General features: G+C 71.5%; 87 protein-coding genes, 3 tRNA genes and 1 pseudogene (1 of these 91 running past the window's edge). 57 read left to right on the top strand and 34 right to left on the bottom strand.

What is annotated here, in order from left to right; genetic code table 11:
• Window positions 1-81 precede the first annotated feature (81 nt).
• The 6 genes from ACWCPW_RS30580 to ACWCPW_RS30555 form a co-directional block, all read right to left on the bottom strand.
• Entirely contained in the window at window positions 82-687 is a 606-nt protein-coding gene (locus ACWCPW_RS30580; protein WP_449764786.1) for a hypothetical protein, read from the bottom strand.
• Between the two features lie 227 nt (window positions 688-914).
• Window positions 915-3,023 carry a putative bifunctional diguanylate cyclase/phosphodiesterase gene (locus ACWCPW_RS30575; RefSeq protein WP_449764785.1) on the bottom strand — a complete coding sequence of 703 codons (2,109 nt, stop codon included), beginning with the start codon at window positions 3,021-3,023 and terminating at the stop codon, window positions 915-917.
• A 132-nt stretch (window positions 3,024-3,155) separates the two neighbouring features.
• Window positions 3,156-5,369, bottom strand: a complete 2,214-nt coding sequence (gene ligA, locus ACWCPW_RS30570; RefSeq protein WP_449764784.1) for an NAD-dependent DNA ligase LigA — start codon at window positions 5,367-5,369, stop codon at window positions 3,156-3,158.
• 83 nt (window positions 5,370-5,452) lie between these two features.
• Window positions 5,453-6,457 carry a methionine synthase gene (locus tag ACWCPW_RS30565; RefSeq protein ID WP_449764792.1) on the bottom strand — a complete coding sequence of 335 codons (1,005 nt, stop codon included), beginning with the start codon at window positions 6,455-6,457 and terminating at the stop codon, window positions 5,453-5,455.
• Window positions 6,458-6,527: 70 nt separating this feature from the next.
• Window positions 6,528-8,072, bottom strand: a complete 1,545-nt coding sequence (locus ACWCPW_RS30560) for an MDR family MFS transporter (RefSeq protein ID WP_449764783.1) — start codon at window positions 8,070-8,072, stop codon at window positions 6,528-6,530.
• Between the two features lie 65 nt (window positions 8,073-8,137).
• Window positions 8,138-8,731, bottom strand: coding sequence for an NADPH-dependent FMN reductase (locus ACWCPW_RS30555; RefSeq protein WP_449764782.1), 594 nt, complete (start codon window positions 8,729-8,731; stop codon window positions 8,138-8,140).
• A 157-nt stretch (window positions 8,732-8,888) separates the two neighbouring features.
• On the opposite strand from ACWCPW_RS30555, the gene ACWCPW_RS30550 reads away from it, so the two are divergent.
• Window positions 8,889-9,683: a TetR/AcrR family transcriptional regulator gene (locus tag ACWCPW_RS30550; RefSeq protein ID WP_449764781.1), complete on the top strand. Its 795-nt coding sequence runs from the start codon at window positions 8,889-8,891 to the stop codon at window positions 9,681-9,683.
• A gap of 144 nt (window positions 9,684-9,827) precedes the next feature.
• On the opposite strand, the gene ACWCPW_RS30545 is transcribed toward ACWCPW_RS30550, so the two are convergent.
• The 3 genes from ACWCPW_RS30545 to ACWCPW_RS30535 all read right to left on the bottom strand — a co-directional run bounded on the left by ACWCPW_RS30545 (window position 9,828) and on the right by ACWCPW_RS30535 (window position 12,838).
• Entirely contained in the window at window positions 9,828-10,760 is a 933-nt protein-coding gene (locus tag ACWCPW_RS30545; protein WP_449764780.1) for a serine hydrolase, read from the bottom strand.
• Window positions 10,757-11,704, bottom strand: a complete 948-nt coding sequence (locus tag ACWCPW_RS30540; RefSeq protein ID WP_449764779.1) for a LysR family transcriptional regulator — start codon at window positions 11,702-11,704, stop codon at window positions 10,757-10,759. The genes ACWCPW_RS30545 and ACWCPW_RS30540 overlap by 4 nt, the downstream gene beginning before the upstream one ends.
• Before the next feature lie 213 nt (window positions 11,705-11,917).
• A complete protein-coding gene (locus ACWCPW_RS30535; RefSeq protein WP_395873399.1) occupies window positions 11,918-12,838 on the bottom strand; it encodes an alpha/beta fold hydrolase in 921 nt (306 codons plus the stop codon).
• 336 nt (window positions 12,839-13,174) lie between these two features.
• Between ACWCPW_RS30535 and gatC the strand changes: the two genes are divergently transcribed.
• The 7 genes from gatC to ACWCPW_RS30500 all read left to right on the top strand — a co-directional run bounded on the left by gatC (window position 13,175) and on the right by ACWCPW_RS30500 (window position 22,391).
• Window positions 13,175-13,471: an Asp-tRNA(Asn)/Glu-tRNA(Gln) amidotransferase subunit GatC gene (gene gatC / locus ACWCPW_RS30530; protein ID WP_355535084.1), complete on the top strand. Its 297-nt coding sequence runs from the start codon at window positions 13,175-13,177 to the stop codon at window positions 13,469-13,471.
• Window positions 13,472-13,476: 5 nt separating this feature from the next.
• Window positions 13,477-14,970 (top strand): Asp-tRNA(Asn)/Glu-tRNA(Gln) amidotransferase subunit GatA, encoded by a 1,494-nt coding sequence (gatA, locus tag ACWCPW_RS30525; RefSeq protein ID WP_449764778.1) that lies wholly within the window; start codon window positions 13,477-13,479, stop codon window positions 14,968-14,970.
• 17 nt (window positions 14,971-14,987) lie between these two features.
• Window positions 14,988-15,224, top strand: coding sequence for a hypothetical protein (locus ACWCPW_RS30520; RefSeq protein ID WP_406298567.1), 237 nt, complete (start codon window positions 14,988-14,990; stop codon window positions 15,222-15,224).
• A 14-nt stretch (window positions 15,225-15,238) separates the two neighbouring features.
• The gene (gene gatB / locus ACWCPW_RS30515) at window positions 15,239-16,723 is read left to right on the top strand and encodes an Asp-tRNA(Asn)/Glu-tRNA(Gln) amidotransferase subunit GatB (RefSeq protein WP_449764791.1); all 1,485 of its coding nucleotides are present in this window, start codon (window positions 15,239-15,241) and stop codon (window positions 16,721-16,723) included.
• A gap of 366 nt (window positions 16,724-17,089) precedes the next feature.
• Window positions 17,090-17,314: a hypothetical protein gene (locus tag ACWCPW_RS30510; protein WP_449764777.1), complete on the top strand. Its 225-nt coding sequence runs from the start codon at window positions 17,090-17,092 to the stop codon at window positions 17,312-17,314.
• Between the two features lie 101 nt (window positions 17,315-17,415).
• Window positions 17,416-20,361: a helix-turn-helix transcriptional regulator gene (locus ACWCPW_RS30505; RefSeq protein WP_449764776.1), complete on the top strand. Its 2,946-nt coding sequence runs from the start codon at window positions 17,416-17,418 to the stop codon at window positions 20,359-20,361.
• Between the two features lie 251 nt (window positions 20,362-20,612).
• A complete protein-coding gene (locus ACWCPW_RS30500) occupies window positions 20,613-22,391 on the top strand; it encodes a hypothetical protein (RefSeq protein WP_449764775.1) in 1,779 nt (592 codons plus the stop codon).
• An 8-nt stretch (window positions 22,392-22,399) separates the two neighbouring features.
• Here ACWCPW_RS30500 and ACWCPW_RS30495 read toward each other — a convergent pair whose 3' ends face one another.
• Window positions 22,400-23,506 carry a PQQ-dependent sugar dehydrogenase gene (locus ACWCPW_RS30495; protein ID WP_449764790.1) on the bottom strand — a complete coding sequence of 369 codons (1,107 nt, stop codon included), beginning with the start codon at window positions 23,504-23,506 and terminating at the stop codon, window positions 22,400-22,402.
• Between the two features lie 142 nt (window positions 23,507-23,648).
• Between ACWCPW_RS30495 and ACWCPW_RS30490 the strand changes: the two genes are divergently transcribed.
• The 15 genes and pseudogenes from ACWCPW_RS30490 to cimA all read left to right on the top strand — a co-directional run bounded on the left by ACWCPW_RS30490 (window position 23,649) and on the right by cimA (window position 45,788).
• On the top strand, window positions 23,649-24,629 hold the full coding sequence (locus ACWCPW_RS30490) for a 2-hydroxyacid dehydrogenase (protein WP_449764774.1): 981 nt from the start codon (window positions 23,649-23,651) through the stop codon (window positions 24,627-24,629).
• 89 nt (window positions 24,630-24,718) lie between these two features.
• Window positions 24,719-26,290, top strand: a complete 1,572-nt coding sequence (locus tag ACWCPW_RS30485; RefSeq protein ID WP_449764773.1) for a DUF2079 domain-containing protein — start codon at window positions 24,719-24,721, stop codon at window positions 26,288-26,290.
• A 618-nt stretch (window positions 26,291-26,908) separates the two neighbouring features.
• The gene (locus tag ACWCPW_RS30480; RefSeq protein WP_449764772.1) at window positions 26,909-29,662 is read left to right on the top strand and encodes a putative bifunctional diguanylate cyclase/phosphodiesterase; all 2,754 of its coding nucleotides are present in this window, start codon (window positions 26,909-26,911) and stop codon (window positions 29,660-29,662) included.
• A gap of 340 nt (window positions 29,663-30,002) precedes the next feature.
• A pseudogene (locus tag ACWCPW_RS30475) lies at window positions 30,003-31,775 on the top strand (acetolactate synthase large subunit); the annotation flags it as partial.
• Window positions 31,776-31,817: 42 nt separating this feature from the next.
• Window positions 31,818-32,345, top strand: a complete 528-nt coding sequence (gene ilvN / locus ACWCPW_RS30470; protein ID WP_020556335.1) for an acetolactate synthase small subunit — start codon at window positions 31,818-31,820, stop codon at window positions 32,343-32,345.
• Between the two features lie 190 nt (window positions 32,346-32,535).
• Window positions 32,536-33,534, top strand: a complete 999-nt coding sequence (gene ilvC / locus ACWCPW_RS30465; protein ID WP_395873462.1) for a ketol-acid reductoisomerase — start codon at window positions 32,536-32,538, stop codon at window positions 33,532-33,534.
• Window positions 33,535-34,390: 856 nt separating this feature from the next.
• A complete protein-coding gene (locus ACWCPW_RS30460) occupies window positions 34,391-34,906 on the top strand; it encodes a SigE family RNA polymerase sigma factor (RefSeq protein ID WP_449764771.1) in 516 nt (171 codons plus the stop codon).
• 174 nt (window positions 34,907-35,080) lie between these two features.
• Window positions 35,081-36,727, top strand: a complete 1,647-nt coding sequence (locus ACWCPW_RS30455) for a PP2C family protein-serine/threonine phosphatase (RefSeq protein WP_449764770.1) — start codon at window positions 35,081-35,083, stop codon at window positions 36,725-36,727.
• Window positions 36,728-36,782: 55 nt separating this feature from the next.
• Window positions 36,783-37,613 (top strand): hypothetical protein, encoded by an 831-nt coding sequence (locus ACWCPW_RS30450; RefSeq protein WP_161354475.1) that lies wholly within the window; start codon window positions 36,783-36,785, stop codon window positions 37,611-37,613.
• 31 nt (window positions 37,614-37,644) lie between these two features.
• A complete protein-coding gene (locus ACWCPW_RS30445; RefSeq protein WP_449764769.1) occupies window positions 37,645-38,466 on the top strand; it encodes a hypothetical protein in 822 nt (273 codons plus the stop codon).
• An 86-nt stretch (window positions 38,467-38,552) separates the two neighbouring features.
• Entirely contained in the window at window positions 38,553-38,945 is a 393-nt protein-coding gene (locus ACWCPW_RS30440) for a hypothetical protein (protein ID WP_449764768.1), read from the top strand.
• A gap of 199 nt (window positions 38,946-39,144) precedes the next feature.
• Window positions 39,145-40,734 carry a phosphoglycerate dehydrogenase gene (gene serA / locus ACWCPW_RS30435; RefSeq protein ID WP_449764767.1) on the top strand — a complete coding sequence of 530 codons (1,590 nt, stop codon included), beginning with the start codon at window positions 39,145-39,147 and terminating at the stop codon, window positions 40,732-40,734.
• 494 nt (window positions 40,735-41,228) lie between these two features.
• A complete protein-coding gene (locus ACWCPW_RS30430; RefSeq protein ID WP_449764766.1) occupies window positions 41,229-42,272 on the top strand; it encodes a 3-isopropylmalate dehydrogenase in 1,044 nt (347 codons plus the stop codon).
• A 246-nt stretch (window positions 42,273-42,518) separates the two neighbouring features.
• Window positions 42,519-43,646 carry a branched-chain amino acid aminotransferase gene (locus ACWCPW_RS30425; RefSeq protein ID WP_449764765.1) on the top strand — a complete coding sequence of 376 codons (1,128 nt, stop codon included), beginning with the start codon at window positions 42,519-42,521 and terminating at the stop codon, window positions 43,644-43,646.
• Between the two features lie 513 nt (window positions 43,647-44,159).
• Entirely contained in the window at window positions 44,160-45,788 is a 1,629-nt protein-coding gene (cimA, locus tag ACWCPW_RS30420) for a citramalate synthase (protein WP_449764764.1), read from the top strand.
• Window positions 45,789-45,807: 19 nt separating this feature from the next.
• Here cimA and ACWCPW_RS30415 read toward each other — a convergent pair whose 3' ends face one another.
• From ACWCPW_RS30415 to ACWCPW_RS30395, 5 genes are all read right to left on the bottom strand, one after another.
• On the bottom strand, window positions 45,808-46,278 hold the full coding sequence (locus ACWCPW_RS30415; RefSeq protein WP_449764763.1) for a hypothetical protein: 471 nt from the start codon (window positions 46,276-46,278) through the stop codon (window positions 45,808-45,810).
• Between the two features lie 323 nt (window positions 46,279-46,601).
• Window positions 46,602-47,192: an ATP/GTP-binding protein gene (locus tag ACWCPW_RS30410; RefSeq protein ID WP_161364843.1), complete on the bottom strand. Its 591-nt coding sequence runs from the start codon at window positions 47,190-47,192 to the stop codon at window positions 46,602-46,604.
• On the bottom strand, window positions 47,173-47,652 hold the full coding sequence (locus ACWCPW_RS30405) for a DUF742 domain-containing protein (RefSeq protein WP_449764762.1): 480 nt from the start codon (window positions 47,650-47,652) through the stop codon (window positions 47,173-47,175). Before ACWCPW_RS30405 ends, ACWCPW_RS30410 begins: the two co-directional genes overlap by 20 nt.
• Window positions 47,544-47,972 (bottom strand): roadblock/LC7 domain-containing protein, encoded by a 429-nt coding sequence (locus ACWCPW_RS30400; RefSeq protein ID WP_020553297.1) that lies wholly within the window; start codon window positions 47,970-47,972, stop codon window positions 47,544-47,546. The genes ACWCPW_RS30405 and ACWCPW_RS30400 overlap by 109 nt, the downstream gene beginning before the upstream one ends.
• Window positions 47,969-52,060 (bottom strand): nitrate- and nitrite sensing domain-containing protein, encoded by a 4,092-nt coding sequence (locus tag ACWCPW_RS30395; RefSeq protein WP_449764761.1) that lies wholly within the window; start codon window positions 52,058-52,060, stop codon window positions 47,969-47,971. The genes ACWCPW_RS30400 and ACWCPW_RS30395 overlap by 4 nt, the downstream gene beginning before the upstream one ends.
• Before the next feature lie 520 nt (window positions 52,061-52,580).
• Between ACWCPW_RS30395 and ACWCPW_RS30390 the strand changes: the two genes are divergently transcribed.
• The 5 genes from ACWCPW_RS30390 to ACWCPW_RS30370 all read left to right on the top strand — a co-directional run bounded on the left by ACWCPW_RS30390 (window position 52,581) and on the right by ACWCPW_RS30370 (window position 54,148).
• Entirely contained in the window at window positions 52,581-52,751 is a 171-nt protein-coding gene (locus ACWCPW_RS30390) for a hypothetical protein (protein ID WP_449764760.1), read from the top strand.
• Window positions 52,752-52,838: 87 nt separating this feature from the next.
• Window positions 52,839-53,639: a fumarylacetoacetate hydrolase family protein gene (locus tag ACWCPW_RS30385; RefSeq protein ID WP_406298583.1), complete on the top strand. Its 801-nt coding sequence runs from the start codon at window positions 52,839-52,841 to the stop codon at window positions 53,637-53,639.
• Window positions 53,640-53,823: 184 nt separating this feature from the next.
• Window positions 53,824-53,895 (top strand) — tRNA-Gln (locus tag ACWCPW_RS30380).
• Between the two features lie 55 nt (window positions 53,896-53,950).
• Window positions 53,951-54,026, top strand: a tRNA-Glu gene (locus tag ACWCPW_RS30375).
• A gap of 49 nt (window positions 54,027-54,075) precedes the next feature.
• A tRNA-Glu gene (locus ACWCPW_RS30370) sits at window positions 54,076-54,148 on the top strand.
• Window positions 54,149-54,358: 210 nt separating this feature from the next.
• On the opposite strand, the gene ACWCPW_RS30365 is transcribed toward ACWCPW_RS30370, so the two are convergent.
• Window positions 54,359-55,084: an IclR family transcriptional regulator gene (locus ACWCPW_RS30365; RefSeq protein WP_026218813.1), complete on the bottom strand. Its 726-nt coding sequence runs from the start codon at window positions 55,082-55,084 to the stop codon at window positions 54,359-54,361.
• Between the two features lie 219 nt (window positions 55,085-55,303).
• Between ACWCPW_RS30365 and leuC the strand changes: the two genes are divergently transcribed.
• The 4 genes from leuC (at window position 55,304) to ACWCPW_RS30345 (ending at window position 58,633) form a co-directional block, all read left to right on the top strand.
• Window positions 55,304-56,716: a 3-isopropylmalate dehydratase large subunit gene (gene leuC / locus ACWCPW_RS30360; RefSeq protein ID WP_449764759.1), complete on the top strand. Its 1,413-nt coding sequence runs from the start codon at window positions 55,304-55,306 to the stop codon at window positions 56,714-56,716.
• A gap of 3 nt (window positions 56,717-56,719) precedes the next feature.
• Window positions 56,720-57,316, top strand: coding sequence for a 3-isopropylmalate dehydratase small subunit (gene leuD, locus ACWCPW_RS30355; RefSeq protein ID WP_449764758.1), 597 nt, complete (start codon window positions 56,720-56,722; stop codon window positions 57,314-57,316).
• A 121-nt stretch (window positions 57,317-57,437) separates the two neighbouring features.
• Window positions 57,438-57,719: an SCO5555 family protein gene (locus tag ACWCPW_RS30350; RefSeq protein ID WP_052173824.1), complete on the top strand. Its 282-nt coding sequence runs from the start codon at window positions 57,438-57,440 to the stop codon at window positions 57,717-57,719.
• Window positions 57,720-57,835: 116 nt separating this feature from the next.
• The gene (locus ACWCPW_RS30345) at window positions 57,836-58,633 is read left to right on the top strand and encodes an HU family DNA-binding protein (protein ID WP_449764757.1); all 798 of its coding nucleotides are present in this window, start codon (window positions 57,836-57,838) and stop codon (window positions 58,631-58,633) included.
• Window positions 58,634-58,740: 107 nt separating this feature from the next.
• Here ACWCPW_RS30345 and ACWCPW_RS30340 read toward each other — a convergent pair whose 3' ends face one another.
• Together ACWCPW_RS30340 and cofC are read right to left on the bottom strand one after the other, a co-directional pair.
• Window positions 58,741-58,953 carry a hypothetical protein gene (locus ACWCPW_RS30340; RefSeq protein ID WP_449764756.1) on the bottom strand — a complete coding sequence of 71 codons (213 nt, stop codon included), beginning with the start codon at window positions 58,951-58,953 and terminating at the stop codon, window positions 58,741-58,743.
• Between the two features lie 94 nt (window positions 58,954-59,047).
• The gene (cofC, locus tag ACWCPW_RS30335; RefSeq protein ID WP_449764755.1) at window positions 59,048-59,767 is read right to left on the bottom strand and encodes a 2-phospho-L-lactate guanylyltransferase; all 720 of its coding nucleotides are present in this window, start codon (window positions 59,765-59,767) and stop codon (window positions 59,048-59,050) included.
• Between the two features lie 253 nt (window positions 59,768-60,020).
• Here cofC and ACWCPW_RS30330 point away from each other — a divergent pair, with 253 nt between their 5' ends.
• From ACWCPW_RS30330 to ACWCPW_RS30320, 3 genes are all read left to right on the top strand, one after another.
• Window positions 60,021-60,995, top strand: a complete 975-nt coding sequence (locus ACWCPW_RS30330; protein ID WP_449764754.1) for a 1-acyl-sn-glycerol-3-phosphate acyltransferase — start codon at window positions 60,021-60,023, stop codon at window positions 60,993-60,995.
• Window positions 60,992-61,996, top strand: coding sequence for an NAD(P)H-dependent glycerol-3-phosphate dehydrogenase (locus tag ACWCPW_RS30325; RefSeq protein WP_449764753.1), 1,005 nt, complete (start codon window positions 60,992-60,994; stop codon window positions 61,994-61,996). The genes ACWCPW_RS30330 and ACWCPW_RS30325 overlap by 4 nt, the downstream gene beginning before the upstream one ends.
• Before the next feature lie 230 nt (window positions 61,997-62,226).
• On the top strand, window positions 62,227-63,369 hold the full coding sequence (locus ACWCPW_RS30320) for a D-alanine--D-alanine ligase family protein (RefSeq protein ID WP_449764752.1): 1,143 nt from the start codon (window positions 62,227-62,229) through the stop codon (window positions 63,367-63,369).
• Between the two features lie 43 nt (window positions 63,370-63,412).
• Here the strand turns inward: ACWCPW_RS30320 and ACWCPW_RS30315 are convergent, their stop codons facing one another.
• Together ACWCPW_RS30315 and ACWCPW_RS30310 are read right to left on the bottom strand one after the other, a co-directional pair.
• Complete coding sequence (locus ACWCPW_RS30315) at window positions 63,413-63,922, bottom strand: DUF3515 domain-containing protein (protein WP_449764751.1); 510 nt, start codon at window positions 63,920-63,922, stop codon at window positions 63,413-63,415.
• 211 nt (window positions 63,923-64,133) lie between these two features.
• Complete coding sequence (locus ACWCPW_RS30310) at window positions 64,134-64,370, bottom strand: Lrp/AsnC family transcriptional regulator (protein ID WP_449764750.1); 237 nt, start codon at window positions 64,368-64,370, stop codon at window positions 64,134-64,136.
• A 175-nt stretch (window positions 64,371-64,545) separates the two neighbouring features.
• Here ACWCPW_RS30310 and ACWCPW_RS30305 point away from each other — a divergent pair, with 175 nt between their 5' ends.
• Window positions 64,546-65,496, top strand: coding sequence for a thiamine-phosphate kinase (locus ACWCPW_RS30305; RefSeq protein ID WP_449764749.1), 951 nt, complete (start codon window positions 64,546-64,548; stop codon window positions 65,494-65,496).
• Between the two features lie 34 nt (window positions 65,497-65,530).
• On the top strand, window positions 65,531-66,331 hold the full coding sequence (gene thiD, locus ACWCPW_RS30300; RefSeq protein WP_449764748.1) for a bifunctional hydroxymethylpyrimidine kinase/phosphomethylpyrimidine kinase: 801 nt from the start codon (window positions 65,531-65,533) through the stop codon (window positions 66,329-66,331).
• A gap of 153 nt (window positions 66,332-66,484) precedes the next feature.
• On the opposite strand, the gene rpmB is transcribed toward thiD, so the two are convergent.
• Window positions 66,485-66,670, bottom strand: coding sequence for a 50S ribosomal protein L28 (gene rpmB / locus ACWCPW_RS30295; RefSeq protein ID WP_079026714.1), 186 nt, complete (start codon window positions 66,668-66,670; stop codon window positions 66,485-66,487).
• Window positions 66,671-66,913: 243 nt separating this feature from the next.
• Here rpmB and ACWCPW_RS30290 point away from each other — a divergent pair, with 243 nt between their 5' ends.
• The 4 genes from ACWCPW_RS30290 to ACWCPW_RS30275 all read left to right on the top strand — a co-directional run bounded on the left by ACWCPW_RS30290 (window position 66,914) and on the right by ACWCPW_RS30275 (window position 72,110).
• The gene (locus ACWCPW_RS30290; protein WP_449764789.1) at window positions 66,914-68,578 is read left to right on the top strand and encodes a DAK2 domain-containing protein; all 1,665 of its coding nucleotides are present in this window, start codon (window positions 66,914-66,916) and stop codon (window positions 68,576-68,578) included.
• Window positions 68,579-68,637: 59 nt separating this feature from the next.
• On the top strand, window positions 68,638-70,899 hold the full coding sequence (gene recG, locus ACWCPW_RS30285) for an ATP-dependent DNA helicase RecG (protein ID WP_449764747.1): 2,262 nt from the start codon (window positions 68,638-68,640) through the stop codon (window positions 70,897-70,899).
• 87 nt (window positions 70,900-70,986) lie between these two features.
• Window positions 70,987-71,532 carry an RNA polymerase sigma factor gene (locus ACWCPW_RS30280; RefSeq protein WP_449764746.1) on the top strand — a complete coding sequence of 182 codons (546 nt, stop codon included), beginning with the start codon at window positions 70,987-70,989 and terminating at the stop codon, window positions 71,530-71,532.
• Window positions 71,529-72,110 carry a hypothetical protein gene (locus ACWCPW_RS30275; protein WP_449764745.1) on the top strand — a complete coding sequence of 194 codons (582 nt, stop codon included), beginning with the start codon at window positions 71,529-71,531 and terminating at the stop codon, window positions 72,108-72,110. The genes ACWCPW_RS30280 and ACWCPW_RS30275 overlap by 4 nt, the downstream gene beginning before the upstream one ends.
• Window positions 72,111-72,240: 130 nt before the next feature.
• Here ACWCPW_RS30275 and ACWCPW_RS30270 read toward each other — a convergent pair whose 3' ends face one another.
• The gene (locus tag ACWCPW_RS30270) at window positions 72,241-72,612 is read right to left on the bottom strand and encodes a hypothetical protein (protein WP_449764744.1); all 372 of its coding nucleotides are present in this window, start codon (window positions 72,610-72,612) and stop codon (window positions 72,241-72,243) included.
• Between the two features lie 264 nt (window positions 72,613-72,876).
• On the opposite strand from ACWCPW_RS30270, the gene rsmD reads away from it, so the two are divergent.
• From rsmD to ACWCPW_RS30230, 8 genes are all read left to right on the top strand, one after another.
• On the top strand, window positions 72,877-73,446 hold the full coding sequence (gene rsmD / locus ACWCPW_RS30265) for a 16S rRNA (guanine(966)-N(2))-methyltransferase RsmD (protein WP_449764743.1): 570 nt from the start codon (window positions 72,877-72,879) through the stop codon (window positions 73,444-73,446).
• A 60-nt stretch (window positions 73,447-73,506) separates the two neighbouring features.
• Window positions 73,507-73,989, top strand: coding sequence for a pantetheine-phosphate adenylyltransferase (coaD, locus tag ACWCPW_RS30260; protein WP_449764742.1), 483 nt, complete (start codon window positions 73,507-73,509; stop codon window positions 73,987-73,989).
• A gap of 108 nt (window positions 73,990-74,097) precedes the next feature.
• Window positions 74,098-75,018 (top strand): cell division initiation protein, encoded by a 921-nt coding sequence (locus tag ACWCPW_RS30255; protein WP_449764741.1) that lies wholly within the window; start codon window positions 74,098-74,100, stop codon window positions 75,016-75,018.
• A 304-nt stretch (window positions 75,019-75,322) separates the two neighbouring features.
• The gene (locus ACWCPW_RS30250) at window positions 75,323-75,838 is read left to right on the top strand and encodes a YceD family protein (protein WP_449764740.1); all 516 of its coding nucleotides are present in this window, start codon (window positions 75,323-75,325) and stop codon (window positions 75,836-75,838) included.
• Window positions 75,839-75,840: 2 nt separating this feature from the next.
• Window positions 75,841-76,014, top strand: a complete 174-nt coding sequence (rpmF, locus tag ACWCPW_RS30245) for a 50S ribosomal protein L32 (RefSeq protein WP_026218805.1) — start codon at window positions 75,841-75,843, stop codon at window positions 76,012-76,014.
• A gap of 8 nt (window positions 76,015-76,022) precedes the next feature.
• Complete coding sequence (rnc, locus tag ACWCPW_RS30240; RefSeq protein WP_395872626.1) at window positions 76,023-76,766, top strand: ribonuclease III; 744 nt, start codon at window positions 76,023-76,025, stop codon at window positions 76,764-76,766.
• A 198-nt stretch (window positions 76,767-76,964) separates the two neighbouring features.
• The gene (gene mutM, locus ACWCPW_RS30235; RefSeq protein WP_449764739.1) at window positions 76,965-77,843 is read left to right on the top strand and encodes a bifunctional DNA-formamidopyrimidine glycosylase/DNA-(apurinic or apyrimidinic site) lyase; all 879 of its coding nucleotides are present in this window, start codon (window positions 76,965-76,967) and stop codon (window positions 77,841-77,843) included.
• Between the two features lie 26 nt (window positions 77,844-77,869).
• Window positions 77,870-78,472, top strand: a complete 603-nt coding sequence (locus ACWCPW_RS30230) for a hypothetical protein (RefSeq protein WP_449764738.1) — start codon at window positions 77,870-77,872, stop codon at window positions 78,470-78,472.
• A 64-nt stretch (window positions 78,473-78,536) separates the two neighbouring features.
• Here the strand turns inward: ACWCPW_RS30230 and ACWCPW_RS30225 are convergent, their stop codons facing one another.
• Window positions 78,537-79,367 (bottom strand): CAP domain-containing protein, encoded by an 831-nt coding sequence (locus ACWCPW_RS30225; protein WP_449764737.1) that lies wholly within the window; start codon window positions 79,365-79,367, stop codon window positions 78,537-78,539.
• A gap of 352 nt (window positions 79,368-79,719) precedes the next feature.
• Here ACWCPW_RS30225 and ACWCPW_RS30220 point away from each other — a divergent pair, with 352 nt between their 5' ends.
• Window positions 79,720-79,929, top strand: coding sequence for a hypothetical protein (locus ACWCPW_RS30220; RefSeq protein ID WP_395872634.1), 210 nt, complete (start codon window positions 79,720-79,722; stop codon window positions 79,927-79,929).
• A 362-nt stretch (window positions 79,930-80,291) separates the two neighbouring features.
• A complete protein-coding gene (gene smc / locus ACWCPW_RS30215) occupies window positions 80,292-83,948 on the top strand; it encodes a chromosome segregation protein SMC (RefSeq protein WP_449764736.1) in 3,657 nt (1,218 codons plus the stop codon).
• A 66-nt stretch (window positions 83,949-84,014) separates the two neighbouring features.
• Here smc and ACWCPW_RS30210 read toward each other — a convergent pair whose 3' ends face one another.
• Window positions 84,015-85,010 carry an LLM class flavin-dependent oxidoreductase gene (locus ACWCPW_RS30210; protein ID WP_395872638.1) on the bottom strand — a complete coding sequence of 332 codons (996 nt, stop codon included), beginning with the start codon at window positions 85,008-85,010 and terminating at the stop codon, window positions 84,015-84,017.
• Window positions 85,011-85,211: 201 nt separating this feature from the next.
• On the opposite strand from ACWCPW_RS30210, the gene ftsY reads away from it, so the two are divergent.
• On the top strand, window positions 85,212-86,396 hold the full coding sequence (gene ftsY / locus ACWCPW_RS30205; protein ID WP_449764735.1) for a signal recognition particle-docking protein FtsY: 1,185 nt from the start codon (window positions 85,212-85,214) through the stop codon (window positions 86,394-86,396).
• 73 nt (window positions 86,397-86,469) lie between these two features.
• On the opposite strand, the gene ACWCPW_RS30200 is transcribed toward ftsY, so the two are convergent.
• Window positions 86,470-87,162: a bifunctional DNA primase/polymerase gene (locus ACWCPW_RS30200; RefSeq protein ID WP_449764734.1), complete on the bottom strand. Its 693-nt coding sequence runs from the start codon at window positions 87,160-87,162 to the stop codon at window positions 86,470-86,472.
• A gap of 288 nt (window positions 87,163-87,450) precedes the next feature.
• On the opposite strand from ACWCPW_RS30200, the gene ACWCPW_RS30195 reads away from it, so the two are divergent.
• Window positions 87,451-88,953: a hypothetical protein gene (locus ACWCPW_RS30195; RefSeq protein WP_449764733.1), complete on the top strand. Its 1,503-nt coding sequence runs from the start codon at window positions 87,451-87,453 to the stop codon at window positions 88,951-88,953.
• Between the two features lie 57 nt (window positions 88,954-89,010).
• Here ACWCPW_RS30195 and ACWCPW_RS30190 read toward each other — a convergent pair whose 3' ends face one another.
• From ACWCPW_RS30190 to ACWCPW_RS30150, 9 genes are all read right to left on the bottom strand, one after another.
• Window positions 89,011-90,552, bottom strand: coding sequence for an ABC transporter substrate-binding protein (locus ACWCPW_RS30190; RefSeq protein ID WP_449764732.1), 1,542 nt, complete (start codon window positions 90,550-90,552; stop codon window positions 89,011-89,013).
• Between the two features lie 351 nt (window positions 90,553-90,903).
• Window positions 90,904-92,490, bottom strand: a complete 1,587-nt coding sequence (locus ACWCPW_RS30185; protein WP_449764731.1) for an ABC transporter substrate-binding protein — start codon at window positions 92,488-92,490, stop codon at window positions 90,904-90,906.
• A 148-nt stretch (window positions 92,491-92,638) separates the two neighbouring features.
• Window positions 92,639-94,132 carry an ABC transporter substrate-binding protein gene (locus ACWCPW_RS30180; RefSeq protein WP_449764730.1) on the bottom strand — a complete coding sequence of 498 codons (1,494 nt, stop codon included), beginning with the start codon at window positions 94,130-94,132 and terminating at the stop codon, window positions 92,639-92,641.
• A gap of 335 nt (window positions 94,133-94,467) precedes the next feature.
• Window positions 94,468-96,021 carry an ABC transporter substrate-binding protein gene (locus ACWCPW_RS30175; protein WP_449764729.1) on the bottom strand — a complete coding sequence of 518 codons (1,554 nt, stop codon included), beginning with the start codon at window positions 96,019-96,021 and terminating at the stop codon, window positions 94,468-94,470.
• Between the two features lie 396 nt (window positions 96,022-96,417).
• Window positions 96,418-98,019, bottom strand: a complete 1,602-nt coding sequence (locus ACWCPW_RS30170) for an ABC transporter substrate-binding protein (RefSeq protein ID WP_449764728.1) — start codon at window positions 98,017-98,019, stop codon at window positions 96,418-96,420.
• A 209-nt stretch (window positions 98,020-98,228) separates the two neighbouring features.
• Entirely contained in the window at window positions 98,229-99,605 is a 1,377-nt protein-coding gene (locus ACWCPW_RS30165; RefSeq protein ID WP_449764727.1) for an ABC transporter ATP-binding protein, read from the bottom strand.
• Window positions 99,602-100,669 (bottom strand): ABC transporter ATP-binding protein, encoded by a 1,068-nt coding sequence (locus ACWCPW_RS30160; RefSeq protein ID WP_449764726.1) that lies wholly within the window; start codon window positions 100,667-100,669, stop codon window positions 99,602-99,604. The genes ACWCPW_RS30165 and ACWCPW_RS30160 overlap by 4 nt, the downstream gene beginning before the upstream one ends.
• Window positions 100,670-100,799: 130 nt before the next feature.
• Window positions 100,800-101,726, bottom strand: coding sequence for an ABC transporter permease (locus ACWCPW_RS30155; protein ID WP_449764725.1), 927 nt, complete (start codon window positions 101,724-101,726; stop codon window positions 100,800-100,802).
• Entirely contained in the window at window positions 101,723-102,673 is a 951-nt protein-coding gene (locus tag ACWCPW_RS30150) for an ABC transporter permease (protein WP_449764724.1), read from the bottom strand. The genes ACWCPW_RS30155 and ACWCPW_RS30150 overlap by 4 nt, the downstream gene beginning before the upstream one ends.
• A 600-nt stretch (window positions 102,674-103,273) precedes the next feature.
• Here ACWCPW_RS30150 and ACWCPW_RS30145 point away from each other — a divergent pair.
• The 4 genes from ACWCPW_RS30145 to ffh all read left to right on the top strand — a co-directional run.
• Window positions 103,274-104,587 (top strand): ammonium transporter, encoded by a 1,314-nt coding sequence (locus tag ACWCPW_RS30145; RefSeq protein WP_449764723.1) that lies wholly within the window; start codon window positions 103,274-103,276, stop codon window positions 104,585-104,587.
• Complete coding sequence (locus ACWCPW_RS30140; protein ID WP_360310627.1) at window positions 104,584-104,922, top strand: P-II family nitrogen regulator; 339 nt, start codon at window positions 104,584-104,586, stop codon at window positions 104,920-104,922. Before ACWCPW_RS30145 ends, ACWCPW_RS30140 begins: the two co-directional genes overlap by 4 nt.
• A 154-nt stretch (window positions 104,923-105,076) precedes the next feature.
• Window positions 105,077-107,407 carry a [protein-PII] uridylyltransferase gene (locus ACWCPW_RS30135; RefSeq protein WP_449764722.1) on the top strand — a complete coding sequence of 777 codons (2,331 nt, stop codon included), beginning with the start codon at window positions 105,077-105,079 and terminating at the stop codon, window positions 107,405-107,407.
• A gap of 134 nt (window positions 107,408-107,541) precedes the next feature.
• A protein-coding gene (gene ffh / locus ACWCPW_RS30130) for a signal recognition particle protein (protein WP_406298616.1) crosses the window boundary here: on the top strand, window positions 107,542-108,221 show its 5' portion. It continues 886 nt past the right edge of the window; the window shows 680 of its 1,566 coding nt (coding positions 1-680); it begins with the start codon at window positions 107,542-107,544; the stop codon falls past the right edge of the window.

Here is a 108,221-nt window from a genome sequence, read left to right as displayed (position 1 = left end):
GCGAGGCGAGCGCTCGCCTCGCACCACCGGCACGTCATCGTGCGAACCCCGCGCTCGGGCGAGGGGTCCGGTCGAGCGTTTCTACAGACTCGCGAGCACGGTGCCATCCGCCGCGTAGACCTTGACGGGGGTGGTGAACGGGGGGTCGAGCTTCGACTGCGGGAGGGGCACCACGGGGCCGTCGACGTAGAACGCGGACCAGCCCGGGGAGCCCGCGAGGGTCAGCAGCTTCGCCTCCAGCGTCCGGCCGGCCACTTCCACGGTCACACGGGCGACCACGCCGTTGCCCCGGTAGGCACCGGTGTACAGGTTGGACCCCCGGCCCTCGTACGCGCGGATGTCGACGGTGCCGACCGGGAAGTCCTTGAACAGGACGGCCTTGCCGAACTGTGCGCCATGCTGAGCCGCGTTTTCGACGAAGTGGTAGCCGCTCGTGGTGAGCCATGTGGAGTTGCCGCCGCCGACGTCGATCCGCTCCTCGGGGTCGACCACGCGCGCCGGCGAGGACGCGAGGGGAGCGGTGGGAGCGGCGGGCGCGGCGGCGGCGACTCGGGTCGGCTGCGGAGCGGCCGGGGTGCCGTCGCCGGACGCGAACGCCACGCCGCCCACGGCGACCACGGCCGCCGCGCCGAGAGCGGCGACGAGCAAGCGGGCGCGGCTTCGCCGCGTGGTCGAGGTCATCGTCATCAGGAGGCTCCGATCGTCTTGCCGAGCAGGTGACTTGGCCGGATCGTCGACCCGGCCACCCCTCCTGACGGGACGATCCCAAAAATCGTTGCTCGGTCGAGGACGGATCTTTTCGCGCCCCGGTCGTGCCGACGCGTGCCGAGGCTCGGACGCACGGGACGCACGGACGCTCGGACGCTCGGCAACCGTAGGACCGGCGAGGCCGGCCCCCGCCCGCGCCGAAGGACTCAGCTCACATCCGCCCGGCGGTGGTGGTGGATCTCGGTCGGCGCCGCGGGTGTGGCGTGTGCGCCCGCACCGTGGCGCAGCAGCCACGCGGTGGCCTCGTCGCTCGGCAGCGCCTTGGACATCAGCCAGCCCTGGGCCGTGTCGCAGCCCAGTTCGCGCAGGCGCTGGTAGGTGGCCTCGTCCTCGACGCCCTCGGCGACCACGCGCAGACCCAGCGAGTGGGCGAGTTGCACGATCGAGCAGACGATCGCGGCGTCCTCCTCGTTCATGGTCAGGCGGGCCACGAAGGACCGGTCGATCTTGATCTCGCTCACCGGGATGTGCCGCAGGTGGACGAGCGAGGAGTAGCCGGTGCCGAAGTCGTCCAGGGACAGCCGCACGCCCAACCGGCGCAGCGCGTCCAGTGATTCGGCGGCCCGCTGCGGCTCCTCCAGCAGCACCCGCTCGGTGATCTCCAACTGCAACGCGCCCGCCGCAACCCCGTGTTCGTGCAGCCCGGCCGCCACCGAGTCGGCGAACGAGGGCACATGGATGTCGCGCGCGGAGATGTTCACCGCGACCGGGACGTCGATGCCCTCCGCGTGCCAGCGCGCCACCTGGTCCAGCGCGACGTCCACCACGTAGCGGGTGAGTCGGGGCATCAGTCCGGTCTGTTCGGCCAGTAGTACGAACTCCTCGGGTGAGACCTGACCCCGGGTCGGATGCCGCCAGCGCACCAGCGCCTCGCAGCCGTCCACCCGGCCGTCGGCCAGCCGAATCTTCGGCTGGTAATGCAACTCGACCTCGTGGTTGTCCAGGGCCCGCCGCAGATCGCCGAGCAGCAGCAGCTTGTCCCGGGTGTTCACGTCGCGCGAGTCGTCGTACACCTCCACGCCGCTGCGCGAGCGCTTGGCCAAGTACATCGCCACGTCGGCGAATTGCAGCAGGCCCAGCACGTCGGAGGCGTGATCCGGGAAGATCGCGACCCCGACGCTGGCCTCGACGTCCAGCGTCAACTCGTCCAGGTCGAACGGCTCGCCGAGGCGGTCGACGATGCGATGCGCGAGCCCGAGGACCACCTCCTGCGCGGTCTGCCGATCCGTGCCCATGTCCAACCCCGGGAGCAACAGGGCGAATTCGTCGCCGCCGAGGCGGGCCACGGTGTCCCCGGGTCGGACCAGCGTCTCCAGGCGCGCGCCGACCTGCTGCAACAGCCGGTCGCCGGCGACGTGTCCGAGCGTGTCGTTGACCTCGTGGAAGCGGTGCAGGTCGAGCAGCAACAGGGCGACCCGGCCGCCCCGGCCGCCGGCCCGGCCCAGCGCCTCCTCGCCGCGCTCCAGCAACAACCGCCGATTCGGCAGACCGGTGAGCGCGTCGTGCCGCGACTCCTGCTCACGGTCGAAGCGCACCATCGTGCTGCGGTAGAGGGTGTGCAGCGGGACCACGAACAGCGGGAGCAGCCAGGGCTGTTCGGCGGCCACGACGGCGATCAGCGGGGACAGGCCGATCAGCGCGCCGTGCGAGACCACCCGCTGGCGCAACTCGGCGCGCACGAGCGTGAACACACTCGTCCCGCGCCAACTCGCCCGGGCCAGCCACCCGGACGTCTGCGACACGGCCGCCATCGCGAGCCCGGCCAGCGCGACCACGGGGAAGTCCACCACGCTCAGCCCACGCGCCTCGTCCGGACCCGGCTCGATGCCGAACAGCCCGAGCACCACGTCGGCGGCGATGAAGGCGAGCACGTAGTGGCCCATCGTGTAGCCCACCCGCCACCACGAGTCGCCTCTGAGCAGGCCGGAGACCAGGACCGGAACGGCCTGCCACAGCGCGGCGACCTGCCACCCGTGCACGAGCAGCAGGCCGAACGTGATGGCGATCGACGGCATCGCGCCGGGGATGTACAACCCCCGGCGCGTGAGCGCCGTGTACACGCCGTCGATCGACACCAACGCGAGCATGATCCACACGCCGGGTGTCAGCGGGACCGGACAGTGACCGTCGGCCAAGGCGATCGTGGGTGGTACGACGAGTGCGAACACGCCGACCAGTGCGACTATCCCGGTGTGGATGAAGAACGCGCGTGGTCGCGCCAGTCGCGACAGGTCCGTCCTGCCGATCCGACCCATGCGCCTGCTCCCTGCGGCCTCGTCGGGCGGCATCCCGGGCGCCGGGACGGGTACGCCTGTGGGGCACCGAGCCCGCCGGGTGGGCAAGCTCCCGCCCAGGGTAGGTCGTTCCGGCATCGCTAGGGAGGGTTATCAGCCGGCACGCTCGGCCGCCCACGCGCGGGCCGCTTCGGGCCCGTCGGCCAGGAGCACCGCGAAGCCCTCGTCGTCGAGGATCGGCAGTCCCAGTTGCACGGCCTTGTCGTATTTGGAGCCGGGATTGTCGCCGACAACCACGAAGTCGGTCTTCTTCGAGACCGAACCCGTCACCTTGGCGCCGAGCTGTTCCAGGGCCTCCTTGGAGCTGTCCCGGGTGTATCCGACGAGCGTTCCGGTGACGACCGTCACAATTCCGTCAAGCGGGCCGGGAGCCTTCTCCTCGTCCGAACCTTCCTCGGCGAGCCGCACACCGGCCGCGCGCCACTTCTCGATGATCTCGCGGTGCCACTCCTCGGCGAACCACTCGGTGACCGCCTTGGCGATGATCGGGCCGACACCGTCGACCGCCGCGATCTCCTCCTCGGAGGCCGCCGCGAGCCGATCGAGGTCGTGGAAGCCGCCCGTGATGGCCCGGGCGGTGGTGTCGCTGACGTGTCGGATGCACAGCGCGGTGAGCACGCGCCACAGTGGCTGCGTCTTGGCCTTCTCCAACTGCTCGATCAGTTTGAGCGTGTTGGCCTTCGGCTCGGAGGGCTTCTTGACATTGCCCTCCTTGTCGTAGGTGGCCTTCGACCAGAAATAGGGGACGAGTTCCTTCTCGTCCTCGGCCGCGCCCTTGCGGTTCACCTTGCGCAGCATCTGCACGTCGCGCAGTTGATCGGCTGTCAGGTGGAACAGGTCGGCCTCGGTGTCGAGCACGGACGGGCCCGCGTGCGGGTGGGTCAGCGCGACCGCGGTCTCGTAGCCGAGTGCCTCGATGTCGAATGCCTTGCGGCCCGCGAGGTAGAAGATCCGCTCGCGCAACTGGGCCGGACACGAGCGCGCGTTCGGGCAACGCAGATCGATGTCGCCCTCCTTCATCGCGCGCAGTTCGGATCCGCACTCCGGACACGTGGCCGGCATCTCGAACTCGCGCTCGCTGCCGTCGCGCAGGTCGGCGACCGGGCCCAGGATCTCCGGGATCACGTCGCCGGCCTTGCGCAGCACGATCGTGTCGCCGATCAGTACACCCTTGGCCTTGACCACCTGCTGGTTGTGCAGCGTCGCGCGGGCCACCACCGATCCCGCCACCGCCACCGGCTCCATCACCGCGTACGGTGTCACCCGGCCCGTGCGGCCGACACCCACCTCGATGTCGAGCAGCTTGGTGTTGACCTCCTGCGGCGGGTACTTGAACGCGATCGCCCACCGGGGCGCCTTCGAGGTCGCGCCGAGCCGGCCCTGGATCGGGATCTCGTCGACCTTGATCACGATGCCGTCGATCTCGTGCTCGACCGAGTTGCGGTGCTCGCCGAAGTAGCGGACGAACTCCTTCACTTCCTCGATCGTGCCGACCACCTTGTTGTGCTGCGCGGTCGGCAGCCCCCACGCGTGCAGGCGCTCGTACGCGTGCGACTGGCAGTCGATGTCGAAGCCCCGGCGGGCGCCGATGCCGTGCACGATCATGTGCAGCGGGCGGGACGCGGTCACCCGGGGGTCCTTCTGCCGCAACGATCCGGCAGCGGCGTTGCGCGGGTTGGCGAACGGCTTTTCGCCGGCCTCGACCAAGCGCGCGTTCAGCTCGTCGAACTTCTCGATCGGGAAGAACACTTCGCCCCGGATCTCGACCAACTCGGGTACGTCGTGCCCGCCGTCGTCGCGCAGCCGCGTCGGGATCTCGGCGATGGTGCGGATGTTCGGTGTGACGTCCTCGCCGGTGCGACCGTCTCCGCGAGTCAGCGCGCGCACCAGCCGGCCGTTCTCGTACAGGAGGTTGATCGCCAGCCCGTCGATCTTCAGCTCGCACAGATAGTGGAACGACCCCGTCCCCAACTCGCGGGTGAGCCGGTCGTCCCACTCGTCGAGCTCGTCCTCGTTCATCGCGTTGTCGAGGCTGAGCAGGCGTTCCAGGTGGTCCACCGAGGTGAAGTCGGTCGAGTACGTGCCGCCCACCTTCTGGGTCGGCGAATCCGGCGTGCGCAGCGCCGGATACTCCTCCTCGATCGCCTCCAGCTCCCGCATCAGCGCGTCGAACTCGCCGTCGCTGACCACCGGCGCGTCCTTCACGTAGTAGCGGAAGCGGTGCTCCTCCAGCTCACGGGCGAGGGTCGCGGCGCGTTCGCGCACCTCGGCCGGGATCTCGTCCACTCCGGTCGTCGCACCAGCCACGTCGTCGCCCTCCAGCGCCACCAGTTCGAATGAGGTTCGCGGCGTCCCGCGGGCGGGTCGCCGAGGCGCGCCGCCGCGTTTCGCTACATGGCGCCTTCGGGGTCGTCCCGAAGCACCCGGCCGGCAGCCACGCTGTGGGACAGAGCGGCCCGGGCGTACGCCGGAGAGGCACCGGCGAGGCCACACGTGGGGGTCACCACGACGGCTTCGGCCAGGGACTCCGGCGGGAAACCGAGCCTGTTCCACAACGTTCCGACAGACCTGACGGTACCGGGCGGGTCGGACAGTGGACGCGCTCCCACACCGGGCTTGACCTCGGACGCGTCGCTCTCCGGAGGCAGACTCGGCACCACGCCGGCGAAGAGGCCGAAGCCGGCCTCGACCGCCTCGCCGATCGATTCGTCCTGGGACCGCCGCAGCAGCGAGACGTCGAGCGAGACGCCCGTCGCGCCGGCCTGGCGCAGCAGCGTGATCGGCGTGCCGGGCGCGCAGCAGTGCACGATCGTCGGCACACCCGCGCCCGCGATCACGTCCCGCAGCGTGTCCCGGACCACCGCCTTGTCCACGGCGCGCAACCGGCCGAAGCCGCTCGCGGTGGGCACGTCGCCGGCGATCACGCCGGGCAGCGCGGGCTCGTCCAGTTGCAGCGTCAGGTCGGCGCCGGGGATCCGCCGGGCCACCTCCGCCACATGCAGCCGGATGCCCTCGGTGAGCGACACGGCCAGGTCCCGGCACGCGCCCGGGTCGGCCAACGCCTTGTCGCCGTAGGTCAGTTCGATCGTGGCGGCGAGCGTCCACGGGCCCGCGACCTGGAGCTTGAGCGGACCGGTCCAGCCCTGGGTGAACTCCTCCAGGGCGTCCAGGTCCTGGTTCAGGTACGAGCGGGCCCGGCGGTGGTCGCGCCCGGGGCGGTCCACGAAGCGCCACCCGGAGGGCTGTACGTCGGTGTAGAGGTCGACCAGCATCCCGGCCGAGCGGCCGGTCAGGTCGGCGCCCGGACCGCGAGCGGGCAGCTCGGGCAGGTGCGGCAGGTCGGTCAGCAGACCGAGCACCATCTTGACGGTCTCGCGGATGTCCTCACCGGGCATGGAACCGACCCCGGTGGCGCTGCCGGGTGGCCGGGGAGAAGTACGTTCTGGGGTGTCCACGCCCGGAAGCTTAGTTCGACCCGGCCCGTGCCCCGGCGGGCGCCGCGGCGGTGTCCGGCGCGGCGGGCCGGGCCGGTGCGTCGGCCGCCGAACGCAGCGGGACCTCGCGGACGAACCAGGACACGCCGAACGCGAGCACGGACAGGATCGCCAGCCCGATCGCCACGCCGTGCAGACCGCCGGTGACCGCCGCATGGAAGGCATCCCGCGTGGCGGCGGGCAACTCGCGCAGTGCGGCGGGGGTCGGGTCGGCCGCGCCGGAGCGGTCCGGTCCCAGGCCGGCTTCGAAGCGGTGCGCGTACACCGCGCCGAGCAGCGCGACGCCGAGCGAGCCGCCGATCGTCCGGGCGAGGGTCGCGGTACCGCTCGCCGCGCCCAGGTCGCGCGGGTCGGCGCTGTTCATCGTGATCAGGATCGTGCTCTGCATCACGAAGCCCACCCCGACCCCGATCACCAGGGTCAGCGCCGAGGCCACGGCCGTGGAGGTGTGCACGCCCAGACCGAGCAGCACGAGCGCGCCGACGATCATCACCGCGCCGCCCAGGATCGGGTACACCCGGTAGCGACCGGTGCGGCTGATCAGTCGGCCGCAGGCGATCTGTACGCCGAGCATGCCGAACATCAGCGGCAGGAGCAGCAGCCCGCCCGCCGTGGGCGAGGCGCCTCGCACGAACTGCATGTACTGCGGGAGGTAGTTGCTCGCGGCCATCATCACCGCGCCGACCAGGAAGCCGAGCACCTGTGCGACGGCGAAGTTGCGGTCGGCGAACAGCCGGGGCGGGATGATCGGTTCGGCCGCGCGGCGCTCGACCGGGACGAAGGCGGCCAGCGTGGCGACGGTGAGCGCGGCCAGGCCGAGGATCTGCGGCGAGGTCCACGCGTACGTGGTGCCCGCCCAGCCGGCCAGCAGGGTCAGCGCGACGATCCCGGTGGTGAGCAGCGCGGCGCCGGCGTAGTCGATCCGGGCCTTGATCCGCACGGTGTCGAGCCGGATGCCGAGGCCGACGACGGCGAGCGCGAGCAGGCCGATCGGCACGTTGACGTAGAACGCCCAGCGCCAATCCAGGTGATCGGTGAGGAACCCGCCCAGCAGCGGCCCGCCGATCAGCGCGATCGGCATGATCGCGCCGAACAGCGCCTGCACCCGGCCGCTGTCGCGCGGCGGTACGAGCACACCGATCAGCGCGAACGCGCCCACCATCAGTCCGCCCGCGCCCAGCCCCTGGACGGCGCGGAAGGCGATCAACTCGTTCATGTCCCGGGCCGTCCCGGAGAGGATCGAGCCGACCAGGAACACGCCGATCGAGGCCATGAACACGCCCTTGCGGCCGTAGAGGTCGCCGAGCTTGCCCCAGATCGGCGTGGTCGCGGCGGCGGCGAGCAGGTAGGCGGTCACCACCCAGGACAGCCGGTCCAGGCCGCCGAGGTCGCCGACGATGGTGGGCAGCGCGGTGCCCACGATGGTGCCGTCGAGCATGCCCAGGAACATGCCGAGGACCAGGCCGACGACGCCGAACGGGATTGTGGTGGGCGGGGTCTCGGTTTTGTGTGACATGACGCTTCCCCCGTGGCGGGTCGTCGGTTTCGAACGGGTCGTCGGTTTCGAGGGGTGAGGGGGCGTCAGGCCGCGTACGGGCGGACGGCCTTGGCGTCGCGCAGGGCGTGCGCCCACCACGCGAGTTGGTCGAGCATGGTCTTCGCGGCGGCGTCCGAGGCCGGGTCGACGGCCTTGCCGTCGGCGTCGAACTTGTCCCAGTGGCCGTGGAAGCTGACCGTGTCCCGCACGGTGACCGCGTGCAGCTCGGCCAGCACGACCCGAAGCTGCTCGACCGCGCGCAGGCCGCCGGAGACCCCGCCGTAGGACACGAAGCCGACCGGCTTGGCGTGCCACTCCCGGTTGTGCCAGTCGATCGCGTTCTTCAGCGCGGCCGGGAAGCTGTGGTTGTACTCCGGCGTGACGATCACGAACGCGTCGGCGGCGGCCAGCCGGGGCGACACCTCGGCGAGCAGCTCGGCGGTGCCGGGCGCGGGCGGTTGCCCGAAGGCCGGGAACACGGTGGGCAGCGGGGTCTCGATCAGGTCGACGACGTCGACGGTCAGATCGTCGCGACCGGCGGCGTGGGCGCGCGTCCACTCGGCCACGACGGGCGCGAAGCGGCCGTCCCGGGTGCTGCCGACGATGATCGCGAGGCGGAGGGGAGTGGTGGCGGGCATGTCGGCTCCTCGATGTCTGTGTACAACGTATCCGTTGAAATACAACGTACACATCGGTGTGTACGACGTCCACTCTTGATACGTTGTACGCACAGCGGCAGTGCATCCGCGGCATCCGCCGTACGCCGCGTCCACGCACTTCGGGAGGACCGCGCTCATGGCCGGGCAGAAGAAGAAGGCGTCACCGGCCGAAGCGGGGCCGGGGGCGGGGGCGGACACAGGGTCGGACGCCGGCGGCGAACCCCGCGTCTCGCTGTGGGAACGGCTGGAGAACCCGAGTCCCGCGCCGCGCACCGTGCTGACCCCGGCGCGGATCGCCGAGGTCGCGGTCGCGATCGCCGACGCCGAGGGCATCGACGCGGTGACGATGCGGCGGCTGGCGACCGAACTGGGCGTCGCGCCGATGGCGGCCTATCGGTACGTGTCCGGCAAGGACGACCTGTTGGAGCTGATGGTCGACCGGGTCTACGGCGAACTGCCCGCGCCCGAGGCCGGCGCGGGCTGGCGGGCGACGCTGCGGACGCTCGCGACGAGCACCCGCGAGATCGTCCTGCGGCATGCGTGGCTGGTGCAGTTGCCGTCGGCGCGCGCGGCGATCTCGCTCACCCCGAACCGGCTGGCGGTGGTCGAGTGGGGGATGTCCGCGCTGGCCGAACTCGACCTTCCGCCGGACGAGTTGATGGTCGCGGTGGACACGGTCGCCGCGTTCGTCCAGGGCCGCACCGCCTCCGAGGTGGCCACCCGGCGGCTGATGGAGGTGCGGGGCGCGGCCGACGGCCACGCACTGCGCACGCAGCTCGCCCCGGAGATGACCTACCTGATGAACACGGGCCGCTACCCCACCTTCCACGCCTATCTCGGGGCCGCTCGGCGCAAGGACGATCCGCGCTGGCAATTCGAAACCGCCCTCGACTGCATCCTCGACGGCCTCGCCACCCGCCTGGGCATCTGACCGGGACCGAGTTCCCGGGGTCGGCGGCCACCGGTCCCGGGATCCGCAGCGCACGAGCTCCGGGCAGGCCACTTCCAGCCCGTCCGGCGTTTGAGGACGGCCCGGAAGCCACTTGGCCCATGGGCCGTTCAGGCGACGGACGGCTCAGGCGACCCCGCGCGGCGCCAGCCTGAGTGCGTCGACCGCCACCCGTGCCACCGTGCCGATCACCGCGTCGGCGGCCGGCAGTGCCGCGGCCGTGTCGGCGGATCGGGTGCAGATCGCGATCGCGTACCGGCCGCCGTCCGGATACTCCACCACCCCCGCCTCGTGCCGCAGCGTGGGCAACGTCCCGGTCTTTCCGGACACCCGCACGTCGTCGAAGGGAAACCCGGACGCCAACCGGTGCGACCACGCCTGAAGGCCGAGCACCCGCCGCAGCCCCACCCCGTATTCGCCGGCACACGCCTCGTCCCGCCAGATCGCGCCCAGCAACCGGGTCAGGTCACGCGGCGTACCCCGGTTGGACCGGTTCGGGTCCAGCGCCCGCAGCCGGGCCACCACGGTCGGGTCGACCAGCGCCGCCGGGCCGCCCGGCCCCGCGTCCGCCCGCAGGCCGGCGTACATCTCGCGCAGCGGCTCGATCGCCACCGTGTGGGTCAGGCCCAGTTCGAGCATCGTCGCGTTGACCGTGTCCAGGCCCAGCGCGTCCCACAGCGCGTCGGCCGCCGCGTTGTCGCTCACCGCGACCGCGAGCGACGCGAGGTCGCGCAGCGACATGGTGACCGGGTCCAGCATCGCGGCCACGCCGGTCCCGCCCGGACTGCGTGCCGCACCCGAAGGAAGCTCGATCCGCTCGGTCAACTCGACCCGACCGGCCGCCGCCTCCCGGAACAGTGTGGTGACCAGACACAGCTTGTGCAGGCTCGCCGTGCTGTACAGCGTGTCCGCGCCCAGATCGAGTTCGGCGCCGGTGTCGATGTCGACCGCGTGCAGCACACCGCTCACCCCCGCGTCGGCGAACGCGTCGGCGATCCGAGCCCGCGCGGCACGCCGCCGTCCGCCGTGCGAGCCGTGCGCGGATCCGGACCGGGTCACAGCGGGAACTCCGAGGCCGGACGCGGAAAGAGCGGCCGCCCGGGACGCTCGGCCAGGACCCCGGCATGCCGCCGCAGCGCCGCGTGCGCGGTCTCGGTGAACGCCCGTACGGCCGGCCCGTCGGTGCCCCGCGGCCAAGCCGTCGAGGTCCGCCACGCGAGCGGCGCGCCCGCCAACGGACGCCACACCGTGCCCGACTCGGGCGCGGTGTGCGGAACCAGGGCCACCGCCGCGCCGGACAACACCAGGGCCCGGGCGAAGTCGCCGCCCGGCACGTCGTGCACGACCGCCGGGGTACACCCGTGCCGGGCACACGCGGTCAGCGTCTCGTCGTACAGCGCCGGGGCGAACTCTCGTGGGAACAGCACCAACTCACACCCCGTCAGGTCGGCGAGCGCGACCTCGGTCGGGGCCGCGAGCGGATCGTCGGCGGCCAGCAGCACGCCGAGCGGTTGACGCAGCATCGGGCCCACCTCCAGGTCGGCCACCGCGCACGGATGCCGGACCACGCCGACGTCCAGGGTGCCGGCCGCCAACTCGCGCAACTGCCGGGTGGTGGTCAGCTCGCGCAACTCCAGGGCGCCCCCCGGCGAACGCTCCCGGAAGCCGGTCAGGATCGCCGCGACCGCCGCGCCACCGAGATCGGGCGGGACCGCCGCGCGGATCGCGCCGGTGGTCCCGCCGCGCAGCCCGGCCACCGCGGCGCCGAGCCGGTCGGCGGCGCCGAGCAACTCGCCCGCCTCGGCCAGCACGACCCGGCCCGCCGGAGTCAGCACCACGCCTCGGCTGTTGCGATCGAACAGACGTACGCCGAGTTCGCGCTCCAACCGCTGGATCCGCTGGGACAACGACGGCTGGGCCATCCGCAGTCGCTCGGCGGCCCGGCCGACATGTCCCTCCTCCGCGACGGTCCGGAAGTACCGGAGATGTCGGAGCAGGTCCATGGCCGGCGATGATAGCCGTCCGGCTATCGCTTCCGGCCCGAGCGCGTTCTCGGACCGGGCGACCGACTCGTATCGAAGGGCGGCGCCGATCCGACCGGCGGGCGGCGCGGATCCGACTCCGGGCCGCCGCGGCCGACACAACGCGGGGCCCGCTCGGATCCGTCCCGAACGAGCCCTGCGTCGTGGGACCGGGCCCCACGTCGTACACCGACGTCAGGTGCCGAAGGCCAACCCCACACTCCGACCTATCTCGCGCCGCTGGAGGTAGAAACAGGCCTTGTGCGGCTCCGCGCCGTGTTCGCCCGTGTATCCACCACGCAGCACCGGCCCGCCCTCCGCGGGGACCGGGAACATCCGCGACAGGGTGGGATCGGCCGCCACGAGGTCGTCGCGGTCGGCCAGGTTCACCCAGTTCTCGACGAACGCCGGCGGCTGCGCGGGCTGCGGCCGCACCCACGAGTCGACGACGGTGTCCGGGCCCAGCGGCGACCCGAGCGTGATCAACAGCGGCAGCGGTCTGCGCAGCCGGTGCGCGAGTTCGTAGGCGACCACCGCACCGAGCGAGTGCCCGATCACCACCTTGGTGTCGAAGCCGATCTCGGCGCCGACCCGATCCAGCACCCGATTGCGGGTCTGATCATCCGTCAGGTAGCGGGTGAGCTGGGTCAGCGCCTTGTTCACGAAGCCGCCGGCCGAGCCCGGGCCGTCGGCGGCGAACCAGCGCAACCCGGCCAGTCCGCAGGTGGGGGAGAGCACGACGGTGCGCCCCGTCTCCCCCGGCCCGCCCTCCAGGCGGGCGATCTCCCGTGCCGCACGCTGCCGTTCCGGCGGGACCGAGCCGCGAACCGCGGCGCGATCCAGCCATTCGCGACCTATGCGCGCGGTCACCTCGTGCTGGATGTCCTCGTCGATCATCTCGCCCTGCGACGGGTGCCGGCGGAGCAGGTCACCATAGAACGCCATCCGCGCGTCGATCCCGCGACGGGTGTGGCGGTACTTCCACAGCCGGTCCGCGACCTCGGGAAATCCCGCTGCCTTCACTCCCCGGGCCAGACGTGGGACCCACTCCTCCTCGAGTGTGTGGGCCGACCTGTATTCCTGCGCGATCCCGTGTACCAGCACGATGGCGGCCATCGTGTCCCCTCCCAAGCCCCGAGTCCTTGACGAGCGCGCTCTCGGACGCCGGGCCCAAGAGTTGTGCGAAGGGCCGATCGACGCGGGGGGACGCAGACCGGAGAGTGGCTTCGCAAGGTTCTCTTACCCAGTCGGTAACGGAAGTTGGCATTTGAGTGAAGTTACTTCCGGGTTGTTCGACGAGATGTGCCATCCGGCCGGAATTATTCGCACCCGGGTACCGTCGGATCGGGGCCGGCGGGCGGGTCGCGGGGCCCCGGTGGGCCGCGCCGGTGTCGCCCATCGGGCCAATAGACTGGCCTGCATCACACCCGTCAAACCGAAGGAACCCGCTGCATGCCTGGCATCACGCGCGAGGAGGTCGCCCACCTCGCCCGGCTGTCGCGGCTGGAGCTCGGGGCCGAGGAGCTTGATCACCTCGCCGCGCAGCTCGACGACATCATCGGCGCGGTCGCCCGCGTCGCCGAGGTCGCAGCCGACGACATCCCGCCGACCTCGCACCCGCTGCCGCTGACCAACGTCATGCGGCCGGACGTCATCCGCCCCGGGCTCACCCCCGAGGAGGCGCTGTCCGGTGCGCCGGCCGCCGAAGAGCAGCGTTTCCGGGTGCCCCGCATCCTGGGAGAGGAGTGACGGCCATGACCGAGACCATTCGCTGGACCGCGGCCGAGACCGCCTCCGCCATCGCCGACGGCAAGGTCACCGCCGTCGAGGTCGCCCGGGCCCACCTGGACCGCATCGAGGCCGTCGACGCCAAGGTGCACGCGTTCCTGCACGTGGACGCGGACGGCGCGCTCGCCGCCGCCAAGGCCGTCGACGACGCCCGCGCGCGCGGCGACAAGCTCGGCCCGCTGGCCGGTGTGCCGCTCGCGCTCAAGGACGTGTTCACCACCAAGGGCGTGCCGACCACCTGCGGGTCGAAGATGCTCGAGGGCTGGAAGCCGCCGTACGACGCGACGTTGACCCGCCGGCTCAAGGACGCCGGTGTGGTCATCCTCGGCAAGACCAACATGGACGAGTTCGCGATGGGCTCCTCCACCGAGAACTCCGCGTACGGCCCGACCGGCAACCCGTGGGACCCGACCCGGGTCCCGGGCGGCTCCGGCGGCGGCTCGGCCGCCGCCATCGCGTCCTTCCAGGCGCCGCTGGCGATCGGCACGGACACCGGCGGCTCGATCCGCCAGCCCGCCGCGCTCACCGGCACGGTCGGCGTCAAGCCCACCTACGGCGGCGTCTCCCGCTACGGCCTGGTGGCCTTCTCGTCCTCGCTCGACCAGGGCGGCCCGTGCGCGCGCACGGTGCTCGACGCCGCGCTGCTGCACGAGGCGATCGCCGGGCACGACCCGCTCGACTCGACCTCGATCGACGCGCCGGTGCCGAACGTGGTCGAGGCCGCGCGCAGCGGCAGCGTCCGCGGCCTGCGGATCGGCGTGGTCAAGGAGTTCGGCGGCGAGGGCTACCAGGCGGGCGTGCTGGCGCGCTTCGCCGACGCGGTCGAGCTGCTGCGTGAACTCGGCGCGGAGATCGTCGAGATCTCCTGCCCGAACTTCACCTACGCGATGCCCGCGTACTACCTGATCGCGCCCTCGGAGGCGTCGTCCAACCTGGCCCGCTTCGACGCGATGCGCTACGGGCTGCGGGTCGGCGACGACGGCGACCACTCGGCCGAGGAGGTCATGTCGCTGACCCGCGAGGCCGGCTTCGGCGCCGAGGTCAAGCGCCGGATCATGCTCGGTACGTACGCGCTGTCGTCCGGCTACTACGACGCCTACTACGGCCAGGCACAAAAGGTCCGCACGCTCATCACGCGCGACTTCGAGGCCGCGTTCGGGCAGGTGGACGTGCTGATCTCGCCGACCACGCCGACCACGGCGTTCCCGATCGGCGAGCGTGCGGACGACCCGATGGCGATGTACCTCGCGGACCTTTGCACCATCCCGTCCAACCTCGCGGGCAACGCCGCGATGTCGCTGCCGTGCGGCCTCGCGGACGAGGACGGCCTGCCGGTCGGCCTGCAGATCATCGCGCCGGCCATGGCCGACGATCGGCTGTACCGGGTGGGCGCCGCCGTGGAGGCCGCCTACCTGTCCCGCTGGGGTGCCCCGCTGCTCGACCGCGCACCCGCGCTCTGACTTTTCGAGGAGTCGATATGGCCAAGAAGAAGAAAGCCCCCAAGAGCAACGTCGCCAAGGTCTTCAGCGTCGGCATGCAGCTCTTCGGCGCGATCGGCGTGATCAAGCAGATCAAGGAGGCCCGCGGCAAGAACGACAAGCTGGAGCTGGCCGACGCGGTGATCAGCGCCGCCGCCGTGGTCACCGGCTTCGCGCTGCTGATCCGCGCGATGCGCGAGGTCGAGGAAGAGCTGACGGAGGCCGACGCCCTGTGAGTACCACCAGCCTGATGTCCTACGAGGACGCGCTGGAGACCTACGACCCGGTGATGGGCCTGGAGGTCCACGTCGAACTGGGCACCGCGACCAAGATGTTCTGCGGCTGCTCGACCGAGTTCGGCGCGGAGCCCAACAGCCAGGTCTGTCCGACCTGTCTGGGCATGCCCGGCGCGCTGCCCGTGGTCAACGCGGTCGCGGTCGAGTCGGCGATCCGGATCGGCCTCGCGCTCAACTGCAACATCGCCGAGTGGTGCCGCTTCGCCCGGAAGAACTACTTCTATCCGGACATGCCGAAGAACTTCCAGACCTCGCAGTACGACGAGCCGATCGCGTTCGACGGGTACCTCGACGTCCAGGTCGAGGGCAAGACCTGGCGGGTGGAGATCGAGCGCGCGCACATGGAGGAGGACACCGGCAAGTCGCTGCACATGGGCGGCGCGACCGGTCGCATCCACGGCGCGGACTACTCGCTGCTCGACTACAACCGGTGCGGCATCCCGCTGATCGAGATCGTCACCAAGCCGATCGAGGGCGCGGGCGAGCTGGCCCCGCTGGTGGCCAAGGCGTACGTGGCCGAGCTGCGCGAGCTGATCCGCGCGCTCGGGGTGTCCGAGGCCCGGATGGAGCTCGGCCAGATGCGCTGCGACGCGAACCTGTCGCTGCGCCCCAAGGGCCGGGAGAAGTTCGGCACCCGCAGCGAGACCAAGAACGTCAACTCGCTGCGTTCGGTCGAGCGGGCCATCCGGTTCGAGATCCAGCGGCACGCCACCGTGCTCACCGACGGCGGCACCATCGTGCAGGAGACCCGGCACTTCCACGAGGAGGACGGCAGCACCACCGCCGGCCGGATCAAGGAAGAGGCCGAGGACTACCGGTACTTCCCGGAGCCCGACCTGGTGCCGGTGGCGCCCTCGCGCGAGTGGGTCGAGGAACTGCGCCGCACGCTGCCCGAGCTGCCGTCGCTGCGCCGCGCCCGGCTCCAGGCCGAGTGGGGCGTCAACGACTTCGAGATGCAGTCGATGGTCAACGCGGGTGTCCTGGACGTGATCCTGGCCACGATCGACGCCGGGGCCGACTCGGACGCGGCGCGCAAGTGGTGGCTGGGCGAGCTGTCCCGGCGGGCCAACGAGCGCGGCGTCGAGGTGGCCACGCTGCCGATCACGGCGGCCCAGGTCGCGCGGGTGGCCGCGCTGGTCAAGGGCGGCGAGCTGAACGACAAGCTGGCCCGCCAGGTGATCGACGGCGTGCTCGCCGGCGAGGGCGAGCCGGACGCGGTGGTCGAGGCGCGCGGACTCAAGGTCGTCTCCGACGACTCGGCACTCGGCGCGGCCGTGGACGAGGCGATCGCGGCCAACGCGGGCATCGCCGACAAGATCCGCGGCGGCAAGGTGCAGGCGGTCGGGGCCCTGGTCGGCGCGGTCATGAAGACCACGCGCGGGCAGGCCGACGCGGCTCGGGTACGGGAGTTGATCCTGGAGCGCCTGGGCGTGTCCTGACCCGTCGGTTTTCGGCGGTTCGGCGGGTTCGTCGTATTCGACGTGCTCGGCGTGTTCGACGGGTTCGTGGTTCGTGGTTCGTCGAGGAGGGCCTTCGGTCGCGTTGCGATCGGGGGCCCTTCGGCATGTGTGTCGTCGGCCGTGGGGGCGTGCCGGGGGTCCGTAGGTACCGGGCGATGTTCGGCCGGGGTTCTCCCTAGGTCTGTTCGACCCCCTTATCGGGTTCTTCTCGGGCGCCTTAGATCGGTCGTGGACGAGGTGAGCGACTCGGATGCGGCATCCGACCGATGCCCGAAGGCCCCCTGGGACGCGAGGCTCGTACCACGAGCCGGAGCGACCGGTTCGGGTGACCAGGAGGTCGACACCATGTTGGAGTACGAACTGTTCCAGGCCCGTGAGCGCGACCTGCGGGCGACCGCCGACCACGACCGGATGGTCCGCGAGGCGCTGAAGGCGGGCCGGCGTGCGGCCAAGGCCGCGCGGGTGGCCCGGCGCGAGGAGCGGCGAAGCGGCCAAGGTGCCGGGGGTCTCAGTTCCGATCGCGGCGTATCCGGGTGGAGCACAGGCAGCCTGCACCTGCACGCCCGGTGAGCACGTGACGCCGGACACGCCCCCTGAAACCCCTTGGTTGACCTGCGCAAACGGGTTTCGCCGGGCGAGAAATCCCCGGCTGCGCACCGGCGGGACATGACATGCTCGGCACTGTGGCGAGTACTTCTGTTTCTCCCGTGTTCGTAGGCCGGTCAGTGGAAATGGCGCGGTTCCTCACGGCTTTGCGCGAAGCCGACGAGGGCACGCCGGGCGTGGTGCTCGTCGGGGGCGAGGCCGGCGTCGGCAAGACGCGCCTGCTCCAGGAGTTCCTGGAGCGTGCGGAGGCGCAGGGTGCGGTGACCACCGTCGGTGGTTGTCTGGAGTTGGGCGCGGAGAGTCTGCCGTTCGCGCCCATCTCCGCCGCGCTGCGCACGCTCTCCCGCCGGATCGGTCCCGAGCTGGCCGAGGCCGTGGCCGGCCGCGAGCGCGATCTCGCGTGGCTGCTGCCCGACCTCGCGCCGGGCACGATCGCGCGCGACGGCGAGTTCGACCGGGTCCGGCTGTTCGAGCTGATGCTCGGTCTGCTGGAACGGCTCGGCGGTGGCCGCACACTCGTGATCGCGATCGAGGACCTGCACTGGGCCGACTCGTCCACGCGCGAACTGCTCGGCTTCCTGTTCCGGCTGCTGCGGACCGGCCGGATCCTGATCGTCGGGACGTATCGGGCCGACGCGGTCGGCCGGCGGCATCCGCTGCGGTCCTTCCTGGCCGAGTTGGACCGGGTGCACAACGTGGCCCGGATCGACCTGGCCCGGCTCACCCGCGCCCAGGTCGGCGACCAGTTGCGCGGCATCCTGCGCGAGGATCCGCCGCGCCGCCTGATTCGCCAGATCTTTCAGAAGTCCGAGGGGAACGCGTTCTTCGTCGAGGAGCTCGCCTGTTCCATTCGGGATGGGCAACTCACGGGTATTTCGGATACTTTGCGAGATTTGCTGCTGATTCGGATCGAGGAGTTGTCCGAGGACACCCAGAAGGTGATTCGACTGGCGGCGATCGGCGGCGTCACCGTCGGCCACCGACTGCTCACCGAGGTGTCCTGGCTCGACCCGGACCGCCTGGAGGAGGCGCTGCGCACAGCGGTGTCCGCACACGTACTGGTGCCCGTCGGGGACGAGTTCCAGTTCCGGCACGCGCTGGTGCGCACCGCGATTCGCGAGGACCTGATGCCGGGGGAGCGGGTCCGGCTGTACGCGACCTTCGCCGAGGCGCTGGAGCGCTGTCCGGACCTGGTCGCCGCCGACGAGCTGCGCGGTCGGATCGCCACGTACTGGTTCCACGCGGGCAAGGCGGTCAAGGCGCTGCCGGCGGTGCTCGCGGCGGCCGAGGCGGCGCGGGAGCGGTACGCCTTCGACGAGCGCACCCGGCTCCTGGAACGCGCGCTGCTGCTGTGGGAGCAGGTGCCCGACCCGGAGGAGCTGAGCGGTCGACGGCTGCTCGACATCTACATGGAGGCGGTCACCGCGGCCCGGCTGGGCAGCGAGCGCGAGTTGGCCATCCACTTCTGCAAGCTCGCGATCGAGTTGGTGGACCCGGTCGCCGAGCCGGAGCTGGCCGCGTTCCTGTGGCGGGAGAAGGCCCAGGGCCTGCGCAACCTGTGCCGCTCGTCGGGCATGCCGGAGCTGCGCCGGGCCAAGGAGATCCTGGAGGGCCTGCCGCCGTCGATGGAGCAGGCCCGGGTGCTCGCGCACATCGCCCGGGACCGGATGCTCGACGGCGAGGGCGACGAGGCGATCGCCGAGGCGATGGTCGCGCTGGAGCGCGCGCGCACCGTGGCCAGCCCCGACATCGAGGCCGAGGCACGCAAGACCCTCGCGTGCGGTCTGGTGCAGATCGGGCGGGTCGAGGAGGGCATGGCGCAGCTCGAACTGGCCGAGGAGGGTGCGATCAGCAGCCGCGAGCCGGACAGCCTGGTGCACATCCTGAGCAACAAGGCCTCGCTGCTGGAGGGGTTGGGCCGGCACCGGGAGAGCGCGGTGGCCGCGCGGCGCGCGATGGAACTCGCCGCCGAGCGCGGGCTCACCCGCACCTCCGGCTCGTTCGCGCTGGGCAACCTCGCCGAGTCGCTGCTCTCGGCCGGCGACTGGGCCGACCTGGAGACGCTGGTGGAGAAGACCCTCGACCTCGACCCCGGGCCGCAGACCACCCGCCACCTCGAACTGCAACTGGTCGACCTGTGTCTGGCCCGGGGCGACGTACGGGGCGCGACCGAGCACCTGAAGCGGTCCCGGCTGGCCGCCGGATCGCGCTACGTCGAGGCGCAGTACGGGATCCCGCTGGCGCGGTCCGAGATCCGGGTGGCGGAAGCGCAAGGGCGACTGGACGAGTCCCGCGAGGCGCTGGTGGCGGCGCTGGAGGGGGTCGGCTGTCCGCCGGGCCACCAGCGCTACATGTGGCAACTGCTCGCCGACGCGGCCGGGAACGAGGCGGACGCGCGCACCTCGACCGTGCGCCCCCGCGAGTCCGAGCTCAGGACCCGCCAGGACATCGCCGACCGGATCGCGGCGATGGCCGATTCGCTCGCGGTCGACTGCGCGCTCGACGCGGCGTACGCGGGGCTGGTCAAGGCCGAACTGGCCCGCGCGGCGGGCACCGACGACGCCGAGCAGTGGGGCCGGGTGGTGTGCTCCTGGGAGCTGACCGAGCAGCCGTACCGAACGGCCTGGGCCCAATATCGGCACGCCGAGGCGCTGCTCGCCGCCGGCGACCGCGACGCCGCGGCGACGCCGTTGGCCGCCGCCGCCGAGGTGGCCGTCCGCCTGGACGCCAAGACCCTGCGCGAGGTCATCGACCTGCTCACCCGCCGCGCCCGGATGGCCCCGAACCCCCAGGGCGAAGCCGGCACCCCGCTGCCGACCCTCACGCCACGCGAGATCGACGTCCTCCGGCTGGTCGCCGACGGCCGCAGCAACCGTCAGATCGCCGAAGAGCTCTACATCAGCGTCAAGACGGCCAGCGTCCACGTCTCCAACATCCTCGCCAAGCTCGAGGTCACGGGACGGGGGGAAGCGGCGGCGGTGGCCCATCGGCTGCATTTGGTGGACGGCTGACGTGTAGGGGTGGCGTTGCCATCGGCGGCGGCTCGCGGGGCGGGCTGGGCGGGCTGGGATCGCCGAGGTCACGGATGCGGCTTGTCGCGTCCGTCGCCGCCTTTGGGCCCGCCGCCGACGCTGTCGCGTCCGTCTTCGCCCCCGCGACCGCTGCCGTCGCCGCTCCCGCGCCCGGCACCCCCACTCCCTCCGCCGCCGCGGAGGGGGCGGGGGTGCCGGGGGTTAGCGTGGGGGTGGAGGGAAGGGGAGTCATGGTCCAGGGGCTGGGGCTGGTGTTGCGGGAGTTGGGCGCGGGCGAGGTGGGCGGGGTGTTCGCGCGGTTGGTGGGGGTGCGGGGGGTGGCTGCCTGGGTGGCGGATGAGGTGTGTCTGTCGGACGGGCTGGTGGAGGCGATCGCCGCGTGCGGGAGTGCCGACGAGGTGGTGCGGGCCGCGGGTAATCCGCGGTTGAGCGCGGCGCAGTTGTGTCGGTTGATCGAGGCCGGTGGGTATCCGGTGGTGGCCTGGGTGTTTCCGCCGGAGGGTGAGGACGAGGTCCTCGATCCGCCGGGCGGTCCGAACGAGGTACTCGACCTGGGGCGCCGGGAGTTGCGGCGCGCGGGAGTGGCGGTGGAGCGCGTGCTCGAGCTGTTGCGCGCGCATCCGCTGCTCGCGTATACCGCTCGCCGCGCCGGGTCCGTGAGCGTGCTGCACCGGCCGGATGTGCCCGTCACCCGGACCGAGGCGCTCGACCAGGTGGGACCCGCGCTGCGCGCCGGCGTACTGGCGCCGCGCGAGATCCTGAACCGCATGCGACCCGCGCGCGTCGCCGCCCAGGTGCTCGCCGTGGTCTCCCGCGAACACGCCTACGTCACCGGCGAGAGCACCATCCACGAACTGCTCCGGCCCGAGATCGTCGACACGCTCGGCACCAGTTCCGCCGCCTGGGCGCACGTGGCCCGCACCCTCGGTCGCCACGCCGGCACCCTGCCCGAGCTGTTCGCGGACGCGAGGACGCACACGGGCGAGGCCGCGATCCGGGTGCCGGCCGCCGTACGGCCGTCCATGGCCTTCCTGCTCCGCCGGCTCACCGCCGACGAACTCACCACCCTCATCCCGCACCTCGACGACGCGGCGGCGGTGGCGCTGCTTCCCGGCAACGTCCCGCCGCTACCGAACGTCGCCGACGCGGCGCTGCGTTGCGCACACCACGCGCTGCTCGCGGCGCTCGCCGAGCACCAGAGCATCGGCCGCCACTACGCCGGCCTGCTCAAGGACCTCGGCGACGACCGGCTCGACCGACTCCTGGTGGACAACCGCTCCGGCGTCACCGCCGAATTGCGCCGCGAGATCTACGCCGGCCGCCGGGCCGACCGCCCCCGCGTCCCGATGCACCCGGAGCTGCGCGCCCAATTGCTCAACGAACCCCCCTACGGCGGCGAGCCCGAGGCGTACGCTCTCTCCGGCGATCCGGCGCTGGTGGACCACGCGCTGCCGGGTTGCGAGGCCCGCAAGCTGCGCCGGATCGACTGGATCGACATCGTGCTGAGCCTGTGGGAGCGCGCCGACCCGAGCGTGACCGCCGACATCCTGGGCCGCCACGGCGAGCTGTTCCCGGAGCGGATCAAGGTCACCGCGCAGGCCGCGTTGGCCACCCGGGACCAGACCCCGCTCCGGGAGTTGCGCGCTCGCTGGGACCGGGGACCGCGTGCCGAACCGCCGATACCCGAGCACCGCCGGCCACCCGCCGACCGGCTTCGCGACACCGCGCTCGACCCGTGGCACTCCTGGCTCGTCGCCGCGGTCACCTCCGGCGAGTCGGACGCCGAGGAGGTCGTTCGGCATGCCCGCCCGGCCCGGCACGCGTTCGAGGCCCTGGTCGCGATCGACGCCTACCACTGGGCCCCGGGCAGCGCCGGCCCGGCGCTCGCCCGACTCGGCAAGCGGATCGGCCCCAACCCGGAGGCCTGGGTGATCCTGGCCGGTCTGACCGCCGATTTCGAGGGCACACTGACCGAACTCGCCGACCTGTGCGCGGCCGCCGCCGGTTGACCCGGGGGTCAGTTCAGCACGAGGCGCAGGATGCGGTCGTCGCCCTTGCGCGGGCTGCCCCGGCCGTCCGTCATGCTGGTGGTCAACCACAGTTCGCCCGAGACGGCCAGCACCGTGCGCAGCCGGCCGTACTTGCCCTGGAAGTACGCCTTCGGCGTGCCGACCGTGGAGCCCAGGATCGGGGCCTGCCACAGCCGTTCGCCCTTGAGGCCGGCCAGGTAGACGACGTCGCCCAGGATCGCGATGCCGCTCGGGGAGGCGTCGTCGGTGGCCCACTGGGCGACCGGGTTCATGTACCGCGGGTCGTCACCGGTGCCCTCGACCTCCGGCCAGCCGTAGTTGGCGCCGGAGCGGATCAGGTTCAGCTCGTCCCAGGTGTCCTGGCCGAACTCGCCCGCCCACAGCCGCCCGGTCGAATCCCAGGCGAGGCCCTGGACGTTGCGGTGACCCAGGCTCCACACCGGGGAGTTCGGGAACGGGTTGCCGGGCGCCGGCTCGCCGTCCGGGGTGAGCCGCAGGATCTTGCCGCCGAGCGAGGAAACGTCCTGCGCCAAGGCCTTCCGGCCGGCCTCGCCGGTGCCCGCGTACAACATGCCGTCGGGGCCGAACGCGATCCGGCCGCCGTTGTGGTTCGAGCCCGCCGGGATCCCGGAGACCAGCACCTCGGGGCCGCCCAACGGCTGCCCCGGCACGTACGTCATCCGGACGATCCGGTTGTCCTGCTCCGTGGTCAGGTACGCGTACAGGAAGTGGTCGGTCGCGAAGTTCGGCGACACCGCGATCCCGAGCAGACCCCCCTCCCCGCGATGCACCGAACCCGGCACCGTGCCCACCACCACCGGTGTCGAGGTGCCCGGGCCGAAGCGGGTGATCGTGCCCGTGTCGCGCGAGGACACCAGCGCGTCCTTGTCCGGCAGCACCGCCACGCCCCACGGCGTGTTCAGATCCCGGGCCGACTCGCCGACCACGACCGGCTCGGCGACCCTGGCCGCGGTCGGCCCGGCCGGCACGTTCGGCGGCTGCGTCCCGGCCACCGGCGCGGAGGAGCCGCCCGGTGTGGCCTTGCCGCCCGACGAGCCGTCGTCACCACCGCACGCGGTGAGTCCGGCCGCCATCGCGGCGGCGAGCGCCAGGGCGGGCCAACGAGGCTTGGGACGGCGTATGCGCACCGGAAACACCACCTTCTCGGGTTACCTCGACCCTAAGCGGCCCGGGCCCGCGAGGGAGGGGCCCGACACGACATTTAGAGTTCCTGCCATGGTCACCGAAGGCAGGATCTGGGTTCCGTACACCCTCGAACAACTCGCCCCGCTCCCCGGCAAACTCGGCGCCGGCGCCGGCAAGGGCGACGGTGACGGCGGCGACCACGGCGGCGCCTCGATCATCGACGTCTACGACGGCTTGGGCGGCCCGGTGCCGGACACCGCCGCCGACGTCGAGCTGTACGTCCTGCCCTACACCTTCGACCGCGAACCGCTCGCCCGGATCGCGGACATGCCCCGGCTCAGGATGATCCAGACGCTGACCGCGGGCTACGAACACGTGCTGCCGTACCTGCCGCCAGGCGTGCTGCTGTGCAACGGGCGAGGCATCCACGAGACCAGCACCGCCGAACTCGCGCTCACCCTCACCCTCGCCGCGCTGCGCGACATCCCGACCTTCGTGCGCGGCCAGGACGCGGGCGAGTGGCGGTCGGGGTTCTATCCGGCGCTGGCCGACAAGACCGTGCTGATCCTCGGGTACGGGGCGATCGGCGAGGCGGTGGACCGCCGGCTCCAGGGCTTCGAGGTGGACGTGGTCCGGGTCGCCCGCAGCGCCCGGGCCGGCGCGCACGGCCCGGTCCGGGCGATGGCCGAGCTGCCCGAACTGCTCCCGCACGCCGACGTGGTGATCGTCACGGTCCCGCTCACCGAGGACACCCGCGGCCTCGTCGACGCCGACTTCCTGGCCCGGCTCCCGACCGGCGCGCTCGTGGTCAACGTCGCGCGCGGCCCGGTCGTGGACACCGACGCGCTGCTCGCCGAACTGGGCGCCGGCCGGCTGCGCGCGGCGCTGGACGTCACCGATCCCGAGCCGCTGCCCGCCGACCACCCCCTGCGTTTCGCCCCCGGCACATTGATCAGCCCGCACGTCGGCGGCAGCTCGTCCGCTTTCCTCCCGCGCGCCCTGCGACTGATCCGCCAGCAGCTCGAACGCTGGTCCGAAGGGGTGACTCCGGCGAACGTCGTGCGTGATTGAGCGACAAAAACCGTCCGGTCGCGCTCTGCTTCGGGTGAGGGCCGACACCGGTACGGTGTGCCCGCGCACGCCGACCCGGACGGAGAGACATGAACGACAGGGGGACGGCGCCCGGCGCTGTTCACAGGCGGTTCGAGGCCCCCGACACCGCCGAGGCGGCCGCCGCGCCCGCCGCCTCGGCAGTCGTCGAAGGGGCGGTGATCGCTCCCCGAACGGGTGAACACGACCGCGGATTGCGCACGGTGGTCGAGCGGGCCCGGCGACGGATCGGCCCGGGCGCCCTCCCGTACCTGCTCGCCGCGCTGTTCTTCGTGGTCTACGCGACGCACTCGCTGCTGCGGCACCGCCGGATGGAGACGCACGCCTACGACCTGGGTCTGTTCGAGCAGGTGGTCCGGGCGTACTCGAACTTCGAGGCGCCCGTGTCGGACATCCGGGCGCCCGACTTCAACGTGCTCGGCGAGCACTTCCATCCGATCCTGGCGCTGCTCGGTCCGATCTACCGGGTCTTCCCCGGCCCGAGCACGCTGCTGGTCGCCCAGGCGTTCCTGGTCGCGATCTCGGTCGTGCCGATCACCCGGATCGCCGCGCGCGCGTTCGGCCCGTGGGGCACGGCCGCGCTCGGCGTCGCGTACGGCCTGTCCTGGGGCATCCAGTCGGCCGTCTCGTTCGACTTCCACGAGATCGCGTTCGCGGTACCGCTGCTGGCCTTCGGCCTGGACCGCTTCCTGCTCGGCCGGTACCTCACGGCGATGGCCTGGTGGTTGCCGCTGATCCTGGTCAAGGAGGACCTCGGGCTCACCTTCGCCGCCGCCGCCGTGCCGCTGTTGCTGCTGCGCCGTTGGAAGATGGCCGCGGCACACGTGCTGATCGGCGCGTCGGCGTTCGCGCTGGCGATCTTCGTGTTGCTGCCGGCGATCAACCCCAACGACACGTACGCGTTCTGGGGCAACCTCGACTCCAGCCAGCGATCCGGCAACGCGGATCCCACCACGGCGTTGGGCCAGGTGCCGATCTCCGAGCTGATCATCGAACTGCCCAAGTCGATGGTGCTGCCCAGCGTGAAGTGGATGACGTTGTTCACCCTGCTGCTGCCCACCGGCTTCATCGCGCTGCGTTCGCCGATCCTGGCGATGATCGTGCCGACGATGTTGTGGCGGTTCACCTCCAGCAACGAGTACTACTGGGGCACGTACTTCCACTACAGCGCGGTCCTGATGCCGATCGTGTTCGCGGCGTTCGTGGACGGCGTGGTCCGGCTGCGCGCGTCGCGGGCGCATTGGCTGCGCCGGTACGCGATCCACGCGGCGATCGTCCCGCTCGCGGTGTCGCTGGCGTTCGCGCGCGACTTCCCGCTGATGGACCTGCTGCACAAGCGCACCTACACGGTGCCGGACCGGGTGCGCTCGGCGCACAAGGTGCTCGACCGGGTCCCGGACGGCGCGACGGTGTCGGCCACGATGAGCTTCTCGCCGCAACTGGTCTCGCGGGCGGCGCGGGTGACCGACTTCCCGACCCTGCTGCCAGGGCGCGGGTACGCGGCGATCGAGGTGTGGGGCAACAACAAGGACTGGGCCCGCTACTGGATCGCGTACCTGATCGGGCAGGGCTTCACCGAGGTGGCGCGCGAACCGGGCGCGGTCCTGCTCGAGCGGGGCTGAACCGGGCACCCGACCGGGGGTGCCACGAAACCCGAGCGCGGTCGAGCGCCCACCCGTGCCCACGGCCGAGCGACCCGCCCGCTCCCTCCGCGCCGGTCACACGCTCGGCCGTCCGAGTTCTCCCTCGCCCGCGCGCGTGCGCGGACCGCGTCGCGTCGCCGACCACGAGTGCCCACCGATCCGGCCCCACCGACGCGCCGCCGACCCCGCCGAGCCGCCGGCGGGGCCTCGGCCCGCGTTCCGGACCCCGCGAAGGCCGCCGGCCGATCGCTGAAACTCCCAGGTTTGCCCTGATCAGAGCCCCTTTTTCCGTCCAGTGTCGGGACTTTGTCACAAATGCACGGGAAGGGACTCCCATGCTGGGCATCATTAGTTACTCTGTGTTGAGTAAGACAAGCTCACAGTGACGGGTTGGTGTATCGTCCGAGTCGTGGGGCGTTGAGAGACGCGCACGGTCGGGTGTCGCACCCCCGTCGCGCCGGCGCCGACCGCCCCGCCTCACGGCTGGGGTGTGAGGGCCGGTGCAGTGCCATGAAGCGCCGTGGCGGCGACTTCGGGCAGAGGGGAGTGCGGAATGCCGGGGGACCACTGCCGGAGTGGCCGAGCCACGACGACCCGGTGCGGCTGCTGATCTTGGCCGACACCCCTACGCAGCGGCAGTTGAAGTACCTGATCGTGCCGCTGTGTCTCGTGTACGCGATCGGTGCGCTCCAGGGCTGGGGCAATCCGACGTTGTCGCTGGCGATGGGCGACTTCGGCCTGGCGGCCGCGGCGGCCGTGGCGGCGATCTCCTGCGCCCTCAAGGCCGTTCGCGAATCCGGTCGGGCCCGGTTGTCCTGGGCGCTGTTCGCCTTCTCCGCCACGATGGTCTCGCTCGGCAACGGGATCTGGGGCTGGTACGAGGTCGTCCTGGACGTCCCGGTGCCCACGCCCGGTCCCACCGACGTGATCTTCCTGCTGTTCGCGCCGCCCACCATCGTGGGCCTGCTCCTGGTGGCGCAGCGCCCGCGCGGCATCGCGGCGTGGACCTGCATGGCGCTGGACGGGTGGTTGATCGCGGGCTCGCTGTTCACGCTCGGGTGGAGCCTCGCGCTGGCCCGCAGTACCAACGGGGATCGCTCGGACATCCTCAAGATCGTGCTCACCCTCGCCTATCCGGTGCTCGACATCCTGATGATCAGCATGGTCCTCGGATTGCGTTTTCGGGCCGGTTCGGGAGATCGCGCCGCACTGAACCTGGCGCTGGTGGGCCTCGCGGTCACCGTGATGAGCGACGCGCTGTGGACCACACCGGGACTCAACAGCGGCTACCGCTCCGGCGGCCTGTTGGACGCGGGCTGGTTCGCGGGCAGCCTGCTGCTGGCGATCGCGCCGTGGACCGGCGACCGGGTCGAGGCGCACGAGCGTCCCAGGCACCGCACCATCTCGATGTTGTCCGCGCTCACCCCCTACATCGCCGCCGCGGTGTGCACCGCGGGCGTGCTCGGCGGCGCGGTGGCCGGCCACGCGCCGGACAAGGTGGTGCTCGGGGTCGGCGCGACCGTACTGGTCACCCTGGTCCTGCGGCAGGGCATCACACTCGTCGACAACGTGTTCATGGCCCAGGAACTGTCGGCGAAGGAGAGCCACTTCCGGTCCCTGGTGCAGGGCTCCAGCGATGTGATCATGATCGCGGCGAGCGACGGCGTGCTCCAGTACGTCAGCCACGCGGTGCGCCGGGTGTACGGGTTCGAGCCCGAGGAGTTGGTCGGCACCCGGCTGGAGCTGCTCATCCATCCCGAGGAGAGCGCGCGCGTACAGCGCGAACTACGCGCGTTCTTGGACGGCGCGGTGCCGGTGGGCGAGGCGGACACCGCGATGGTGCGGGTGGAATGTCGGATCCGCTCGGCCGGCGGCACCTGGCTGCACACCGAGTCGGCGGTGAACCGGTACGGCGACGGGCTGATCTTCAACAGCCGCGACGTCACCGACCGGATCAAGCTGCAGACCCAACTGGAGCACGACGCCTTCCACGACCGGCTCACCGACCTGCCCAACCGGGCCCTGTTCGAGGACCGGATCCAGCACGCGCTGGCCCAGCGGCGCGGGATCACCCCCACGATCGCGGTGCTGTTCGTCGACCTGGACGGGTTCAAGGCGGTCAACGACAACTACGGGCACACCGCGGGCGACGAACTGCTCGTGCAGGCCGCGCGCCGGCTCGAACACGCGGTCCGGATCGGCGACACCGTGGCCCGGTTCGGCGGCGACGAGTTCGCCGCGCTCCTGGTCGGCGATCCCACCCCGCGGGCGATCCGGGAGATCGCCGAACGGCTGCTCTCCACGCTGTCCGCGCCGTACCGGATCGCCGACGGCGAGGTACGCGTCGCGGCGAGCATCGGGATCGCCTTCTCCGCGCCCGGCATCGCCCCGGCGGACCTGATGCGGCACGCGGACGCCGCGATGTACCGGGCCAAGGACGCCGGCAAGGGCCGGGTCGAGGTCTACACCCCCGACATGGACGCCGACGTGGAGCGCCGCGCGGCCCGCGCCGCCGGGCGCCGCCGGGTGGACCGGGACGGCCGACTGTCCGTGTCGTACCAGCCGGTGGTGGACCTGGACACCGGTCGGGTGCGCGACGTGGAGGCGGCGCTGTGTCGGGTCGAGGACGGCGTGGTGCCCGGCCGGGCCGACCACGTCCGGCTGACCGCGGGCGTGGACGGCCGGCTCTCGGCGGTGGGCCGCAGGTTGCTGGAGGAGAGCGCGCTGGCCGCCGCCACGTGGCGGGCAGCCGGGCACGAGATCGGTGTCACGGTCGGCCTGGCGGCTCGCCAACTCACCGGCCCCGGCTTCCTGGACGTGCTGGAGGAGACCCTGCGCGGTGCCGACCTGCCGGCCGGCGCGTTGACCCTGGAGATCACCGACAACGTGCTGCCGGACGGCGACGAACTCCTGCTGGGCCGGATCGCGGTGCTGCGCCGATTGGGCGTGCGGTTGTCCCTGGACGACTTCGGCACCGGCCACTCCTCGCTCACCTACCTGCGCCGGCTGCCGGTGGACGCGCTCAAGATCGACCGCTCGTTCGTCGCCGAGGTCGGCACGTGCCCACACCTGACCGTGCTCACCTCGACCATCGTGCGCCTCGGGTTGGAATCCGGGCTGACCCTGGTGGCGGCCGGCATCGACAGCCACGCGCAGGTCGACATACTCCGCGAGATGGGCTGTCAGCGGGGGCAGGGAAACTGGTTCCACCCGGCGGTGTCCGGGGACGCGATCTTCGATGTGCTGGGCCAGGCGCCGCTGGGCAACAGCGCGGTGCGCGGCCCGCGTCCGGAGCCGCTCCCGGAGGCGCGCGCGCCGCTGCCGGTCCAGGTGCCCCGGCCGCAGCTTTGAGTGTGGCCGCGGCGGGCCTCGGGCGGCGCCGGCGTCCGGGTGGGTGTCCGGGTCGGTGTCCGCGGTGGCGGCCGCGGTGGTGTCGGGGCCGGCCGAAACCATGACGTCCCGTCAGTCCTGGACAAAGAATCCCGAATACTGAGACGCGCGAAGAGCCGGCTTGACACGTACACGGGCGCGGAGGGAGAGTCGCGGGCATGCAGACCCGCATCCTCGTACTTGAGAAGCGCGTGAACTGACCACCGAGTCGGTTCGCGCGCCCCCCTCGCTTGCCTAACGGCACGGGGGGTTTTTTGTTGCAGTCCGACGGGTCCGGGCCTCGCGCCCCACTCGATATGCCGACTTCAGATCGAGAAGAGACGAAAGCATGACCGATCAGGTGACAGGAGCCCAAGCGCTGATCCGCTCCCTGGAAGCCGCAGGGGTGGACACGGTCTTCGGCATCCCCGGGGGCGCGATTCTTCCCGCCTACGATCCGATGATGGACTCGACGAAGGTGCGCCACATCCTCGTCCGGCACGAGCAGGGCGCGGGTCACGCCGCGGAGGGATACGCGCAGGCCACCGGCAAGGTCGGGGTGTGCATGGCCACGTCGGGCCCCGGCGCGACCAACCTGGTGACGCCGATCGCCGACGCGCACATGGACTCGGTGCCGATCGTCGCGATCACCGGTCAGGTGGCCAGTGCCGCGATCGGTACGGACGCCTTCCAGGAGGCGGACATCTGCGGCATCACGATGCCGATCACCAAGCACAACTTCCTGGTCACCGACCCGGCCGAGATCGCGCCGACGATCGCCGCGGCGTTCCACATCGCCTCCACCGGCCGGCCCGGCCCGGTCCTGGTCGACATCTCCAAGGACGCGCTCCAGGCGACCACCGACTTCGTCTGGAACGGCACCCCCGAACTGCCCGGCTACCGCCCGGTCACCCGGCCGCACGCGAAGCAGATCCGCGAGGCCGCCCGGCTGCTCAGCGAGGCCAAGCGCCCGGTCCTGTACGTCGGCGGCGGAGTGCTCAAGGCGCACGCGTCGGCCGAGCTGAAGATCCTCGCCGAGCTGACCGGCGCGCCGGTGGTCACCACGCTGATGGCGCTGGGCGCGTTCCCGGACAGCCACCCGCAGCACCTGGGCATGCCGGGCATGCACGGCACGGTGGCCGCGGTCACCGCGCTGCAGAAGTCGGACCTGATCTTCGCGCTCGGCGCCCGCTTCGACGACCGGGTCACCGGCAAGCTGGACACCTTCGCGCCGTACGCCACCATCGTGCACGCGGACATCGACCCGGCCGAGATCTCCAAGAACCGCACCGCGGACGTGCCGATCGTCGGCGACGCGCGAGAGGTGATCGCCGACCTGGTGGTCGCGGTCCAGTCCGAGCACGAGGCCGGCCGGTTCGGCGACTACCAGGAGTGGTGGACCGCGCTGAACCGCTGGCGCGACACCTACCCGCTGGGCTACGACCTGCCCGCGGACGGCTCGCTGTCGCCGCAACTGGTGATCGAGCGGCTCGGCGCGATCTCGGGTCCGGACACGATCTTCGCCTCCGGCGTCGGCCAGCACCAGATGTGGGCCTCGCAGTTCATCCGCTACGAGAAGCCGTACACCTGGCTCAACTCCGGCGGCGCCGGGACCATGGGCTACTCGGTGCCCGCCGCGATGGGCGCCAAGGCCGGCATGCCGGACACCACGGTGTGGGCGATCGACGGCGACGGTTGTTTCCAGATGACCAACCAGGAGCTGGTCACCTGCGCGGTCAACGACATCCCGATCAAGGTCGCCATCATCAACAACGGCACCCTGGGCATGGTCCGCCAGTGGCAGACGCTCTTCTACAACGAGCGCTACTCCAACACCGACCTGCAGAGCCGCCGGCTGCCGGACTTCGTCAAGCTCGCCGAGGCGATGGGCTGCGTCGGGCTGCGCTGCGAGAGCCCGGACCAGTTGGACGAGACCATCCACAAGGCGATGTCGATCAACGACGCGCCCGTGGTCATCGACTTCGTCGTCCACCAGGACGCGATGGTGTGGCCGATGGTCGCGGCGGGTTCCTCCAACGACGAGGTGATGGCCGCGCGCGACGTGCGTCCCGACTTCGGCGACTCGGACGACTGACAGGCCGACAGGGCATCAGGAAGGCATAGGAGTCCAGCGATCATGTCCAAGCACACCCTCTCGGTCCTTGTCGAGAACAAGCCCGGTGTCCTCGCCCGGATCACCGCGCTGTTCTCGCGTCGGGGCTTCAACATCGACTCGCTCGCGGTCGGCACCACCGAGCATCCGGACATCTCGCGGATCACCATCGTGGTCAGCGTGGTCGAGGAACTGCCGCTGGAGCAGGTCACGAAACAGCTCAACAAGCTGGTCAACGTGCTCAAGATCGTCGAGCTGGACCCGCCCGCGTCGGTGCAGCGCCAGCTCCTGCTGGTCAAGGTGCGCGCGGACCACGAGACGCGTTCGCAAGTGGTGGAGATCGTCCAGCTCTTCCGCGCCAAGACGGTCGACGTCTCGCCCGAGGCGGTCACCGTCGAGGCCACCGGCGGCCCCGACAAGCTGGCCGCGATGCTGCGCATGCTGGAGCCGTTCGGCATCAAGGAACTCGTCCAGTCCGGCGTCGTGGCGATCGGCCGCGGCGGCCGCTCGATCACCGACCGTTCGCTGCGGTCGGTGGAGCGCTCGGCCTGATGGACATGTCGGGACCTCGGTTCCGACGGGTCCGCCGGGATCCCGATTCCGGCGGATTCGTCGGGATCTCGGTTCCGACGGGCCGTCATGGTCCACATTTCAAACCGGTGGCACGCGGTTCGTTCGTGATTTGCGAAGATGACGAGCGGGGCACGGCCCCGAAAACCCAGTCTTGAAGGAGAACCCCGAAGTGGCCGAGCTGTTCTACGACGACGACGCCGACCTGTCCATCATTCAGAACCGCAAGGTCGCGGTGCTCGGCTACGGCAGCCAGGGTCACGCCCACGCGCTGTCGCTGCGGGACTCCGGTGTCGACGTGCGGGTCGGTCTGCTGGAGGGCTCGAAGAGCCGCGCCAAGGCCGAGGAGGCGGGCCTGCGGGTCGTCACTCCCGCCGAGGCCGCCGCCGAGGCGAGCGTCATCATGATCCTGACCCCGGACCCGGTCCAGGCGAAGGTCTACGCCGAGGCCGTGGAGCCCAACCTGCAGGACGGCGACGCGCTGTTCTTCGGGCACGGCTTCAACATCCGGTTCGGCTTCATCAAGCCGCCGGCCAACGTCGACGTGTGCATGGTCGCCCCCAAGGGCCCCGGCCACCTGGTCCGTCGGCAGTACGAAGAGGGTCGCGGCGTGCCGTGCATCGTCGCGGTCGAGCAGGACGCGTCGGGACAGGGCCTGGCGCTCGCCCTCTCCTACGCGAAGGGCATCGGCGGCACCCGAGCCGGCGTCATCAAGACCACCTTCACCGAGGAGACCGAGACCGACCTGTTCGGTGAGCAGGCGGTGCTCTGCGGCGGCGCCTCGGCGCTGGTCAAGGCGGGCTTCGAGACCCTGGTCGAGGCCGGCTACCAGCCGGAGATCGCCTACTTCGAGTGCATGCACGAGCTGAAGCTCATCGTCGACCTCATGTACGAGGGCGGCCTGGAGAAGATGCGCTGGTCCATCTCGGAGACCGCCGAGTGGGGCGACTACATCACCGGCCCCCGGATCATCACGGCCGACACCAAGGCCGAGATGAAGAAGGTGCTCGCCGAGATCCAGGACGGTTCGTTCGCGACCGCGTGGATGGCGGAGTACGAGGCGGGTCTGCCGAAGTACAAGGAGTACGTGAAGGCGGACTCCGAGCACAAGCTGGAGACCACCGGCAAGGAGCTCCGCAAGATGATGAGCTGGGTGACGAACGAGGGCTGATCCTCGACGTGTCGCCCACCGCTTCGGCGGTGTGAAGTGCCCCGGGCCGGGATCGGTCCGGGGTGCTTTTTTGTGTGGGGGCGGGGGCGGGGCGGGTTGTCGGGGTCGTGGGGGTGGCGAGAGGGGGTGGGCGGAGGGGGTGGCTGGAGGGGGTGGGCGGAGTCGTGTCCCGCAGCGTTGCTTCTTGTTGGGCGACTTCGTCGCCGGCTCGCGAGGGACCGCTTTTTCTTTCCCCCGCAAGCTCCTCCAAGAAAAAGCGGTCCCTCGCTCGGGGCTTCGTGTCCCTGCGCTTCGCTCCGGGCCACGAAGCCCGAAACCGCGGCTCCGCCGCTCTCCGCGCTGCGCGCGTCGATCACTGGGGTGGGCGGGGGTCGGGGGCGCCGACGCGCCGGGGGGTGGGGGCGTCGGGGGTTGGGTGCGAGTGGGCGCAACCCGTGGGGGGTGGGGTGCGTGTGGACCGTACCGGGGGTGTCGCGTGGGGCGGTGCGGGGAGGGACGGGGGACGCGGGGCATGGGGGACGAGGAGGCGCTTTCCGTATTGTTCGGCGCGTTCGAACGGGATGTGCGGCGCGTGCTCGGTGAGCGGCGGGACGGGGGGCGGCCGGCAGTGGGGGCGTTGATCGCGCGGCGTCGGCGCCGGCGGCTCGCCTGCGTCGTGGTCGGGGTCCTGGTGGTGGTTTCGGGGATCCGGCTGGTCGTTACACGGAACCGATCACCCGGTCGTGTGCGTGGGTGGGGGAGAGACGCTCGAGGCGGGTGTGCCGCGACCCGAACCGACATCGGGTGCGCGCCCCGGGCCGGATAAAGTACCGGGTCACGGCAGGACAGACACGCCGCGACGGGACGCGGGGGAACGATGGGACGGGACACGAGCGGTCGCGCCGACTTCGACGTGTTCTACGCGGAGAGCCACGGCGCCCTCGTCGCACACCTGTACGCGCTGACCGGCGACTTCGGCGAGGCCCAGGAGGCCGCGCAGGAGACCTACATCCGGGCCTGGAAGGACTGGGAGCGGATCAGCGACTACGAGAACCCCGTCGCGTGGATCCGCCTGGTGGGTCAACGTATCGCGGTCAGCCGGTGGCGGCGCACCCGTACCGCGCTCAAGAGCTGGATCCGGCACGGCCCGGACGGGGATCTGCCCGCGCCGGGCCCCGAATCCGTGGCCCTGGTCGCCGCGTTGCGCCAGATTCCCGAGGCCCAGCGCCGTGCGGTGGTGATGCATCACATGGGCGGGCTGTCGGTGGCCGAGATCGCCGCGCACGAGGGTGCGCCCGAGGGCACCATCAAGGCCCGCCTGTCCCGGGGCCGCAGCGCGCTCGCCGGCCTGCTCGCGGACGGTTCGGAGGCGGTCCGGACCGGACGCTCCTAGGCCACGAGGCGGTCCATCCGGGTTCATCCGCGCGGCGGCGCCCGGGAAACCCGAAGGAATTGGCCTTCCGGATCACATGCCAGGGCCGTATCCGAGGCAGCATGCTTGAACGAGGCAGTGCTATCGCCGCACCGGACTTGCCGTTCCGGGCCGACATCGTGGAGCGTGAGACACATGAGGGGCAGAGGGGACTCGGGTCGGGAGACGACCGTGCCGGCTCGCGGTGGCTTCCCGGAACGGACGCTGCGGCAGGACGAATTGCGCGCCCAGCGGGCACCGGCGGCGGACGACGACATCTTCGGCGACCTGTATCTCGACTTCGAGGACGCGCCCGCCCGCGAGCCGGCCGAGCGAAACGGACCGGCGCAGCCGCGGCCGACGTACGACCCGGAGCCCGCGCCGACCGGCTCGGCCGACGAGTTCGCGACCGAATCCGAGCCGGACGACGGGCCGCGAGTGGACGCCGCCACGTCGTACGAGGGGTACGACGCCGACCCGACGGACGAACCGGCGCCCGCGGCGGCGGATTCCGGCCCGCCGCGCGCAGATGCCGAGGCGGCACCGGCCGAGGCGGCCGAGGCCGCGTCGCGTTCGTTGTGGGACCAGGCCCCCCGGCCCGCCGAGACGTTCGCGACCGGGCCGGACACGGCCGAGCGCGGGCCCGACGCGATCTCGCACACGGTGACCCCGCGCGCGGTCCGTCCGGAGGCGGGCATCCCGGCCGCGCCGCCGCCGGTGCCCGCGCCGCCGACGATCTCCGGTGGCTCCGCCGACACCACCCTCGCCGCCGGGCACGCGGTGCCGCCACCGCCCTCGGTGCCGCCGATGCCCACGTCGCCGCCGCCGGTGCCCGAGCCGCAGACCCGGCAGCTCCCGGCCGACCCGCCGGCGGCCGAACCGGTCGAGGAGGCGGACGAGTTGGACGTACCCACGACATCGCGCAGCGACAGCCTGCGTCGGGCCGACGCGGCCGAGGGCGACGTTCCGGAGGACACCGGGCCGCCGCTGGGCGTCCAGGCGTCCGCGTGGTCCACGTCCTCGCACCCGGGCCGGCGCCGCGCCGCGCGGCGCGAACGGCGCGGATTGGGCCCGGAGCTGACCGCCCGGGACAACGACGACCGATACGCCGCGACGGGCGACGTGTTCATCGTCGCCGACGGCCTCGGCGGCCACCCCGCCGGTTGGTACGCGGCCGACGTCGCGGTGCGCACGCTGGTGGCCGAACTCGCCTCCGCCGACCTGGCCGCGGGCTGGAGCGACCGGCTCAGCGCCGCGATCGCGGTCGCCGACCTCGCGGTGCGCCGGCACGGCGTCGCGCAGTACGAGGGCATGCGCACGACCGTGGTGGCGGCCGTCCTGCAACACGGCAGGCTGCACTTGGCCGGCTGCGGCGACAGCGTGTGCTGGCTGGTGCGCGGCGGCCGGGCGTTCCGGCTGACCGAACAGGGCAACGCGGCCGAATTCGGCCGGCCCTGGCTGCTCACCTCCACCCCGTTGGGCGGCTCCCAGGCCCCCGACCCCGAACTGCAGCGCATCGAACTGCACCCGGGCGACCGTGTGGTCCTCGCCACGGACGGCGTCGGCCACCTGCCCGACGAGACGGTGGCCGACCTCGTGCACGGTGACCCCTTCCACGCGGCAACGACCTTGACCAGGACGGCCGTCGAGAGCGGTGACGACGACGCGACGGCGGTCGTGGTCGAATGCGACGCACTGCCCGTTCCGGCGGGTCACCGCTCCGGCGCCGACCCCCGGGAACAACCGGAGGATGCGTCGAGTGCCCCCGGGGCCCTACGGTCGGACGGCGGGACTGCCTGGTGACGGTTCACCGGGGGAAGATGGGCGATGCCCCAGGGCGGGGCACGAGACCGGACGGATGGCGATGCTCGAACTGATCCTCACCGTGGCGACGTCGGACGACGCCGACCAGCAGGAGTCGGACCTGGCCCGGCCGCGCACGGTGAAGGTGCAAAGCGAGCCCGGCAAGAAGATCGCGATCGGCCGGGACCCGTCGCGCTGTGGCCTGGTCACGCCGAAGGACTGGCGCTTCGTGTCGCGTGTGCACCTGGAGTTCGTCTACTCCCTGGAGCGCGGCTGGAGCGTGGAGTGGCTCCAGGGCTCGCACCCGCGCCCGGTCGCGCTGGTGCAGATCGATCGCGAGGGCGTGTCCGAACCGGTGCCCTACGGCGCGACGCTGCCGCTGGGTTCGCTGCGCCCGGGCCGGGTGGTGGTCACCGACCTGGCCCGACGGCGACGGGTCCTGGTGGAGTGGCGGGTGTCCCTGCCGCAACGCCCGGGCGAGGAGCCCACCGAACCGGACGTGGGCGTCCCCGAGACCCAGGACGTCGCGCCGTTCGTGCTGCAGAACCGCCTCTCCGAGACGGAGATGGAGGTGCTGGCCGCGCTGTCCTGCGACTGGGTGCACGGTCGTCCGGTCAAGCGCGCCAAGTCGACCAAGGAACTGTGCGAGCTGCTGCACCTGTCCGCGGCCACGGTCGAGCGCTACAAGACCAAGCTGCGCCGCGAGTTCTACAGTTCGGGGCTGTGCCCGGAGCTGAACTCCCTGCTCGGTCCGAACTACCTCGACACCGTGCGGCACGTGCACGGGGGCTGGGACCTGATAGCGCAGACTGCGGTCACCCACGGCATAACGGGACGCGGTCCGTGCCCGTGTGGTGCGGACGCGCCGCACGCGGGTACCAGGTGAGCGGTAGGACCGGGGAGGGGGCGAGAGGATCATGCTCGAACTGAACATGTCGTTCGTCGCGATCGAGGACGGCCGCGAGGCGGAGCGCGATCCGCTGCCGAGCCCCAAGAGCGTGCGCACGCCCGGAGTGGCGGGCACGCGGGTGTTCGTGGGGCGCGACCCCAGCGCGTGCCGGCCGTTGCTGACGCCGCACGACTGGCTGTTCGTCTCGCGCAGGCACCTGGTCTTCGAGTACAGCGAGGACCGGGGCTGGACCGTGGAGTGGCCGCGCGGACAGCGGGACACGCCGGTGGCGATCGTCCGGATCAAGCGCGGCGAGACCTCGCAGGACATGCCGTACGGCGCGATCCTGCCGCTGCCCGCGCGCACCAGCGGCAACATCCTGGTCAGCGACCTGGCCCGGCGGCGCAGCGTGGTGCTCGCGTGGCGGGCGATGCAGCCGGTCCGGCCCAGTACGTCCGCGTCGTCGGACGGGAGCGCTCCGCCCACGGTGGACATCGGTCCGGAGGAACTGCGCACCAAGCTGCGCGGGGTGCGTCTGGAGGTGCTCGCGGCGATGTCCTGCGACTGGATCCACGGCCGTGCCACCAAGCGGCCCAAGACCACCGACGAACTGTGCGAGATGCTCTACATGGCCAAGGCCACCGTCGAGCGCTGCAAGACGGAACTGCGCCGGGACTTCTACAGCTCGGAACTTTGCCCGGAATTGAACCACTTGCTGGGGCCCGACTATCTGGACACCACCCCGCATGTCCACGGAGGTTGGGACCTGATCGCCCAGACGGCGGTCACCTGCGGCATTGTGGGACGCGAACCGTGCCCGTGCGCACGTCGCGGTGGATCGATCGACTGAACCACGGGGGGTCGGCCGCACGGCGGGCCGGCACGCGGGATCGACTGTGGATGGACTGACGGCCAGGAGCGTGGGGGAGGAAACCGGTGCTCGATCTCAACATGGCGTCGACTTCGGGGGCGGACGACGCGGCGACGGTCGCCATGCTGATGGCAAGCGCGCCGAGCCGGCCGGGGGCGACGTTGGCGGTCGGTCGCGACGCGACCCGCTGCCATCTCGTGACGCCGGCCGACTGGCTGTTCGTCTCCCGGGTGCACCTGGAATTCCAGTGCGGCGACGACACGACGTGGTGGGTCACCTGGCGGCGCGGCTCACAGAACGCGCCGGTGGCCGAGGTCCAGGTGGACGACGGCGAGACCCGCACGCTGCCCTACGGCGGCACCGCGCCGCTGCCCAGCCCGGGTTCCGGCGAGGTGGTCATCCTGGACCTGAACGGGCAGCGCCGGGTCACCATCGGGTGGTTCCTGGCCGCGGACTGAGCGCCGCGTCGATCCCGAGCCGATCCACCCGCTGATCTGACGACGAGTCAGAAAAATTGCCCCCGCCCGTCCGGAGTCCACACATCGGACATCTGTGAAGTCCTTCACAAGGGCGGCGGTAGGATCGGCCACGCGTCAGGCCACCCCGTCGTGCGTCTTCCACGCGGCCACCCGTCATCGCAGCACGCGAAGGAAAACCGTGAGCAAGCCCGTCGTTCTCATCGCCGAAGAGCTGTCCCCGGCCACCGTCGATGCCCTCGGACCCGATTTCGAGATCCGCCACTGCGATGGTGCGAACCGCGGTGAGCTGCTGTCCGCGATCGCCGACGTCGACGCCATCCTGATCCGCAGCGCCACCAAGGTGGACGCCGAGGCGATCGCCGCCGCGAACCGCCTCAAGGTGGTCGCGCGCGCCGGTGTGGGGCTCGACAACGTGGACGTCCCGGCCGCCACCAAGGCCGGCGTCATGGTCGTCAACGCGCCGACCTCGAACATCGTCACCGCCGCCGAACTCGCCTGCGGCCTGCTCATCTCGGTCGCGCGCAACATCCCGCAGGGCAGCGCCGCGCTCAAGAACGGCGAGTGGAAGCGCAGCAAGTACACCGGTGTCGAACTCTCCGAGAAGACCCTCGGCGTGGTCGGCCTGGGCCGGATCGGCGTCCTGGTCGCCCAGCGCATGTCCGCGTTCGGGATGAACATCGTGGCCTACGACCCCTACGTGCAGCCGGCCCGCGCCGCGCAGATGGGCGTGCGGCTGCTCAGCCTGGACGAGGTGCTGGAGCAGTCCGACTTCATCACCGTGCACCTGCCCAAGACGCCGGAGACGCTCGGCCTGATCGGCGACGAGGCGCTGCGCAAGGTCAAGCCGACGGTGCGCATCGTCAACGCCGCGCGCGGCGGGATCGTGGACGAGGTCGCGCTGGCGTCCGCGCTCAAGGAGGGCCGGGTGGCCGGCGCCGGCCTGGACGTGTTCTCGAAGGAGCCGTGCACGGACAGCCCGCTGTTCGAGTTCGACAGCGTGGTGGCCACGCCGCACCTGGGCGCGAGCACCGACGAGGCGCAGGAGAAGGCCGGCGTCGCGGTGGCCAGGTCGGTCCGGCTCGCGCTGGCCGGCGAACTGGTGCCGGACGCGGTCAACGTGCAGGGCGGCGTGATCGCCGAGGACGTGCGCCCGGGCCTGCCGCTGGCCGAGAAGCTCGGCCGCATCTTCACCGCCCTCGCGGGCGGCGTCGCGGTCCGACTCGATGTCGAGGTGCGCGGCGAGATTACCCAGCACGACGTCAAGGTGCTGGAGCTCGCGGCGCTCAAGGGTGTCTTCGCGGACGTCGTGGAGGAGTCGGTCTCCTACGTCAACGCCCCGCTGCTGGCCCAGGAGCGCGGCGTGGAGATCCGGCTGACCACGAGTTCGGAGAGCCCGGACCACCGCAACCTGGTCACCGTGCGCGGCACGCTCGCCGACGGCGGCGAGATCTCGGTCTCCGGCACGCTCGCGGGCCCCAAGCACATCGAGAAGATCGTCGAGGTGGACGGGTACGACGTCGACCTGGTGCTCACCGCGCACATGGTCTTCCTGCGCTACGTGGACAAGCCCGGCGTGGTCGGCGTGATCGGCCGGCACCTCGGCGAGGCGGGCGTCAACATCGCCGGCATGCAGGTGGCCCGTGCCGCCAAGGGCGGCGAGGCGCTGGTGGCACTCACCGTCGACACCACCGTCGAGCCGCAGATCCTCACCGACATCGCGGAGGAGATCGGCGCGGTCTTCGTGCGTTCGGTGAACCTGGACGACTGACGCCGGCCGCGGCCGGTACCGGGCGCGCGCCACGCCGTACCAGGCCCGGGAACCCTTGTGGTTCCCGGGCCTTCGGCATGTCCGGGAGCGGGTGGTCGCGGCCCGCCGCCACGCCGCGTGGCGGACGGTCGATCTCAGATAGTAGGAACTCCGAGTAAATTGCAGACAGCGACGCGACCCGTCGCCTACCGTGAAAGCAGACGGCCCTTCCGTACCCGGAAATCCCCGTACGGCAGGAAATTTCAGCACGCCCACAAGGCCCCTGCACGTGTCCGTCACACACCGTGTAGACACCCGAGCCTTGTGAAGGAAGTGCAGTCATGGACGAAACCGCGCGCCGCAACGCAGCCCGTGCCCTCCAGCGCGCCCTCGACCGTCGCGACAACGGCGGCAGGCCCGCCGACGAGGACCGCTGACTCTCGATCCACCCCGTCGCGTCCCATCATCCGGACTGCACATGATCAGTCCCTGGGACGGAAGGTAAGGTCCACCGCATGTCTCGCAGCATTCGTCTCGCAGTGGTTCCCGGTGACGGCATCGGCCAGGAAGTGGTCGCGGAGGGTCTGAAGGTCCTCGGCGCCGTACTTCCCGGCGATATCAAGATCGAGACCACCGAGTACGACCTCGGTGCCCGCCTGTACCACCGCACCGGAGAGACGCTGCCCGACAGCGTGCTCGGCGAGCTGCGCGGCCAGGACGCGATCCTGCTCGGCGCCATCGGCGACCCGAGCGTGCCCTCGGGGGTCCTGGAGCGCGGCCTGCTGCTCAAGCTCCGCTTCGCCTTCGACCACCACGTCAACCTGCGCCCGGCCCGGCTCGCGCCGGGCGTGGTCTCGCCGCTGGGCGCGGACGCGGCGATCGACTTCGTGGTGGTCCGTGAGGGCACCGAGGGGCCGTACACCGGCAACGGCGGCACGCTGCGCACCGGCACCGAGCACGAGGTGGCCACCGAGGTCAGCGTCAACACCGCGTTCGGCATCGAGCGGGTCGTGCGCGACGCGTTCGCCCGGGCCCAGGCCCGCCCGCGCAAGAAGCTGACCCTGGTGCACAAGAACAACGTGCTCGTGTTCGCCGGCCGGCTGTGGACCCGGATCTTCGAGGCGGTCGCGGCCGAGTTCCCCGACGTCACCACCGACTACCTGCACGTGGACGCGGCGACCATCTTCATGGTCACCCAGCCCGAGCGGTTCGACGTGATCGTCACCGACAACCTGTTCGGCGACATCATCACCGACCTCGCCGCCGCCATCGCCGGCGGCATCGGCCTCGCGGCCAGCGGCAACATCAACCCCTCCCGCGAGTTCCCGTCCATGTTCGAGCCGGTGCACGGCTCCGCGCCGGACATCGCCGGCCAGGGCAAGGCCGACCCCACCGCCACCGTGCTCTCGGTCGCGATGCTCCTGGAGCACCTGGGCCTGACCGACCAGGCCCGCCGGGTCGAGGCGGCGGTCTACGCCGACCTCGCCGAGCGCGCCGGCCTGGGCACCCGCAGCACCTCGCAGATCGGCGACGCGCTCGCCGCCCGAGTAGCCGGCTGATTCGCCGGCACCCTCACGTTCGTCGACCGGGACCCGTCGACGCGTGCCCCCTGCCGGACCGGCGAATCGGTCGTTCGGCGGGTCAGGGGCCGCGCCTGTCGGGATCCCGGTCGACTGCGTTAACGTCTCACCGGGTGGAACGTGGGTGCGGTTCCCGGGAACACTTCCAGTACGTCCGGTACGGGAAGCCGGGTCCCAGCAGCACCCGGCCCCGCCATACTCCACGGTGAAGGACGAGAACCAGCCATGACGACTGCCGCCCCGCAGGAGCCCGCCCTCCAGGCTTCCCTGACGATCGACCTCAAGCCCACCGCACACCCGCTGAGCGACGCCGAGCGCGCCACGCGCCTGGAGAACCCGGGCTTCGGCCGCGTGTTCACCGAGCACATGGTCGGCATCAAGTGGAGTGCGGGACGCGGCTGGTACGACGCGCAGCTCACCCCCTACGCATCGCTCGACATCGACCCCGCGAACATGACGCTGCACTACGCGCAGGCGATCTTCGAGGGCCTCAAGGCCTACCGCCGCCCCGACGGCAGCGTGGCCACCTTCCGGCCGCACGCGAACGCCGCCCGCTTCCGCAACTCCGCCCGCCGGCTCGCCATGCCCGAGCTGCCGGAGGAGCTGTTCGTGGCCGCGGTGGACGCGCTGATCCGCCAGGACATCGCGTGGGTGCCCAGCGCGCCCGAGGAGAGCCTGTACATCCGGCCCTTCATGTTCGCCACCGAGGTCGGCCTCGGCGTGCGCCCCGCGAACGAGTTCCTCTTCCTGGTCATCGCGTCGCCGGCCGGCCCCTACTTCGCGGGCGGCGTGCGGCCGGTCTCGGTGTGGTTGTCCCAGGAGTACGTGCGCGCCGTGCCCGGCGGCACCGGCGAGGCCAAGTGCGCCGGCAACTACGCCGCGTCGCTGGTGGCCCAGGCCCAGGCCATCGAGCAGGGCTGTGACCAGGTGGTCTGGCTGGACGCGGTGGAGCGTCGCTGGATCGAGGAGATGGGCGGCATGAACCTGTACTTCGTGTACGGGGAGGGCGAGGACGCGCGGATCGTGACGCCGCGCCTGACCGGCTCGCTGCTGCCCGGCATCACCCGGGACTCGCTGCTGCAACTGGCCGCCGACCGCGGCTACGCCACCGAGGAGGCGCAGATCTCGGTCGACGACTGGCGCGAGGGCAATGCGAACGGCACGCTCACCGAGGTCTTCGCGTGCGGCACCGCCGCGGTGATCACCCCGGTCGGCTCGGTCAAGTCCAGCACCGGGAACTGGACCGTCGGCACCGGCGAGGCGGGCCCGATCACGATGGAACTGCGCAAGGCGCTGGTCGACATCCAGACCGGCCGCGCGCAGGACGCCCACGGCTGGACCCACGCGGTCTGATCCGTGAGCCGCGCTGCGCGCGGTGGCGGCTGCGCCGCCCGCGGCCTCCGGCCGCTCTCCTCGCAGGCTCGTCGATCACCGGTCGACGATCGAGTCGTGGGCGCTGACGCGCCGGGAGAGCGGCCGGATCCGCAGCGGCCCCGCGCCCTGCCTGCCGTGGCGGAGCCCGCCGCAACGCGGCATTTCGCCCGAAACCGCAACCCGCCCGCTCGACGCCACGGGCGGAGCGGATGGGCACACACAACTCCGCCCCCGACCATGGCCCACATAGTGAGACTCCCGCACCACGCGCAACCTCATGTGCGAGACTCGCGAGTATGCAGCAGTGGCTCATTATTAGCCGCAGCGTGCCGGCAACGGGTTGATCCCTCACAAGGGGTGCCATACCGCCCACCGCCCGCACGCAGACCTCTCGCGACCGCGAGGGGTCTTTTTGTTTGGCCGCACCACCCACGCGGCGAGCGAGCGAGCACGGGCCCGCCATTTTCTTGACCGACGGGAGAACCGAGGCCAATGCACCCCACGACGACCGACCCGAGCGCCTTCCACGTCTTCGACACCACCCTGCGGGACGGCTCGCAGCGCGAGGGCATCAACCTGACGGTGTCCGACAAGCTCACCGTGGCCCGCCACCTGGACGACTTCGGCGTGGGCTTCATCGAGGGCGGGTGGCCCGGCGCGGTACCGCGCGACACCGAGTTCTTCCGCCGGGCCCGGGAGGAACTCGATCTCGCGCACGCGGTCCTGGTCGCCTTCGGCTCGACCCGCAAGGCCGGTACCACCGCCGCGGCCGACCCCCAGGTCCAGGCCCTGCTCGACGCGCAGGCGCCGGTGGTGTGCCTGGTGGCCAAGTCGCACGACAAGCACGTCTCGCTCGCGCTGCGCACCACGCTGGACGAGAACCTGGAGATGGTCCGGGACACGGTCGCCCACCTGCGCGCCCAGGGCCGCCGGGTGTTCGTCGACTGCGAGCACTTCTTCGACGGCTACCGGGCCAATCCCGAGTACGCGCTGAGCGTGGTCGCCGCCGCGCACGAGGCCGGCGCCGAGGTGGTCGTGCTGTGCGACACCAACGGCGGGATGTTGCCCAGCGGGGTCCGCGAGATCGTCGGTGCCGTGCACGCGGGCACCGGGGCGCGCCTGGGCATCCACGCGCAGGACGACACCGGGTGTGCCGTGGCCAACACGATCGCGGCCGTCGAGGGCGGCGCCACGCACGTCCAGTGCACCGCCAACGGCTACGGCGAACGCGTGGGCAACGCCAACCTGTTCCAGGTGGTCGGCAACCTCGAACTCAAGCAGGACATGCGCGTGCTGCCCGAGGGCAAGCTGCGCGAGATGACCCGGATCTCGCACGCGATCGCCGAGGTGGTCAACCTGGCCCCCTCCACGCACCTGCCCTACGTGGGCGTGTCCGCGTTCGCGCACAAGGCCGGCCTGCACGCCTCCGCGATCAAGGTCGACCCCGACCTGTACCAGCACATCGACCCGGCGCTGGTCGGCAACGACATGCGGATGCTGATCTCGGACATGGCCGGACGCGCCTCGATCGAGCTCAAGGGCAGGGAACTGGGCTACGACCTCTCGAACGACAAGGATCTGGTCGGCCGGGTGGTCAATCAGGTCAAGGAGCGCGAGGCGGCCGGCTACACGTACGAGGCCGCGGACGCGTCCTTCGAACTGCTGCTGCGCGACGAGAGCCTGGGCCGCGCGCGCTTCTTCGCGCTGGAGTCGTGGCGCGCGATCAGCGAGCAGCGCGGCGACGGCGTGCCGGTGAACGAGGCCACCGTCAAGCTGCGGGCCAAGGGTGAGCGGATCGTGGCGACCGGCGAGGGCAACGGCCCGGTCAACGCGCTCGACCGCGCGCTGCGGCTGGCCCTGGAGAAAATCTACCCGCAGCTCGCGGCGTTCGAGCTGGTGGACTACAAGGTGCGTCTGTTGGAGGGCCGGCACGGCACCGACGCGATCACCCGCGTCCTGGTGGAGACCACGGACGGCAAGCAGGAGTGGAGCACCGTCGGGGTCGCGGAGAACGTGATCGCGGCGTCCTGGCAGGCCCTGGAGGACGCGTACACCTACGGTCTGCTCAAGGCGGGCCTGACCCCCGGTGCCCACGACACCGAGGGTTCGGACCGTACGTAGAACGGGAGCTGATGAACCGTCAGGGGCGGCCGGGGCGGAACGATCGCCATCCGTCGCCCCACGGTTCGTCCCAGCCCGCCGGCAGCGGCGACAGCGACCCCGGCGGTGGTGACGGCATCGCGGGCGGGACCGGCGGGACCGGTGGGGCGGGCGTCGCGGCCCGCGGCTGAAGCGGGGCCGGCGCGGGGGCGGGCGGACGCACGGGCGCCGAGGCCAGCGGACTCGCCGCGGTCATCGGATTGGGCGGCAGCAGCGGTTCGCTCTCTTCGAGGCGTGCCAACTCGCGTCCGACCGCGAATCGTTCCAGCCGCCCTCGGACCTCTTCCGGTTCCCGCGACACGGCCAGCTCGCGATCGAGGCCGAACTCCTCGGCCGCCGCACCCGGCAGCAGGTTCGCCTGCGGGGGCCTTCGCGGCAGCCCCGACTCGGTCGTTCCGTCGACCATCGGAAGGCGGGCCGCTTGCGCCGCGCGCCTGCTGTTGTCGTCCACCGAACCCACCTCGGTTCGTTGTTGGGCCTGCGCCTCAAAACGTTCTGATATCAATTGGGCAACAGATGACTATGGGAGGACCTTAGCAATGTGCGGGTCGAGGCGGGGACTCGGCCGGGCATGTCGCGGAGTCCTGTCACACATTTGTCGAAATTCTCGAACGCGTACGCTCGAACGCCCTTGGGAATCCCGCCACATGGGGCTTCGCAACCACAACACCTCAGGCGAACCCCGCAATGGGATTCGCCTGAGGTGAAGTGGTGCGCAATACGAAAAAACAGGTTCGAGCAGTTACCGAGGACCGGCGCGGCCGAACCCGAAGGTCAGCGCAGGCGAGCCATCAGTGCGTGCTCCACCAGCGTGATCAGGGTCGACTTGGCCGATTCGCGGCGCCGTGCGTCACAGCTCACGATCGGCGTGTCGGGCCCTATCTGCAATGCCTCGCGGACATCCTCCGCGTGGTGGGTCTGCAATCCGTCGAAGCAGTTCAACGCCACGATGAACGGCAGCCCGCTGTTCTCGAAGTAGTCGATCGCGGGGAAGCAATCGGCGAGTCGCCGGGTGTCCACGAGAACCACGGCGCCGATGGCACCGCGGACCAGGTCGTCCCACATGAACCAGAATCGGTGCTGACCCGGCGTACCGAAGAGGTACAGGATCAGATCCTCGTCCAGCGTGATACGACCGAAGTCCATCGCGACCGTCGTCGTCTGCTTGTCCGGCGTCGCCGACAGGTCGTCGACACCGGCGCTCGCGGACGTCATGACCGCTTCGGTACGCAGCGGAGCGATCTCCGAGACGGCACCGACGAGCGTGGTCTTGCCCACGCCGAATCCGCCGGCGACGACGATCTTCGCCGACGTGGTGGAGGACCTGGCGGGGGCCGGGCCCGGGCTAGAGCTTGCGAAGTCCACTGAGCACCCTTTCGAGCAGCGTGACGTCCGGCTGCCCCTGGTCGTTCCCGGGCTGGTGGATGACCACCAGCCCGGCTTCGGCGAGGTCCGCGACGAGTACGCGGGCGACGCCGAGCGGGATGGTGAGCAGAGCCGAGATCTCGGCTACCGACTTGACCTCCCGACACAGCGCACAGATGCGCTGGTGCTCGGGCAACAGGCCGGGTGGGTTGGCCACCTGAGGTGTCGTGGTGACCAGGGCCTCCAGCGCGAGCTGATAGCGAGGCCGGGTGCGACCACCGGTCATGGCGTACGGGCGGACCAGGGTCTCGTGAAACTCCTGGTCCCCGTGATCGGACATATCCGGAGGTGTCATCGCGGCAGTGCACCTTGGAGTTCGGCGCGCAGGGCCGGCGTGAGCACGGCACCCGCGCGGTCGACGAGCAGGGCCATCTCGTAGCCGATCAGGCCGATGTCGCACTCCGGCGACGCCAGCACGGCCAACGACGAGCCGTCCGAAATCGACATGATAAAGAGGAAACCCCGTTCCATTTCCACGACCGTCTGGGTCACATGCCCGCCCTCGAAGATACGGGACGCACCCTGGGTCAGGCTGGTCAAACCCGATGCGACGGCGGCGAGCTGGTCGGCCCGGTCGCGAGGGAAGCCCTCGGACAGGGCGAGCAGCAGGCCGTCCGCGGAGACCACGACCGTGTGCGACACCCCGGGGGTGTTGTCCACGAAGTTCGTGATCAGCCAGTTCAGGTTCTGCGCGGCCTGGCTCAACGACTTCTCAGTCATGCCTGCTCCTGGTTGTTCTCGTCACGAGGCCGAGGGGCGGATCCCCCGGACCCGGCGGTGCGACCCTGCTGGATGCCCCGGCGGAAGTTGGTCAGACGCCCGCGAACCTCGTCGGGCGACCGGGACAGGCCCGGAGCGCCCGGCGTGGCCTGCCGGCCCGGCTGCTCCTGACGGATGCCGGGAGCGGCAGGACCCGCACCCGGGTGACCCGACGCCTGGGCGCCGCCGGACTGCTCGACGCCGCCCGGCACCAGGTTGGCGCGGGGCACGCGGCGGGGCAGACCCGCTCCGGTGGTGCCACCCGAGGACGGCTCGCGAGCGGCCTCCGCCGCGCGCCAACCGTCGTCACCGGCGGAGTACCAGCCGGACTGCTGACCCTGGGGGCCGACGGCGGGTGCGACCGCGGGGGACTGCTCGACGATCTCGTCCGGTTCCGTCGGTGTCCCGAACATGTCGGTGACGGGCTGCGGACGCCCGGCACCGAAGGTCGGGACCTGCTCGACCGGCGCCGGTGTCTGCGGCGGGTTGGTCGCCATCGGCACCCGGCGGTCGAGACCACCGAGCGGACCGGCCTCCGGCTCCGCCTGCTCGCGCGCCGGCGTGGCCTGCTCCCCGCCTCGCGGCGTGGAACGGACCTGTGCGGCACGCATCCGACCGCCGCGGTTGCCCTGCCGGTGGAACCAGTCGGACTCGAGCGTGTCGAAGATCGGCAGCCTACCGTCATCGCCGGTGCTCGGCGGCGCGCTCATGTCCAACTCGGAGGGAGCGGGCAGTTGTTCGGCGTTATCCGACCCACCGACCGGCGCGAAGGGCGAGCCCTCCGAACGACCCGGTCCGGCGGGCGCGAACGGCGAGACCGCCGGTCGCACGTCACCCTGCGGGCCGCGCGCCTGCTCGGCCCGGGTGTGCTCGTCCCGCTCCTGCCGCGCGGGCTCGGGGCGAGCCTGCGGCAGGCCGCGCAGCACCGGCAACGCGTCGCCGGCCGAGGTGCGGTCGCCGTCCGCGGGGCCCTGGCCGCGCTGCGGCAGGTCCTCACGACGGGTCAGTTCCTCGCGGCGCGGCGCGTCGTAGGCCGACGGCACGTCGGCCGGCGGCGCGACGGGCTCGGCCGGCAGCGGGGCCACCGGGGTGAGCTCGTCGTACTCGGTGCCCCACGGAGCCGGCGCGCGCTCCTGCGACCGCGGCGCGAGCTCCGCACCCGGGCCGCCGAACGGCTGCGCGGGCTGCTCGTAGCCGCCCCGGTCGAACTCCGCCGCGGGCTGCGACTCGTCCGCGTACGGCGTACCGAACGCGAACTGCGAGGTGTCACCGGCGCGTCCGGAGCCGTCCATCGGCTGCGGCGGGGCCGGGAACGACCCGGTGTCCTGCCCGTACCGCGCCTGCTGCGACTCGACCTCGCGGTCGTCCTCGCCGGCGCCGAACATCGGCGCCGAGGGTGCGGCCGGGAAGGCCCCGGTGCGCGGGTCGCCGGGTCGCGGCTGGTGCTGCGGCGGCTGCGGCAGTACCGGTGCGAACGGGTTGTCCCGACCGGGTGTGGCGGGCGGCGGCGAACTCGGCGCGCGGTGCGCACCGGTGCTGGTGACGCCCGGCTCGCTCGCGAACGGGTTCACCGTGCCCGGGTACGGCGTGTCCGTCCCGGCCGAACCGTCCTGGAAGGACGGGGCCGCGAAGGACTGCGTGCTGCCGTACGAGGGCTCCTGCTGGACCGGCGGCTGCGCGGGCCGGTTGCTGGGGATCTGCGTCGGCTGCGGGGCCTGGTTGACCGGCTGGGCCGGTGCGTCGGCACCGCGCTGCGGCAGTTCGCGCCGCCGGTTGCGCTCCTCGGCGCGGCTGCCCACCCGGGGCCCCGGCAGGGCCTGGGCGACCGGCGCGGCCGAGGGCAGTTCCTCGGACCAGCCGGACACGGCCGCGGCGGTCTTGTCGCCGCCCTTGCTCCACCCGTCGCCGCCACCGGGGCGGTCGCCCTGGATGAGTTCGATCGGGAGCATGACCAGCGCGGTGGTACCGCCACCCTCGCCCGGCCGGAGCTGGACGCGGATGCCGTGCCGGGTGGCCAGTCGGCCGACCACGAACAGACCCATGCGGCGCGAGATGGACACGTCCACCACCGGCGGACGGGCCAGACGCTGGTTGGCGTCGGCGAGGTCGTCGCCGGTCAGGCCGATGCCGTTGTCGTGGATCTCGATGAGCGCGCGGCCGTCCGGGAGGATGTGGCCGGTCACGCGCACCTTGGTGTGCGGGCTGGAGAACGTGGTCGAGTTCTCCAGCAACTCGGCGAGCAGGTGCACGAGGTCGTTGACCGCGCGGCCGGCGATGTCGGTGGTGGGCAGCGCGCCCAACTCGACCCGCTCGTACTGCTCCACCTCGGAGGCCGCCGCGCGCAGCACGTCGACCAGCGGAACCGGTCGGGTCCAGCGTCGGCCGGGCTCCTCACCCGCGAGCACCAGGAGGTTCTCACCGTTGCGGCGCATACGCGTCGCGAGGTGGTCGAGCTTGAACAGGTTGGCGAGCTGGTCCGGGTCCGCCTCGCGGTTCTCCAGGTCGGAGATGAGCGCGAGCTGACGCTGGATCAGGCTCTGGCTGCGACGCGAGAGGTTGACGAACATCGCGTTGACGTTGCCACGCAGCAGGGCCTGTTCGGCGGCCAGTCGCACGGCCTCGGCGTGCACCGCGTCGAACGCGCGGGCCACCTGGCCGATCTCGTCCCGGGACAACACGCCGATCGGCTCGATCGCCAGATCCACGTCGCCGGGATCGGACTCGGAGAGCCGACGCACCGTCTCGGGCAGCCGCTCCTCGGCGACCTCGAGCGCGGAGCGCCGCAGGGTGTTGAGCGAACGCACCAGCGACCGCGCCACGATCACACCGAGCAGGATGGTGATCAACAGCGCGCCGACGACCAGGATCGTGTTGATCAAGGCGTCGGTACGGGCCTCGTCCCGCAGCTCCTTCGCGGTGGCGGTCAGCTTGAGGCCGAGTTGGGCCTCGACCTGGCCGAGCGCGCTGATCTTGTCGGTGGACAGCGTCCACCACTCCTGCGTGGTGAAGTCGTTCGCGTTCTCCAGCCGGGCCGAGCCGTTCGACTTGTTGTTGGAGGCCAGCGCGGCGGTGACCATGCTCTTGAAGAGCTGGAACCGCTCCTCGACCGCGGTGATCTTGTCCCGACTGACGCCGGTCTTGTAGACCGTGTTCCAGTCGGCGGGCGCGACGCTGGTGAAGCCGCGGATCGCGTTCTGCTCGGCCTCGTTCAGGCGCGCGAGCGTCTCGCTCGCCTCCAGCGGGATCTCGTTCGGCTTGAGGCCGTACGCGATCACCGCGGCGCGCTGCGAGGACGCGTACGCCTTCGACTCGCCGAACGAACCGAGGGCGCGGGCGCCCTGGATCAGGTCGGGGTCGCGGGTGACCTCGGGCGCCTCCTGGTTGATCTGCAGAAGCTGCAGAATCATCTTGTTGTAGGCGTCGACCGTGCTGCGGGTGCTGGTGCGGAAGGCGTCCTGACGGGTTCGGTTCAACTCCGTCAGCGAGTGGCCGATGTCCTTGAGCGTGGCACCGAGCACCGGCATCGAGTCGGTGTTCATCTTCGCGACGGTCGCGTTGTAGACGGTGACCTGGTCGTCGGTGGTCTTCTTGGCCTTGTTCACCTCGGCCGTCAGATCCGCCGACGGACCCACGCTCGCCTGCGCGAGCAGGTCGCGTTCCTGCTCCAGCCACGCGGCCAGCGTCGACGCCTGGTCGATGATGGCCGCGGCCTTCTGCACCGTGTCCATCTCGCGCGTCTTGTCGATCGACGACTGGATACGCAGGCCGCCGAGCAACGCGGCGACCACGACCGGGAGCAGGAGCAGCGCGGTGATCCGGGTACGGATGCGCCAGTTCCTGATCGAGAACAGCAACTTGAGCCGGGACGGTGCCGTCCCGGCGGGCCGGGCTGCCCCGGCGCCGGCTATGGAGTCCCCGACGGAGTCGGCGGGCTCGTTGGCATCCTGGGGTCCGCTGGCTTGCTGCGGGGCTCGCACCTCCGGCGTGGAGGGACCGGCCGTGGCCGGGGCCCCTGCGGAGTCGTGCTGCTTCTTCCGACGTCCCTGCACTAGCGTCGCAACCTCTTGTGACCAGTCGTTAGACCCGCCGGTAAGGCGAGGCTCGTGTGCGTTAATCCCTGGATTCGCGTCTTCCCAGGGCACCTCGGCCGCGTTCGCGCGGTGAGGTGAAGGAACTCCGCTTGTTGGGAACCACCCCCGTGGTCGCAGGCATTTCAGCACAGCCACGGGGCCGCAACAAGATAGCGGGGTCCGGACAAATGTCCATTGCACCCGGTGTCGGCGGTTAAGCCGTTTCGCCAGGAAAACGACCGGTATTAAGGGACAATCAGGGGCAAAACGCCACACGTTTGCCGATGTTCCGGGGAGGTGAAAATCACATATTGACGTCCCGGTTCGAACACCTGGTGTAAACCGTGATGCGCAGTCGGTGATCGACGCCCTCGGGTGACCCGTGACCACCCCTGACGTAACCACGGGTAATCTTGAAGGACAAGGCTGCACCCTGCACGCACTTGCGGACACGCACGTGTGGACGCGTACGGACGAGGAAGAGCGAGAACCGGGAACCGTGGACAACATCAGCACGCACCGCCCCAGCACGGCCAACCCCCGGCGCACCCAGGTGGACGTGGTGCTGCCGCGCCAACGGGTGGCCGAGGCGGGCGTCGACGAGTCGGTCATCGCCGAGGTGCGGACCGCGAACCCCAGGCGCACCAACCTGATGGACACCCCGGCCTGACCCCGCCGGACCGCACGCCGAGGCGGCCCGCGCCCGCGTAGCCTTGGGCACGTCTCGTTCGTGACTCTCCGGCAAGGGTGACCCATCTTGCGCATCGCCAGGTTCTCCACCGACGACTCCGTCTCCTTCGGGGTGGTGACCGGCGACGCGGACCAACCCGAGTCGCTGGTGGTGCACGCCCTCGCCGGTCACCCGTTCGGCGAACTGCGGCCCACCGGCGCGCAACACGCGCTGTCCTCGGTCCGCCTGCTCGCGCCCGTGCTGCCGAGCAAGGTCGTCGCGATCGGCCGGAACTACGCCGCGCACGCCGCCGAGATGGGCTCCGCCGTGCCCGAGGCGCCGATCACCTTCCTCAAGCCGTCCACGTCGGTGATCGGGCACGGCGACGGGATCGCCTACCCGCAGATCTCCGACGACGTGCACCACGAGGCCGAACTGGCCGTGGTGATCGGTCGGATGTGCCGGGACGTGCCGGCCGAGCGGGTGGCCGAGGTGATCTTCGGCTTCACCTGCGCCAACGACGTGACCGCGCGCGACCTGCAGCGGGCCGAGGGCCAGTGGGGTCGGGCCAAGGGCATGGACACCTTCTGCCCGCTGGGCCCGTGGGTGGAGACCGACATCACCCTCGACCAGGTCTCCGAGGGCGAGGGCCTGACCGTGGCGTGCACCGTCAACGGCGAGGTGCGCCAGGCCGGCAGCACCGGGCAGATGATCCGTACCGTCACCGAACTGATCGTGCACGTCACCCAGGCGATGACGCTGTTGCCCGGCGACGTGCTGCTCACCGGTACGCCGGCGGGGGTCGGTCCGCTGCACGTGGGCGACCGGGTCTCGGTCACCGTGGGTGGCGTCGGCACCCTCACGAACACGGTGATCAAACGCGGATGACCCGCCGCGCGCGGCCGATCATGGGCGGGACACCCGGACTTGTGGTGGTTCGAACGAGGGTCCGGTAACCCGTTTTGGTCACGCGCGCCTCATCGGGTAAAGTTCTTCTCGTGCCGCCCCGCAAGGGAGCGGCACGGAGCGAAGTCCTCGCAAAAGCCCCCGGGTAACGCGAAGGACGGAGCATTGGGGTATGGGGTAATTGGCAGCCCGACGGTTTCTGGTTCCGTTAGTCTAGGTTCGAGTCCTGGTACCCCAGCTACATCGTCCGTCTTCGGGCGATGTCGCTGGAAGAAGTTCATGATTGATGATCTGGCCCCGTTGTGTAGTGGCCTAGCACGTCGCCCTCTCAAGGCGGTAGCGCGGGTTCGAATCCCGTCGGGGCTACCAGATCAGCCGTTCGCGGCTTCCACGGCACCGAGCAACACCAGTGGTACGAGGCCCCGTTGTGTAGTGGCCTAGCACGCCGCCCTCTCAAGGCGGTAGCGCGGGTTCGAATCCCGTCGGGGCTACCTCGAAGAAGAAGACCTCTCGCGATCGCGGGAGGTCTTCTTCGTTGTGTGGCTCTTCTTCGTTGTGTGGCTTCGTTGTTCGTGCGGCTTCGGGGCTTGGCGGTTTCGGGGCGCACCCGTTCGTCCGGGGCGGCTGTGCCCGCTCGGCTTCGAGGCGCGGCACGTGGCCTGGTTCCCCGGACGCCCGTCGGCGCCCGGGGAGCGGGGCGGTCAGACCTCCACCTGGGCCCGACGCAGCGCGTCGGACAACTTGGCCGCGGCCTCCATGACGGCCTGCGCGTGCAGGCGGCCCGGATGCCGGGTCAGCCGCTCGATCGGGCCGGAGACGGACACGGCGGCCACCACGCGGTTGCTCGGGCCGCGCACGGCGGCGGAGACGGACGCGACGCCGGGTTCCCGTTCGCCGATGCTCTGCGCCCAGCCGCGGCGTCGCACGCCGGAGAGCGTGGTCGCGGTGAACCGCGCGCCCTGCAGGCCGCGGTGCAGCCGCTCGGGCTCCTCCCACGCGAGCAGGCACTGCGCGGCCGATCCGGCCTTCATCGGCAGTGTGCTGCCCACCGGGACGGTGTCGCGCAGGCCGGAGAGCCGCTCGGCCGCGGCCACGCACACGCGCATGTCGCCCTGGCGTCGGTAGAGCTGCGCGCTCTCGCCGGTGATGTCGCGCATGTGCGCGAGCACCGGGTGTGCGGCGGCCAGCAGGCGGTCCTCGCCGGCCGCCGCGGCCAGCTCGGCCAGCCGCGGGCCGAGCACGAAACGCCCCTGCATGTCGCGCGCGACCAGACGGTGGTGTTCCAGGGCCACCGCGAGTCGATGTGCGGTGGGCCGGGCAAGACCGGTTATGGCGACGAGTCCCGCGAGCGTGGCAGGACCGGCTTCGAGCGCGGCCAGCACGACAGCGGCCTTGTCGAGAACGCCGACTCCGCTAGAATTGTCCATGCCTTGATATTGCCGTCTCGGATTACGAGACGCAAGTCCGTGACCGAGGCCGGTGCCGGCACAGTGGCGCAACGCGCCGAACCCGAGCACCGGGGCAACAGCCGGGAGCCGTCGGGACGCGGGCACGCGTCAGGGCGTCGACCGCGGATACGGAATCAGCCGCACCCGCGCGACAGAAGACACACAGCGCCGGCAATGGCGCCGGCCGGAGGGACAGCGATGGGACGGACACTCGCGGAGAAGGTCTGGGACGCACATGTGGTGCGTCGCGCGGAGGGCGAGCCGGACCTGCTCTACATCGACCTGCACCTGCTGCACGAGGTGACCAGTCCGCAGGCGTTCGACGGTCTGCGCCAGGCCGGTCGGCCGGTCCGGCGCACCGATCTGACGATCGCGACCGAGGACCACAACACGCCGACGCTCGACGTCGACAAACCCATCGCGGACCCGGTCTCGCGCGCCCAGATCGAGACGCTGCGCAAGAACGCCGCCGAGTTCGGAGTGCGGATCCACTCGCTGGGCGACGTCGAGCAGGGCATCGTGCACGTGGTCGGCCCGCAGCTCGGGCTGACCCAGCCGGGCATGACCGTGGTCTGCGGCGACAGCCACACCGCCACCCACGGTGCCTTCGGCGCTCTGGCGTTCGGTATCGGCACCAGCCAGGTCGAGCACGTGCTGGCGACCCAGACGCTGCCGATGGCGCCGTTCAAGACGATGGCGGTCACCGTCGAGGGCGACCTGCCCGAGGGGGTCGGCGCCAAGGACCTGATCCTCGCGGTGATCGCGCGGATCGGCACCGGCGGCGGTCAGGGCTACGTCATCGAGTACCGCGGTCAGGCGATCCGGAACCTCTCGATGGAGGGCCGGATGACCGTGTGCAACATGTCGATCGAGGCCGGCGCCCGGGCCGGGATGATCGCCCCGGACGAGACCACGTTCGAGTATCTGAACGGCCGCCCGCACGCGCCGCAGGGCGCCGACTGGGACACCGCGCTGGCGTATTGGAAGAGCCTGGCGACCGAGGCGGACGCGGTGTTCGACAAGGAGGTCGTCATCGACGCGGCCGAACTGTCGCCGTTCGTGACGTGGGGGACCAACCCCGGCCAGGGTGCGCCGCTGGCCGACTCGGTGCCGGACCCGGTGGAGATCGAGGACCCGGTCGAGCGCGCGGCGGCCGAAAAGGCCATCGCGTACATGGGTCTGACGGCGGGCCAGAAACTGCGCGAGATCGCGGTGGACACGGTCTTCGTCGGCTCGTGCACCAACGGTCGGATCGAGGACCTGCGCGAGGTGGCCGGCATCATCAAGGGCCGCAAGGTCGCCGACGGCGTGCGGATGCTGGTCGTTCCCGGTTCGGTGCGGGTCTCGCTCCAGGCCGTGTCCGAGGGCCTGGACAAGGTGTTCACCGAGTTCGGCGCCGAGTGGCGCTACGCGGGTTGCTCGATGTGCCTGGGCATGAACCCCGACCAGCTCGCCCCCGGCGAGCGCAGCGCGTCCACGTCCAACCGCAACTTCGAGGGGCGGCAGGGCAAGGGCGGCCGCACCCACCTGGTCTCGCCGCAGGTCGCGGCCGCGACCGCGGTGCTGGGCCACCTGGCCGCACCCGCCGACCTGAACACCGCAGGAGTCTGAGCGATGGAAGCCTTCACCACCCACACCGGAACGGCCGTCCCGCTGCGCGAGAGCAACGTGGACACCGACCAGATCATCCCCGCGCACTGGCTCAAGAAGGTCACCCGCGACGGCTTCGAGGACGGACTGTTCGAAGCCTGGCGCAAGAACCCGGAGTTCGTGCTGAACCGGCCGGAGCGGGCCGGCGCCACGGTCCTGGTGGCCGGTCCCGACTTCGGCACCGGGTCCTCGCGTGAGCACGCGGTGTGGGCCCTGCAGAACTACGGGTTCCGCGCCGTCATCTCGGCCCGCTTCGCGGATATCTTCCGCGGCAACTCGCAAAAGGGCGGTTTGTTGACCGTCGTGCTGCCGCAGGAGACGGTCGAACGCCTGTGGGCGTTGACCGAGGCCGATCCCACCGCCGAGATCACCGTGGATCTGGTGGACCGTCAGGTCCGCGCGGGCGACCTCGTCGCGGACTTCGAGATCGACGACTACACGCGCTGGCGGCTGCTGGAAGGGCTGGACGACATCGGTCTGACCCTGCGTCACGAGGAGGACATCACCTCGTTCGAGGCAAACCGGCCGAGTTGGCTGCCGCGCACCCAACCGGTGGGCTGATTTCGAACTCCCTTGCAGGGCAAGGGAATCCGTGAGGATTGAACGGCGGGACGCGATCGCGTCCCGCCGTTCGCATGTTCGGCGTTCGCTCCAATGGGCGCCCCGTTGTGCCCATAGCCGGATGAGCTGTCACAATTGCGGTGTGGAGCACCAAGGCCGACACGTGAACGAGTTCGAAGAAGTGGAACTCTTCGCCGAACTGGCCACCCGGTTGAAGGTCGCCCACGCCCGGGTGCGTAGGCTCCGACTACCGAACGAGGCTAAAGTGGCGCTAATACGCCGCTTGTTGGTCATCACCGACGCGGCAAAGCATGATTTGGCGGACGCCTCGCGGCGACTGACCAAGCTCATGGACGAGTTGGACGCGGGGCCCGCGAGTTCGCGGGACACCGCCGAAGCCTGAATCCGTTGCGACACAAGGGTGATTCGCCCGTTCGGTAATTGCTTCGGCACTTTTGGATGCTTAGCGTGCCCAATGCCGGCTGAACTGTCCCGGCATCGGTTTCCGAAGGGGAAGACGTGAACAAGGCGCAGCTCGTCGAGGCGGTCGCTGACCGACTGGGTGGCCGCAAGGCCGCCGCAGAGGCAGTCGATGCCGTCCTCGACACCATCGTTCGTGCGGTCACGGGAGGAGACCGGGTGTCCATCACGGGCTTCGGCTCGTTCGAGAAGGTGGACCGTCCGGCTCGATACGCCCGCAACCCGCAGACCGGTGAGCGGGTGCGCGTCAAGAAGACCTCGGTGCCGCGCTTCCGCGCGGGCCAGGGCTTCAAGGACTACACCAGCGGGACGAAGAAGCTCCCCAAGCCCAACGTGAAGAGCGCGGCCGCCAAGAGCAGCCCGACTCCGCGCGTGATCGCGACGGACGCCACGGCGCCCGCCGCGAAGGCGACGACCCGCAAGACCACCACGGCGAAGAAGGCGCCGGCGAAGCCGGCCACCACGCGCGCCGCGGCGGTCAAGACCCCGGCCGCGACCACCCGCAAGACCGCGGCCGCCGCCAAGACGACGGCGGTCGCCAAGCCCGCCGCCAAGAAGGCGACCAAGGCGCCCGCGACCAAGGCCGCGAGCAAGCCGGCCGCGGCGAAGAAGGTCACGGCCAAGGCCGCGACCAGCACCACCAAGGCCACCACCACCAAGGCCGTCAAGAGCACTCCGGCCGCAGCCGCGGCCAAGGCTCCGGCGACCAAGGCGAAGGCGACCAAGGCCGCGCCGAAGGCCGCGACCGCCAAGCCGGCCGCGGCCAAGCCCGCCGCCGCCGCGAAGGCGCCCGCGACCAGGAAGCCCGCCACCAAGCGCGCGGCCAAGAAGGCCTGACGCGGCGGACATCGGCGGCCGGTCGACGGCCGACGACACAACGACGGGCCGGAATCCCACTCGGGGTTCCGGCCCGTCGCCGTGCGTGCCGACCTCCGGCGCGGGGGTCAGCGCAGCGGATCCGGCAAGGTGTACAGCGTCACCAGCACGACCCGATCACCGCTCGCGTCCATGGTCATCCGCACCCGCTGACCAGGGCGCAGGAACCGCATTCCGCCGGCGTCGAACGCCGCCGCGTCGAAGGGCACGGGAGAGCCGTCGTCGAGCAGCACGACGCCCTCCCGCGAGTCGGTCTCGAAGGTGTACACGGTCCCCTGCATGACCCCATTGTCGCCTGTCCGTCACCTGTCACCCACCGCCGTCACCCACCGCCGCCGTGGCGACCACACCCGCCGCCGTCGATCCGACGCGGCGTCAGGAGGCGGCCGCACGCGGCAGAAACGGCACGGACGGGAGCAGCGCGGCGGTGGCCGCGCCGACGCCCAGCGTGATCGCGGCCCGCAGATCCTCGCCGGTGTCCACGTCCCGGCGCACCGAATCCACGTCGTAGGGCGTGAGTTCGACCGCGCCCGAGGCCAGGTGCCGGGCCCGGGAGGGGCCGCCGAAGCCGGGCGCGAGCGGGACGCCGGCCGCGGCCGTGAGCAACGTGGTGCCCACTCCCGCCGCGTCCGCCAGGAACGCCCGCGGCGCGCGCGTCGCGGCGGCCAGCACCCGATCCAACTCCCGGGTCCGCAACGCCGGAAGATCTGCGGACAGCGCGGCCACCCCGGTCCGCGGCCGGCGCTCGCCGGCCACCCGGGCCCCGTGCGCGAGCGCGGCGTTCAGACCGCCGCCGACGTCGGCGACCACGTCCGCGCCCAGCGCGCGGATCGCCGCCGCGACCCGCGCGTCGTCGGTGACCACGAGCACGCCGTGCACGCGCGCGCAGGCCAGTGCCGCCCGAACGGTGTCCAGGGCGAAGGCGAGGGCGAGTTCGGGGCGATGGCCGGGACCGATCGTGCCGGCGAGGCGGCTCTTGGCGATCGACAGCGGTTTCACCGGCACCACGAGCCGCCACGCGCGCGTGCCGGAGGATGCGGGACGACCGTCGCCGGCGGGCCGGCGCCGGGCGGTGGAATCCGTGGCGGGGGACATCGGCAAGATCCTCGCATCCGTACCGTAAGCCCATATCCTCGTCGGTCGACGAGGACGTTTCTCGACAATGCGGAAGGCCCGGGGGAAACTGTGGGGTCCGCCGTACAGAATCGATGTTCCGCCAGAATCGATGTTCCGTGCTTCTCGCGGGGAACGTCGATGGTGTGAGGAGCGACACGGCGGCGGAAACATCGAGGCGGGACTTTCGCGTCGACACGCTCGGATCTGAAACACATGAACGGGAGGAACGCCGGTGGCCCGCCGAAGGATCGGTTTCTGGTACCGCCTGGCGGTCGTGGTGATCAAGCCCCTGCTGTTGTTGTTCACGAAACGCGACTGGCGGGGCACCGAGAACATCCCGACGTCGGGCGGGTTCGTCACGGCGGTGAACCACATCTCCTATGTCGACCCGCTGACCTATGCGCACTATCAGTACGACAGCGGCCGGGTGCCGCGCTTCCTGGCCAAATCCGGCCTGTTCAAGATCCCGTTCGTCGGTCGGGTGCTGGCCGGCGCCGGCCAGATCCCGGTCTACCGGGACTCCGCCGACGCCGCGCTCGCGTTCCGCGCGGCCGTGGAGGCGGTGGAGAAGGGCGAGTGCGTCGCGGTCTACCCGGAGGGCACGATCACCCGGGACAAGGCGCTGTGGCCGATGCCGGGCAAGACCGGCGCGGCGCGGATCGCGCTGACCACCGGCGCCCCGGTGATTCCGGTGGCCCAGTGGGGCGCGCACGAGTTGTTGCCGCCCTACGGCAAGCGGCCGCGTCTGCTGCCGCGCAAGACGATGCACGTGCTGGCCGGGCCGCCGGTGGACCTGGACGAGTTCCGCGGGCGCGAGCTGACCGCGGACGTGTTGCGCGGCGCGACCGACCGGATCATGGAGGCGGTGACCGAACTGCTCGCCAAGCTGCGCGAGGAGCCCGCTCCGCCGAACGCCGGCGTCCGCAAGGCGTCCGGCCGCAAGGGCGAGGACCAGGACGAGGACGAGGCGCGGGCCGAGATCGAGCCGAGTCGAACGGTTCCCGGCGACACCGACCCGATCGGGTCCTCCGCGCCGGAGCCGGCGCACGCGGAGCCGCCGCGCACCGCGACCCCGAGGGTCGAGGTCGGCAAGGTCGACGTGCCCAAGGTCGAGGTCCCGACCGGGGCCGAGGCGGCGAAGACCGAGACCGAACGGCCCGCGGGCGAGCGCGCCGGCACCGAGCACACCGAGGATGGCCGCGCATGACGCGCTGCGCGGTATTCGGCATGGGTTCCTGGGGAACCGCCTTTTCGATCGTGCTCGCCGAGGCGGGTTGCGACGTGGTGATGTGGGGCCGGCGCCCGGAAATGGCCGACGCGATCAACGCGCGGCACGAGAACGCCGAGTATCTGCCCGGGATCGCGCTGCCGACCGGGATCCAGGCCACCACCGACCCGGCGAAGGCGGCCGAGGGCGCGGAGTTCGTGGTCTTCTCGGTACCTTCCCAGACGCTGCGCGGCAACCTCACCGCGTGGGCGCCGCTGCTGCCCGACGACGCGGTCCTGGTCAGCTTGATGAAGGGCGTCGAGCTGGGCACCGCGAACCGGATGAGCGAGGTGATCCGCGAGGTCACCGGCGTGTCCGAGGGCCGGATCGCGGTGGTCAGCGGGCCCAACCTGGCGATGGAGATCGCCCAGCGCCAGCCCGCCGCGAGCGTGATGGCGTGTACCGACGAAGAGGTCGCCCGGCGGCTCCAGGAGGCCAGCCACACGCCCTACTTCCGCCCGTACACGAACACCGACGTGGTCGGCTGCGAACTCGGCGGCGCGGTCAAGAACGTGATCGCGCTCGCCGTCGGGATGGCGGACGGCATGGGCATGGGCGACAACACCAAGGCGACGCTGATCACCCGGGGACTGGCCGAGACGGCCCGACTGGGTGCCGCGATGGGCGCCGACGCGCACACCTTCGCGGGCCTGGCGGGCCTGGGCGACCTGGTGGCCACCTGCACGTCGCCGCTGTCGCGCAACCGCACCTTCGGCGAGAAGATCGGCCGGGGCATGCCGATCGAGGAGGCGGTGCGGGACAGCCGGCAGATCGCCGAGGGCTTCAAGTCCTGCGAGTCGGTGCAGACGCTCGCGCGCCGGTACGGCGTCGAGATGCCGATCACCGACGTGGTGGTCTCGATCATGCACGGCGGCAAGCCCCCGTCGGTCGGCATGGCCCTGCTCTCGCGCTCCGCCAAGCCCGAACGCTACGAGTCGTAGCGGCCGTCGCCGGTCCCGACGACCGTCGCCGGCCGGACCCGCGCCCTCGGGCCGGCCGGCGACAAGACGCGGCGGCGAGGCAACCGGGGCGACGTGACCGGGGCGACGTGACCAGGGCGACGTGGCCGGGGCGGCGACGAGGCGCGGCGGGGACACGAGGGCGGCGCAACGCCGGGCGCCCGGCGGGCAATACCCCGTCCGAACAGCGGGCGGGATAGGGTCGTCCGACCATGAACGACGTTTCCGCCACCCCGCACCCCTCCTCGCGCCCCCGCGTCGCGGTCGTCTTCGGCGGCCGCAGCTCCGAACACGCGATCTCCTGCGTCACCGCGGGCAGCGTGCTGGCCGCGATCGACCGCTCCAAGTACGACGTGCTGCCGATCGGCATCGGCACCGACGGGCGCTGGATGCTCGTCGGCGACGACCCGGAACGGCTGGCCATCCGCGGCGACAGGTTGCCCTCGGTGACCGACGTCGCGGAGTCCACCGCCGCCGTCGTACTCGCGGCCGACCCCACGGCCCGCGAGATCACCGTGCTCGAACCCGGCGCGCTGCCCAAGCTGCTCGGCGAGATCGACGTGGTCTTCCCGCTCCTGCACGGCCCCTACGGCGAGGACGGCACGTTCCAGGGCCTCCTGGAACTGGCCCAGGTCCCCTACGTCGGGTCCGGTGTGCTCGCCAGCGCGGCGAGCATGGACAAGGAGTACATGAAGGCCCTGTTCACCGGCTTCGGCCTGCCCTCCGGCCCGTACGCCACGGTCCGCCCCCGGGAATGGGAGCGCGATCCGGCCGCGGTGCGCGAGGCGGTGGCCTCGCTGGGCTTCCCGGTGTTCGTCAAGCCTGCCCGCGCGGGCTCCAGCATGGGCATCACCAAGGTGCACCGGATCCAGGACCTGGACGCGGCGATCGAGGAAGCCCGTCGGCACGATCCCAAGGTGATCGTCGAGGGCATGCTGACGGGCCGTGAGATCGAGTGCGGCGTCCTGGAGTTCGAGGACGGGCCGCGAGCGAGCCTGCCCGCGGAGATCCGGGTCGGCGGCGAGCACGAGTTCTACGACTTCGCCGCGAAGTACCTGCCGGGCAACGGCACCGAACTGGACGTGCCCGCGGCGCTGACCAAGGAGCAGACCGCCGAGGTGCAGCGACTCGCGGTGGCCGCCTTCGAGGCGCTGTCCTGCGAGGGCCTGGCCCGGGTGGACTTCTTCCTGCTGGAGAACGGCCACTTCGTGATCAACGAGGTGAACACCATGCCGGGCTTCACGCCGGTGTCGATGTACCCGAGCATGTGGCAGGCGACCGGCGTGGACTACGCGGAGCTGGTCGACCGGCTGATCCAGGCCGCGCTGCGGCGGCCCAACGCGCTGCTGCGCTAGATCCCGTTCGCACACCGGGGGCGGTCGACTTCTCGGCCGCCCCTCACGCGTTGCTCAGGTCCAGGGTGGCCGGCACCGTACGGGCGATCGCGTCGGCGACGTCGACGAGCGGCGCGGCCGGCTCGGCGAACTTCTTCGGGACGGTCATCTCCACGTTGGCCCGCCGATAGACCGTGGTGAACCGCACCCCGTCGGCGTACCTCGCGAAGGCCCAGGTCACGCCGTTGACCTCGACCGAGTCGACCGGCTCGGAACCGGCCTTGGCCGGATCGACCACGCGCAGCGACGCGGGCAGGCCCACGCCGCAGCGCAACACGATGGCCGGATCGCCCCACGCGGCGGTCAGGGTGGACTCGGGAGAGATCTTCCGCGCCCCGGCGTCCATCACCTTCGCCGGGAGCGCGTCGTGCAGCGCGCGGCACGCGTCGGCCGCGGCCCCCGGCGGCGGGGTCGGCACCGCGACCTCGACCGGACCCGATCCGTCGCCGCCGCACCCCGCGGCCGTCAGCATGGTGACCGGGAGCAGGCAGGCGATGAGTCGAGTAAGGCGCACGGCCTCGATCCTAGGGTGTGTCTTCAATCCCCCGCCGAACTCCACGACGCCCGGCACCGCACCTCGCCGCCCCGGAGAACCACCCGAATAGAACCACTATGCGGGCGCTTCTCCGGCACGCCGATGCACGGCACCGGACGCCGCGGAGCCCGACGGGGGATTGAAGACACACCCTAGGTCGCGCCCACGCCGGGTCGCCGTCGCGGGGTGTTCACCCCAGGTTGACCACCGGACACGTCAGGGTGCGGGTGATGCCGTCGATGCGCTGCACCTCGGCGACCACCATGCGGCCCAGTTGGTCGACGTCGGGGGCCTCGGCCCGCACGATCACGTCGTAGGGGCCCGTGACGTCGTCCGCCCGGGTCACCCCCGGGATTCGGGCGATGCGTCGGGCCACCGAAGCCGAACGGCCGACCTCGGTCTGGATCAGGATGTATGCCTGTACCACCACGGCCTCCCGGCGCGCAGGATGATGGGATCTTGACGTGATCCCCGCTGCTGCGACCATTGTCGGCCCGGCGGGGCTTCGGCGACCACAGCGGGAGCCGATGGATCACGGCCGGACACGGCGGACACGGTGAACGAGGCGGATCAGGGCTGATGGGCATGGCAGGAGAGCGGCGATGAGCGGGACGCTTGGCGATCTCGGCGAGTTCGGCCTGATCGGGGCGTTGGTCGCCCGCGTGCCGACGGGGCCGCACGTGTCCCTGGGACCGGGCGACGACGCCGCCGTGGTCGCCGCCGCCGACGGGCGCGTGGTGGCCACCATGGACCTGCTCGTCGAGGGTCGGCACTTCCGGCGGGACTGGTCCACCGCGTACGACGTGGGCCGCAAGGCCGCCGCGCAGAACCTGGCCGACGTCGCGGCGATGGGCGCGGTGCCCACGGCGCTGCTGATCGGCCTGTGCGGACCGCCGGACCTGCCCACCGGATGGGCGCTGGAGCTGTACGACGGCCTGCGCGACGAGTGCGCGGTGGTCGGCGCGGGCGTGGCGGGCGGCGACGTGGTCGGCGGCGAGACCGTCACCGTCGCGGTGACCGCGCTGGGCGACCTCCAGGGCCGCGCTCCCGTGGTCCGCTCCGGCGCCCGGCCCGGCGACGTGCTCGCGGTCGCGGGCTGGCTGGGCTGGTCGGCCGCCGGGCTGGCGATACTGGGCCACGGACACCGCGCGCCGCGCGCGTTCGTGGAGGCGCACCGCCGGCCCGAGCCGCCCTACGACGCCGGCCCCGGCGCGGCGATCCTCGGCGCGACCTCGATGATCGACGTCAGCGACGGCCTGCTCGCCGACATGGGCCACCTCTCGCGCGCCTCCGACGTGCGGATCGACATCCTCTCCGGCCGGCTGGACGTGCCCGCGCAGATGCGCGACGTGGCCCGCGCGCTGGGCGCCGACCCGCTGCACTGGGTGCTCACCGGCGGTGAGGACCACGCCCTGGTCGCCACCTTCCCGGCGGGCACCGCGCTGCCCGCGCGCTGGCGGGTGATCGGGCGGGTGCACGCCGGCCGCGGCGTCACCGTCGACGGCCGGGACCCGGGCCTGGCGGGCGGATGGGACCACTTCGGGCGTGGCTGAGGGGCGCGGCCGCGGCGTGGATAGGCTGCCCGGCATGGTGCAGACTCCTCCCCGCGTGTTGACGGTGGCCGGCTCCGACTCCGGCGGTGGCGCCGGGATCCAGGCCGACCTCAAGACGATGCTGGCCCACGGCGTGCACGGGATGAGTGTGATCGCGGCGGTGACCGCGCAGAACTCGCTCGGCGTGCAGGGCTACTGGGAACTGCCGGCGGAGGCCGTCCGGGCGCAATTCCGCAGCGTCGTGGACGACATCGGCGTCCAGGCGATCAAGACCGGCATGCTCGCGTCGCCGAACCTGGTGGCGGTGGTCGCGGCCCTGCTCGCCGAGGTGTCCGTGCCGGTGGTGATCGACCCGGTGGCCTCCTCCAAACACGGCGACACGCTGCTCGCGAACGAGGCGCTGGAGACGCTGCGCACCCGTCTGCTGCCGGTCGCCACGGTGGTCACACCCAACCTGTACGAGGTCGAACTGCTGACCGGCCACAAGGTGCGCGAACGGGCCGACATGCGCGGCGCGGCCGAGGCGGTGCTGGCGTTCGGTCCGCGCTGGGCCCTGGTCAAGGGCGGCCACCTCGAGGGCGAGGCCGCCGACCTGCTCTTCGACGGCACCCGCGAGCACTGGTTCACCAGCCCGCGCTACGACAACCGGCACACCCACGGCACCGGCTGCACGCTGGCGAGCGCGATCGCCTCGCGCCTGGCCCTCGGCGACACCGTGCCGGACGCGGTCGCCGCGGCCAAGGACTACGTCACCGGCGCGATCCGGGCGGGCTTCCCGCTGGGCGAGGGGATCGGGCCGGTCGACCACGCGTGGCGGTGGCGCGAGGAATTCTGAGCGGCCGCACGAACGCGAACGGGCCCGCGCCGACGGCGCGGGCCCGTTCGCGTTCCGCAAGGCCGTTCGCGCTCCGCAAGGCCGTCCCGGACAAGCCGAAGGGCCGGTCCACCCTGGGGTGAACCGGCCCTTCGAGGTCGAGCGATCGAGCAACTAGCGGGAAACCTTGCCCGCCTTGATGCAAGAGGTGCAGACATTGAGGCGCTTCGGCGTGGCACCAACCATCGCGCGCACCGTCTGGATGTTGGGGTTCCAGCGACGGGGCGTCCGGCGGTGAGAGTGCGAAATGCTGTTGCCGAAGCCCGGCCCCTTGCCGCAGACGTCGCAGTTGGCAGCCACGGGAACACTCCAAAGACGAATGGGAATTGCGTACGAACACGTGCCGGCGAATGCCGGACAACCGCAGAAGAGTAACCGACGAACCATGCGATGCGCGAACCCGGGATGATCCGGGCATAGGCGATCAGCCGATCTCGTCATGCTTCCCGCCAAGCCTAACCCATCCGGGTGGGCCGCTTTACCGCTCCCCGTCTCGATAACGTGGCCGGCGGACGGGACGCGCACAACGGATTCGTACAGGAGGTGGGCGTGCAGGGCCTGCTGGGAGAGCTGGACGGTCCGGCGGTACGCCGCTGGGGTCGCGTCGCCCTGGAGCTGATGGGGCGAGCGCGCGAGGAGATCGACGCCCTCAACGTGTATCCCGTGCCCGACGGCGACACCGGCACGAACCTGTTCCTGACCCTGGAATCGGGTATCGCCGAGGTGGACGCGCTGTTCGGCCGCGACCTGCCCGAACCCGACCTGCCGACCGCGTTCCGGGCACTGGCGCACGGCGCGTTGATGGGCGCGCGCGGCAATTCCGGGGTGATCCTCAGCCAACTCCTGCGCGGCATGGCCGAGCGACTGGAGGCCGAACAGGCCGGCGCGGTAGAGACCGGCCGCGAGGTGCCCGCCGGGCTGGCCATCGCGCACGCGCTGCGCACCGCTGCCGACGCCGCGTACGCCGCGGTGGCCCGGCCGGTCGAGGGGACCATGCTCACCGTGGCCCGGGCCGCCGCCGACGCCGCGGCGGGCGCGGGCGGCGAGATCCGACCGGTGGTGCGCGCCGCCGCCACCGCCGCGCACGGCGCGCTGGCCCGGACGCCCGAGCAACTGGAGGTGCTGCGCCGGGCGGGGGTGGTGGACGCGGGCGGGCGCGGCCTGACCGTGCTCCTGGACGCGCTGCTCGCGGTGGTCACCGGCGAGCGCTCGGCGTACCGGATCCACCCGCACCAGGCGCAGATCCCGGTCCCGGTCCCGTTCGCCGCGCCGATCGGGCCGGACGAGTCGACCCAGGGGCCCGCTTTCGAGGTGATCTACCTGCTCGACGCGCCCGACGACGCGCTGCCGGTGCTGCGCGAACGGCTCGGCGCGCTCGGCGACTCGCTCGTGGTGGTCGGCGGCGAGGGGCTGTGGAACGTGCACGTGCACGTGGACGACGCGGGTGCGGCGGTCGAGGCGGGCATCGCCGCCGGCCGCCCGCACCGGATCCGGATCACCCACCTCGAGCGCGGCCTGGCCGGCCTCTCGGCGCCCGAGCCCACCCCCACGCGCGGGATCGTCGCGGTCGCCCAGGGCGACGGCCTGGCCACCCTGTTCGCGGACAACGGCGCGCACGTCGTGCAGGCCGGTCCCGGCCGGCGCCCGTCCACCGGCGTGCTCGTCGACGCGATCCTGCGGACCGAGGCGCGCGAGGTGGTGCTGCTGCCCAACGACGCGGACTGCCACGCGGTGGCCGGGGTGGCCGCCCAGCAGGCCCAGGCGCACGGCGTCCGGGTGCAGGTGATCCCGACCAAGGCCGCCGTCCAGGGCCTGGCCGCGCTGGCCGTGCACGAGCCCGGCCGGCGCTTCGACCAGGACATCGTCGGGATGACCTCGGCGGCGGGCGCCACCCGCTACGGCGCGCTCACCGTCGCCGTCCGCGAGTCGTGGACGATGGCCGGCGTGTGCCAGGCGGGGGACGTGCTCGGCGTGATCGAGGGCGACATCGCGGTGATCGGCCACGACCAGAGCGAGACCGGCACCGTGGTGGTGGACCGCATGCTCGCGGGCGGTGGTGAACTGGTCACCCTGGTCACCGGCAGCGCCTGCCCGCCGGGCCTGGCCGCCTCGATCGAGCGACACCTGCGGGCCACCCGGCTGGGGGTGGACGTGATGGTCTACGAGGGCGGCCAGGAGGTGTACCCGCTGCTCATCGGGGTCGAGTAGGGATCGGTCCGGCGGTTGGAACGGCCCGATGACACCGTCGACCAGTACCGTTGGGCGGCATGTCGCGCCTTGACGAACCGCTGAAGAAACTCGTCGGCGACCGCACGGCGACGGTGCTGGCCAAGTCCCTCAAGCTGGACACCGTCGGAGATCTGCTGCGCCACTACCCCCGGCGCTACGCGGAGCGCGGGCGCCTGACCGACCTCTCCCGCCTGGAGCCCGAGGAACACGTCACCGTGATGGCGGAGATCGCCAAGGTGAACAAGCGCCAGTTCCGCAATCGGCGCGGCAACCTCCTGGAGGTCGAGGTCACCGACGGGCGCGGCAAGCTCACCCTGATCTTCTTCAACCAGGCCTGGCGCGAGGAGGAGCTGCGCCCGGGTCGGCGCGGCCTGTTCGCGGGCAAGGTCGGGCGGTTCAACAACGTGATCCAGCTCAGTCAGCCCGACTACCAACTGATCGGCGAGGACGATCAGGACGGTGTGGCGAACCTGTTCGCGGGCGCGCTGATCCCGGTCTATCCGGCCGCCGCCAACATGCCGTCCTGGAAGATCGCGCAGTGCGTCGGCATGGCACTGGACACGCTGGGCGAGGTCGGCGACCCGCTGCCCGCCGAGATGCGCGAGCGGCGCGGCATGCCGGGACTGGCCGAGGCGCTCGTGCACGTGCACCGGCCGAACTCGTGGGACGACGTGAACACGGCCAAGGACCGCCTCAAGTGGGACGAGGCGTTCGTGCTGCAGATCGCCCTGGCCCGGCGCCGCCGGGACGCCCGGGCCCAGTCCGCGGTGGCCCGCCCGCGTCGCGCGAACGGCATCCTGGACGCCTTCGACGCCCGCCTCCCGTTCGAACTCACCGACGGCCAGAAGGAGGTCTGCGCCGAGATCGAGACCGACCTGGCCACCGAACACCCGATGCACCGCCTCCTCCAGGGCGAGGTCGGCGCCGGAAAGACGCTGGTCGCGCTGCGGGGGATGCTGACCGTGGTGGACGCGGGTGGGCAGACCGCGTTGTTGGCGCCCACCGAGGTGCTCGCCCAGCAGCACTATCGCTCGATCGTGGAGATGCTCGGGCCGCTGGCCGAGGGCGCCGGGATGCTGGGCGGGTCGGAGATCGGCACCAAGGTCACCCTGCTCACCGGCTCGATGGGGGTGCCCGCGCGCCGCGCCGCGCTCCTGGACCTGGTCACCGGCGAGGCCGGGATCGCGATCGGCACGCACGCGCTGATCGAGGACAAGGTGGAGTTCCACGACCTGGGCCTGGTCGTGGTCGACGAGCAGCACCGCTTCGGCGTCGAACAGCGCGACGCGCTGCGCGGCAAGGGCAAGCGCCCGCCGCACCTGCTGGTGATGACCGCGACGCCGATCCCGCGCACGGTGGCGATGACCGTGTTCGGCGACCTGGAGACCTCGATCCTGGCCCAGCTCCCGTCCGGCCGATCGCCGATCGCCACGCACGTGGTCCCGGCCAAGGAGAAGCCGCACTTCCTGGACCGCGCCTGGCAGCGGGTGCGCGAGGAGGTGGACAACGGCCATCAGGCGTACGTGGTGTGCCCGCGCATCGGCGACGAGGAGGACGACCCGAAGGCGCGGAAGAAGGCCGCGTCGAAGGCGAAGGCCGCCCGGCGGGCCGAGGACCTGCCCGCGGAGGCATACCTGGACGATCCCGAGGACATCGGCGCGGACGCCGCGGGCGGTGAGGAGCGGCGCCCGCCGCTGGCCGTGCTGGACGTCGCCGAGTCGCTGCGCGCCGGTCCGCTGGCCGGCCTGCGGATCGCGGTGCTGCACGGCCGGATGGCGCCGGACGACAAGGACGACGTGATGCGCCGCTTCACCGCCGGCGAACTGGACGTGCTGGTGGCGACCACGGTGATCGAGGTCGGCGTCAACGTGCCCAACGCGACCGCGATGGTGATCATGGACGCCGACCGATTCGGCGTCTCGCAACTGCACCAGTTGCGCGGCCGGGTCGGCCGGGGCAGCGCCCCCGGGCTGACCCTGCTGGTCAGCGAGATGCCCGGCGGCACCTCCGCGCGCGAACGCCTGGACGCGGTGGCGGCCACCCTGGACGGCTTCGAGCTGTCCCGGATCGACCTCGAACAACGCCGCGAGGGCGACGTGCTCGGCGACGCGCAGTCCGGCTCGCGCTCGTCGTTGCGGATGCTGGAGGTGGTGCGGGACGAGGAACTGATCGTGGCCGCCCGCGAGGAGGCGAGCTCGATCGTGGCGAACGACCCGGACCTGATCGAGCACCACGACCTGCGCAGTGCGCTCGCCAGCATCCTGGACGACGAGCGCGCGGAATACCTCGACAAGGGCTGACCGCCCTCCCTCCGCTCCGACGCGCCCCCACCGGTCACCCGTTCGGAGCACGCGGAACACCCCGTCGGTTGGCTACCAATGGGGCCCATGGACGCACGTACGGGGGACGAGGGCTTCGACGCGCTCTTCTGCGGGTTGCTCCCTCGGTTGTATCGGCGGGCCGTGCTGCTCGCCGGCGAGGGCAGCGCCGAGGACGCGGTGCACGAGACGTACCTCAAGCTGGCCCGCAGACCCGACCGCCTGCTCGGCCATCCCGAGCCCTACGCCTATGCCTTCCGGGCCCTGGTGAGCGTCACCCGCGACATATGGCGCGTGCGCAGCCGCCAGGTCCTGCTGCCCGAACCGCCCGAGCCGGGGGAGCGGGCCCGCTCCGCCGCCGACCCGATCGCCCGGCGCGAGGCCGAGTGGGAGGCCGTGCGGATGCTCGGCTCGCTGCCCGCCAAGCAGGCCGCGGCGGTGCTGCTGGTCGACCTGGACGGATACACGATCGATCAGGCCGCCGAGATCCTCGGCGTGCACCGGGGGACGGTGTCCCGCTCGCGCGAGCGCGCCCTGGCCCGGCTGCGCGCCGGCCTCGGCGGGCCCACCGGCCGGTTCCGCCGCCGGGATCGACACGAAGGAGTCACCCGGTGAACCCCTCGCCTCCCGACCTCGACGACCCGGACGACGCGGTCCACGAACTGCGCACCCGGCTGCGCGACGCGGAGGCCGCCTGTGTCGAACCGCCCGGCCTCGCGGTCCGGGTGCTGCGCCGGCCGGCCCCGCGGTCGAGATGGCGCGGCACCTTCGCGATCGCGCTCGCCGCCGTGCTCGTACCGGCCGTGGTCGGGTTCAGCGCCTTCCTGGTCGGTCGGCACGACGCGAGCGACCCGCCCGCCCCCAAGCCGCCCGCGGCGCGCGCGGCGAGTGTGCAGAGCGAGGTCCACAACTCCGAGGTGCCGTGCCGGGCGCTGCGCACGCTCGAGTGTTCGATGGGCGTGTTCAAGGAGCCGAGGTTGTCCTCGCGCACGGCCGACCTCGCGGATCGGGTGTGGCACGGCGACCGGCTGCTCCTGGTCTGCCTGCTCACCGACGGCCCGCGGGTCACCGACGAGACCGGCATCGCCTCCCGGCACTGGTACCGGGTGGTGGTGCTGGGCACCAACGCCGAGGGCTGGCTGCCCGGCGTCCGCACCCGCAACGAGACCGAGGTACCGGATTGCGCGCGCTGACCGGGGAGCGCGGCCGGGACCCCGGGGGGACCGGGGCCGTCCGGTCCGCGCCGCCGCGCCGGCGCGGACACGTGGTCGGGGGACGGGACGATCTCCGTCCCCCGACCACGTGGGCTCATCGGCACATCGGTCAGCAGTGGTACATGCCCGGCATCGGGTCCTGCGGCGTGAAGACGCGCTGCGCGGGCAGGAAGCCGTGCCCGCCGTCGTCGCCGTCGGTGTAGTACCAGATGTCGTTGCCGCCCGAGTGCGGGTCGCCGGAGGTCCAGCAGCTGAAGTAGCTGTAGGTGGTGTTCAGCCGGCTGACCACGGGTGCCCAAAAGTACGGCTCCGAGCGCAGGTCGCTCGCGCCGTTGGCGCAGTGCAGGGTGCCGTTGCTGTCGACGTAGCAGTTCGCGGCGGCGGTGTGCGGCGCGGCGGTCTCGGCGACCGCCGGGGCCATGCCGGTCGCGGCCAGCGCGGCGCCGGCGACGACCGTGGCGAGGAAGGTGCGGAGCTTCATCGGATCTCCCGGAACGGGTGGGAATCGGGTGGGGTCGGTGCCTGGACGGCGATCGGTGTCGCCGGTGCACGACGGTGGCGCCCCCGCCGTGCACACCCCCCATACGATCGAGTGGCCCCGCGTGTATGACACGTCGCGCAAAGTGCCCGGGCCCGGATTTCGCCCACCTCGGCCAGTCGATAGCGTGGGCGTCATGCAGGACACGTACGCGCAGGCCGGTCCGCTCGGCACCGGCGAGCCCGCCCAGAACCCGCGAGGGCACGCATGACCCGGGTGATCGCCGGGGCGGCGGGCGGTCGACGACTGACCACACCGCCGGGCGAGGGCACCCGGCCGACCTCGGACCGGGCCCGCGAGGGACTGTTCTCCACCCTCCAGTCGCTGCGCGGCAACCTGCACGGCGCGCGGGTGCTCGACCTGTTCGCGGGCTCCGGCGCGGTCGGCCTGGAGGCGCTGTCCCGGGGTGCGGCGCGGGTGCTCCTGGTCGAGTCCGACGCCCGCGCGGCGGGCACGATCCGGGCGAACATCCGCCTCGTCGCGCTGCCCGGCGCGGAACTGCGCCCGGCCCGCGCGGAGAAGACCGCCGCCGTGCCCTGCCCGGACGAGCCGTACGACGTGGTCTTCCTCGATCCGCCGTACGCGGTCACCGACGAGGACGTGCGCGCGCTGCTCGGCGCGCTGGCCGCGCACGGCTGGCTGGCCGAGGAGGCGCTGATCGTGGTCGAACGTGCCACGCGTGGGGGGCCATTCGCGTGGCCCGCCGAATTCGCCGAGATCAGATCCCGTCGCTACGGCGAGGGAACGCTCTGGTACGGTCGCGCCGCGCAAGCCTGATCAGGCGGGCGGGCCATCGGGTCCGGACCCGTCGGCACCCGATTTCGAGGGGAACCTCCGTTGCGTCGAGTCGTCTGCCCCGGTTCGTTCGACCCGGTCACCAACGGTCATCTGGACATCATCGGAAGGGCCTCGAGCCTGTACGACGAGGTCTACGTGGCGATCGGCTTCAATCGTGCCAAGCGCTCCGGCCTGTTCACCATCGAGGAGCGCATCGAGATGCTCCACGAGGTGGTCGAGCAGTACAAGAACGTCAAGGTCGAGGCGTTCGAGGGGTTGCTGGTCAACTTCTGTCGGGAACGCGGGATCCCGGCGATCATCAAGGGTCTGCGCGCGGTCACCGACTTCGACTACGAGTTGCAGATGGCGCAGATGAACTACGGTCTTACCGAGGTGGAGACGTTGTTCGTGGCGACGAACCCCCTCTACAGCTTTCTGTCGTCGAGTCTCATCAAAGAGGTCGCGACGTACGGAGGCGACGTGTCCGGCCTGGTGCCGGAGACGGTGCTACGTCGGCTCACCGAGCGGCTCGCGCAGGGCTGACGGGGCACGTGCCTCGTCGCCGGGCCGACCGCTCGCGGCGAGTCGGTCCGTCACGCGATGCCGGCGAACACGACGGCTACCGTCGGTTTGAGGAGAGAGAGCAAGCCCGTGGACGTGCAGCCCAAGCTCGATGAACTGATCGCACTGGTCGAGAACGCCCGCTCGATGCCGATGTCGGCGTCGTGCGTGGTCAACCGTGCGGACGTGGTGGCCCGGCTCGAGGAACTCAAGAACCTGCTGCCCGCGGAGTTCGACCACGCGCGACGGGTGCTCGGCGACCGCGAGTCGGTCATCGAGGAGGGCCGCCGCGAGGCCGAGCGGGTGCTGGCCACCGCGCGCGAGGAGCGCGGCTCGCTGATCGCCGACACCGAGGTGGCCCGCGAGGCGTACGGCGAGGCCGACCGGATCCTGTCCGAGGCCCGCCGCGAGGCCCAGCGCATCCGCGAGGAGGCCGACGACTACGTCGACCAGAAGCTGGCCAACTTCGAGGTCGTGCTCACCAAGACGCTCGGCGCGATCGGCCGAGGCCGGGACAAGATGCGCGGTCGCCGTCCGTCCGACGAGCTCGGCGAGTACATGCAGGCGCAGGAGTTGGCCGACGCGCAGGCCAAGGGCCGGCCGGGCAGCCTCCAGGCGCAGCTCGACGGGCACGAGGAGACGTTCGCCGCGCAGCCCGCGCAGCCCGACTACCCGGCCGCGCCGCCCGCCGCGCCGACCGTGCCCGCGCAGGCCGGCCCCTATGGTGGTCAGCACGGATACGGCCAGGACGCCTACGGGCAGCCCGCCTACGCGCAGGGCGCCGGCCCGGACGCCGGATACGCCGGCGGCTACGAGGGCCAGTACGACATGCCGCAGTACGACCAGCACGGGCAGCAGCAGCCGTACGCCGCGCAGCACGACCCGGCGAGCACGGGGCAGCAGCAGGCCTACGACCCGCAGGCCCAGTACGCGCAGTCGCTGGACGAGACCAGCTTCTTCGACACGAGTCTGATCGACGTCCGCCAGTTCCAGCAGGACGGCGGTCGCTAGCGCTCCGGTCGGTCGCGGCGCCCGGTCGCGGCGCCCGGCCGGTCCGGGCGTCGCGGGAATCGCCGCTCGATCGTCCCGCTCGAATGGCCCCGTTTGGGGCCTGGCGCGCGGGCTGCGATACTCTTACGGACCGACCCTGCCCGAGGCGTGTTTTTCGCGTGCCCCGAGGGTCGGCACCCTGACCATTCGAGCCCCCCGTCATCCCGGGGGGTGGCACTGCATGAGGTAGGACGTCCTGGACCGCTTGGATCACCGCAAACCACTCGTCGTCGACACACGCGAGCTGGGGCGTCGGCCTGGATCCATGCTGAAGGTGTCCCGCTCCGTGCCGGCCCCGAAGGACATGGGTGTGGCAGACGTGATCGGCGCGCCCGAAGGTGCCCCCATCCAGCTGGGTATCCGGCTGGAAGCGGTCATGGAGGGTGTGCTGGTCACCGGCATCGCGCAGATGCCGCTGACCGGTGAGTGCGTCCGGTGCCTGGAACCGCTCGAGCGTGAGCTCACGGTGCGTTTCCAGGAGCTGTACGTCTACCCGGACGCGGACGCCGACGAGGACGCCTTCCGGCTCACGGACGACTTGTTCGACCTGGAGCCGGTGCTGCGGGACGCGACGGTGCTCGCACTGCCGCTCTCGCCGCTGTGCCGGGAGGACTGCCCGGGTCTGTGCTCCGAATGCGGAGCGCTGCTCGCGGAGGACCCCGACCACAGTCACGAGCTCGCCGATCCCCGGTGGGCGAAGTTGACCAACATCTTCGACGGACCTTCCGCCGAAGCCGACGTTGACGGCGCGTCCAGCGCCGACGAGAACCAGGAGAAGTAGCCGTGGCTGTTCCGAAGCGGAAGATGTCGCGCAGCAACACCCGGCACCGCCGGAGCCAGTGGAAGGCCACTGCCGCCAACCTGGTGACCTGCGAGCGCTGCCGTGAGCCGAAGCTGTCGCACATCGCGTGCCCGAGCTGCGGCACCTACAACCGCCGCCAGGTCCTCGACGTCTGATCAGGCCGGTGGTCGTTCCGGTGACGGAATCACTCGCGCAATACGCGGATCTGGAAGGGCGGCTGGGCTGGTCGCTCGACGCCGCCCTTCTGGAACGCGCCCTCACCCATCGCTCGTACGCGTACGAGCACGGCGGGCTCCCGACCAACGAGCGCCTGGAATTCCTGGGCGACTCGGTGCTCGGCCTCGTCGTCACCGACACGCTGTACCGCAGGCACCCCGACCTGCCCGAGGGCCAGCTCGCGAAGTTGCGGGCCGCGGTCGTCAATTCGCGCGCCCTCGCGGGCGTCAGTCGACGACTGGACCTGGGCGCCTTCATCCGGCTCGGCCGAGGTGAAGTGGGCACGGGTGGGCGAGACAAGTCCTCGATCCTCGCGGACACGCTCGAAGCCATCCTCGGTGCGGTGTACCTGGACCAGGGTCTCGACGCGGCGACCGAGCTGATCCACCGGTTGTTCGATCCGCTGATCGAGCAGTCGGCGAATCTCGGCGCGGGCCTGGACTGGAAGACCAGCCTCCAGGAGCAGACCGCCGCGGCGGGTATCGGAGTCCCCGAGTACGTGGTCTCCGAGACCGGTCCCGACCACGAGAAGACCTTCACCGCCCTCGCCCGGGTCGCGGGTGTCGACTACGGCACCGGTGTCGGGCGGAGCAAGAAGGAGGCGGAGCAGCAGGCCGCCGAAAGCGCTTGGCACTCGATCCGCGCCAAGTACGGAGACGGTTCCGGCACGCCTCCGGCCGCCACCGCGTAGTCTCCGAGCCAATGCCTGCCGATAGGTAAGTTCGAACCGGTCGCCGACCTCACGGTCGCCCGGCACGATCTCACCTACCGGCAGGCATTTTCGCGTTCTCGGATCCGGCCCCGGCCGGCGTCCGGGTCGCCTCCCGTGCGTTCGTGTTCTCTCCAGTCGTGTCGTCTCCGGTTGTGCCGTCCCCAGGGGGAGTGCAAGGTGCCCGAACTGCCCGAGGTCGAGGTCGTCCGTCGCGGACTGGAGAAGTGGGTGGTGGGTCGCACCATCGCGCACGTCGAGGTCACCCACGAGCGGGCCGTCCGGCGCCACTTGGCGGGCCTGGTGGACTTCGCCGACGCGCTCGCCGGCGCCCGGGTGCACGCCGCCCGCCGTCGCGGGAAGTACCTGTGGCTGCCGCTGGTGGCGCCCGGTGCCGAGGAGCCCGAGGACGCGCTGCTCGCACACCTGGGCATGAGCGGCCAGCTCCTGGTCCAGGCGCCCGAGGCACCCAGGGAGAAGCACCTGCACGTGCGGTTCGCCTTCACCGACGGCGGGCTCGAGTTGCGCTTCGTCGACCAGCGCACGTTCGGCGGGCTCGCGGTCGAGCGCGGCGGTGCCGAACTGCCGCCCTCGATGGCGCACATCGCCCGCGATCCGCTGGATCCGCTGTTCGACGACGCGCTCTTCCACGCGGCGCTGCGCCGGCGCAACACCGAGGTCAAACGCGCGCTCCTGGACCAGACCCTGGTCAGCGGGATCGGCAACATCTACGCCGACGAGGCGCTGTGGCGCTCCCGGCTGCACGGTGCCCGGCAGACCGGGAAGCTCACCCTCGCGCAGACCACGCTGCTGCTCACGTCCGCGCGGGACGTGATGACCGACGCGTTGGCCGCGGGCGGCACCTCGTTCGACAGCCTGTACGTCAACGTGAACGGCGAGAGCGGCTACTTCTCGCGCGGCCTGGACGCCTACGGCCGCGAGGGCGAGCCGTGCAACCGGTGCGCGACGCCGATCCGGCGGATCTCGTTCATGAATCGCAGCAGTTACTTCTGTCCGGCCTGTCAGCGGACGCCACGCAAGGCGACGGCCGGGGCGTAGGCGCCGGAACCCAGGGAGCGCGTGTCATGGGATTCAACGGGGACATCGTCGTCGTGCGTGGGGCGCGGCCGTTGTCCGAGTTCGCGCCGCATGTGGACACGGCGGCGCACCCGGCCCGGACGATGTGGGAGTCGTCGGACGGCTGGACCGCGACCCACGTGCGGCACGAGGACGACCCGTACGCCTTCGAGCGGCCGTGGCTTGAGGCGTTGGCGGCCAAGGCGGACTCGCCGGTGTTGGTGTGCTGGGTCTTCGAGACGCACGTGGCGCACGTCCAGGGGGTGAGCGAGGCGGGCACGTGGGAGGCGTGGCTGAATCCGGGCGAGGCGGCGGCGCATCTGGCGATGGGCCGACTCGAGGTGGAGGCGGCCCGGGCCGGCGCGGAGGTCTTCGACGACGACGGCGAGCTGCGTCGGCCCGAGCGCTATGCCCGACTGCGCGACGAGGTGGGCGAGGTGCTGGACCGGGCCCGCCCCAAGGTGGTCGCGGCGGCGGTGCGCTGGGCGCGGGCGGCGGGTCGGGCGGCCGGTGAAGGGGCGGTCGACCTCGTGCTCGCCCGCAACCAGGGCGAATCCGGGTTGTACGTGTTCGGCCTGCTCGCGGACCGGCTCGGGGTGGGGCCGCGCTGAGGCGCTCGGCCGGCTCGGCTCACGCCGAGGCCCGGGCCGGGTCCGCCCGGGCCGGGCGCTCGGTTCAGCGGCCGAACTCCTGGGTCCACCAGGGGCCGTTGGCACCTTCCTTGATGCCGACCCCGAGCTTGGTCAGACCGCAGTCGAGGATGTTGCGGCGGTGGCCGGGACTGTTCATCCAGGCGCGCATCACGGCGTCGGCGGTCTTCTGGCCGCGCGCTATGTTCTCCGCGCCCAGGTAGCTCACGCCGGCCTTCTCGGCGCGGTCCCACGGGGTCAGCCCCTCGGGCGTGTTGTGGTCGAAGTAGTCGCGGGCGGCCATGTCGGCGCTGTGCGCACGGGCCAGCGCGACCAGCTTGGCGTCGTTCTTGACCGGACCGCAGCCCGCGCTCGCCCGCTCCTCGTTGACCGCCGCGAGCACCTTGTCCTCGGGGCCGCTCGACGGGGTCGGCGTGCTCGTGCTCGGGGTGGCGGCGGGCTTGCTCGGCGAGGCGGTCGCGCTCGGGGTGCCGGCCGCGCTCGTGGTCGGCGCGCTCGGCACCGCGCTCGCGGAGGACGTGGCGTCGGCGCTCGCGGTGGGCAGCGCGGTGCGGCCGGTGGTCGCCGCACCCGGGAGCAGGCTTCGGGACGCCTCGTCGCCGGTGCGGTCGGCCCCGGCGGCGCCCGACGGGCCGGACCCGTCGGCGCCGTGCCCGGGCAACGGCCCGTCGGCACCGGCGACCCGGCTGCCGGAGGACTCGCCCGCGCGGTCCGAGACGACCAGACCGGCCACCGTCCCGCCGAGCGCGAGGAGGGCCAACAGGGCGAGCAGAGGAGCGACGCGTCGACGTCGGGCCCTCGCGCGTCGTCGACGCGGGCGGGCCGGGGTCGAGGAGGTGCGGCTGTGCCGGGCCATGGAGGGTTGAGTCACCTTCCGGCAGGGGATATCAGTTCACCCGAACGGGTGTCGTGCCGGAGTGACTCTAGGGCACGGCCGTCCGGAGTTGGCGGACAACCGGAATCTTCTTGACGGTGGAGGTCGAAAGATGATCTCGTACACCCAGCACGACAGCCGTCACCCCAGTCCGCGGTCGAACCGCGTTTGATCGGGTGAAGGTCTCGTTATCGTGCCGTTATGATATTGACCTCCTGCGTTTTTGGTGCGACGCTGGAAGCCCGCGCACCCTATCAGGAGCCTTGCGGCCGGGTGCCACATTTAGACCCGCGAATCTGCGTGGTCATTCATTTTCAGCGTGGAGGACCCTCTCATGGCGAAGGCGCTTCTCGGTTACGTCGGTGGCCCCGATCCCCGACTGCTCGCCGAGAATCGACGGCTCCAGCAGCGTGTTCGTGACCTGGAAACGGAACTTGTCCGTGCCCAGGAGCGTAACGACGCGCTCAACGCCGCCGCTTCGGACGAGCTGCTTGCCGGCTTCGACGTCTCCGCGGCGGCGGAACCCGCGCTTTCGCGAGCGTAGGTCCGCGCAAGCGATAACCAGGGACGCCGGAAGGCGTCCCTTTGTCGTTTCCGCAGTGGTTCCGAACCGCAGTGGGTGCCCGAACCACCCGATCCGAGAACCCGGTTGCCTTTGCGAACCCGGTTTTCCCCGGTTTTCGGAGCGTTGCCGCTCTCCCGTGAGTCCCGCGCGACCCCTGCGGCGCGCGCCACGATCCGCGCGCCCGGTACCTCGGTCTTCCCCCTGTGCCCGTCCCCGCCATGCCCCCTTGCGCCCACCCACTCGCTTCCAGCGGTTGATACCCCCATCCGGGGCACCCGACACGCCGTCGGAGGGACCGACCGGACGAATCGCCCGAGCACCCCCGACTACTCTTTCGTCGCGTGCACCTGAAGAGTCTGACACTGCGTGGCTTCAAGTCCTTCGCGTCGGCGACGACGCTGCGCTTCGAGCCCGGGATCACGTGCGTCGTCGGGCCCAACGGCTCCGGCAAGTCGAACGTGGTCGACGCGTTGTCGTGGGTGATGGGCGAGCAGGGCGCCAAGACGTTGCGCGGCGGCAAGATGGAGGACGTCATCTTCGCCGGCACCGCCGGCCGACCGCCGCTCGGGCGCGCCGAGGTGAGTCTGACCATCGACAACGCGGACGGCGCGCTGCCCATCGACTACTCCGAAGTGACCATCACCCGACGGATGTTCCGCAACGGCGGATCCGAGTACGAGATCAACGGCAGCACCTGTCGTCTGCTGGACATCCAGGAACTGCTCTCCGACTCGGGTATCGGCCGGGAGATGCACGTGATCGTCGGCCAGGGGCGGCTCGACTCGGTGCTCCAGGCCGATCCGGCCGGCCGGCGGGCGTTCATCGAGGAGGCCGCGGGCGTACTCAAGCACCGCAAGCGCAAGGAGAAGGCGCTGCGGAAACTGGACGCGATGCAGGCCAACCTGAACCGGGTGCAGGACCTGACCAACGAGCTGCGCAGGCAGCTCAAGCCGCTCGGGCGGCAGGCCCAGGTGGCCCGGCGGGCGGCGGCGATCCAGGCGGATCTGCGGGACGCGCGGCTGCGGCTGCTCGCCGACGACCTGGTGACGCTCGAGCGAGCGCTGGCCGAGGAGGTCGCGGACGAGGCCGCGTTGCGCGAGCGGCGGACCGCCGTGGAGCGCGAACTCGGGGCGGTCCAGGTGCGCGAGGCGCATCTGGAGGCCGAGATGCGGTCGATGGCGCCGCGGCTGGCCCGGGCGCAGGAGACCTGGTACGCGCTGTCCGCGCAGGCCGAACGGGTGCGCGGGACGGCGGGGCTGGCGCGGCAGCGGGTCAGGCACGCGACCTCGGCGCCCGCCGACGAGCGGCGCGGGCGCGACCCGGAGGAGATGGAGCGCGAGGCGGAGCGGATCCGCGAGCAGGAGGCGGAACTCGCCGCCGCGCTCGAGTCCGCGCAGGTCGAGCTGGCCGAGACGGTGGAGCGGCGCGGCGAGTTGGAGCGCGCCCTGGTCGAGGAGGAGCGCCGGCTCAAGGAGGTCGCCCGGGCGCTGGCGGACCGCCGCGAGGGGTTGGCCCGGCTGGTCGGCCGGGTCGGCGCCGCGCGCAGCCGGGTGGCCGCGGCGGAGGCCGAGATCGGTCGGCTTGTCGGCTCCCGGGACGAGGCACACGAGCGCGCGGCCGCCGCGCAGGAGGAGTACGAGCTGCTCCGGCTCGGGGTCGAGGGCGCTCCGGAGGACGGCGCGGGGTCCGGACTCGCCGCGATCGAGGCCCGGTTGGGCACGGCCGAGGAGGCGCTGGCCGAGGCCGAGGAAGCGCTGACGGCCACCCGCGACGCGGAGAAGGAGGCCGAGCGGGAGCGCTCGGCGGTCACCGCGCGCAAGGAGGCGCTGGAGTTGGGGCTTCGGCGCAAGGACGGTACGGGCGCGCTGCTCGCGGCGGGGGACCGGCTGTCCGGCGTGCTGGGCACCGTGGCCGCGCTGGTCACCGTCGAGCACGGCGCCGAGCAGGCGGTCGCGGCGGCCCTGGGCGCGGCCTCGGACGCGATCGCGGTGACCGGCGTGCAGCCGGCCGTGGAGGCGTTGCGGCTGCTGCGCAAGGACGACGCGGGCCGGGCCGCGTTGCTGCTCGGCGGGGTCGCGGCGGCGGGGCCGGCGGCCGGTGGGTCGGCGCGGTGGCCGGCGCTGCCGGCGGGCGCGGTGTACGCGGCGGGTCTGGTGTCCGTACCCGAGCAGTTGCGCGGCGCGGTGGCCGGGCTGCTCGATCGGGTCGCGGTGGTGGAGGATCTCGCCGCCGCCGCGGACCTGGTGCGGGCGCTGCCCGGGGTGCGGGCGGTCACCCGGGCGGGCGATCTGGTCGGCGAGGGTTTCGCGCACGGCGGGTCGGCGAGCGCGCCGAGCCTGCTGGAGGTGCAGGCGGCGGTGGACGAGGCGGCCGAGCGGCTGGCCGAACTGACCGAGCGGTGCGCGCGGCTGACGGACGCGCTGGCCGACGCGGTGGCTGCCCGGCGCGAGGCGGCCGGCGCGGTCGAGCGGATCACGGCACAACGGCGCGAGGCGGAGCACAAGGCCGCGGCGGCGGCACAGCAGTTGGGCCGGCTCGGCGGCCAGGCCCGGGCGGCGGCCGGCGAGGCGGAGCGGCTGGCGGGCGCGGTGGCCGCGGCCGAGGCGGCGCGGGCCCAGGAGGAGCTCGAGGCCGAGGAACTGTCGGCGCGGCTGGAGGCGGCCGAGGAGTACAACGCGGCCGAGGGTGACCAGGAGCCGGACACCGCCGAGCGGGACCGGCTCGCGGGCGGTGCGAGCGCCGCGCGGCAGGCCGAGATGGAGGCCCGGCTCGCGGTGCGCACGCACGAGGAGCGGGTGCGCTCGCTTGCCGGGCGGGCCGACGCGCTGGACCGGGGCGCGCGGGCCGAGCGCGAGGCGCGGGCGAGCGCCGCCCGGCGGCGGGAGCGGATGGCGGTGGAGGCGCGGGTCGCGGGCGCGGTGCTCGCGGGCACGGAGGTACTGCTGCGCCACGTCGAGGCCTCGTTGGCGCGCGCCGGGGCGGAGCGTGACGCGGCGGAGGGCGCCCGGGCCGCGCACGAGGCGGAGCTGGCCCGCGAGCGCGGCAGGTCCCGCGCGTTCGCCGCCGAGTTGGAGAAGCTGACCGACTCGGTGCACCGCGACGAGATGCTGCGGGCGGAGAAGCGGCTGCGGGTCGAGCAGTTGGAGGCCAGGTCCCTGGAGGAGCACGGGATCGAGGCCGAGGGCCTGTTGGCCGAGTACGGCCCGGACCAACCCGTGCCGCCGTCGCCGCCGGCCGAGGGCGAGGAGCGCGACCCCGACTCGCCCGAGGCGCTGCCGCGGCCCTACGTCCGGGCCGAGCAGGAGAAGCGGCTGCGCGCCGCGGAGAAGGCGCACGTGCAACTGGGCAAGGTGAACCCGCTCGCGTTGGAGGAGTTCGCCGCCCTGGAGGAGCGGCACAACTTCCTGGCCGAACAGTTGGAGGATCTGAAGAACACCCGCCGCGACCTGATGACCGTGGTCAAGGAGGTGGACGAGCGGGTCGAGCAGGTCTTCACGGCGGCGTACCACGACACCGCGCGCGAGTTCGTGGGCGTGTTCGCCCGGCTGTTCCCCGGCGGCGAGGGTCGGCTGATCCTGACCGATCCGGACGACATGCTGAGCACCGGCATCGAGGTGGAGGCCCGGCCACCGGGCAAGAAGGTCAAGCGGCTGTCGCTGCTCTCCGGCGGCGAGCGCTCGCTGACCGCGGTGGCCCTGCTGGTGGCGATCTTCAAGGCCCGGCCCAGCCCGTTCTACGTGATGGACGAGGTCGAGGCGGCGCTGGACGACATGAACCTCCAGCGGCTGATCGGGATCTTCGCGGAGCTGCGGGAGAGTTCGCAGCTCATCGTGATCACCCACCAGAAGCGCACGATGGAGGTCGCCGACGCGCTGTACGGCGTCTCGATGCGCGGCGACGGGGTGACCACGGTGATCAGCCAGCGGCTGCGGCAGGAGGACCGGCGGGTCGCGTCCGAGCACGCGGAGCCGATGAGCGGGGTCGTCGCGGGCGGCTGAACACGAACGGCGGCCACACCCCGGTCGAGTCGAGGGTGTGACCGCCGCCGTGCGCGGGGCGCCGGGCTACTCGGCCGGCACGTTGCGCGGCATCACCTTGTCGTTGAACAACTGCAGGCTGGCCCAGCCCGCGTCGATCGGCAGGCCGCCGACCAGGGGGTGCAGGATCAGCGCGTCGGTCAGGCCGCCGGCCTGACCTATCTCGACGCACTCGTCGGGGGTGAGGCAGCAGTAGATGCCCTCCTCGCGCAGCGCGGCGACCGTGGTGGCCGAGGACTCGACCACCGACGCTATGTCGGGGGTCTGCCAGCCGGCGTACGTGGTGGCCTCGTGCAGGAAGTACTCGCCGTACTCCGCCCACGCCTTGTCCGGATCCTCGGTGCAGAAGATCATCCGGGTCTTGACCGGGGGCAGGATCGCGAAGCCGCCCTCGAAGCCCTCCTCGGCGGCGAGCTCGTAGTAGTACTGCTCGAGCTCCGGAATCGGTGCCGCGGCGTAGAACGGCAGGCGCAGCCGGACCGCGCGGCGTACGGACGCCTTGGCGGTGCCGCCGACCATGACCATCGGGTGCGGGTCGGTGAACGGCTTCGGGGTGACCCGGACGGTGGTGCCGCGGTACTCGAACGGCTCGCCGGTCCACGCCTTGAGCAGCGTCTCCAGCACCTCGTCCTGGATCTTCCCGCGCCGCTTCCAGTCCTTGCCCAGCGCCGCGTACTCCTCGGGCCGGTAGCCCAGGCCGGCGACCAGGGAGAGTCGGCCGCCGCTGATGTTGTCCAGGACCGCGATGTCCTCGGCCAGCCGGATCGGGTCGTACAGCGGGGCGAGCAGCGCGCAGACGATCACGCCGATCCGCTCGGTGGCGCCGAAGATCGCGCCCGCGGTGCTCAGCGGGGAGGGGCTCCACGCGTTGTCCGCGCCGTGGTGTTCCTCGAGGCTGATCATGTCGAACCCGTTCTTGTCCGCGAAGGCCGCCATCTCGACGGTGGCCCGATAGCGCGCGGACATCTCCTGCCGGTCGAGACCGGGGAGGACCTGGTTGAACCGCAGATTCGTGACAGCCATGGAGCGTGAACACCTTCCGGGTCGAGCCGAAGCCGTCTCGGGCACGTGTCATCCGCCGGACGGTGCTTGGCCCTGGCAAGCTATCTGACGCAGTGTCAGGATTCAACGGTCTTCCGGTCACGGCCGGGCGGTCGGACGCGGACCCGCCGGGAGCGGCCGGTCGCGGTTCGCGGCCGGGCCGTCTGGGAGACTGGAGGTCCTATGGAGACTGTGATCCTGATCGTCGTCATTGCCCTCGTCGTCCTCGGCGCCGCCGGCTGGTTCGTGGTCGGCTCGCGCCGCAAGGGCGTGCCGCCGGCGCCGCCGCGCACACCGGTCGAGCCGGGTGTCGGCGACGAGGCCGCCCCGCCCGTCGAAGCGCCCCGGCGCACCGTGGACACGGTCGATCTGCCGGAGACGTCGGTCGTCGTGCCGGCGGAGCCGGAACTCGTTCCGCTGGAGGTGCCCGAGCCCACGGCCGGGCGGCTGGTCCGGCTGCGCGCCCGGTTGGCCCGCTCGCAGACCACGCTCGGCAAGGGCCTGTTGGCGCTGCTGGCGCGCGAGCACCTGGACGAGGACACCTGGGAGGAGATCGAGGACACCCTGCTGACCGCCGACGTCGGCGTGGCGCCCACGCAGGAGCTGGTCGAGCGCCTTCGTACCCGGGTCAAGGTGCTGGGCACCCGTACGCCCGCCGAGCTGCGCGCGCTGCTGCACGAGGAACTGCTCACGCTGCTGGGCCCCGACCTGGACCGCACCCTCAAGACCGCCCGGCACACCGGCGGCGAGGGGGGCGACCGTCCGGCCGTGGTGCTCGTGGTCGGCGTCAACGGCACCGGCAAGACCACCACGACCGGCAAGCTCGCCCGGGTCCTGGTCGCGGACGGCCGCAGTGTGGTGCTCGGTGCCGCGGACACCTTCCGGGCCGCCGCCGCCGACCAGTTGCAGACGTGGGGCGAGCGGGTGGGCGCGCACACGGTGCGCGGGCCGGAGGCGGGCGACCCGGCCAGCGTCGCGTTCGACGCGGTCAAGGAGGGCATCGCCGAGGGCGTGGACACGGTGCTCGTGGACACCGCCGGCCGACTGCACACCAAGACCGGCCTGATGGACGAGCTGGGCAAGGTCAAGCGGGTGGTGGAGAAGCACGGTCCGGTGGACGAGGTGCTGCTCGTCCTGGACGCCACCACCGGTCAGAACGGTCTGGTCCAGGCCCGGGTGTTCGCCGAGGTGGTGGCCATCACCGGCATCGTGCTGACCAAGCTGGACGGCACCGCCAAGGGCGGCATCGTGATCTCGGTGCAGCGCGAGTTGGGCGTGCCGGTCAAGCTGATCGGCCTCGGCGAGGGTCCCGACGACCTGGCGCCGTTCGAGCCGTCCGCGTTCGTGGACGCGTTGATCGGCGACTGAGCGGGTTCGACGTGCGACGCCGGGCGGGCCGACACGGCCCGTCCGGCGTTTTCGGGTTCGGACCCGGGCGGCGTCAGGACGCCAGCCACAGTCCTCGGCCGGTCGACGACGCGTCCTCGCGGTGGCACGCGTAGGCCAGTGTGCCGAGCAGCAGGCGGGCTTCCGGGAGCGCCGGGTCGCCGCTCTCGGGCGGGCGGATCCACTCCACCGGGCCGAGCATGCCCATCGGCGACGGCGGCGCGAACACGTAGTCGCCCTCGCCGTGGCAGCGCAGGTCCAGGACGGCGTCGTCCCAGCCCATCTGGTAGAGCAGGTGCGGCAGTTCGGCCGCCGCGCCGGGGGCGACCAGGAACGCGACCCGCCCGGTCGGCGTGGCCAGCACCGGGCCCAGCGGGGTGCCCATGCGCTCCAGTCGGACCAGCGCCCGAGTGCCCGCCCGACGGGGCACGCTGATCGCGTCGAAGACCCGACCGGTGGGGACCACGACCGTGCTGTCCGGCCACTGCGACCACAGGTAGCGCACCGCGGCCGGCGACGCGGTGGCCCGCTCCGACCAGCGCGGGTCCGCCGGGTGCATGCCGGGCGCGGCACACGTGACGCGGCCGCACGAACAGTGGGTGCCGCGTCCGTCGCGCACCAGGTGCGCGCCCTGGGCCACCGGCCAGCCGCGCTCCTCCGCGAACTCGGCCACCGCCTGCCACAGTGCGGCCCGCGTACGCCGGCGCGATCCGAGCATGATGTCCATGTCCTCCCCAACGGCACTCATTACTTTTGGTTACGCTGTGACCGCATAAGGTCATCTCGACGGCCGTCGGCTCCGCGCGGTATGAACAGGACCGGCAGTCGTCGTCGACGCTGTGTCGACGATCAGTCAAACGCCGGTTCCCCCCTGGCGCGTCCCGGGCGCGTGGGGTGGCGAAGCCTGGCGTTTACCGCATCGACCGACGCCTGCGCGCGAGTTGCGAATACGTTCGGCGAACGGGCCTGCGCGTACGGTTCCCATCGGGGCCCGACGCCTGACCGGCCGGACCGCTGAGGGCATGGGGGCGATGCGGTGGCGACGACGCGAACGCGGGACGGTGGGTCCGCGGACGAACACGAGCCGGACGGCGGGCGGCAACCCAACGACCGGCTCGGCGCGTGGTTCGCCCGCAGCGGGTGGTCGAAGGGCGAACTGGCACGCCAGGTGAACCGGCACGCGCGGGCGATGTCGGCCCCCCACGTGAGCACCGACACCTCGCGGGTGCGCCGCTGGCTGGACGGGGAACAACCGCGCGAGCCGATACCGCAGATCCTGGCCGAGTTGTTCACCCGGAGGTTCGGCCGGGTGGTCAGCATCGACGAGTTGGGCCTGCGCGAGCCGGACGAGCCGCACGGCGACTTCGGCGTGGACCTGCCCTGGACGTTCGAGACCGTGGTGGAGATCCTCGGCGAGTACACCCGGGGCGATCTGCTGCTGGGCCGACAGGAGTTCGTCGGCCCGGCGCTGCGCCTGGCGGCGGGCCGCGACCTGGTCGAACCGCTCCAGCGCTGGTCGGCGCCGCTGCCCGCGACGCCGACCGCGGCGCCGGCGCCGATCGGGGTCGGCAACGGTTCGCGGCCGGCTCGCCCGATGCGGCTGCCGGCCGCCGCGACCGAACACCTGCGCGACTCGGTGCGGTTGTTCCGGCGCTGGGACATGCAGGGCGGTGGCGGGTTGCGGCGCAAGGCGGTGATCGGACAACTCAACGCGCTCACCGACCTGTTGCGCGCCGAGCAGTCGGCCGCCATGCGGTCCCGGCTGCTCGGCCTGACCGCCGAACTCGCGTTGCTCGCCGGGTGGATGTCCTACGACACCGGGCTGCAACCGGGCGCGCAGAAGTACATGGTGCTCGCGCTGCACGCCGCGAGGGAGTGCGACGACGCGCCGTTCGGGGCCAATGTGCTCGGGGTGATGTCCCGGCAGATGATCCACTACGAGCTGCCCGAGGACGCGCTGGAGTTGATCCACCTGGCCCAGTACGGCAGCCGGGACACCGGTGGAGCCGGGCTCCAGGCGATGTTGTGCGCGCTGGAGGGGCGTGCGTACGCCGCGCTGGGCGACGCGGATCGATGTAGGCGCGCGCTGGGCCTGGCCGAACAGGCGCTGGCCGACAGCCGGCCCGGGACCGAGCCGGACTGGATCCGCTACTTCGACCGGGCCGAACTGCTCGCCGAGAGCGGGCACGCGTATCGCGATCTCGCCTACACCCGGCCGGCGTTCGTGACCCCCGCCGGGGAGCGGCTGGGCGAGGCCGTACGGCTGCTGCGGGGCACCGACGAGTTCGTCCGCAGCCTCGCGCTCGCCCGGGTGGGGCTGGCCACGGTGTTCCTGATCGAGAACGACCCGCCGGCCGCGGTCGAGCAGGCCGGCGCGGCGCTGGAGATCGCCTCCCGGGTGCGGTCGGAGCGGCTGATCGTGCGGCTGCGCCGCACCGTCGAGGCGCTGGCCGGGCGCTTCCCGGCCGATCCCGCGGTACGCGAGCTGGCCGCCCGGGTGGCCCGCGAGTTGCCCGAGGCGCCGTTCCCCACCGCGTGAGGCGCGTCGGCCCCCGCCCGCGCGAGGCGGACGGGGGCCGAACGGTGGAAGGCGGGACTACTTCAGCCCGACCCGGTCCATGAAGAAGACGCCGGTGTTGTACTGCGCGACGCCGGTGACCTTCTTGTTGAACAGGACCCCGATCGAGGACTCGGCGTACGTCCACACCGGCAGGTCGGCGGACATCGCCTTCTGCAGATCCGAGTAGGCCTGCTTGCGGATGGTCGGGTCGGTCGAGTTGCGGCCGGTCACCAGGGCCGCGTCCACCGCCGGGTTGTTCCAGCCGATGAAGTTGGTCGGGCTCTTGGAGAACCAGTTGTTGAAGGCCAGCGGCTCGGGGTCGACCAGCCACTGCTGGAAGAGCATCGCCTGGAAGTCGCGGCGGAACGCGTACTTCTCGATGTAGGCGCCGATCTCCAGCGGTTCCAGCTTCATCGAGACGTTCTTGTACTCGGCGAGCTGGGTCTGCATCCACTCGGCGACCTTGACCGAGGACGGGTTCTGCGGGAGCAGGTAGTTGAACTCGACCTTCTTGCCGTCGCGTTCGAGCTCGTCGAAGAGCTGCTTGGCCTTGGCCTTGTCGGGCGCGGCCTGCGCGCTCGCCGCGTCGTAGAACGGCGACTTCTGGGCGAAGTAGCCCTTCGCGGGCACGTAGCCGTTGGCGAGGGTCTTGGGGATGCCGGCCGGGTCCAGGGCGAGGGTGATCGCCTGCCGTGCCCGCGGGTCGTCGAACGGCGGCTTGGTCATGTTGAACTGGATCATCTGGCCGCCGTCGACCGAGCGCTGGACGACGCCGATCGACTTCTCCGCCAGCGCGATGGTGGCGTTGTCGGAGCTCAGGAAGATGTCCGCGCCGCCGCTGTTGACGGTGTTGTACTGCTGCTTGACGTCCGGCACGTTCTTGATGGTCAGCTTGTCCAGCTTGGGCAGACCCTTGTCCTTCTGCCAGTAGTTCTCGTTCTTGACGTAGACCTGCTGGCTGCCGCGGGTCCAGCTCTCCAGCTTGAACGGTCCGGCGCCGACCGGCTTGTTGCGGTACTCGTCCGGACCCTTGGCCAGCGACGCGGGCGACGCGATGTAGGTCAGGTCGATCGCGATCGCGCGGTCCAGGTTGGCGTTCGGCATGCCCAGCGGGGTGATCTCCAGCGTGGTCCCGTCGACCACCTTGCTGGTCAGCCCCGCGGCTATCTGGCGGTGCTGGGACTGGGTCTCCGCCTTCGCGTGCATGTCCCAGTTGAACTTGACCGCCTCGGCGTTCAACGGCGTGTTGTCGGAGAACACGACCCCCGGCCGGAGCTTGAGCTGCCAGGTCTTGCCGTTGTCCGAGGTGGCCAGGCTCGCACCGAGGTGCGGCTTGACCGAGTTGTCCGTCGCGTCGATGTAGAACAGCGGGTCGTACAGCGCCGCCAGGCGCGGCTCGTCCGCCACCGCGACGGAGGCGGCCTTGAACGGGTCGAGCGAGGCGGAGTCCTGGACGGCCAGCATGGTCATGCTGCCGCCGGATTTGGCCTCGCCCTGGACGGTCGACTGTTTGCCGCCCGAGGAGCCGGAGTCGTCCGATCCGCCACACGCGGTGGCCGTGATACCGAGGACCACCATCATCGAGACGAGAGTCGTGCGACGTGCGGTCGTGCGTCGTGCAGACAACGTTCTTGCCACCTCCGCCGGGAACAACACAAGTGGTGCCGGGAGCCATGAGCTGTGGAGCGGGCACTGCCGAATCGGTACTGCGTGCGGCACACCGTAGGTCCACTCGGCGCAACTTGCACGACCTGTAAGCCGATCTGTTACATCGTTACAGACAGTTGTCGAATCGTGTCGGGAGGCCGGTAGTTCCCGGCCTCCGCGAGGCGGCCGGGAAGCCCGCTCGCGGATCGCGAACGGGCCTCCCGGACACCCGAGGTGACGGTGCGTCGGATCAGCCGGAGGTGATCCGGGACCGGTGTTCGGCTACTTCAGGCCGACCCGGTCCATCAGCATGCCACCGTCCTGCACACCCACCACACCCACGGCCCTGGGGCCGGAGATGATGTTGGTGACCGCTTCCTGGTAGGCGAGCATCGGCAGGTCCTTGACGAGCGCCTTCTGCAGGTCGGAGTAGGCGGCCTTGCGCGCCGCCTCGTCGGTGGTGGAGCGGCCCTTGATCAGCGCCGCGTCCGCCTCGGGGCTCTTGTATCCGGTGAAGTTCAACGGGGTCTGCGAGAACAGGCTGTTGAACAGCACCGGTTCCGGGTCGCTGGACCAGATCTGGTAGAGCGCCGCGGTGTAGTTCTTCTGCACGGTCAGTCGCAGGTAGTAGCTGGCGACCTCGGCCTTGTCGAGCTTGACCTCGACGTTCTTGAACGCGTTGAGCGCGGTCATGGTGTACTCGGAGGTCGCGTTGGAGGTCGGGTTCTCCGGGACCAGGTAGTTGAACTTGACCGGCTTGCCCTCGGCCGCGAGCTCGTCGAAGAGCTTCTGCGCCTCGACCTTGTTCGGACTCGGCTGCGCGGCGGTGGGGTCGGTGAAGGTCTTGCCGCTGTGGAAGATGCTCTTGGCCGGGGTCGCCGTGCCCGCGTACATCTTCTGGTTCAGGTCGACCGGGTCGAGCGCGAGCGCGACCGCACGACGCGCGCGAACGTCGTCGAACGGCGCCGTGGAGGTGTTGAAGACGATCATCTGGCCGCCGTCGAGGGTGAACGGCGTGACGCCCAGGCCCCCTTCCTGCGCGGCCTTGGTCTTTTGCGAGTCGATCGTGAAGGTGATGTCCGCGCCACCGGCCTTGATCGTGTCGACCTGCTGCTTGACGTCGTTGACCACCTTGATGGTCAGCGTGTCCAGGTAGGGCTTGTCCGGTCCCTGCCAGTAGTTCGGGTTCTTCTCGAACACCATCTGGCTGTCCCGGGTCCAGGTCTTGAGGACGAACGGACCCGCGCCGACCGGCTTTTCGCCCTTGGGGTCGGCCGCGTACTGCTTGGGCGACTCGATGTAGGACAGCTCCGAGGCGACCGTGCGGTCGAAGTTCGCGTTCAGCATCGGCAGGGTGATCCTGAGTGTCAGCGGGTCGGCCACCTCCAGCCCCAGGCCGGTCGCGGCCGGGCGGTGCTGGCTGAGCACCTCCGGCTTGGCGTGCATCTCCCAGTTGAACTTGACCGCGGCGGCGTCGAGCGGGGTGCCGTCGCTGAACTTGACGTTCGGCTTGACCTTGAGGGTCCAGACCTTGCCGCCGTCGTCGCTCTTGAGGCTCTCGCCGATCTGCGGGACCACCTTGTTCTGCGTGTTGTCCACGTAGAACAGCGCGTCGTAGACGGCGAGCATGCGGTTGAGGTCGGTGACCGCCGCGTAGGACGCGTTGAACGGCGTCATGCTGCGCGCGTCGGACACGGTGAGCAGGGTCAGGTTGCCGCCCTTCTTGGCGCCCGCGGACGCGTTCGGGTCGGCCTTGCCGCCGCCGGCGTCGTCCCCGCCGCCACACGCGGCGAGGGTCAGGGCGAGTGCGGAAACGCCGGCGATGGCCGCCGCGCGCTTTCGTGCGTTGTTGCCGAGGTTGTTGCTCATGTGACTCCTCCGTTGTCACAAGGCACATCCGATCCCCGTTCGGATCGGGTGTGATGGTGCGGTGGTGCACGGCCGGGTGGTGTGCGCGACGCCGAGGACACCGGGGCGCGCCGGCCACCCGGCCGGGTCTGTGGGGGTCAGCCGCTCATCAGCGCCGCCCGATGGCGTCGAAGTGGATCAGGCCGTCGTTGAAGAGCTGGATACCGGCCAGATCGGCCCGGTGTACCGCGCCGATGACCGCCGACGAGTAGACCCAGAACGGCAGGTCGCGATTCACCTGGTTCTGCAACCGGGTGTAGGCGTCCCGCCGCGAGGACGCGTCGGTGGATCGCCGACCGTCCTCCAGAGCGGCGTCCACGACGTCGTTCGCGTAGCCGGTGATGTTGCTCAACCCGGCCTTGCTGTACAGGAATTGATAGATCGTCGGCTCGACGTCGTCGGCCCAGAGCTGACATACGGTGGCGTCGAAGTCGTTGCCCGCCAACCGGGTCACCAGCGAGGCCATGTCGGTGACCTCGACGATCACGGTGACGCCCGGGTAGCCCTCCAGGGTCTGCCGGATGTAGTCGGCGGTGCCGCGCATCTTGGTGTTGTCGGGCACCAGGTAGCGGAAGACGAACGGTTTCTTCCCGTTGTTGGTGAGCTGCGCGAACAGCGCGCGGGCCTCCTCGGGCCGATTCTCCGGCGCGGCCAGGTTGACGTTCGCCAGCGGCGACGTGGCGTCGAAGATGCCGCGCGCCGATTCGCCCCGGCCGCCGTAGAAACGCCGGTTGATCTCGGCGCTGCTGAGCGCCAGCGCCACCGCCCGGCGGGCGGCCGGATCCTGGAAGGCCCCCTTGCGCACGTTGAAGGCGACCATCAGTCCGCCGTTGAGGCGGGTGTCCTCGGCGACCAGTCCGTCCGCGCGGGCCTGCGCCACGCTCTGCGGATCGGTGGTCAGGGTGAGGTCGGCCCGCTTCGCCCGGATCGACTTGTTCGCGCCCTCGACGTCCTTGTCCACCCGGAAGACCACCTCGTCGAGGTAGGGCCGATTCCGTTGCCAGTACTGGGGGTTGCGCTCCAACCGCAGCTCCTTGCCCGGCTCCCAGCTCTTCACCTTGAACGGGCCGGCGCCCACCGGCGCGTGCTTGAGCTCGTAGCGGCCGTCGGCGGTGGCGACCAGGCGTCGGGGCGCGACGAAGGAGAGGTTGCGCGCGATGGTGTGGTCGAAGTTGGCGTTCGAGGAGGGCAGTTCGATCCGCAACTGGAGCGCGGAGACCTCGGTCAGCAGCACCCCGCGCAGCGGACCACCGACCAGCGAGCGCACCGCGGGGTCGCGGTGCGCCTCCCAGTTCGCCTTGACCGTGCCGGCGTCGAGCGAACTGCCGTCACTGAAGCGCACGTCGGGGCGCAGGGTCAGGGTCCAGATCCGCGCGCTCTGGTCGGAGGCCAGCGATTCGGCGAGCTTGGGGCGCACCCCGCCCGTGCTCGGATCGGTCCACACCAGGACGTCGTACAGCGCGGACAACCGGTTCGAGTCGGCGACGCTGGAGTAGGAGGCGGTGAACGGGTCGAGCCCGCGCTCCTCGCCGGGCATCAGGATCGTGACCGAACCACCGCGCTCGGGCTCACCGGAGGAACTCCCGGAGTCGGAGGAGTCCAAGCCGCAGCCCGCCGTCGCCAGCACCGTCGCCGCCGCGAGGGCGAGAGCGAGGGCAAGTCGGCGGCGCGGGCCGCGGCACGGTGGTCGTCTCGAGGGTGTCTTCGGGTGGGTTACCACTGCCGGCCTACCTACCTATCACTGTGGGGTTCGAACGTGCCTCGTGCGTCGGTGCAGTCGTGCAGTCGTTCCGGAAGTGCGGTAGCGCTGTGGTGCGGCGGCTCGCGCCCGTCCCGCGGCGGAACCGGGTGCGTCCGCGTGGCGGGCGTGATCGGGCCCGGGGTTGCCGAGAGGCGTCCCGCCCGGGCACACGGGCCCGGGCGGGACGGGTGGATCAACTAGCCGGTGGTGCCGATCCGGTCCCACAGGATGGCGCCGTCGTTGGCCAACTGGATGCCGGTGATCCTGGGGCTGTAGACCGCGGCGGTGACCGCTTCCTGGTAGACCCAGAACGGCATGTCCTTGTTCACCTGCAGCTGTACACGCGTGTACGCGTCGCGTCGCTGGGCGGGGTCGGTCGTCCTGCGCGCGTCCTCGAGCGCGGTGTCGACCGCCTGGTTCTCGTAATTGCTGTTGTTCGGCATGCTCTTGCTGTGCAGGAGATCGTAGATGCCCGGCTCCGGGTCGTCGATCCATTGCTGACCGAGAGCGGCCGCCCACTCCGTGTTGCCGCTGCGGACGGTCTTGACATAGGTCGCGATGTCGACGACCTTGACCTCCATCTCGACGCCGGGGTAGGTGTTCAGGACCTGCTTCATGTACTCGGCGACCCGGATCGACGCGGGGGCCTGCGGCACCCAGTAGGTGAACTTGAGCGGCTTGGTGCCGCCCGCCGTCACGTCGTCGAAGAGCTCCTTGGCCCGCTTCGGGTCGTTCTCCGAGGCGGCGAGCTGGATGTTGGCCACGGGGGAGGACGCCGCGAAGATGCCCTTGGCGGGCGTACCCTTGCCGCCGAAGAACTTCTGGTTGATGTCGATCCCGTTGAACGCGTAGACGAACGCGCGGCGGGCCCGCAGATCCTTGAACGGCGCGACGCTGAGGTTGAACACGACCATCTGGCCGCCGTTCAGCCCGATGCGCGTCACACCCAGCTTCTTCTCCTCGGCCTGTGCCGTGGCGAGCGGGTCCACCGCGACGGTCAGGTCGGTCTTGCCCTCGTCGACCGCGGCTACCGAATGGTTGACGTCGGTGTCCACCGTGATGGTCAGGTTGTCCAGGTGCGGCAGACCCTTCTCGAGCTGCCAGTAGTCGGGGTTTCGGGTGTAGGTCTGCTTGACCCCCCGCTCCCACTTCACCAGCTTGTACGGACCCGCGCCGACCGGCTTGTCGCCGATTCCGGTGGGGCCGGCCCGAAGCGCGGTGGGCGAGGCGATGTAGGAGAGGTTGCGCGTCACCAGGTGGTCGAAGTTCGCGTTCTCGCTGACCAGCTTGATGTCGAGGGTGAGCGGGTCGGCGACGGTGAGCGAGAGGATCACACTCGCCGCGCCGCGCTGGAAGGAACCGACCTTGGGGTCCTTGTGGCGGTCCCAGTTGAACCGGACGGCCTCGGCGTCGAACACCGTGCCGTCGCTGAACTTCACGTTGGGCTTGAGCTTGAGTCGCCACGTGTCGGCCTTGGGGCCGTTGATCGTCAGCGACTCGGCGATCTGCGGGCGCACACTGCCGGTGGTGGGGTCCGCCCACACCAGCGAGTCGTAGAGCGCCTGCATGCGACTGCCGTCGGCGACGTTGACGTACGACGTGGAGAACGGGTCCAGGCTGGTGGAGTCGCCCGGGAGGCTCATGGTGAGCGAGCCGCCCTGCTTGGGCGTGCCCGCGGCCGACGGCTTGGTGTCGTCGTCGCCCCCGCAACCGGCGAGGACGGTGGCCAGTGCGGTCGCGACGACCAGCACGGTTATTCGGCGCCGGGGACGGGGAAGGCGCGTGGATCGAAGGGACAACGGGGAAGTACGAGTCACTGCAGGGCCAACCTTCACCTGACGGACCGCCCGGGCTTCCGTGGCCGGGCGGCGGACGTGCTTGGTGCCGGGTACGTCGGCCGACTCGGGGGGAGAGGGCGACGGCGCCCCGGGTGGAGCATGGTGGTGCGTCCGTGCGGCTGTGCTGTCGTGCGGTGGTGCGTGCTACTCGGGTGTCTGCGGCCCGGAGTCGAGACACGTGAAGGCCGGGAATCACGAAGGTGATTCCCGGCCTCCACGAACCGACTGGTAAGGGTGCCGTCCCTTTCTACTGCCTTCCGGCGATCTGGTCCATCAAGATCGGGTCACCGTTGTACTTCTGATGACCAGTCAGTCCTTTTTGCCGATGCGATCGAAGAGGAAGATGCCGTCGTTGCACAGTTGCACGCCGGTAACCCCGGAATGGAACACCCCCGCCACGACCGCCTCCTGGTAGACCCACAGCGGCATGTCCCGGTCCAACTGGAGCTGGAGCTGCGTGTAGGCGGCGCGGCGCCGGGACGGGTCGGTGGTGTTGCGGGCGTCGTCGAGCGCCCGGTCCACCACGTCGTCGCCGTAGAAGCAGCAGTTGCTCGGGCTGCCCCGGTGCAGGTACTGGTAGACCACCGGCTCGGGGTCGTCGGCGAGCAACTGGCTGACCTTGACGTCGAACGCCTCGGCCAGGTTCGAGCGCTTGACGAACTCGGAGAGGTCGGCGGTCTCCACGTCGAGCGCGACGCCGGGGTACCGCTCCAGCGTCTCCTTCAGGTAGCGGCCCAGTTCGTCGATCGCGGCGCTCTTGGGCGCGAAGAACTTGATCCGCATCGGCTTGGCGCCGTGCTCGGTCACCTTGCCGAACAACTCGGCGGCCTGTTGCGGCTTGTTCTCCGGCGCGGACAACTGCGGGTTGGCCAGCGCGTTGGCCTGGTTGAAGATGCCGCGCGCGGGGGTGCCCGTGCCGCCGTACACGCGCTTGTTGATCTCGTCGCTGCTCAGCGCCAGCACGATCGCGCGGCGCACCTCGGGGCTGGCGGTGGGGCCGCCGGAGGTGTCGAAGCTGAGCAACTGGCCGCCGGAGAGCGCGAGCGACTCGACGCCGATGCCCGCGTCGCGCGCGGCCTCGAGGGTGAACGCGTCGCTGACGTTGGCGACGTCGGCCTTGCCCTTCTTCACCTTGTCCACCGCCGCGCTGCCGGAGCCCTCGAAGCGGAAGGTGACGCTGTCCAGGAACGGCTTGGCCGGGCCCTGCCAGTAGGTCGGGTTCTTCACCAGGGTCAGGTGGTCGCCCTTGACCCAGCCGCCCTCGGGGAGCATGAACGGGCCCGCGCCGACCGGGTGTTCGGCCAGCTTGTCGACGCCCTCGGCGATCGCCTTGGGCGAGGCGATGAAGGACAGGCTGCGCGCGACCAGGCGGTCGAAGTTGCTGTTCGGCTTGTCCAGGATGATCCGCAGTTCGAGCGCGTCGGCGCCGATCTGGCTCTTCATGCCCACGGTGGCGTCCCGCTGCCGGGATTTGGTGGTGGGCACCGCGTGCGTGTCCCAGTTGATCTTGACGGACGCGGCGTCGAAGACCGTGCCGTCGGTGAACCTGAGGTTGGGCCGGATCCGCAGGCTCCAGATCTTGTTGCCGCCGCCCTCCACCGGGGCCAGGCTCTCGGCGAGCTGCGGCTGCACCGAGCCGGTGACCGGGTTCGTCCAGACCAGGCTGTCGTACAGCGCCGCCATCCGGTTTCCGTCCGCCTGCGCGGCGTACGAGGGCAGGAAGGGGTCGAGGCTGCGGGCGTCGGCGGTGGCCAGGATGTCCAGTGAGCCGCCGGCCCTGGGCGTGCCCGCGGCGCTGGGGATCTCACTCGACTCGGCACCACAGCCGGCCGCGGCCAGGAGGCCGATCGCCGCGATCACGGCGGCGGTGCGACGGCGTGCCCGAAGGGCGAAGGTTCGTGCGTGTGCCACTGGAAACGTCCTCAAGCGTGGAGCAGGCCGGCCGGAGGCCGGCTGCCGCGCGGTGAGCGCGGTCAGCGCCGTGAGGCTATAGGTCGACACGTGTCGCATCGTCGACGGGATGCCCGATTCGGCCCCCCATCGCCCGGCCCGGACACGCCCGTGTACGGACAGCGACGCGGTACGGCCGGGGTCGGCCGTACCGCGTCGGGTGTCGGTGCTCAGTCCCGCTCGGCAGTCTCGGCCCTGGTCGTGGACTTGGCCTCGGCCGCCGGCTCCGCCGCTGCCCCCGCTTCCGCTTCCGCCTCGGATTCGGCCGCGGCCTCGGCGGCCGGCTCGGACTCGGTCTCCGGCTTGGGCTCGACCTTCGGCTCGGCCTCGCTCCCGGATGTCGAGGTGACCTCGGCCTCGCTCCCGGACTCCGACGTGACCTCGACCCGGGCGTCGGCCTGGGCGTCGGCCTCTGCGTCGACCGCGGCGTCGGCCTTCGACCCGGCCTCGGCCGGCGCCTCGGAGGCGGCCTCGGCCTTCGGGGCGGGCTCCGCGGCCGAGACGGCGCGGTCGAACACGGCCGCCTCGCCCACCAGCGGGAAGTGACACGCGACCCGGTGCCCCGGCGCGATCTCGCGCAGCGTCGGCACGTGCGCGGCGCACTCGTCGCGCGCGATCGGGCAGCGGGTCCGGAACCGGCAGCCGCTGGGCGGGTTCATCGGCGAGGGGATCTCGCCCTTGAGCGAGGGGCCGGCCGGCGCCGCCGCGGGGTCCGGCGCGGGCACCGCGTCGAGCAGGGCGCGCGTATAGGGGTGCGCGGGGGAGTCGTAGATCGCCGCGGTGTCGCCGGTCTCGGCGATGGTGCCCAGGTACATCACCGCGACGTCGTCGCTGATGTTGCGCACCACCGCGAGGTCGTGCGCGACGAAGATCATCGACACACCGGTGCGGGTCTTCATCTCGTCGAGCAGGTCCAGCACCTGCGCCTGCACCGACACGTCCAGGGACGCCACCGGCTCGTCGCAGATCAGCAGGTCGGGATCGACCACCATGGCCCGGGCGATGGCGATCCGCTGGCACTGTCCGCCGGAGAACTGATGCGGACGCCGATCGGCGACCAGTTCCGGGTCCAGGCCCACCTGGCGCAGCACCGCCTCCACCCGCGGGCGGATCTCCTCGGCGGACAGGCCGGAGATGACCAGCCCCTCGGCGACGATGTCGAAGATCTTCCGACGCGGGTTCAGCGCCGAGATGGGGTCCTGGAACACCATCTGGATCCGCCGGCGCATGGTGCGCAGGCCGGCCTTGGGCAGCGTGGTCAGTTCCTGCCCGTCGAACCGGACCGAGCCCTCGGACGGCTTGGTCAACTGCAGGATGGCCCGGGCCAGCGTGGACTTGCCGCAGCCGGACTCGCCGACCAGACCGAGCGTACGGCCGCGCCCGAGCTCGAAGCTCACGCCCGCGACGGCGTTCATCATCCCGCCGGGCACCCGGAAGCGCTGCACCAGGTCGGTGACCGTGAGCAGCGGGTCGGTGCCGGTCGCGGGCTCGGCGGCGGGCTTGGTGTCCAGGGCGAGCGCGCCCGGCGCGGTGCCGTCGGCGGTCATGCGGAGGCCTCCTTGATCAGGGACGGCGGCCCGGTCGCGTCGTCCGCGGCGACGGCGAGGTCCTCGCCGACGGGGTGGTGGCAGGCGAACCGGTGCGTGCCCGGTTCCTCGCCCAACTCCGGCCGTTCGCTACGACACAGGTCGTCCGCCGCCGTGCACCGGGCCGCGAACGCGCAGCCGGACTTGAGCGTGACCAGGTCGGGCGGCGCGCCCGGGATCGCCCGCGGGCGCTGATCGCGGGGCACGTCCAGGCGCGGCACGGCGCCCAGCAGGGCCTCGGTGTAGCGGTGCCGGCGGTGGGCGAACAGGTCGGCGGTGGGCGAGTGTTCGACCATGCGGCCGGCGTACATCACGGCGATCTGGTCGGTCCGCCCGGCCACCACGCCCAGGTCGTGGCTGACCAGGATCATGCCCATGCCGCGTTCGGCCTGGATCTCCTGGAGCAGGTCGAGGATCTGCCGCTGCACGGTCACGTCCAGCGCGGTGGTCGCCTCGTCCGCGATCAGCACGTCGGGGTCGCACGCGAGCGCCATCGCGATGGTCACCCGCTGGCGCATGCCGCCGGAGAGCTGGTGCGGATACTGCCGGGCGCGCTTGACCGGCTCGGGGATGCCGACCAGCGTGAGCAGTTCGATCGCGCGCTCGCCGGCCTCCTTCTTGCCCATGCCCAGGTGCAGCCGCATCGACTCGGTGAGCTGGCGGTCGATCCGCAGCACCGGGTTGAGCGAGGTCATCGGGTCCTGGAAGACCATCGCGATCCGGTTGCCCCAGATCGTGCGGGCCTCCTTGCGCGGTACGCCGACCAGTTCGCGGCCGTCCAGGCGCACGCTGCCGTGGATGTCGGCGATCGAGGGGCAGATGCCCATCAGTGAGCGCACCAGCATCGACTTGCCCGAGCCGGACTCGCCGACCAGGCCGAGCGTCTCGCCGCGTTCGATGCTGAAGGAGACCCCGTCCACCGCCTTGAGCAGCCCGCGCGGGGTGTCCAGGTGGACCCGCAGGTCGGTGGCCCGCAGCAGTGGTGCGTCCGGCGTGGGCGAGCCGGTCGTCTTCGGCTCCGCCATGGTCACCACGCCACCTTCGCGCCGCGCGGCTGTTGGATCCCGTCCATGAGAGCGGTCCCGTCTGTGTGAGGGGGTCGAAGAACGGGATCGACGGCGGCCCTCGCGGTGAGGGCCGGCGCCGATCCCTCGGCTACAGCTTGGTGTCGCGGACGTCGAACTTCGCGCGCAGCCGGTCGCCGATGACGTTGAGCGAGAAGACGGTCAGGAAGAGCACGCCGCACGGCACGAACACCTGGGACGGATACAGCGAGAGGTCGTCCTTGGCGGCGTTGATCATGCCGCCCCAACTGGGCATCGGCGGCGGGATGCTCAGGCCGAGGAAGGACAGCGAGCCCTCCGCGACGATCAGCACCGCCATCACGATCACCGAGTACGACATCACCGCCGGGAACGTGTTGGGCAACAGTTCCTTGAAGATGATCCGACCCGGACCCGCGCCCATCGCCTTGGCCACGGTGACGTACTCGCGGTTGGACTGGGCGATCGCGCTCGCCTTGGTCAGCCGGGTGAAGCCGGGGATGGTCAACACGGCGAGACCGGCGGTGATGCTGGTCTGCGACGGCTCGTACACCGAGGACAGCGCGAGCAGCAGGATCAGCGGCGGGAAGGCGAGCAGCGCGTCGGAGAACAGGTCGATGATCATCTCGGTGACGCCGCGGAAGTAGGCCGCGACCAGACCGAGCAGACCGCCGATCACCACGCCGACCACGACCGACACCAGCGCGACGATCATCGACACGCGAGCGCCGAAGGCGAGCCGGGTCAGGTGACTGCGGCCGAGGCCGTCGGTGCCGAGGAACTCCGGCCAGGCCGCGAAGGGCTTCTGCTTCGCCTCGCCGAACGCCTTGCCGTACTCGTGCGGGAAGACGCCGGGGGCGATCAGGCTCAGCAGCGCGCCGAGCAGCACGACGCTCATCCACGCGATGGCGAACCAGAGCAGGATGCTGGGGCGCTTGCGGGCCTTGCCGCTCTTGGCCCGCTTGACCTGCGAGGGGCGCAGGCCGGTGGGTTCGGCGGCGCCCAGGGCGGGCTCGGGCGCGGTTTCGAGTGTGCTCATCGGGCCCTCACTCTCGGGTCGATGAGGGAGTAGCCGATGTCCACGAGCGTGTTGAGCAGCACGTAGATGATCGCGATCACCACGACCGTGCCCTGCACGACGGGGATGTCCTTGCCGTTGATCGCCTGGTACATGCCCTGTCCCAAGCCGGGGATGGCGAAGTAGGACTCGACGATGACCGTACCGCCGATCAATCGACCCAGGGTCAGGCCGGAGACGGTCAGCAGCGAGAAGGACGAGGGCCGCAGCGCGTGCCGGAAGAGCACGTACGGCGTGGACAGGCCCTTGGACCGCGCGGTCAGGATGAAGTCCTCCTGGAGCGTGGCGAGCATGTCGCTGCGCAACAGGCGTTGGAACTGCGGGATCTCCGCCAGGGCCAGGGCCAGGGCGGGCAGGAACGCGAACTCGATGTTCTTGGCGAAGTCGACCGAGATGTACTCCCAGCCCGTCGGCTTGAAGGCGAGCATCATGTTCGGGTTCGCGAAGAAGTAGACGAGGATGAACACGCTGACGAAGGTGGGGATCGACAGCAGGCCCGAGGAGAGCCCGCCGATCACGCGGTCGACGCGACCGCCCGCCTTCGCGGCCGTCCACACGCCCAGCGGCACGGCCACGGTCAGGGCCATGAGCAGGGCGAAGACGGCGAGTTCCAGGGTCACCGGGAACCGCTCGCTGATGCCGTCCATGACGGAGGTCCGGGTCTTCAGGGACTCCCCGAGGTCGCCGGTGAGCGCGTTGCCCACCCAGGTCACGTATCGGACGGGCAGCGACTTGTCGTACCCGAACTCGTGCTCCAGGTCCTTGAGGTCCTGCGGTGTGGAGCCGGGGCCGAGCATCTGGGCGACCGGTGAGCCGTCCACCAGGTCGGGCAGGGCCGTGGTCGCGAACGTGACCAGGAACAGCACCGGAATCAGGGCCAGCAACTTGCGACCGAGCAGGCGCAACACGACGGTGTCACCCCCTCTCGCTGGTCTGGTCGGTTGACGAGGTCTGTTGAACATTCCGTGCGGTGGCGCGTTCGCGCGAAACCGCCGAATCCCGGACAGGGCCGTTCACCTGTGGTGACACGTGCCTTGACGGGTCGTCAGTTAAGCGCGGTGATTAATTACGGCAGTGGGCGCGATCAATGTCAATGGATTCACCGCAACCGTTAGCGGGTCGAAAACGTCGGTCCCGAACCGGAGGGTTGCCCTCCGTCGGCACGTGTCGACCTGCGCGAATAAGGTGCGGAGGCCAACTAACTGACGGTGCGTCAGATGTCGTCGACGGGCTGTGTGTGGGTCGCCCGCCGCTCATCCGCCGGACACCGACACACGCGTCGCGCGCGCGACCCCGAGCCGCCTCGACCGCCCGACCCGTAGCCCCGCGCGAGCGGCGCGATCCGGCCGGCTCGGCGCGTGAGCGGACGTTCATCCGCCGGAAACACATGTGCGGCAAGCGTCACGTCGGCGAAACACGTCGCGCCACGGCGTGAAACCTCACACCCCGAAGCTCCTTCCCATGAGCTCCCGGAGGTCGGCCGGGGCCACGGAGAAGAGAGGCAGAGTATGGACACGGGTAACACCGCATTCGTACTCCTGAGCGCCGCACTGGTCATGCTCATGACGCCCGGGCTGGCGTTCTTCTACGGCGGCATGGTCCGCGTGAAGAGCGTCCTGAACATGCTGATGATGAGCTTCATCTGCCTGGCTGTCGTGACGGTGCTGTGGGTGCTCTACGGGTTTTCGATGACGTTCAGTACGGACGCCTTCGGCGGGCTGGTCGGCAACCTCGACTGGTACGGCATGCGCGACATCGGGGTCGCGGAGTTGTGGGACGGCTACACGATCCCGGTGACGGTGTTCGCGGCCTTCCAGCTCATGTTCGCGATCATCACCCCGGCGCTGATCAGCGGCGCCGTCGCGGACCGCACCAAGTTCACCGCCTGGGCCGTGTTCGTGGCGTTCTGGGTCACCCTGGTCTACTTCCCCATCGCGCACTGGGTCTGGGCCGCGGACGGCTGGCTGTTCGAGAAGGGCGTGATCGACTTCGCCGGCGGTACGGCGGTGCACATCAACGCCGGCATCGCCGCGCTGGCCCTCATCCTGGTGATCGGCAAGCGGGTCGGCTTCAAGCGCGACCCGATGCGTCCGCACAACCTGCCGCTGGTGATGATCGGCGCCGGCCTCCTGTGGTTCGGCTGGTTCGGCTTCAACGCCGGCTCCTGGCTCGCCGCGGACGGCGTCACCGGCCGGGCGCTGATCAACACCCAGATCGCCACCGCCGCGGCCATGCTCGGCTGGCTGTTCCTGGAGAAGATCCGCGACGGACACCTGACCACCCTGGGCGCCGCGTCCGGCGCGGTGGCCGGTCTGGTCGCGATCACCCCCGCGTGCGGTGCGCTCAGCCCGCTCGGTTCGATCGCGCTGGGTCTGGTCGCGGGCGCCGTCTGCGCCTGGGCGGTGGGCCTGAAGTACAAGCTCGGCTACGACGATTCGCTCGACGTGGTCGGCGTGCACCTGGTCGGCGGCATCATCGGCTCGCTCGCCCCCGGCTTCCTGGCCACCGGCCACATCCAAAACGATGCCGAGGGCCTGTTCTACGGTGGGGGCTTCGACCAGCTGGGCAAGCAGCTGATCGGCGTCGGTGCCGTCCTCGCCTACTCCTTCGTCGTCACCTTCATCCTGGGCACGGTCATTCACAAGACCATCGGCTTCCGGGTGTCCGAGGACGACGAGGTGGCCGGCATCGACCGGGTCGAGCACGCCGAGACCGGGTACGACTTCGCCGCACTCGGCGGTTCCACCCGACCGTCGGCGGGCATCGGCACCTCTACGGGCGCGGGCGCCGCGGCGCCCGCCGACACGAAGGTGGATGCGTGAAGCTCATCACGGCGGTGATCAAGCCGCACCGGCTCGACGACGTCAAGAACGCCCTCCAGGCGTTCGGCGTGCACGGCCTCACCGTGACCGAGGCGAGCGGCTACGGCCGGCAGCGCGGCCACACCGAGGTCTACCGAGGCGCCGAGTACCAGGTCGACCTCGTGCCCAAGGTCCGGATCGAGGTCGTCGCGGACGACGAGGACGCCGAGGAACTGCTGGACGTGCTGGTCAAGGCCGCGCGCACCGGCAAGATCGGGGACGGCAAGGCCTGGATCGTCCCCGTGGACAGTGTGGTCAGGGTGCGTACCGGCGAACGCGGCCCGGAAGCCCTGTAGGACCCCCGATGGCCGGTCCCGCCCCGAAGCGAGTCCTCGGGGACGGGTCCGGCCATCGGCCTTCGCGTCGACCGCTCGCGGTGCTCGGCCGCCGTGCCCCGGTTCAGGCCGCGGCACGCTTCGGCCGGCGCGTGTGAACGAGGGAGCAGGCCCCATGCAACCGACCCCCACCTCGCGCTACACCCGGGCCAGGGACGATCTCCTGGCCGATCCCGCCGGCCCCACCGGGGCGGCCCGCAGACAGGCGCTGGGCGCGCTGTCGGATCGCTGGCTGACCGAGCTGTTCACCGGCGCGGGCGCGCCCGCGCGGGGCGTCTCGCTGGTCGCGGTCGGCGGCTACGGCCGGCGCGAATTGTCGCCCGGCAGCGACCTGGACGTGGTGCTGCTGCACGAGGGCCGGGGCGGGGTCGGCGAGCTCGCCGACGCGATCTGGTACCCGGTGTGGGACGCCGGCGTCGCCCTGGACCACTCGGTGCGCACCCCCGACGAGGCCCGCCGGGCCGCCGCCGAGGACCTGCGGGTGCAGACCGGCCTGCTCGACATCCGGCACGTCGCGGGAGACGCCGACCTGACCGCCGCGCTGCGCACGTCGATGTTCACCGCGTGGCGCGCGGCCGCGGTCAAGCGGCTGCCCGAACTGCTCGCGTCCTGCGACGAGCGCGCTGCGCGGCACGGCGAGGTGGCCTTCCTGCTCGAACCCGACCTCAAGGAGGCCCGGGGCGGCCTGCGCGACGCCACCGCGCTGCGGGCGATCTCGGCCTCGTGGATCGCGGACGCGCCGCACGAGGAGGTGAACACCGCGCGGGCCACGCTCCTGGACGTGCGGGACGCGCTGCACCTGGTCACCGGGCGCGGTTCGGACCGGCTGCTGCTCCAGGAGCAGGACGCGGTCGCCCGGCGGCTGGGGCTGCTTGACGCGGACACGCTGTTGCGCCGGGTCTCCGAGGCGGCGCGGGCGCTGACCTACGCGGGCGACGTGACCTGGCGCGAGGTCTCCCGGGTGCTCGCGGCGCGCGAGGCGGGCTCGGGGGTGCGTCGGCTGCGCCGGGCCCGGGCCGGGGTGTCCGCGCGCACGCCGCTGGCCGAGGGCGTGGTCGAGTACGCCGGCGAGGCGGTGCTGGCCCAGGCCGCGCAGCCGGCCCGGGACCCGGTGCTGCTGCTGCGCGCCGCCGCGGCCGCCGCACAGGCCGGCCTGCCGCTGTCCCGGCACACCGTGGACCGGCTGGAGCTCGAGTGCCCGCCGCTGGCCGATCCGTGGCCGCCCGCCGCGCGCGAGGCGTTCGTGGCGCTGCTGGGCGCCGGGCGCGACGTGTTGCCGGTCTGGGAGGCGCTGGAGTCCAAGCGGCTGATCACCCGGCTGCTGCCGGACTGGGAACGGGTGCGCTGTCGCCCGCAGCGCAACGCGGTGCACCGCTTCACCGTCGACCGGCACCTGATCGAGACCGCGGTCGAGGCCTCCGCGCGCACCCGGCGGGTGGCCCGGCCCGACCTGCTGCTGGTGGCCGCGCTGCTGCACGACATCGGCAAGGGCTGGCCGGGCGACCACAGCGTGAGCGGCGAGGTGATCGCGCGGGAGGCGGCCGCGCGGATGGGCTTCGCCAAGGACGACGTGGACGTACTGGGCACCCTGGTGCGCCACCACCTGCTGCTGGTGGACACCGCGACCCGGCGCGACCTGGACGATCCGACCACGGTGGCGGCGTTCGCCGAGGCGGTGGGCGGCGTGGAAACCCTCGAACTGCTCCACGCGCTCACCGAGGCCGACGCCGCCGCCACCGGACCCGCCGCGTGGAGCGAGTGGCGGGACGCCCTGGTCCGGGACCTCGTCGCCCGGACCAGGGCGGTGTTCGCCGGCCGACCGGCCCCGGCGGTGCCCGAGCGGACCGTCACCACCGACGTCCTGGGCGAACTCCCGGTGGTCCGCCTGGAACCGCTGCCCTTCGGCGCGGAGGTGACCATCGCGGCGGCCGACCGGGTCGGCCTGATGGCGCTCGCCGCCGGGGTGCTGGCCCTGCACCGGCTCACCGTGCGCTCGGCCGCGATCGACGTGGTCGACGAGCTGGGCATCACGGTGTGGACGGTGGAGACCGAGTTCGGCCGGCTGCCCGACCCGGCCGCGCTGCGCGAGGACGTGCGCAAGGCCCTGGCCGGCGGCCTGGACGTGGCCGCCCGGCTGGCCAAGCGCGAGGCGGCGTACCCACCTCGGCGCGGCACCACCCGGGCGCCCGCCCGGGTGGAGGTGATCGCGGACGCGTCCGAGAGCGCGACCGTCCTGGAGGTGCGCGCGCACGACAGCCCCGGACTGCTGCACCGGATCGGCAAGGCGCTCGCCGACGCCCGGGTGAGTGTGCGTCAGGCCCGGGTGGGCACCCACGGCGCGGAAGCCGTGGACGCCTTCTACGTGGTCGCCCCGAACGGCCGGCCGCTGGCCGCCGGCGAGGCCCGGAGCCTGGCCAGGACGTTGGAGAAGACGCTGGCCGGGTGAGCGGCGAGGCGGCGCGGGGCGCCGCTCCCGGGGCCGGCGGGCCAAGCCGGGACGCGTGCCCCCGCCACGACCGCTCGGCGGGCGGTTAGGCTGGGCCCGACACCACCCGTATCTGACGAAGGACCTCTGCCGACGTGTTCGACACTCTCTCCGACCGCCTCGCAGCGACCTTCAAGAACCTTCGCGGCAAGGGGCGGCTCTCCGAAGCCGACATCGACGCCACCGCGCGCGAGATCCGCGTCGCCCTCCTCGAGGCCGACGTGGCCCTCCCGGTGGTCCGCGAGTTCATCGGACGCGTCAAGGAGCGCGCCCGGGGCGCCGAGGTGTCGGGTGCGCTCAACCCGGCCCAGCAGATCGTCAAGATCGTCAACGAGGAGCTCGTCGGGATCCTCGGCGGCGAGACCCGGCGACTGCGCTTCGCCAAGACCGGCCCCACGGTGATCATGCTCGCCGGCCTCCAGGGCGCGGGCAAGACCACCCTGGCGGGCAAGCTCGGCAAGTGGCTCAAGGAGCAGAAGCACCAGCCGCTCCTGGTGGCCTGCGACCTGCAGCGCCCGAACGCGGTCAACCAGCTCTCCGTGGTCGCCCAGCGGGCCGGTGTCGCGGTCTACGCGCCCGAGCCCGGCAACGGCGTCGGCGACCCGGTCAAGGTCGCCCGCGACTCGATCGAGTTCGCCAAGACCAAGCAGTACGACGTGGTCGTGGTCGACACCGCCGGTCGCCTGGGCATCGACGCCGAGATGATGCGGCAGGCCGCGGACATCCGGGACGCGGTCAAGCCGGACGAGATCCTGTTCGTCGTCGACGCGATGAT

This window comes from Embleya sp. NPDC001921, assembly GCF_053594475.1.
This window is presented reverse-complemented; position numbering and strand designations above follow the sequence as displayed.

Excerpts from the sequence above, each read along its gene's own strand:
- gatB (WP_449764791.1), top strand. The coding sequence starts at position 15,239 with ATGTCCTACGAGGACGCGCTGGAGACCTACGACCCGGTGATGGGCCTG.
- ACWCPW_RS30445 (WP_449764769.1), top strand. The coding sequence starts at position 37,645 with ATGCTCGAACTGAACATGTCGTTCGTCGCGATCGAGGACGGCCGCGAG.
- ACWCPW_RS30450 (WP_161354475.1), top strand. The coding sequence starts at position 36,783 with ATGGCGATGCTCGAACTGATCCTCACCGTGGCGACGTCGGACGACGCC.
- ACWCPW_RS30325 (WP_449764753.1), top strand. The coding sequence starts at position 60,992 with ATGACGCGCTGCGCGGTATTCGGCATGGGTTCCTGGGGAACCGCCTTT.
- ACWCPW_RS30540 (WP_449764779.1), bottom strand. The coding sequence starts at position 11,704 with ATGGACCTGCTCCGACATCTCCGGTACTTCCGGACCGTCGCGGAGGAG.
- cofC (WP_449764755.1), bottom strand. The coding sequence starts at position 59,767 with ATGTCCCCCGCCACGGATTCCACCGCCCGGCGCCGGCCCGCCGGCGAC.
- ACWCPW_RS30400 (WP_020553297.1), bottom strand. The coding sequence starts at position 47,972 with ATGACTGAGAAGTCGTTGAGCCAGGCCGCGCAGAACCTGAACTGGCTG.
- rsmD (WP_449764743.1), top strand. The coding sequence starts at position 72,877 with ATGACCCGGGTGATCGCCGGGGCGGCGGGCGGTCGACGACTGACCACA.
- ACWCPW_RS30200 (WP_449764734.1), bottom strand. The coding sequence starts at position 87,162 with ATGAGTGCCGTTGGGGAGGACATGGACATCATGCTCGGATCGCGCCGG.
- ACWCPW_RS30455 (WP_449764770.1), top strand. The coding sequence starts at position 35,081 with ATGAGGGGCAGAGGGGACTCGGGTCGGGAGACGACCGTGCCGGCTCGC.
- ACWCPW_RS30210 (WP_395872638.1), bottom strand. The coding sequence starts at position 85,010 with ATGGCTGTCACGAATCTGCGGTTCAACCAGGTCCTCCCCGGTCTCGAC.
- recG (WP_449764747.1), top strand. The coding sequence starts at position 68,638 with ATGTCGCGCCTTGACGAACCGCTGAAGAAACTCGTCGGCGACCGCACG.
- ACWCPW_RS30430 (WP_449764766.1), top strand. The coding sequence starts at position 41,229 with ATGTCTCGCAGCATTCGTCTCGCAGTGGTTCCCGGTGACGGCATCGGC.
- ACWCPW_RS30500 (WP_449764775.1), top strand. The coding sequence starts at position 20,613 with ATGGTCCAGGGGCTGGGGCTGGTGTTGCGGGAGTTGGGCGCGGGCGAG.
- ftsY (WP_449764735.1), top strand. The coding sequence starts at position 85,212 with ATGGAGACTGTGATCCTGATCGTCGTCATTGCCCTCGTCGTCCTCGGC.
- ACWCPW_RS30135 (WP_449764722.1), top strand. The coding sequence starts at position 105,077 with ATGCAACCGACCCCCACCTCGCGCTACACCCGGGCCAGGGACGATCTC.
- ACWCPW_RS30165 (WP_449764727.1), bottom strand. The coding sequence starts at position 99,605 with ATGACCGCCGACGGCACCGCGCCGGGCGCGCTCGCCCTGGACACCAAG.
- ACWCPW_RS30575 (WP_449764785.1), bottom strand. The coding sequence starts at position 3,023 with ATGGGTCGGATCGGCAGGACGGACCTGTCGCGACTGGCGCGACCACGC.
- ACWCPW_RS30230 (WP_449764738.1), top strand. The coding sequence starts at position 77,870 with ATGGGATTCAACGGGGACATCGTCGTCGTGCGTGGGGCGCGGCCGTTG.
- ACWCPW_RS30520 (WP_406298567.1), top strand. The coding sequence starts at position 14,988 with ATGGCCAAGAAGAAGAAAGCCCCCAAGAGCAACGTCGCCAAGGTCTTC.
- ACWCPW_RS30555 (WP_449764782.1), bottom strand. The coding sequence starts at position 8,731 with ATGCCCGCCACCACTCCCCTCCGCCTCGCGATCATCGTCGGCAGCACC.
- ACWCPW_RS30190 (WP_449764732.1), bottom strand. The coding sequence starts at position 90,552 with ATGGTGGTCCTCGGTATCACGGCCACCGCGTGTGGCGGATCGGACGAC.
- leuC (WP_449764759.1), top strand. The coding sequence starts at position 55,304 with ATGGGACGGACACTCGCGGAGAAGGTCTGGGACGCACATGTGGTGCGT.
- ACWCPW_RS30340 (WP_449764756.1), bottom strand. The coding sequence starts at position 58,953 with ATGCAGGGGACCGTGTACACCTTCGAGACCGACTCGCGGGAGGGCGTC.
- ACWCPW_RS30145 (WP_449764723.1), top strand. The coding sequence starts at position 103,274 with ATGGACACGGGTAACACCGCATTCGTACTCCTGAGCGCCGCACTGGTC.
- ilvN (WP_020556335.1), top strand. The coding sequence starts at position 31,818 with ATGTCCAAGCACACCCTCTCGGTCCTTGTCGAGAACAAGCCCGGTGTC.
- leuD (WP_449764758.1), top strand. The coding sequence starts at position 56,720 with ATGGAAGCCTTCACCACCCACACCGGAACGGCCGTCCCGCTGCGCGAG.
- gatA (WP_449764778.1), top strand. The coding sequence starts at position 13,477 with ATGACCGAGACCATTCGCTGGACCGCGGCCGAGACCGCCTCCGCCATC.
- ACWCPW_RS30565 (WP_449764792.1), bottom strand. The coding sequence starts at position 6,457 with ATGCCCGGTGAGGACATCCGCGAGACCGTCAAGATGGTGCTCGGTCTG.
- ACWCPW_RS30560 (WP_449764783.1), bottom strand. The coding sequence starts at position 8,072 with ATGTCACACAAAACCGAGACCCCGCCCACCACAATCCCGTTCGGCGTC.
- ACWCPW_RS30505 (WP_449764776.1), top strand. The coding sequence starts at position 17,416 with ATGCTCGGCACTGTGGCGAGTACTTCTGTTTCTCCCGTGTTCGTAGGC.
- gatC (WP_355535084.1), top strand. The coding sequence starts at position 13,175 with ATGCCTGGCATCACGCGCGAGGAGGTCGCCCACCTCGCCCGGCTGTCG.
- thiD (WP_449764748.1), top strand. The coding sequence starts at position 65,531 with ATGGTGCAGACTCCTCCCCGCGTGTTGACGGTGGCCGGCTCCGACTCC.
- ACWCPW_RS30365 (WP_026218813.1), bottom strand. The coding sequence starts at position 55,084 with ATGGACAATTCTAGCGGAGTCGGCGTTCTCGACAAGGCCGCTGTCGTG.
- ACWCPW_RS30425 (WP_449764765.1), top strand. The coding sequence starts at position 42,519 with ATGACGACTGCCGCCCCGCAGGAGCCCGCCCTCCAGGCTTCCCTGACG.
- ACWCPW_RS30280 (WP_449764746.1), top strand. The coding sequence starts at position 70,987 with ATGGACGCACGTACGGGGGACGAGGGCTTCGACGCGCTCTTCTGCGGG.
- ACWCPW_RS30490 (WP_449764774.1), top strand. The coding sequence starts at position 23,649 with ATGGTCACCGAAGGCAGGATCTGGGTTCCGTACACCCTCGAACAACTC.
- ACWCPW_RS30550 (WP_449764781.1), top strand. The coding sequence starts at position 8,889 with ATGGCCGGGCAGAAGAAGAAGGCGTCACCGGCCGAAGCGGGGCCGGGG.
- ACWCPW_RS30320 (WP_449764752.1), top strand. The coding sequence starts at position 62,227 with ATGAACGACGTTTCCGCCACCCCGCACCCCTCCTCGCGCCCCCGCGTC.
- ACWCPW_RS30155 (WP_449764725.1), bottom strand. The coding sequence starts at position 101,726 with ATGAGCACACTCGAAACCGCGCCCGAGCCCGCCCTGGGCGCCGCCGAA.
- ACWCPW_RS30485 (WP_449764773.1), top strand. The coding sequence starts at position 24,719 with ATGAACGACAGGGGGACGGCGCCCGGCGCTGTTCACAGGCGGTTCGAG.
- ACWCPW_RS30460 (WP_449764771.1), top strand. The coding sequence starts at position 34,391 with ATGGGACGGGACACGAGCGGTCGCGCCGACTTCGACGTGTTCTACGCG.
- ACWCPW_RS30270 (WP_449764744.1), bottom strand. The coding sequence starts at position 72,612 with ATGAAGCTCCGCACCTTCCTCGCCACGGTCGTCGCCGGCGCCGCGCTG.
- ACWCPW_RS30510 (WP_449764777.1), top strand. The coding sequence starts at position 17,090 with ATGTTGGAGTACGAACTGTTCCAGGCCCGTGAGCGCGACCTGCGGGCG.
- ACWCPW_RS30225 (WP_449764737.1), bottom strand. The coding sequence starts at position 79,367 with ATGGCCCGGCACAGCCGCACCTCCTCGACCCCGGCCCGCCCGCGTCGA.
- ACWCPW_RS30580 (WP_449764786.1), bottom strand. The coding sequence starts at position 687 with ATGACGATGACCTCGACCACGCGGCGAAGCCGCGCCCGCTTGCTCGTC.
- ACWCPW_RS30250 (WP_449764740.1), top strand. The coding sequence starts at position 75,323 with ATGCTGAAGGTGTCCCGCTCCGTGCCGGCCCCGAAGGACATGGGTGTG.
- cimA (WP_449764764.1), top strand. The coding sequence starts at position 44,160 with ATGCACCCCACGACGACCGACCCGAGCGCCTTCCACGTCTTCGACACC.
- ACWCPW_RS30185 (WP_449764731.1), bottom strand. The coding sequence starts at position 92,490 with ATGAGCAACAACCTCGGCAACAACGCACGAAAGCGCGCGGCGGCCATC.
- ACWCPW_RS30350 (WP_052173824.1), top strand. The coding sequence starts at position 57,438 with ATGAGCTGTCACAATTGCGGTGTGGAGCACCAAGGCCGACACGTGAAC.
- ACWCPW_RS30220 (WP_395872634.1), top strand. The coding sequence starts at position 79,720 with ATGGCGAAGGCGCTTCTCGGTTACGTCGGTGGCCCCGATCCCCGACTG.
- ACWCPW_RS30305 (WP_449764749.1), top strand. The coding sequence starts at position 64,546 with ATGAGCGGGACGCTTGGCGATCTCGGCGAGTTCGGCCTGATCGGGGCG.
- ACWCPW_RS30160 (WP_449764726.1), bottom strand. The coding sequence starts at position 100,669 with ATGGCGGAGCCGAAGACGACCGGCTCGCCCACGCCGGACGCACCACTG.
- ACWCPW_RS30495 (WP_449764790.1), bottom strand. The coding sequence starts at position 23,506 with ATGGCGGCCGGACTCACCGCGTGCGGTGGTGACGACGGCTCGTCGGGC.
- ACWCPW_RS30535 (WP_395873399.1), bottom strand. The coding sequence starts at position 12,838 with ATGGCCGCCATCGTGCTGGTACACGGGATCGCGCAGGAATACAGGTCG.